Below are 104464 nucleotides of genomic sequence, written 5' to 3' on the forward strand. Positions count from 1 at the left end.
TTTTGCGCCGCCTTCGCCCATCTTTACGATCCGGCCGATCTCGCCAGCTTTCTCGGGGCGAGTCACACCGAAGCGGCGGTCGCCGCCGAGATCGCCGACCCGGCGATGCGGGTGATGCCAGCCGAACGCGACGGCGCGCTCGTGGGCATGTGCAAGCTGCGCCTGGCCTGCGGCTGGCCCGCGCACGCGCGCGGGCGTCGTGCGATCGAGCTCAAGCAGCTCTACACGCTGCCCGCGCGCACCGGCACCGGGATCGGCGCGGCGCTGATGGACTGGGCGCTCGGCGAAGCACGCGGCGGCGGCGCCGACGAGATCCAGCTATCGGTCTGGAGCGGCAACCATGGCGCCCAGCGCTTCTATGCGCGCCACGGCTTCGCCAAGGTCGCCGACATCACCTTCTGGGTCGGCAAACAATGCGACGAGGAGTTCCTCTTCGCGCGGATGCTCGATTGAGCCCGCCGTTCACCGATACCCCGCGCTAAGGCCGCGTGCCCGTCAGCGGGAACGAGCCGAAGGGGCCGTTGGCGTTTTCTCCAGTCATCTCGCCGTCCTCGACGGTGACGTCGTAGGAGATCGTGATCGGCATCGGCATGCTCGCCTTGCCCTCGAACTTCGCGCGGCCGTCCTTGACCGCTCCGGCGACCTCGACGCTGCCCTGGTCGGCGGCGACGGTGCCGGTCACCGCGTTGCCGTTGACCTTGAGGTCCATCACCGCCTTCTGCGGACCGACCGGCGACTGGATGACGATGTTCCACTTGCCCGCGAAGTCCTGCGGCCTGGCGGTCGCCTTGGGCGCGTTGCGCTTTTCCATAAGCGCTTTCTTCTCGCCCGGCGCCTGCTGCGCGCGCGTGCGCAGGTAGAAGCGCAAGTTCTCCAGCTCGGTGTCGGTGAACCGCGGGAACGGCGGCATGCCGTTCATCTTGAGCGCGCCCTCCTTGACGATCGCGCGGAAGGTCTCGGCGTCGGTGATCACCGGCGAATAGCGCAGGTCGGGCGCGGCGCCGCCGCCCACCGCGTTCCAGCCGTGGCACACGAGGCAGGCGCGCGTGGCGAAGAGCATGAAACCCTTCTGCGTGCGCGCGGGATCGGGGGCGTAGCCCGGGTCCTCGGGGGGGACCGGCTCGACATAGGCCAAGGCCGGGATCGTGTCGGTGCCGCCGAGCGCGAAGGTCAGCACGCGGCGCGGCAGGCGATAGTCGGTGCGCCAGGCGGCGTTGGCGATCGACTGCATGCCCGCGCCCTGTCCGCCCGCGCCGGTGATCACGGTGACGTATTGCCTGCCGTTCATCCGGTAGGAGATCGGCGCGCCGACGATCGGCGCCTGCGCCTTGAACGACCACAGTTCCTTGCCGGTCTCGGCATCGCGCGCGACGAACTTGCCGTCGATCTGGCCTTCGAACACCAGCCCGCCCGCGGTCGCCATGACGCCTCCCGGCCAGGAGCCGGGCAGCTCGACCTTCCACGCCTCGGTCTGGGTCTCGGGATTCCAGGCCTTGAGGAAGCTGCGGTGACCGCCGGGAAGCTCGACTTCGGGGATCAGCGTCACCCCCATGCCCGCGGTGATCTCACCGCCGCCCTCCTGCCCTTCGCCGATCAGCGCGCCGTTCTCCAGCACCGGAATGTAGACGAGCCCGGTTCGCGGCGAATAGGCCTGCGGCATCCACGAGTGCGCGCCCGTCGGTCCGGGCCAGAGCTCGAACATGCCCCGCTTGCCGTTGTAGCGGATGCCCGGGTTCTCGACCGGACGGCCGGTCTTCGGATCGATCTTCTCGGCCCAGGTGACCTTGGCGATCTTCTCGGCCGAGAGGAATTCGCCGGTCGCCCGGTCGAGCACGTAAAAGAAGCCGTTCTTGGGCGCCTGCATCAGCACCTTGCGCTCCTTGCCGTCGACCTCGACGGTGGCGAGCGTCATGTCGGTGGTGGCGGTGCAGTCCCACTGCTCGCCCGGGCAGACCTGATAGTGCCAGCGGTATTCGCCGGTATCCGCGTCGACCGCGACGATCGAGGCGAGGAACAGGTTGTCGCCACCGCCGGGGCTGCGCTTGTCGCGGTTGTAGGGAAAACCGTTGCCGACGCCGAGGTAGACGAGGTTCAGGTCCGGATCGTAGCTGAAGGCGTTCCACGCGGTGCCGCCGCCGCCGCGCCGCGAGCCGTCCTCGTTCTTCCAGCCCGACGGCCAGGTCTTGCGCATGACCGCCTCGGCCTTGCGGTTGGCCGGCGTCACTTCGTCGCCGGGCGTCGTGTAGAAGCGCCAGGCGAGCTTGCCGGTATCCGCGTCGTAGGCCGAGACGAAGCCGCGCGCCGGGCTGATGTCGGCGCCGCCGAAGCCGACGATCACCTTGCCCGCGTAGACGCGCGGCGCGCCATTCGAGTTGCGCGGGGAATCGTCTGGGTAATCGTAGGTCTTCCACACTTCGCCGCCGGTCCTGGCGTCGAGCGCGATCACGTAGCCATCGGTGGTGACGAGGAACACGCGCCCCTTGTCATAGGCGATGCCCTTGTTGCCCCACGAGAGTTGCAGCGAGGAGGTCGCGCGTTCACGCGTGCCGCCGTCGTATTCCCAGAGCTGCCGGCCGGTTTCCGCATCGAGCGCGCGAATGTGCGAGTGTCCGCTGGTAAGGAAGACCTTGCCTTCGGCCATGAGCGGGGTCGAGGCGGTGTAACCGGGCTCGAGGTCGAAGTGCCAGGCGAGCTTGAGATCGGCGACGTTGCCGGTGTCGATCTCGTCGAGCGGGCTGTAGTGCGCCTCGTGCCCGGTGCGGCCCCAGCTCGGCCATTCGTCAGGGTCGGCGACAAGCGCGGCTTCGATCGGATCGGCGGGCCGGTTGCACGAGCCCAGAAGCGCCGCCGCCAACAAAGCGACTCCGATACCGATTGCGCGCACCCATGCTTCTCCCGTGTTCGTTCGGGCGCGCGTAACAGGCACGGGAAATGGGTGGAAGGACTTGTGCGCCCGTGTGGATCATAAATCGCCCGCGCGTAAACGCAGGCCCCGGCCTCCTTGCGGAGCCGGGGCCTGCGTAAGCGGCAGTTGCTGCCAGGGGAAACGCGTCAGACCGCGCCGACGCCAACCGGGATCGGCGTGCCTTGCTTCAGGTAGATGCGGTTGTCGTCGATCTTCTCAACCTGCTCGAACGGAATGTAGTGATGCGCGCCGTCGCTGCTGTCCGACCGGGTAAGCTTGATGCGCTCATCGACGACCTCGTCGACCGTGCCGACGTGCTGACCGGTGCTGTCCGCGACTTCCATATGTTCCTTGATGCGTAGCTTCTCAAACATGAGAACTCCCTTAGTTTATCAATGAGTTACACCAATAGAACGGTTTCGCGGGTCAGATCGTTCCGGTGCTCGTCGCGTGCAGGCAACGGCTCGCGGAGTCCTCCGCTGCATCCCCTTGCGCACGATCCGCAGGCTTGGCCGGGGGGAGATCATATCGGAAAATTCCGATGGATGTTGACCCCGCCTTCCTATCGGCTATTCCCGATGGAATGACCGACGACGAGGCCCTCGGCGCGCTTGCGGCGCTTGCCCATCCGACACGGCTCAACGCCTTCCGGCTGCTGGTCGCGCATGAGCCCGAGGGGCTCGCGACCGGTGAACTCGCCGACGCGGCCGGGCTCGGACAGAGCACGTTTTCGACGCATCTCGCGGTGCTGGCGCGCGCCGGGCTGGTCACTGCGGAGAAGCGCGGGCGCAATCAGATACAGCGCGCGCGAATCGATACGCTGCGCGCGCTGATGGTGTTTCTGGCCCGCGACTGCTGCCGCGGCCGCGCCGAACTGTGCGAGCCGCTGCTGGCGGATCTCGTCCGATGCTGAGGTTCGCGGGCCGGCGACGGCGGCGCTGAATTGCAAGGAGAACCGGCCATGTCCACGCAAGTTGCCGCGCCCGCCTCACCGCTCGGCATGTTCGAGCGATACCTTTCGGTCTGGGTGGCGCTGGCGATCGTGACGGGCATTGCGATCGGGCTTGCCGCGCCCGACGGCGTGCGCACGCTCGCCGGTCTCGAATACGCTTCCGTCAATCTGGTGGTCGCGGTGCTGATCTGGGCGATGATATACCCGATGATGGTCGGGGTGGATTTCGCCAGCGTGCGCGGCATCGGCCGCAAGCCCAAGGGACTGGCGATCACGCTCACGGTCAACTGGCTGGTGAAACCGTTCACCATGGCGGCGCTGGCGGTGCTGTTCTTCGACTATTTCTATGCGGGCGTGATGCGCCCGGACGAGGCCGACCAGTACATCGCCGGATTGATCCTGCTGGGCGCGGCGCCCTGCACCGCGATGGTCTTCGTCTGGTCGCAGATGACCCGGGGCGATCCCGCCTATACGCTGGTGCAGGTAGCGGCGAACGATCTCGTCATGATCGTGGCGTTCGCGCCGATCGTGGCGCTGCTGCTCGGGGTGACCGAGATCGCGGTCCCGTGGCGGACGCTGCTGCTGTCGGTCGCGCTCTATGTCGTGATTCCGCTCGTCGCGGGTGCGTTCACCCGCCGGCGGCTGGTCTCGACGCACGGTGGCGACGCTTCGGCGATCGATGCCTTCACCGCCCGGCTCAAGCCCTGGTCGATCGTCGGCCTGCTGGCCACGGTGGTGCTGCTCTTCGCATTCCAGGCGGAAACCATCGTGGCCAATCCGGTGCTGATCGTGCTGATCGCGATTCCGATCCTGATCCAGTCTTACGGCATCTTCGCGCTGGCCTATCTCTGGGCCCGGCTCTGGCGCGTGCCGCACAACATTGCCGCGCCTTGCGCACTGATCGGAACCTCGAATTTCTTCGAACTGGCCGTCGCCGTTGCGATCGGCCTGTTCGGGCTGACCAGCGGCGCGGCATTGGCGACGGTGGTCGGCGTGCTCGTCGAGGTTCCGGTGATGCTCTCGCTGGTCGCCTACGCCAACCGCACGCGCGGACGCTTCACCCAGCCGCCCCGGGAGACGCGTTAGGGCTGCGCGCCGAGCCCGAAAGAGGCGTCGCCGCGCCCGGCGAGGAGCACCGCGTTGGCGTCGATGCCGTCGATCATCGAGACCGGCAGCGATTCGGGCGCGTCGCCGCTTGCCGTGAGCATGATCTGGTCGCCGCGGACTTCCGCGACGGTTCCCAGAACCTTCCCTTCGGAGTCAATCACCTGCATGTGCTCGCGAATGGTTCCGGCGAAGGTTCGGAAGGTTCGGGCGCCTGCAGGTATCGGCCCGGCGCTGGCATTGACGCCCGAGCCGCCTTGCGTTTGGGACTGCGTCACTGGAATACTCCGTGATTGCGGTAACCGCATGGTCGAGTGTCATGGAAAACGGTGCACGCGACAAGATGTTTCCCGGAACACGCGTGTTTTTCGCTGTGGATTCCGGGACGGGGAGAGGGAGATCGCCATAACCAGCACCAAAGCGCGCCGCGTCGTCACCGGGCTCGATGCCGCGGGAAAGAGTTGCGTGATCATCGACGGCGGCGTGCCGATCACCGGCGCGGCCGGCGGCATGGCCTGGCAGACCGCGAGCATCCCCGCCGACAACGCGGGCCGCGATGATGCCGCCGGACCCTTCGACTTCGCGCATATCCACCGCGGCGGCAGCACGTTCCTGCTCGTCGAGATTCCGCCCGATGCGGAAGCCTGCATGCACGCCACCGATACGCTCGACTATGCCGTGGTGATCGCGGGCGAGGTGGTGCTCGTCCTCGAGACGGAGGAAACGGTACTGCGCGCGGGCGACTTCCTCGTCGATCGCGGCGTGCTCCACGCTATGCGCAACGATACCGACGAGACCGCCACGATGGCGGTGGTGACGCTTCCCGCGCATCCGGTCGGCAAGGGGCGGACGGTGTGAGCCGGCGGGTCGTCACCGGTCTCGACGAGGCGCAGCGCTCTTGCGTGATCGTCGACGGGCCGGTCCATCGTTTCGGCGCGGGCGACGGCGGCTATGTCTGGCGTACCGAGGCCGTCCCCGCAGACAACGCGGGCCGCGCCGACATCGCCCCGGTCGATTTCTCCTACGACCTGTTCCACGGCGGAGGCACGAACTTCTTCTACGTCGAGATGGCGCCCGGCACGGCTTCCAGCGTCCACGCCACCGACACGATCGACTACATCACCATGATTCGCGGCGCGGTCGTGCTCGTGCTGGACACGTGCGAAGTGCTGCTGCGCGCGGGCGACCTCGTGGTCGATCGCGGCGTGATCCATTCGTGGCGCAATGACGGGCCTGACGCGTGCGCCTACGCCGTCGTTACCGTGCCCGCGTATCCGGTGGGGGAAGGAAGAACCGTATGAGCATGACCCCACGCCGCGTCGTCGCCGGGCTCGGGCCCGGGGGCCGCAGCCGCCTCGTCGCCGACAGCGCGGTCGCGCCGCTCGATCTCGGCACGATGAAGATCGCGCAGCTCTGGACCGGCGCCCTGGCGGCCCGGGCCGACAGCGCCGCCCCGCTCGCGGACGCCTCGGCGCAATTTCGCTTCGAGCAGCTCGCCGAGCCGGTCTACGCCTGGATGCTCGCCGAATACGCGCCGGGTCTCGGCAAGGACGATCCGGGGATGCACGCCACGGCCACCGCCGACCACTTCTATGTGATCGAAGGCGAGGTGGTCCTGGTGCTCGAAGAAGAAGAGGTCGTGCTGCGCGCGGGCGATGCCGGGGTCTGCCGCGCCGTCGTGCACGGCTGGCGCAACGACAGTGACAAGGTGGCGCGCGTCGTCACCTTCGTCCTACCCGCAACGGAGGCGAAATGATGGCGGACAAGATCGTACTTCACGGCATGGGGAGCCCCAACGTGATCAAGGTGGTGATGATGCTCGAGGAATGCGGGCTCGACTACGAGCTGCGCCACGTCGCGGTGTTCGCGCAGGAGCAGTTCGATCCCGCGTTCCTCGCGCTCAACCCGCTCGGCAAGGTGCCGGTGCTCGAGGACCCGCAGCTCGGCGTGCCGCTCGCCGAATCGGGCGCGATCCTGCACTGGCTCGCCGAGCGCGAGGGACGGTTCCTGCCTTCGGGCCAGCCCGAGCGCGCCGAAGTCATGCAGTGGCTCATGGTGCAGATGGCGAACTATGGCCCGATGCTCGGCCAGTTCACCCACTTCAACCTGGTGCCTGCGGGTTCCCAGCCCTATGCGCACGCGCGCTACGGCGCGATCGCGGAGCGGCTCAACCAAGTGCTCGACGCGCGGCTGGAGGGGCGCGAATGGCTTGCCGGCGACGCCTATTCGATCGCCGACATCGCGACGCAGCCCTGGGCCTGGTACGTCGAGCGCCACGGCTTCGACCCCGCCGCCTTCCCCCGCCTCGTCGCGTGGCGCGAGCGGATCGCGCAACGTCCGGCGGTGCAGCGCGCGCTGGCGCGCGCCGAGGACGCCTTCTCGCAACCCGCCGAACAGACCCGCAAGGCCGCCTCCGACGCCGATCTCGACCGCTTCTTCGGCCGCAGCGAGAAGGTGCCGCAGACCGACTATTCGATCGTGCGGAACATGTAACGAACCACACAAGGGCTTGCGTGCGGAGGATTTCCGATGCCCATCATATGGGATCACCAAGCTGTGCAAAGATTCTCGCGCACCCTCCCATCGAGGCGAAAAGTCCTTATCTTCGTTGGCCGTGCCGCGCCCCAAGGCGCCTCGCGCGATTCACTCGAAAAACCTCGCCCGGAGCCGATTCATGCCCCTCCTCGAAGCCCGCAAGACCTACAAGCCCTTCGAATATCCCTGGGCCTACGAGTTCTGGAAGCGGCAACAGCAGATCCACTGGCTGCCCGAGGAAGTGCCGCTGGGCGAAGACTGCCGCGACTGGGCGCAGAAGATTTCCGAGCACGAACGCAACCTGCTCACCCAGATCTTCCGCTTCTTCACGCAGGCCGACGTCGAGGTGCAGGACTGCTATCACGAGAAGTACGGCCGCGTCTTCAAGCCAACCGAGATCAAGATGATGCTCACCGCCTTCTCCAACATGGAGACGGTGCACATCGCGGCGTACTCGCACCTGCTCGACACGATCGGCATGCCCGAAAGCGAATACGGCATGTTTCTCGAATACGAGGAGCTGAAGGCCAAGCACGACTACCTGCAACTGTTCGGCGTCGATTCGGACGAGGACATCGCGCGCACGCTCGCCATGTTCGGCGGGTTTACGGAGGGACTGCAGCTCTTCGCCAGCTTCGCCATGTTGATGAACTTCCCGCGCTTCAACAAGATGAAGGGCATGGGCCAGATCGTCACCTGGTCGATCCGCGACGAATCGCTGCACTGCGAAGGCATCACCAAGCTGTTCCACACCTTCGTCAAGGAACGCGGCTGCCTGACCAAGGCGGTCAAGGAAGACATCATCGATTGCTGCCAGAAGACCGTGCGGCTGGAAGACGCCTTCATCGATCTCGCCTTCGAGATGGGCCCGGTCCCCGGCATGAGCGCCAAGGACATCAAGCGCTACATCCGCTACATCGCCGACTGGCGCCTCGGCCAGCTTGGCCTGCCCGCGATCTACATGATCGAGGACCACCCGCTCCCGTGGCTCACGCCGCTGCTCAACGGCGTCGAGCACGCCAACTTCTTCGAGACCCGCGCGACGGAATATTCGAAGGGCGCCACCCGCGGTGACTGGAACACCGTCTGGGCGAACTTCGATCAGCGCAAGAAGGCCAAGGCGGCGAACGAGGAAACCGAGGACGACGGCAGCGAGCCCGGCCTGTTCGGCGAGGGCGTCGCGGCGGAATAGGCGGGCAGCGCCGCCGTCGCGGGCGTGTGCATTGCGACCATGAACGCGTGGCCGCGTTCCTTGCTCGGCGAGCGCGAAAAGGCGCCGGCCTGACTCTCCCGCGAGTCTCGGGACGTATGGTCCGGCGGCCAGCCGGATTTTCGTTTCGGGCTCTACCGATCGCGCAGGCGCAGGCGGCGCAGGGCCCACCAGGCCGCGCCGCCGACGGCGCCGCCGAGCAGCAGCAGCTTGCCGATCGCGCTGGCGGTGACCGTCAATGCGCCGACGGTAACCCCCCAGAAAAGCTGCGACATGATCGCCATGAACGTGTTCATCGCCCCATGATCGGGTGCGCCGCGTGTCGGGTCAAGGCGACGGCTGGGTGCGTTCCCGGAGCAAGTCTTAATTGACGATCAATCGATCACGGTTAATATTCGGGCTATCGCGGGATGGACAGGAGCAACTGCCATCGAAGGTTTGGCACCCTTTGCGCTCGCGATTTTGACGAGCCTTGTCGCGATCACGCCCGCCGGGGCGCAGGCGCTGCGCGCCGGACCCGATCCCGCGATCGAGGCGCTGGATTTCTACGTCGGCAACTGGAACCAGACGGGCACGACCCGCCGCGACCCGCGCAGCGACTACCGGCCGCTGACCGGCAGCGAAAGCTGCTCGTGGGTCGACGGCAAGACCGCGGTCGTGTGCCGCGAGATGGTCAGCGACGGTTCGGGAACGTCCGATACGCTCTACATGCTTAGTTGGGACCGGGCCGGCCAGCGCTATCTCGTGCAGGGCACCGACTATGCCACGGGCGCGGTGATCAACGGCACCGGCACGCTTTCGGGCGGGGTCTGGTTCTGGGATCTGGTCCAGCGCACCGACGAGGATCGCACCGTGCTGAGGCTGGTGTTCGAGCCCGGCGACGGCGGAGCGCGCAGGCTCACCGTGGGTCTCGACGATGCCAGCGGGACCTGGCCGACAATCCGGCGGATCACGTACACGCGCACCGTGCAAAAATCGGTGCCGACCGTCCGGCGCAGCATGATTCCGAGCACGCCGCAGCCCTCGGCCGCCCCACGTTCGTTCCGGCCCGCGCCCGCACCCGAACCGCAAGCGCCGGCAGGCAAGATCCCGGTGCCCGGGCTCCTGCCCTCACGCGATGCGCGCTCGGGTAACGCGGAGGCGTCCGGAGCCAAGACACCGATCCCGGTCCCGAAACTCCTGCCCGCGAAAGACGCGGACGAGCCCGGCGGCGAAAGGAAAGTCCCCGTACCCAAGCTCCTTCCGGCGCAGGACGCGGACGAGCCCAAATCCGCCGCGCCGCTTCCGGTCCCCAAGCTCCTGCCCGCCGGGGAGGCAGGCCAGCCCGAGAGCGCGAAGCGGGTTCCGATCCCCCAACTGCTGCCGGCCAAGGAGCCTGAAGAGGAAAAGCCCGCGCCGCGCTACCCGGTGCCCAGACTGCTGCCCGGACCGGACGACGATTCCGAAGCGCCCTGAGGCCGACGCGACAAGACGCGCGGCGCGCGGCGGCGCAGCCCGACGACCCCCGCCGACGCACCGATCGCAAGCGAAACCGGTCAGCCTACTGGCAGGCGAGGCACTCGTCGTAGTCGGTCTCGTCCGCCAGTTCGAACTTGGGCGCCTCGGACGTGTTGTCCGCCTCCACTCCCCCGGCGAAACCGGCGCGCTGCACCGACTTCGAGCGCAGGTAGTAGAGCGACTTGATGCCCTTCTCCCAGGCCTGGAAGTGCAGCATCATCAGGTCCCACTTGTCGACGTCGGCGGGGATGAAGAGGTTGAGCGACTGCGCCTGGTCGACGAACGGCGTGCGGTCGGCGGCGAATTCGAGCAGCCAGCGCTGGTCGATCTCGAAGCTCGTCTTGTACGTCGCCTTTTCCTCGGGGCTGAGGAAATCGAGATGCTGCACCGATCCGGCATGCTCGAGGATCGAGTTCCACACGTTGGTCGAATCCTTCGACTTCGCGGCGAGCAGCTTCTGCAGGTAGGGGTTCTTCACCACGAAGCTGCCCGAAAGCGTCTTGTGCGTGTAGATGTTCGCCGGGATCGGCTCGATGCAGGCCGAGGTGCCGCCGCAGATGATCGAGATCGACGCGGTCGGCGCGATCGCCATCTTGCACGAGAAGCGCTCCATCACGCCCACGTCGGCGGCGTCCGGGCAGGGCCCGCGCTCGTTGGCGAGCAGCATCGAGGCCTCGTTGGCCTTCTGGTTGATGTGCTGGAACATCTTGATGTTCCAGGCCTTGGCCATGGCGCTCTCGAAGGCGATGCCCTTCTTCTGCAGGAACGAGTGGAAGCCCATCACGCCCATGCCGACCGAACGCTCGCGCGCGGCGGAGTACTTGGCCCGCGCCATCTCGTCGGGCGCGCGCTCGATGTAGTCGGACAGCACATTGTCGAGGAAGCGCAGCACGTCCTCGACGAAGCGCTTCTCGCCGTGCCACTCGTCCCAGGTCTCGAGATTGAGCGAGGAGAGGCAGCATACCGCGGTGCGATCGGCGCCGAGGTGGTCGCGCCCGGTCGGCAGGGTGATTTCCGAGCACAGGTTCGAGGTCGAGACCTTGAGCCCCAGCTCGCGATGATGCTTCGGCATCATCCGGTTCACCGTATCGGAGAAGACGATGTAGGGCTCGCCGGTGGCAAGGCGCGTCTCGACCAGCTTCTGGAACAGCGAGCGCGCGTCGACCTTGCCGCGCACCGAACCGTCCTTCGGGCTGCGCAGCTCGAATTCCGAGCCTTCGCGCACCGCTTCCATGAACTCGTCGGTAAGCAGCACGCCATGGTGCAGGTTGAGCGCCTTGCGGTTGAAGTCGCCCGAGGGTTTGCGGATCTCGAGGAATTCCTCGATCTCGGGGTGGTGAATATCGATGTAGCAGGCCGCCGAGCCGCGCCGCAGCGAGCCCTGGCTGATCGCGAGGGTAAGCGAATCCATCACCCGCACGAAGGGGATGATGCCGCTGGTCTTGCCGTTGAGGCCGACCGGCTCGCCGATGCCGCGCACTTGGCCCCAGTAAGTGCCGATGCCGCCGCCGCGCGAGGCGAGCCAGACGTTCTCGTTCCAGGTGTTGACGATGCCCTCAAGGCTGTCGTCGACCGAGTTGAGATAGCACGAGATCGGTAGCCCGCGTCCGGTGCCGCCGTTCGAGAGCACGGGCGTCGCGGGCATGAACCACAGCTTCGAGATATAGTCGTAGAGCCGCTGCGCGTGCCCCTCGTCGTCGGCATAGGCATCGGCGACGCGCGCGAAGAGATCCTGGTACTTTTCGCCGGGCAGGAGATAGCGGTCGTCGAGCGTCTCCTTGCCGAATTCGGTGAGGAGCGCGTCGCGCGCCGGATCGACGGCGATATTGAAGCGCCGCTCGCGGATCGCCTTCGAATCCTCGCCGGCCTTCGCCTTGCGGTCCGCCTTGGGCTCCTCGACCAGATCGGCCGTGGCCTTGTCACTTCTTTCCGTCATGGCGATCGCCGAGCCCTTGCCCGCCTCCGTCTGTTCGAGAACCCCGTCGCTGGTTGCTGCTGCCACGTCTTCGCTTCCGATGTCCGCGTCGCTGCCGTTCCTGAAATCCACTGATCGCCCCTGTTAAGTTCGGGCCGTCCGCTCGGATGGCCCCCGCGTCCCGACGTTGCGTCCGATTCGGCTGGAGCGATCGCTCCCGCCTAGCAGATTGGGTACAAAAAGTGAACGAAAACACTCACCCCCTGCGCCCGAGCCGCGCTGTTCGATAAACGCGCCGCAGACCCGATTCCGAGAGGACGGCCCCTTGCCGTCAGCCTTGTCACGAAATCTAGGTGTTGCGCCCTAATGATCAGCGAGCCACAACCCATAGTGCCGTATCTGGAATCGGGCGCAAGGGGTGGGGCCGATTTCGAAGCGCCTCTCCGAAGGCGCGCGCAGCCGCCCCCTCCCCCTCGCGACGCGCGGGAAATCCGTCACTCCGCAAGACTGCAAGTCCAAAGTCGCTCTGGCTACACGACTATTTTTCCACATCAATTCGCGCCGAACGGAATCGGACATGCGACGAACCGTGAGCCCGCGCTGGCTCGCGCCGGTTGTCGGCCGCGCGCCATCTCGCCTGGTCCCTGTCGGCGGCGCCCGGCGTGCCGTCCGCGTTCCGCCGCTTATTCGGCGCGCCTGCGTGCAACCCCTTTGTCAAAGCGCGGTTCTAGCGCAGGGATGTCCCGGCTTCAGCGCGAGTCCAAAGGAGAAACCATGCTCAATATCATCGGCGCCATCATCAGCGGCCTCATCGTCGGCGCGCTAGCGAAGTGGTTCTATCCCGGCGTGGTGCCGATGAGCCTGATCGGCACGATCCTGCTCGGCGTCGGCGGCTCGCTGGTGGCCGGGCTCATCACCAGCCGGGGCCGCCGCGATTTCCAGCCGGCCGGCTGCCTCGCCTCGATCCTGGGCGCCATGGCGCTGATTTTCATCGGACGCGCGCTCGGGCTCGGCTTCTAGGGGGGCGAAACCCGCCGGGCGCCTAGAGCGCGTCACGGCACCAGCACCGTGTCATGCGCCTCGGGCAGCAGCGCGGGATAGTCGAGCGTGTAGTGCAGCCCGCGGCTCTCGTGCCGCTGCAGCGCGGAGGTGACGATCAGGTCGGCGCTCTGCAGCAGGTTGCGTAACTCGATCAGATCGGTCGAGACCCGGAAGTGGCGGTAATACTCCTCGATCTCGTCATTAAGCATCTTGATCCGGTGCTGGGCGCGCTCGAGCCGCTTGGTCGTGCGTACGATGCCGACGTAGTTCCACATGAAGCGGCGGATCTCGGTCCAGTTCTGCTTGATGACGACTTCCTCGTCCGAATCGGTGACGCGGCTTTCGTCCCAGGGATTGACTGGCGGCGGCTCGTCGAAGGCGTCCCAATGATCAAGGATGTCGGCCGCCGCAGCCTCACCGAAGACGAAGCATTCGAGCAGCGAGTTCGAGGCAAGGCGGTTGGCGCCATGGAGCCCGCTCTCGGTGCATTCGCCCGCAGCGTAGAGCCCGGGCAGATCGGTCTTGCCGTTGAGATCGATCAGTACGCCCCCGCAGGTGTAGTGCTGGGCGGGCACGACCGGGATCGGCTCGGTCGTCATGTCGATGCCCAGGCCCAGCAGTTTCTCGTGAATGGTCGGGAAGTGCTCCTTCACGAACTCGGGCGGCTTGTGGCTGATATCGAGGTGCACGTAATCGAGACCGTAGCGCTTGATCTGGTCGTCGATCGCGCGCGCGACAATATCGCGCGGCGCCAGTTCGAGCCGATCGTCGTATTCGGGCATGAAGCGATGGCCGGTGACCGGGTGCTTGAGCCGCCCGCCCTCGCCGCGCACCGCCTCGGTGATGAGGAAGTTCTTGACCTCGAGATTGTACAGACAGGTCGGGTGGAACTGCATCATCTCCATGTTCGAGACGCGCGCGCCCGCGCGCCAGGCCATGGCGATGCCGTCGCCGGTGGCGCCCCGGGGCGCCGTGCTGAACTGATAGACGCGGCCCGCGCCGCCGGTGGCGAGCACCGTCGCGCGCGCGACATGCGCTTCGACGTGGCCGGTCGCCTCGTCGAGCGCATAGACGCCCCAGACGCGACCCGAGCCCGAATAGCGCGCCTCGTGCCGTCCGGTGATGAGATCGATGCACGAACGCCCGGGCAGAAGCGTGATGTTGGGATTGGCCTCGGCCGCCTTGAGCAGCGCCGACTGCACCGCCCAGCCGGTCGCGTCGTTTACGTGGACGATGCGGCGGTGCGAATGCCCGCCCTCACGCGTGAGGTGCAGGCTGGGACCCTCGGTGTTGAAGGGCACGCCGAGTTCCACCAGCCGCTCGATCGCGAGCGGCGCGCGCTCGATCACGAACTCGACCGTCTCGAGGCGGTTGAGCCCGGCGCCGGCGATCATCGTGTCGCGAATGTGGTTCTCGAAAGTGTCGCCGGCATCGAGCACGGCGGCGATACCGCCCTGGGCCCATGCCGTGGAACCGCCGGTCAGCGAGCCCTTGGCGAGGACGAGCACTTTCAGGCGCTCGGCAAGCGCCAAGGCAGCGGTCAGTCCGGCGCCGCCCGATCCCACCACAACGACATCGTAGCCGTCCGTATTACGGTTTTGCGAATCCATTCACGCGCATTGCCGACAGAACGAACCGACCGCAAGATCAGGCGCCGGACGGGCGTTGCCACGGCCATTGTGCATTGCAACTTAACCAATCCCGTTGTATCTCTTTAGACATAGCCATCCCATCAGGGACATCAGGATCGCCGAGCGATTTTTGGGGAAATCGGGAAGCGTTCGACCACTTCATGAAACGCGGGCTGAAGGGGCGCGGCCATGTCTGTCGGTATCATATTCTGTTGGCTGGATCGCCACGATCCGGACCGAGCGAAGGTCAAGTGGGACGGGACCGAGTATATCGGAACCTGTCAAAGATGTGGCGCCTCGATCAAGCGCGAAGCGCACAAGAAGTGGCGGCGCGTCTAGAAACCGCCGGCGGCAGGCGACTTGCCCCCCGCGCCTGCGACTAGGCCGGATTACTCGTAAGGCGCACGAACACGTCCTCAAGGTCCGCCTCGCGCGTCGTCACGTCCACGATCGCGAAACCTTGCGCCTGGACAGCGGCGAGAACCTGACCCGCGTTTGCCTTGTCGATATCGTAAGTTATCTCAACGATACGGTCGCCGACCTTCTCGCTCTTGCAAAAAGAGGGGTCGACCGGAATCTGTCCGAGATCGCGATCGAGCGTGAGCACGACCACTTTTTCGCGCGCCATGCCGATGAGATCGCGTGTCGGCTTGTTGGCGATGACTTCACCGTGGTTGATGATCGCGATCCTGTCGCACAGCTCCTCGGCCTCTTCGAGGTAGTGCGTCGTAAGCACGATCGTCGCGCCTTCACGGTTCATCTCGGTGACGAGATCCCAGAGCTGGCGGCGCAGTTCGACGTCGACGCCAGCGGTCGGCTCGTCGAGCACGATCACCGGCGGCGCGTGAACCAGCGCCTTGGCGATCAGCAGCCGGCGCTTCATCCCGCCCGAGAGCGTGCGCGCGTAGGCGTCGCGCTTGTCGGCCAGGTGCACCGCGCGCAGCAGCTCCTCGCTGCGCCGCAAGGGCTTGGCGATGCCGTAGAGCCCGGCCTGGATCTCGAGCACCTCGAAGGGGGTGAAGAACGGATCGAACACGATCTCCTGCGGTACGATGCCGATCGAGCGTTTGGCGTTACGCATGTCACGATCGATATCGAAGCCCCAGATGTCGATCGCACCGGACGTCTTGTTGACCAGTCCGGCCATGATGTTGATCAGCGTCGACTTGCCCGCCCCGTTGGGCCCGAGCAGGCCGAAGATGCCGCCTTCGGGAACATCGAACGAGACGCCCTTCAGCGCGAGCTTGGCTTCGCCGCCCGCAGGTGCATAGCGCTTGACGACATCACGGATCGAAATGGCGGGTGTGCTGGTCATGGCCGGGCATGTGGTACAGCTTGGCGCGCGCGTAAAGAGCGCAGGTGCGGCCGGGACTGCACCGTGGAGACGCGGGCGCCCGGATCGGCGGCGCGGCCCTCGCGCGTCGGCCCGACGCCGTTTCGGCTGGAAAACCGCCGCGGGCGCTGGTAATCGGCCTGCCATGAGCGACACGCCCGAAACCGTCTACACCGATTCCCGCCGCGTCTGGTGCGACGGGGCGACCGACATCCGCGCGGGATCGGCCCTCGGCCACCCGCGCGTCTACATGGAGATCGACCAGCGCGGCTGGGTCGAGTGCGGGTATTGCGACCGCCGCTTCGTGCTCAAGGGCGCGCAGGAGCGGGGCGAGAAGGAAGTCTTCCCTGGCGACCTGCCCGAGCCTGGCGACGCCTCGGCCGCCTGACCTCGCGCCTCCGCGCCCGAAGGGGCCGCAAACGCATTGCCGCAACTCGCGTCCGAGATCCGGAAGGCCCCGCCGAAAAGCCGTTGCCGCTTTCGGCCTGACGTCAAACCATCGTGCGGTCGGCGCGCACGAAGCAGTCGCGGAACGGCGAGGTATAGGGAAGCAGGAAGGGCACCGGCTTGCCCAGCGCCTTTTTCACCATGAGCTTGGCCGCACCCCGTACGGTGTCGAGCCGCTCGGTATCCTCCCAGGTGACGGTGAGGCCCTGCTCCTCGAGGATGCGGCGCAGCGAGGAACGGCCGGCGAAGACCAGATGATCGGGCAGATCGAGCTTGTCGGGATAGTCAGCGCGCCGCGACAGATCGCCGCCGTTGCCGGTGCGCAGGAACAGGCTTCCGTCCGGCTTGAGCAGCCGCGCCAGATCGCCGAGGAACGACCGGAAATCGGGCAGGTGCGAAAACACGTTCATCAGCGAGATGACGTCGAAGCTGCCCTCCAGCGAGTCCAGCGTGCACGCGCGAACCGGCAGGCCGTGGGCCTGGGCGGCTCGGGCCTTGGCCTCCATGGGCTCCACGCCGAGGACGGAACTGCCCGGCGGGAGGATGTCCATGGCGACTGCCACCAGTTCTCCGTAGCCCGCGCCGATATCGAGCCAGCTCAGCGGGCGCCCGGCGTCGATCCGCTCGGCGAACGCGGCCCGGATCTTGCCGCGATAGAGTTTCAGGGACGAGGGAATCGGACGGTATTCGACCTTCAGGACGCCGGCATCGGTGCGATGCTGGCCGAGCCGCGTGGCCTCGTCTATCGCCGCCACGGTGGGCCGGGGTGACACGTAGGCCACGCCGCAATCCTCGCATCGGCGCGCGATGAAGCCGTTCTCGCGGCCCCAGATAACATCGCTCGAAATACCGCAGAGCGGGCAAGCCACCTCTTCAAGTTCCAATATGTCGCATCCTTCTCGTCACTGAAGAGCCATTCCGAGCCTGAGGTCTGTCGCCGGACGCGGAATCGCGGCGATCTACGCGCCGCAGGATACGGCAAAGTCCCGGGAAAGGCGGGTGGGGATGAGTCCGGAGCGGAATCGTTAAGCTTTTCTTAAGTCCATTGCGGACGGATTCGGCGCGCTTGCGAGGCACTGCGGGCACCGCGAGGCATCATGGCTTTGCGCGACGGCCCGCGAACGCCTTTCGTCCAAGCGCTCGCGCTCCTATATCGGCCTGATGGCAACCGCACCCGATCCCCGCTCGCTGATCTACCGCAACGGCTTTTCGCCCGAAGAGGCGCAGGCGCTCGCCGCCGAGACGCTGCGAACCTGCGACGACGGCGAACTCTACATGCAGTTCATCGCCTCGGAGAGCTTCGGCTTCGACGACGGCCGGCTCAAGACCGCGGACTATTCGCGCGACGCCGGTTTCGGCCTGCGCGGCGTCTCGGGTGAGATGACCGGCTTCGCGCACGCCAACGAGATCAGCCCGGCCGCGATCCGCCGCGCGGGCGAGACGCTGCAATTGCTCGATCCGGCCACCGGCGCGCGCGCCGCGCCGCCCCGGCTCAACAACCGCCACCTCTATACCGACGCCTCGCCGCTCGACGCGGTCGGCTTCGGCGAGAAGGTCAAGCTGCTCGAGACGATCAACGCGGCCGCGCGCGCGCGCGATCCGCGCGTCGCGCAAGTCTCGTGCTCGATTTCCGGTTCGTGGTCGGTGGTCGAGATCGTGCGCGCCGACGGCTTCGTCGCCACCGACGTGCGCCCGCTCGTGCGGCTCAACGTCGGCATCGTCGCCGAAGCGAACGGGCGGCGCGAGAGCGGCAGCTTCGGCATGGGCGGGCGCTGGCTCTACGACGACCTGTTCAAGCCGGAGAACTGGAACCGCGCGATCGACGAGGCGCTGGCGCAAGCGCTGATAAACCTCGAAAGCATCGATGCGCCCGCCGGCGAGATGACCGTGCTGCTCGGTCCCGGCTGGCCCGGCGTGCTGCTGCACGAGGCGGTCGGCCACGGGCTCGAGGGTGACTTCAACCGCAAGGGCACCAGCGCCTTTTCCGGCCGCATCGGCGAGCGCGTCGGCGCGCCGGGCGTGACCGTGGTCGATGACGGTTCGATCGCCAACCGGCGCGGCTCGCTCTCGATCGACGACGAGGGCACGCCGACGCAGGAGACGGTGCTGATCGAGGACGGCGTACTCAAGGGCTACATGCAGGACCGCCTCAACGCGCGGCTGATGGGCGTCGCGCCCACCGGCAACGGCCGCCGCGAGGACTATGCCCACGCGCCGATGCCGCGCATGACCAACACCTTCATGCGTTCGGGCAACGACGATCCGGGCGAACTGCTCGGCCGCGTCAGGAACGGCATCTTCGCCAAGAGTTTCGGCGGCGGGCAGGTCGACATCGTCTCGGGCAAGTTCGTGTTCTCGTGCACCGAGGCCTACAAGGTCGAGAACGGCAGGATCGGCGCGCCGATCAAGGGCGCGACGCTGATCGGCGACGGCCCGACCGTGCTCAACCGCGTGATCGGCATCGGCAACGACATGACTCTCGACGAAGGCGTCGGCGTATGCGGCAAGGGCGGGCAAAGCGTGCCGGCCGGCGTCGGCCAGCCGACGCTGCTGATCGAGGGCCTCACGGTCGGGGGTACGGCCTGAGGGCTGCGGCTCCGTCATCCGGGCATGGCGAAGCGCCCGGTCAGCATGGGTTCATGCCGATCGTGGTATCCGGCAAGAATACGGCTCGGAGAGAAAACATGACAAGGATTGCCGCCCTGGTAGCAACCGCCGTCGCCGCGACCGCGATGATCACCGCACCCGTGGCACAGGCTCGTTCCAAAGTAACCGGCGAAGAAAAACTCGCCAAGATGCTGGAAGGCCGCGAGGCCGGAAAGCCGGTTTCGTGCATCCCGCATTGGGAGACGCGCGACAGCAAAGTGATCGACAAGACCGCGATCGTCTATGGCCGCGGCAACACGATCTATGTCAACCGCCCGATGAACGCCGATCGGCTGGACGATGACGACGTTCTGGTCACGACGATGCATACGAGCCAGCTCTGCAAGCTCGATACGGTGCAACTGCGTGACCGCGGTCCCGGCTTCTTCTACCGCGGTTTCGTGGGGCTCGAGGAGTTCGTGCCCTATCGCAAGATCGACGGGAAAGTCGCCGTCGCGGACTGATCGCTAGTCCCGGTTCGATGCAAGGCGCGGCCGCAATGGACCGCGCCTTGCTTGTATTTACCGCCTCAGCCGCTAATTCTGCGCGTTCGCGGCACGGGGGCCGCGTGATCGCGCGACACAGCGTTTGAAAGGCTCAAGATCCGGCATGGTGGCAAACCGCGGCTTTCAATCGACAGGTGCCAAGACCAGAATGCGCCTCATCGAGGCGGCCCACGAACTGCTTGCCGAGGAAGGATATCCCGCATTCACCGCGCGGCGCATCGCGAGCAAGGCCGAACTCAAGCCGCAACTCGTCCACTATTACTTCCGGTCGATGGAAGATCTGGTCGTCACGGTGTTCCGCAAGTCGGCTGCGATCTACTTCCGGCTCCACGACGAGGCGTTGTCCTCGTCCCGCCCGCTGCACGCGCTCTGGGCGCTCCACTGCAGCATGCCAGAGGGCGGACAGATCAACGAATTCGTCGCGCTGGCCAAACAGTACCCGGCCCTGCGCGACGAGATGCGCCAGACCGGCGAAACGTTCCGCAAGCAGCAGGTCGAAGCCATCGAGAAGATCTACGCGCGGGGACGGGTCAAGAACCCGCAGATCGGACCGGCCGCGCTGACGCTGCTGATCGCCGCGGTCGCGCGCAATTACGCGATCGAGGCGCAAGTCGGCATATCGCTGGCGCACGAGGAGCTGCGCCAGCTCATCGACACTTATCTCGACTGTCTCGAGCCCTGAGACCAGACCGATCCCGCCGATGACCACACATACGCCGCTGGGCCGCTGATCATGGCCGCGTCACGCCGCCCCTGGGCCGAGGCCCTGCTCCGCTTCTGGTTCCGCGAGCTTGCACCCGCGCAGTGGTTCTCCCGCGACGAAACGGTCGACGCCGCCTTGCGCGCGCGCTTCGGCCGCTGGCTCACCGCGCTCGGCACCGCGCCGGCGGAAAGCTTCCTCGATGGCGTGCGTACCGCGCGCGCCGCGATCCTCCTGTTCGACCAGGTGCCGCGCAATCTCTATCGCGACGATCCGAGGGCTTACGCCTTCGATCCGCTCGCGCGCGAGATCGTCAGGCTGGTGCTCGCGCGCGACTGGGATCGCGGCCTCGACCGATCGGCCCGGCACTTCATCTACATGCCGATGATGCACAGCGAGCAGATCGCCGACCAGTGCCTGTGCCTGCGGCTCTTCCGCGATCTCGACAACGCGTTCCTCTACCGCTTCGCCGCCGACCACCACGCCATGATCGCGCGCTTCGGGCGCTTTCCGCACCGCAACGAGGTTCTCGGGCGTCCATCGAGCCCGGCGGAGGAGCGCGCGGTGGCCGAGGGTGCCGCCTCGTGAAGCCCCGCGCGATCACGCGCGTCGGCCTTGTGCTCGTCTACGCGATCGCGGGGCTGCTGCATCTCGCCCTGCCCGGACCGTTCGTCTCGATCGTGCCGCCCTGGGTGCCCGCGCCCGCGCTGGTGGTCTCGCTGACCGGGCTTGCCGAGATCGCCGGCGCGGCGGGGATGCTGCAAGCTTTCTCCGACCCGCTGCGGCGGGCAGCGGGCTGGGGTCTTGCCGCTTATGCGCTGTGCGTCTGGCCGGCGAACCTGCAGCACATGCTGATCGACCTGGCGAAGCCCGACGGCGGGCTCGGGCTCGTCTACCACCTGCCCCGCCTCGCGTTCCAGCCGGTGCTGATCTGGGCGCCGCTGTGGGCGACCCGCGTCATCGACTGGCCGTTTCGCCGCTAGGACTTCGCCGTCACGGGCGGGGTCAGTTCCTCGTAGACCATCACCGTCGTCGCATCGAGGTTGAAGGCCGGATCGATCGGCATCGCTGCGGTATCGCGATGCGCGAACATGTTCTCGACCACCCAGTCGGGGTCGTCATGCTCGAGGTCGTAGATCGCGAGATACTTGTTGAGCGTCTTGCCCATCGAGACCGAGTGCAGCTTGAAACGCTGCGCGCCCGAAAAGCCCGGCAGGGCGCAGATGTCGTCGAGGTGGCGCCCGGTGTACCAGGTGTTGAAGTCCTCTTCGCGGCCTTCGAAAGGTTCCGAAAAGACCAGCATCTTGAAGCGCGGCATCGGCATGTCTCCCCCGCCCGCTCCCTGACGGGCTGGCGCCGATCATGCCAGCCGTCGCAGCCGATGCCACTAGGCCGGATTGCTTGCGGGCGCAGGCGCGCTTGACCCCGAGCGGGCGTCGCGTCCGCTCCAGAAAATCCGCCAGGCGAAACCCGCCGCGACCAGCCCGCCGACGAGATTGGCCGCCAGTTCCCCCGTGAAGACCCCGCGCTCGCCCCAGCTTCCGCGCAGGATCCACGCGACCGGGATCATCACCAGCGCGACGCGTCCCAGCGATTGCAGTAATGCCGTGCCCGCTCGGTCCACCGCGTTGAGCGCCCCGTTGACGACGATCTGAACGCCGTAACCGGCATAGCCCCAGACCGCGATCGCGAGGTATTCGGCGAGCGCCCGCTTGATCGCGTCCTCGTCGGCGAAGAAGGCGCCCAGCGCGTCGCGCAGCATGAACAGCACCAGCGCGGCGAGCAATCCGTAGCCGAGGCAGAACCCGCACGACCACAGCATCGCCTCGCGCACCCGGCCATACTGCTTCGCACCCCAGTTCTGGCCGACGATGGCGCCGATCGAGCTCGACAGGCCAAGCAGCGGCACCACAGCGAAAGTCTCGACCCGTCCGCCCGCGCCGAAGCCGGCGACCGCCGCCTGGCCCTGCGTCGCGACCAGCCCGGTCAGCACCGAGAGCCCGATCGGGTTGATCGCGTTGGAAAAGGCGGCGGGCCCGGCAACGCGGCTCAGCGCCTTGAGTTCGGGCTTCCAGCGGAAGGTGCCCAGATCACGGGGATGGAAGGGCAGATCGCTGCCCTGCAGGAGATAGACCGCGAGCGCGCCGCCGCACAGCCAGCCGCAGATCGTGGCATAGGCGGCCCCCGCGATGCCGAATCCTTCCCAGCCGAAGGCGCCGAGCACGAGGACCGGGTTGAGCGCGACGTTGACCCCCGCGTAGGTCAGCAGGATCGCCGCCGCGCGCCGCGCCGCGCCCTGTCCGCGCAATGCGCCGCTGATCCCCATCAGAAACAGCAGCAGCGGAAAGGCGAAGGCAAACGGCGTCATGTAGCGCGCGATCAGCGGCTGAAGCTCGGCATCGGCCTCCATCAGCCGGAACAGCGGCCCGCGCAGCAGGAACAGCGCCAGACCGACGACGAGACCGACCGCGCCGGCCCCCGTGACGCCGAGCGTCGTGACGTGCCGGGCCCGATCGCCCTCCTCGGCGCCCAGCGCACGGCTGACCACCGAGCTGATCCCGGCGATGACGCCGACGCCGAGGCTCGAAAGCGCCATCGTGACAGGAAAGATGAAGCTCACCGCCGCCAGTTCCGCCGCCCCGAGGCGGCCGATGAAATAGGCATCGGCGAGGCCAACCGACATGATCGCGGCGACGCCCACCATCATCGGCAGGGTCTGGGCGAAGAGGTGACGCGGAATCGAACCGCTGGCGAACCGCGCAGTCGGTTCCTGGTCATGATGGCTGTCGGACATGGGTCGGGCTTTCCCCAGACAAAACGCCTCCTCCTGCGCGATGTTCCGCGCTTGCCGGGGCTTGGCAAGCGGCGCGGCCAAGGCCAAGCCATGGCGATGACTCAGACACCCGCCGTTCCGCGTCCCTCGCGCGCCTGGCTCGACGAAGCGGTGCGCCGCATCGCCGCCGACGCCAACCGCTCGGCCGATACGCACCTGATCCACGTCCCGCTGCCCTCGCTGCCGGGGATCGACCTCTATCTCAAGGATGAAAGCTCGCACCCGACCGGCAGCCTCAAGCACCGGCTGGCGCGCTCGCTGTTCCTCTACGCACTGGTTAACGAGCGGATCGGACCCGAAAGCTGCGTGGTCGAGGCGTCCTCGGGCTCGACCGCGGCGTCGGAGGCCTATTTCGCGCGGATGCTGGGGCTGCGCTACATCGCGGTGGTGCCCGCGACGACCGCCGAGGCCAAGCTCGACCTGATCCGGTTCCAGGGCGGCGAGATCCACAAGGTCGAGGACCCGCGCACGGTCTACGATGTCGCCGCGCGCCTCGCGCACGAGTGCGGCGGGCACTACCTCGACCAGTTCACCAACGCGCATCTCGCGACCGACTGGCGCGGCAACAACAACATCGCCGAATCGATCTACCTGCAGATGGAGCGCGAGGCGCATCCGGTGCCGTCATGGATCGTGTGCGGCGCGGGCACCGGCGGCACCTCAGCCACGATCGGCCGCTTCATCCGCTACCGCGGCTTTGCCACGCGGCTGTGCGTCGCCGACCCGGTGAACTCGGTGTTCCATCGCCATTTCGCCGACCCGGCGGTGACGGGCCTGCCCGAAGGCTGCGCCGCGCTGATCGAAGGCATCGGCCGCCCGCGCGTCGAGCCGAGCTTCGTCGCGGGCGTGATCGACCGGATGATCGCGGTGGAAGACGCGGCAAGCCTTGGCGCGATGCGCGCGCTCTCGGAACACCTGGGCCGCCGAGTCGGCGGCTCGACCGGCACCAACCTCGTCGCCTGCGCGCGGATCGCGCGCGAGATGGCGGCAGCGGGCGAGAGCGGCTCGATCGTCACCCTGTTGTGCGACGGCGGCGATCGCTACGCCGCCACGTATTACGACGATGCCTGGCTCGCGGCGAAGGGGCTGGCGTGGGAGGATAGCGCCGCCGGCATCGCAAGGTTCCTCGCATAGCTCGGCCAGGCCCGGCTCGCGACAGGATCCGGAGTATCGCTCGCGGCAGAGCACTTGCAAGGCACCAATGCCGCGAAATTCGCGGGAGCGGACAGGGGCAAACACCTCCCGCCGCTCAGGCTGAGCTTATCGAAGGCTCCGCGCTGAGGCCTTCGACAGGCTCAGGCTGAGCGGGGTCCGGAGACGAATGCGACCGCAACGTCGTCGTGTCCGGTAAGACTGCTTCCGACAAAAATAGCCCAATAGCCGTCGTTCCCGCGCGCCGGATCGCCCTCGCCTCGACGGGCTAGTTCCTCACTCCCACTCGATTATTTCCTACCCTCATAACACCTTGAAATTACACGTCAAAATATTTTTCGTGGCTCGCTATACCGTCAGCCAACCCGTCAAAAACTCGCGCTGCTGAAATCATTGGCTTTTTCGGCCGTCCTCGCGAAACGCACCTTCCACCATCTATCGCCGGACACGGTCAAGAAGCGTCACCGAACGACCGTCAGACCCGCTCCGCCGTCTGTACGCTACACTACGAAGTGCGAGCGACGGCTTGTCGTTGGTTATACCGTCATCGCGGCTCAATCACCCCTAAAGATTCAGATCCCGCACAGCGACGAACGCCCGATTCGTCTCGGCCGCACGGCGCTCCTTGGCTTCCAGAACCGTGATGAGTGAAACCTTGCGCGAGAGCACCTCATAGAGGTCGAGCCCGTCAGCGCATATGAGGTTGGTCTGGCGTCCACGCGAGAACGCCTCCAGCCCCTCGGCCGTGAAGCCGGAATTGCTGACGAACAGGCCGCGCGACCAGGACGCCTTCCCACTGACCTTGCCCGAAAAGGTCATCAGGTCGGCAAAGCCGATCTGAGGCCCATGCCATTTTGCTTCAACCAGGTAGGTCTGACCGTGCAGCTTGAAGCTGCCGTCGATCTGCTCGCCGACGAGCCGAAAAGAGCCGCGCGGCGCCAGCGCGAAGCCGGCGAATAACTCGTTGAGAAAGCCCTCGAAACGCAGACCACGCGCCTGGGGATCGAGCTTGGTTATTTCGATGAGGAGCGCGGCGAGCTCCTGCGCCTTCTCCCCACCCAGCGTTGCGGACGCTTGCGACGCAGGCTCTGCCGCCTTCGGCGAGCCGAAGCTGCTTAGGAAGCTCGGATCGAGCAGTTCAGGGATCTTGAATTGCACGCCGGGAAGAAGGCTGTTGAGCCGATCAATCTCTTCACGACTGAGGGGATTGCCCTTCCCCCGTCGGTAGGTCATCGCTTGGCGAACGATCGCCACGATCAATTTCGTAAAGCACGACCTGCGCTGCTCCAGCGTCGCGGTCAGGAGTTGAACAACGGCAGGTCGCTTGCTGCCCGGGACCCATAGGTCGCCGACGCCGGCCTGTGCGGCGGCAAGTGGAAATGCGGTCCTGTTGTTTCCGCTCCCGGGAAGGAAATCGTAGAGGAGGTCTGCCAGGTCTTCGACCGCCTGAGCTTCTCGAAATGACATCATAGACTACTCGCCTTCGGCCTCCTCCATTCGCGCTTCAAGTTCATCCAGGAATGGTGAGCGCCCCCAACGCATCCGGCCGCGGGCTGCCAACACCCCATTGCGCTGAGATCGGACGAATGCCGTGCCCCCAAGTTTATCACGAAATTCACGTGACGACTCTCAATCTAGCAAGATTGTATGCTTCGTGCTACACAATCGCCAATATCCGTAGCACGAAGAAGGCAGGTGAGCTGCCGTTGCGGGCGGCGGCCGTCAGGATGGGCTCCTCCGGCTGCTACAGCGGTGGGGGGGGCAATTTGTGATCCTGACGGACAACGAGACCAAGATCGACCTTCTCAACAACGAGGCGATCGCAACAACCATCATCAAACTTCTGCGCGACCGACCCGATCAGCCAGTGACCGTTGGTGTGCATGGCGATTGGGGCGCCGGCAAATCCAGCGTGCTGGAAATGATCGAGTCCGGCTTCGATGGCGAGGCCAAGGTCCTCTGCTTGAAGTTCAACGGTTGGCGCTTCCAGGGATTTGAAGACGCCAAAATCGCCCTCATCGAGGGCATCGTCACCGGCCTCATCGAAAAGCGCCCCGCTCTCACCAAGGCCGGTGAAGCGGTCAAGGATGTCTTTCGACGGATCGACTGGCTCAAGGTCGCGAAGAAAGCCGGCGGGCTCGCCTTCACCGCCTTCACAGGAATTCCAACGCCCGATCAGATCCAGGCCATCGTGGGAACGCTGGAAGGTTTCCTCGCCGATCCGGCGAAACTCGCTACCAAGGATAATCTCGAAGCCGCCGTCGAAGGGGTGAAGGGCCTGCTGAAGCCGAAGGGTGAAGGCGACTCGACCAATGTCCCCGAGGAGATCGACGCGTTCCGGAAGGCTTTCGACGATCTCCTCGACAAAGCAGGCGTCGAGCAGCTCGTTGTCCTGATCGATGACCTGGATCGCTGCCTCCCGGATACCGCGATCGAGACGTTGGAGGCTGTGCGCCTCTTCGTCTTTCACGTCGCGCACCGCCTTCGTCGTCGCCGCCGACGAAGCGATGATCGAATATGCGGTGCGAAAGCATTTCCCAGACCTGCCGGACACCACCGGCCCGCAGACATACGCGCGGAATTACCTTGAGAAGCTCATCCAGGTGCCCTTCCGCATTCCGGCGTTGGGCGATACGGAAACGCGCATCTATGTAACGCTTCTTCTTGTCGGCGCCGAACTCGGCGAGAACGACCCGGCGTTCAATGCCTTGATCAAAGTCGCTCGTGAACGGCTGAAGCGTCCATGGACCACGGGAGCGCTCGATGCGGCCGCCGTGAGAACTGCACTCGGCGACAAGGCTTCGCGCGCCAACAATGCTTTGGCGCTAAGCGATCAGATCGGGCCGATCCTAGCGAGCGGCACGAAGGGTAACCCGCGTCAGATCAAGCGCTTCCTCAACACGCTTGTCCTTCGGCAGCGAACCGCTGAAGCACGGGGATTTGGGGACGACGTCAAACTGCCGGTGCTTGCAAAACTCATGCTTGCGGAGCGGTTCTTCCCACGCCTCTTCGATCAAATCGCTGCGGCTGCCGCAGCAGCAGCGGATGGAAAATGCCCGGACTTGTCGGCGCTCGAAGCCGCTGCGACTGCCAAAGCGGACACGAAAAGCGCCGCCAAACCGGAGAAGTCCTCTGCGAAGGGCGACGATGCCGTCAAGCCAGCGCCCAAACTGGAAGCCGTGAAATCAACTGATAGCGCGCTGTTGAGCGAGTGGTTGTCGTCCCCCGCGATCAAGGCCTGGGCGGCGGTGCCAACTGCGATCGGCGGAGAGGATCTCCGCCCCTACCTCTTCGTCGCCAAAGACCGGAAGGACTATTTCGGCGCCGCCTCCGTGCTTGGACACTTGGCGGCGGTAGTCGAACAGCTCTTCGGCGGCAAGTTTGCGGTACAGGGGCTAGAAGCCGATCTCAAGCGTCTGGCTCCGCCGGAAGCGGCGCAAATCTTCGAAGCCGTACGCGGCCGGATCGTCGGTGGCGACAGCTTCGACACCGAACCGCCGGGCGCTGCAGGATTGGCGGTTCTCGTGAAGGCTCATCCAACCCTGCAGGGCAGCCTCGTACACTTCCTCGACGCGCTCCCACGAGATCGTCTCGGGCCATGGGTCTGCAGCGGCTGGGAGGGTGTTCTCAAGGACGGCGATGCGCCACAGCGCTTCGACCGCCTCCTTCAAACTTGGGGCAAGGAAGGCGGCCCAATGCTCAAGGCGGCAGCTTCGGGCGTTCTTCGCACCCGCCAGGGAGCGCGCTGATGGGCACGTCCAGTGCATTCGGTGGCCAAAGCGGCGGGACGCCCCTTCTTCCGAGCTGGCTTGGCGATGACGGGGCACCGCCTGCGTCGCCGGACGGGGCTCCAGACGGTCCGCCGTCCGATGGCGCACCGCCAGACGGCCCGCCAGCGGACGGAACTCCACCAGCTGCGCCGCCGGCGCCACCGGTGCGACCACCCATACCGCCGGTCGCCGATCCCACACGCTTTTCGGCGGCTCGCAACAACTTCTCGCGTTTCGCTGGCTCGGGTGGCAGCGACCGTAGAAGCCTCGGCCGAGCGGTGTCGCATTATGTGGGCTCATCCTCAGGCGGCGCCCGCACGGCCGCCGCAAGGATGGGATCGGCGCGTGGCGCAGGCAGCCGTCTGCTCGGCTTCCTGTCGGACGCCGTTGCCCGCGGCGCGACCGAAGCCCTTCGGGCGCTCAACCTCGGCGCCCTCGCTGGTCGGCCGATCGAAGAGATCTTTCTCGGTTTGGCAGACTATGTATGTCCAGACGGCGGTTCGATCGATGAAGGCATCGCACGGGAAGCATTTATCGAGACCATCACTGACCTCGCTGGCGCTGGCATTACCGACCTCGATGGGCTTACCGCCGACCAGATGCAGACGGTGTTCGAGCTATATGCGACCAACGCGATCGAAGCACGGCTCTGTAATGACATCGGAGCGAAGACGATCACCCTCCCGTCGGATAGCCGCGAAGCTGCACGCGTACAGGCACAATTGAACGACTTCATCCGGCGCGGCGTGGCCGATGCGCTCACCACCGCTCGTGCCGCCGCTGCCGCCCTCACGCCCGACCGCGTGCTCCAATTTGTTGGGCGCATTTACGAGCAAGCATTCGGAATCTTGCAGATCATGGGCGACGCGGAGGCCGAAGGCGCATGAGGAGACACGTTATCATAGGCCGATATGGCCCGGGCGACCGCAGCCGTCTTCCGCTTGGCGATGGAGAAGTCGAAACCCGTCTCGACCTGGTCGTCGGCGAGCGAACACTCGATCACGGGATCGGCCGTGCGATCAGCGATCTGTCGCGTCTGGGCGTGCATCCTTCCGAAGTTGGGGTCGACATCCTGATCCTGGCCGCCCACGTCCATGCTGCCGACACCCGCATCTCGCGGGGAAGTGAATCCCAGGATGGCTGGACCCGCGAAATCAGGCTGATCGTTCCTGTCGCCGACCCGGATCGATGGACCGCTGTCGCACCGATCTTCGTTCGGATGCTGAATTTCCTGACCGGTGATCGGTGGTCGCTCGCATTCCGTTCGCGACCACGTCGCTTCGCAAGGGTCGCGTCGGCGGCGCCCGCTCGGCTTATCGGTCCGCCCTTTGATGACCTCGCTCTCTTCTCGGGTGGTCTCGACAGCCTCATCGGCGCGATCGACGCGCTTGAAAATGGTCGAACGCCGCTTCTGATCAGCCATGCCGGCGAAGGTGCGACCAGCGATGCACAATCTACCATCTTCGACGCATTGAAGACGCACTATCGCGGTCGCGCCTTCGATCGCTTGCGCCTCTGGATGGCATACCCGGACGGCTTCGTTCGCGGTTCAGGCGGCGAGAACACGACGCGCGGAAGATCGTTCCTCTTTTTCGCCCTCGGAATCTTCGCTGGAAGCGGACTCGAGGCGGCGTTCACCCTCAAAGTGCCCGAGAACGGTCTCATCGCCGTCAACGTGCCGCTCGATCCCTTGCGCCTCGGCGCGCTGAGCACTCGCACAACCCATCCTTTCTACATCGCCCGCTGGAATGACGCACTCCGCGGGCTCGGCGTGAATGGGCGGATCGAAAACCCTTACTGGGATCGAACCAAGGGCGAGATGGTGGCGGCGTGTGCCAACGGCGCGCTGTTGCGCCGCCTCGTTCCCTCATCGCTTTCCTGCGCAGCCCCGACGAAGGGACGCTGGCAGGGACTTGGCACACAGCATTGCGGTTATTGCCTCCCCTGTCTCATCCGACGGGCAGCTCTCGTTGCCGGCCTTCGCCCCGATCCTGATCCAACCGTCTATACGGTCGACGATCTCACCGCCCGGGCGCTCGACACACGCCAATCGGAAGGCGTTCAGATCCGCTCTTTCCAGCTCGCCATCGAGCGGCTCCGCGCACGGCCGGCGCTGGCGCCGATCCTCATCCACAAGCCAGGGCCGCTTTTCGATGAATCGCCGGCCCGGCAAGCAGTTCTTGCCGGCGTCTACCGGCGCGGCCTTGAGGAGGTCGGCGCGTTACTGACGGGCGTGAGGACGCGCCCGGGATGACCGAAACCGCTCAAGCTGCCGGCGTAGATTTCCACTGCCATCTTGACCTCTATCCCGATCATGAGGCTGCGATCGCAAAGGCAGAAGCCGCTCGGATCTACACATTGACCGTCACCACTACGCCCAAGGCGTGGGCGCGCAATCATGAGCTAACACGCCACACCCGCTTCGTGCGAGCAGCGCTCGGTCTGCATCCGCAGCTCATGTCGGAGCGCGCGGCAGAGCTGCCGCTATGGGAGCGTCACTTGCCCGAAACGCGCTACGTCGGCGAAGTGGGGCTCGACGCGGGACCGCGCTTCTACAAGTCGTTGGATACCCAAAAGCATGTGTTCCGCCGTGTGCTTCAGTGCTGTGCGGAAGCAGGCGGTAAAATTCTCACCGTCCACAGCGTAAGAAGCGCTACGCAGGTTCTCGATATGGTCGAAGAACATTTGCCGAGCGACCGCGGAAGCGTCGTATTGCATTGGTTCACAGGCAGCCGCAGTGAGGCCAAACGTGCAGCAGCGCTTGGATGCTATTTTTCCATCAATGCGGAAATGGTCCGGGCGGATCGCGGCCGCGCCCTCGTAGCCGAATTGCCGATCGACCGAATCCTGACCGAGACTGATGGTCCTTTCACGCAGGTCGACGGCCGCCCCAGCGAGCCCATCGATGTGAAAGCGACGGTCGCCGCGATCGCCGGGGTTTTGAGCCTATCGCCGGATTCAATCGCGAAAAAGGTACGATCGAACCTTCGATCCCTGGTGGGCTGATCACTCCCCTCGGGCTAGCAAAATTGTAATCTTCGTGCTACATATTCCTCCGATCTGTAGTGTGAAGGTGTCAAATGCCCACTCCCCATAACCCTCCTGCCGCCGTGCGGCGGGCGTTGCGCAAGCTCGGGGCGGACATCCACGATGCCCGTCGGCGCCGACGGCTGCCGATGGCGGTCGTGGCCGAACGTGCGTTTACCTCCCGATCAACCTTGCAAAGGGTCGAGGCCGGCGACACCAACGTCAGCATCGGCATTTACGCCGGTGTCCTCCAAGCCCTGGGCCTGCTCGACGGATTGAGCCAGGTCGCCGACATCGGCAACGACAGTGTCGGGCAGGCACTGGCCAGCGCCGAACTGCCCAAGCACATCCACCTCAAGCGGCCAACCGGATCGTCCCGCGATGGCTGACTTCGAGGTCCATATCGATCTGCACGGGCGAACGCGACCGATTGGACTCGCGAGGAGCAATCGTGTCCGCGGGGCGGAAACCATCCTCTTCGAATATGACGGTGCTTGGCTCGACGACCCAGAGCGGTTCTCGCTGGAGCCTGCCCTTGCCTTGACCCGGGGCGCCTTCGCCCCTCCTGCCGGCCTCACGACCTTTGGTTCGATCGGCGATTCAGCGCCGGACACCTGGGGTCGGCGCCTCATGCAGCGCGCCGAGCGTCGTCTTGCCGAACGTGAGCGGCGCGCCGTTCGCACGCTCGCGGAAAGCGACTACCTGCTCGGCGTCGCCGATGAGACGCGGCTCGGTGCGCTCCGGTTTCGCTGGGTCGGCGACGAGACCTTCCAGGCGCCGATCAGGGCCGGCGTGCCGGCCCTGATCGAGCTTGGCCGTCTGCTTCAGATCACCGAGCGGATTTTCCGGGACGAGGAAACGGACGAAGACCTTCAACTCATCTTCGCGCCCGGCTCCTCCCTCGGCGGTGCGCGACCGAAGACGTCGATCATCGATCAACACGGCCATCTCTCCATCGCCAAGTTTCCGAAGGAGACCGACGACTACAGCATGGAAACCTGGGAGGAGATCGCACTGCGGCTGGCCGCCCAAGCCGGTATCGCCACCCCGCAACACGAACTCGTCGAAGTCGCCGGCAAGTCGGTGATGCTGTCTCGACGCTTCGATCGCGATGGCGCGATCCGCGTTCCCTTCCTGTCCGCAATGGCGATGATGGGTGCTAAGGACGGCGACCGTGGCAGCTACCCCGAGATCGTCGACGCCCTGGCCCAGCATGGCGCGCAGGGAAAGACGGACGCCCACGCGCTCTACCGGCGCGTGGTCTTCAACGTGCTGATCTCCAATGTCGACGATCACCTGCGCAACCACGGCTTCCTCTGGCTCGGCAAGGCCGGATGGTCGCTTTCACCCGCCTACGACCTCAATCCGGTTCCAACCGATCTCAAGGCGCGTGTGCTGACGACGAACATCGACCTCGATGAGGGCACCTGCTCGCTCGATCTGCTCGAACAGGCTTCGGAGTATTTCGCGCTCACGCTGGCACAGGCGCGCGCGATCATCAAAGAGGTCGCGATCGTGACCGCGACATGGCGCGACACCGCCAAGGCAGTTGGCGCCCGGTCGGCCGAAATCACCCGCATGGCCAGCGCTTTCGAGCATGAGGATTTGACGCGAGCGCTGGCCCTATGACGAGAACCTTCCTTCACAGCTTCGATCCACCGTCGGCCAGCCCCGTGAACGCCGCCACTGTCGACCTGAACGTCGCGGATATCGAGGACGCCGGCATCCGCGAGGTACTTCAGACACCGGGCGCCGCCTATGGCGCATGGTCTATTCTTGATGCGCTCCTGATGCCAACCGGCGTCGGCACCCCCTTCATTTTCCGCGAACCGCTCGGTCAGGCGCGCGAAGTGAAGGTTGCCCTGTCGGGCCTCTTTGGGCGCTTCGTCGCCCGAGCCTATCTCGAGCGCTACTTCAACCTTTCGATCTTCGCGCATCTGGGCAGCCAGACGATCGATCTGGACCGCCGACGGAAGGTCAAGATCAAGCGGCTGTCGCGCGGCGACCTTCCCGATTGGATCGCCTGTGCGTCCGATCTGTCCTCGCTGACGGTCGCCGAGGCGAAGGGCTGCCACGATCCCGGTGGTCCGGCCAAGGCGCTGACGCGGGCGTGGGCGCAGGCCGGCCGCATCGACGTAACCGCCCAGGGCCGCAAGGTCACGGTCAAGCGCATCGCCATCGCTACGCGCTGGGGCATGGCCGTCGCCGGGCCGGCGGACGCCCATCTCTCTGTCAAGGACCCGCTCGACGAGGGCGAGCCCATCGAGCCGCAAGAAAAGGACGCGCTCTTCGTCGGCATGCTTCGCCTGCACATCGCCAATCTGATCCGACCGCTCGGCCATGCCGAACTGGCGGGAGCGCTTTATCGGCTGACCCAGCAACCGTTCGCGCGCAGGCTTCAAGGCGATCTGGATGTCGCTCGTGCTGCGCTCGACGCAGCTCCGGTAGGAGAACTGGACAAGACAGCCGCCGTGGGCGGGCTGGTCGGCGGGATCGTCACCCGCGCCGGTCCGGTGATCGACGCGGACGTCACGCCCGGCGATCAGGAGTCGCTTGCGCGCCTCAATCTGCGGCCGGTCTTTGTCGGCGTTGAGCGCGAGTTGATTCGAGCTGCCATCGATGCGGACCCGCAGGCGGTGCGCACGCGGATCACCCAGTCGGTGCGTCCCGATGATTTCGCGCGGCCCGATCGCGCGGGCGGCTGGATCGTGCCACTCGGCGAAGGACGACACATCATCGGTGGAGCCTGACCCAGGACAGGACAAACCAATTGCCGGAATCGGCAGATGAAACGGGGGCGGAAATATGGACGCACAGGACGGAGATCTCTCCAACGAAGCCGCGGCTCTTGCCGACATCCTCAAATGGTCGGCGGGCATCCCCGCTTGGCAACGGGACGCCCTACGGCGATTGTGTGGCCAGGCGACGCTGGAGCCGGCGGACCTGACGTCACTCGTGGCCATCTGCAAGGCCGCCGAGCAAGGCTCGCCACTCGACGCGACCCACGTTCGAGATCCCGCCGCCAGCCATGCCGTCGTCAGTCTCGGCGCGCTCCATGGCCTATCGAACGTCAACGCGCTCGCCGCGGGCGAACGCCTGTCCTTTGGAAAGTCCGGGCTGACGGTCATCTACGGCGACAACGGTGCCGGCAAGTCCGGCTATGCCCGTGTTCTGAAGCAGCTCTGCCGTGCGCGCTCCCCCAAGGGTGATGCGATCCTGCCGAACATCTACGCGGCCGCTTCCGGCACGCCGTCCGCCAATGTCGAGTTCTATATCGGCGGGCAGAAGCGCAACGCCTCCTGGACGCAAGGCTCTCCGACCGACGCGATGCTCTCCGCGGTCAGCGTATTCGATTCACGCACAGCAAATGTCCATGTCGAGAACACCAACGATCTCGCCTACACGCCCCTACCGCTCCGCATCCTCGCCGGACTCGCACAGGCTTGTCAGGACGTGAAGGCCAAGCTGGCCGCCGAGATCAAGGCCCTGCAGGAGCAGACGCCAGCCGTTCTTTCCAAACCCGAGTGCAAGCCCGAGACAGAGGTCGGCAAGCTGGTCGCTGCCCTCTCGGGTAAGACCAAGCCGGAAGCCGTCGAGAAATTGGCGGGCCTCACTGCCGAGGAGGAAACCCGGCTTCAAACCCTCGTCACAGATCTCGCCAGCGATCCGACGCGCACGCTGCGCCAGCTCCAGGGCCATGAGACCCGCCTAAAGGCCGTCATCGAGCATCTTGAGCGGCTAGCGGGCATCGTGACTGAGGAAACCCGGACCGCGCTGCACGATACCCATACGCGTCTCGGCACTGCACGGCGGGCAGCCGCTGCCGCTTCCGCGAACCTCTTCGCCCACGAACCGCTGCCCGACATCGGGTCGGACGTGTGGAAGTCGCTCTGGGAGGCAGCCCGCGACTATTCCCGCGCGTCAGCCTATCCGGAGAAGGGCTTTCCCGTTACCGACGCCGGCGCGCATTGCGTTCTCTGCCAGCAGCCCCTCAGCGAACAAGCCTCAAAACGCCTGAGCAGCTTCGAGGCCTTCGTCCAGGATGAGAGCAAGCGCCGGGAGGAAGAGGCCGAGACGGCCTATGACGAAGCGCTGGAGGATGCCGCGTCGAAGGGTATCGCGATGGCCGAAGTCCCGGCCATCATCACGCTGATCCGGGACGATCTTGGACAAGAAGCCCTCGCCACATCGGTTCGTCGCGAGATTCTCATCCTCGCCTGGCGCCTGCGCGCCGTCCTGCGCACCCATCGTCTCGAAACCCTGCCGACCCTGCCGCCGGCAATTGCGGTTTCGGTCGATCCCTTGCGAACCGCCCTTTCCGACTTGGCGACCCGTATGGAAGCCCTGAGGTCGGAGGCAAACTCACCTCAGCGAACTGCGCTTGTCGCGGAACGCGATGGGCTTGCCGATCGCAAATGGCTCGGCGTCGTACTGGCCGATGTGCTCGCCCAGATCACGCGCCTCAAGGCTGTCGAGGCTCTCGAAAAGGCGAGCAAGGACACGGCCACCAACAAGATCACCACCCAGAGCGCCCGGATCGCCCAGGCCCTCGTCACCAATCGGCTGCGCGGGCGTTTCGCCGTCGAGGTGGACAAGCTCGGCGTCGCAGGGCTTGCCATTGAGCTCCAGCAGGCAAAGACGACCGCCGGCGTCCCCTTCTTTCAGGTTCGGCTTATCAACAAGCCGAGCGAGCCTGTCGGCAAGGTGCTGAGCGAGGGGGAGCATCGCTGCGTGGCCCTCGCCGCGTTCCTGGCGGAACTCTCCACGATCGACGCACAGTCGGCAATCGTGTTCGATGATCCTGTTTCGTCGCTCGACCATCTGCATCGCGACCGCGTCGCCGCGCGCCTGGCCGAAGTCGGCCAGGCGCGCCAGGTGGTAGTCTTCACCCACGACATGGCCTTCCTGTTGCTGCTTGACGAGGCCTGCCGCGCCACTAAGGATCGCGAAGCGACGCCCGTCACCTATCGCCTCATCAGCCGCGGCGGCGACAACTCCGGCTTCTGCCATCAGGACCCGCCCGCCACCGTCATGCCGCTCGACAAAGTGCTCGACGGGATGAAGGCGCATCTCTCCAACGTGAAAATCCATCATGAGCGTGGCGATCAAGCCAAGTGGCTGCGAGAGGTGACCTCCTTCCAAGATCAGTTGCGCCAGACATGGGAACGCGCCGTCGAGGAAGCGGTCGGGCCAGTGATCCGGAGACTGTCGCGCAAGGTCGACACTACGGGCCTCATCAAGCTCACCGTTTTCACCGACGGTGACTGCACAGACATGCGTGAGGCCTTTGGCAGATGCTCGGCGTTGCTTCACAGCCAGCCCGGCGAGATCAACCCGCGTCTGCCCACGCCGGGTGTCATCGAGGCGGAGATCGCAGCGCTTGAGAAGTGGATCGCCGATATCCGAGTCCGACAGGAGAAAGCGGCATGAGGACGTCCGCAACGCTTCGGTGTTCGCAGAACCCCGGATCGCGACGTAATGCAATGTCTTTCACCACCAACTGTCTCACAGTTTTATCGCTTCCGCATGTCATAAAGGACATCTGGCATACGTAACCTAAAAGATGAAGACGCGTGATTTGAGGTGATTTAACAATGTCGAATTGCGCAAAACACGTCGAGCCGAGTATGCCACAGCAAATCAAAGATGAAATCAGCAAGACCGGCTACAAATTCTTTGCGAACTACCGGGCAAAGGAAAGCATTGTCGAGATCGCGGAGCATTTTGGCAAGACTCTGGTCCCGTGGAAAAATGGGCTCGTCCAGACGCTCGTGCCGCGCGCCGAGGCTGCACCCAACAGCTATAGCGGCATTTACGGCCTCGATCATTTCCCGTTCCATTCAGACCTCGCCCACTGGCGCACGCCGCCGCGCTACCTCCTTTTGCGTTGCATCAGGGGCTTTGCTGATGTGCCAACGCTGATGATCGACGGACACGACCTTATCGACGCCATCACCCTCGACATTCTGGCGCGCGCCATCTTCAAACCGCGACGACCGCGTGACGGGAGCGTCTCGCTGATGCGTCTTTGCGAGCCAGTCGACAATGTTATGCGGATTCGCTGGGACGAGGTGTTCCTGAAACCGGCGAGCAGGATCGGCGAGTTCGCGAACCTGCGCGTTCGCGAATGGCTCTCGAGATGCACGCCGACCGCGGTGTCGCTGGCGGAAACGCACGATACGCTCCTGATCGACAATTGGCGGATGCTGCATGCCCGCTCCCCAATCCTTCCCGGCCGCGAGAACCGGGCGATCGAGCGCGTTTATCTGGAGACGCTACATTGAAGACGACGATTTCACCCGGCGCGACGCCGGCCTCATGCGATCCGGACGCTCTATATATCAAGGCAGAGCGCTATATTCAGCATATGAGCGCATTCGACAGCGACGACTGGGAATATGCCCTGTGGTCTAGCCTTGCGCTCGAATTTCTCGCCCGCGCGGCGCTCTCGAATGTCAGCCCCGCCCTGATCGCGGACACCGACAAGAGCTGGTCGAGCTTGTATCACGCGTTGGGCTTCACACCCACGGAGGAGCGGTTCGCGCCGAAGTCGATCGCTGTGAGCGAGGTCTTCAAACGCCTCACTGCCGTTCTCCCGGATTTCGCCAAGGAGCATGAAAGCTTCGGCGTCCAGCACACCGGCCGCCGCAACGCCGAGCTTCATTCCGGCGAGCTTGCCTTCGACGGGGTCAAGGGATCGTCTTGGCAGCCGCGCTTCTATCAAACCTGCGAGATCCTGCTCGCCTCGATGGGCGCGACCCTCAAGGATTTCCTCGGCGAGGATGAGGCGAATGTCGCGACCAAACTGATCGCCGCCGCGGTCGACGAAAGCGCAAAGGCGGTAAAGGGCGAAGTTGAGGCCCACAAGAAGGTCTGGCTCGCCAAGCCCGGCGACGAGCGCGACACGCTGACCAAACAGGCTGCGGTCTGGGCCACGCGGCATGCCGGCCATCGTGTCGATTGCCCCGCCTGCACCTCCCAGGCGCTGGTCTGGGGCGAACCGGTCTCCGCGCCACAGCAACGGCTGAGCGAAGGCGAGATCACCGAAACCCAGGAGTTCCTGCCAAACCGTTTCGAGTGCGTCGCATGCGGGCTGAAGATAAACGGCTTGTCCCGTCTGGCGGTGGTCGGCTTGAGCGATCGCTACAAGAAGACGCAAGTCTACGATGCTGCCGAATATTACGCACCGGAAGATGACTATTCCGGCTATGAGGATGACAACAACGAACGCTGAACATCGCCGTTAGGCACGATCGGCGTGGGAAACTGGCTCGTGCACGGGCTCGGGAGGATAAATGGCTGGCGAGGAACATGTATCCGTCGCGGTAAGAGACGACTTCGTGGCGCGGCAGACCAAGGCGAAGCCGGTGCCTGCCCTTGCCGAGCTGCTTTGGAACAGCCTCGATGGCGACGCCACCGAGGTATCGGTGGAGTTCGCTCACAACGATCTCGCGGGCGGCATGTCGAAAATCGTCGTGTACGACAATGGGGACGGCTTCTCCCGTAGCGATGCCCGCGCGTTGTTCGGTAATCTCGGCGGCTCCTGGAAGCGGCACGTTCGACAGACGAAACGCAACCAGCGCATGATCCACGGCCAGGAGGGGCGCGGCCGCTACAAGGCGTTTGCCCTCGGTCAGTCAGTCACCTGGAAGGTCTGCTACGACGATCCGTCCGGGCGTAAGGCTTTTGAGGTCCGTCTCCTGGAGGCGGACCTTACCGACGTCACCATCACAGAGGAAGTGGCTGCGCCTGAGCGCTCCACGGGCGTTATCGTCGAAATCAACGATCTTCGGCGTGATTTTAAGACTTTCCAAAGTGAAGACGGCATTCAGGATCTGAACGAAATTTTCGCGCTCTATTTGATGAATTATCGAAGCGTGTCGATCTCGATCGCCGGTCAGAGGCTCGACCCCGAAAAGGTCATCGCCAGTCACCATAAAGCGGCCCTGCCGCAGATCGAGAAGGATGATGGTGCTTGCCACGATGTGGAGCTTGAAGTCATCGAATGGCGAACCGATGCGCGGCGCGTCCTCTATCTCTGCTCCGCGAGCGGTTTTCCATTCGATCAGGTCGAAACGCGCTTCCACGTTCCCGGCTTCTCCTTCTCTGCATACCTGAAATCCAGCTACGTCGAGGAACTGCACAACGAGGAACGTGTCGCGCTCTCGGAGATGGATCCCCTGCTGAGCGCAGCCGTCGAAAATGCGCGATCGGCAATCAAGGACTATTTCCGCGACAAATCGGCGGAAAAGGCGCGATCCCTAGTCGATGAGTGGATAGCCGAAGACGTCTACCCTTACCGCGGCACACCGCAGAACGCCGTCGAGAAGGTCGAGCGGCAGGTGTTCGATATCGTCGCGGTCCAGGTCCAGGAGCTTGCGCCCGATCTCGGCATCAGCTCGGCAAAGGCGAAGGCGCTGCACCTGCGCATGCTGCGCAACGCCATCGAGCGCGGACCGGAGGAGTTGCAGCTCATTCTGAAGGAGGTGCTCGACCTGCCGGCGCGCAAGCAAAAGGAGCTTGCGAACCTCCTGCAGGAAACGACGCTATCTGCGATCATCACCGCCGCCAAGACTGTCGCCGATCGGTTGAAGTTCATATCCGCGCTCGAGTCGATCGTCTTCGATCCGGAGACCAAGGGTCGCTTGAAAGAACGCACCCAGCTTCACAAAATCCTCGCCGAAAATACCTGGGTTTTCGGCGAGGAGTATAATCTCTGGGTGAGCGACAAGGATTTGCGTCGTGTCCTAGAAAAGCATCGCGATCATCTCGATCCGAACATCGCGATCGACGAGCCCGTCAAAGTGATCGGCAAGGCGCGCGGCATCATCGACCTGATGTTTTCGCGCTCGACGCGGCGGCATCGCGCCAACGACATCGAACACATGATTGTCGAGCTCAAGGCGCCGAAAGTGAAGATCGGATCCGATGAAATAACCCAAGCGAAGAAATACGCGATCGCCGTCACGTCGGACGAGCGGTTCTCAACCGTCAACGGCGTGCGCTGGCACTTCTGGCTGGTGTCCAACGCCTATGACGAGTTCGCCCGACAGGAAATCGAGAATGGGCCGGATCGCGAAAGCCGGCTGATCGCACGGGGACCGCGGCATATCGTCGGCATCAAGACCTGGGGCGAGCTCATCGAAGAAAATCGGGCTCGTCTTCAGTTCTTCCAGGAGCATCTGCAGCATTCCGCCGACGAGAGCACTGCAATCAAATATCTGCAGGACAAGCACAGTCAATTCCTGGAGGGCGTCATCGTCGAAGAGACCGACGAAAATGCTGATGATCCGCCGGAGGTAATGCCCACGGAGGCCCTTGTGCGTCAGCCGTGACGGACGGCGAGCGTGCGCTCTGCGACTGGCCGGCCGTTTGAAACCATATCCGATCGTTTCCCTGCATAGAGCGGAGTCGCCCCCTCGATTCCTTGAGCGTGTTTGCGTAGCAAAGCCTCGATTGCGATCCGATCGGCCGGATAGGCGAAGGCGAAGCCCTGACCGAGGCGGCAGCCCATCGCCCAAAGCTGACTGGACTGAACTTCCGTCTCGATCCCTTCGGCGACGACCCGGATATCCAGACGCCGGGCGATCTCGATCAGGCCCTCGACGATCACCATGCTCGGATCGTCCGGCCACAGCCTGGCCACGAAGGACTTGTCGATCTTGATGATGTCGACCGGCACGTTGATCAGATGGGTGAGCGAGGCATGGCCCGTGCCGAAGTCGTCGAGGGCGACGAGCACGCCCGCCGCGCGCAGCGCCGCGATCTCCCGCGCGACGACACGGTCGCGCCGTCCGAGATAGACGTCCTCGCTCACCTCCAGAACCAGATGGGAAAGCGGCACGTTCACCTCGCCGAATGCTCCCTCCAGCTTCGCGGCGATGCTCCCGGTATAGAAGTCGGCGGTTGAGACGTTGACGCCGACGTGCTGGATCGGCAGTCCGTCGTCGAGCCAGCGCCGTACGTCCCGCGCCACCGCCTGCAACATACACCGCGTTAGCGCCTCGGCGACGTGGGCATCCGACGTTGCCTCGTGAAATTCATGGGCGGGTATGACCCTGCCATCGCGCGAGCGCATCCGGCAAAGGGCTTCGAGCCCGACGATCTCGCCGGTGTCCAGTCGGATGACCGGCTGATAGTGCGGCTCGATCCGCCCCTCGGCCAGCGCGTCAGCCACCTCGCGGATCGCATCGCGGCGATGCGTGATCCGGGTCCCGATGCCCGGCCAGTAACGCACGAAGCCGCCGCGCCCGGTCTCCTTGGCATGATAGAGCGCAAAGTCGGCTGCCTCGTTGACGGCCGAGGCGGTCTGCTCGGTCTGCCCGAGCGTCGCTGCGCCGATCGTAGCGCGCGGCACGACGATATGGCCCTCGCATGAGGCCGGCACATCGAGCGCGTCGAATATCCGCTTCGCGGCGCCATCGAGATCGCGAAGCGTTGCCGGGGCCTGGATGAGCACCGCGAACTCGTCGCCACCGATCCGGAATGTCGCATCCGGCGCCATCTCCCGCGCGACCCGTCCGGCCGCGACCCGGATCAAGGCGTCGCCCGCCAGATGGCCGAAGGTGTCGTTGACGATCTTGAGATTGTCGAGGTCGATGATGAACAGCGCCCAAGAGCCCGGTTCCTCGCACGGCACACGCACCATCGCTTCGTTGAACGCGGCGCGGTTCGGCAGGCCGGTGAGCGCATCGACATTCGCCCGCCGCTCCCGATCGAGCACGCGCTCATGGCGGCGCAAGGCGATGTCGCACAGATCCAGGCAGGGCGCGATGATGGTGCTCTCATGCTCATGCAGTCCCCGGCATTCCCGTAAATAGAGAGCAAGGGCGCCGATGGGGTCACCGTCCTCGGACAGGATCGGAAAGGACCAGCAGGCCTTGAGGCCAACCGCGAGCGCATGGTCCTTGTATTTCCCCCATCTCGGGTCAGTCGCGATGTCCGTGACGCCGATCGGGGAGCGCGTATAGGCGGCGGTTCCGCAGGAGCCGACCTCGGGACCGATCATCACGCCGTCGAGTGCTGCGACATATCCATCCGGCAGGCTCGGGGTCGCCAGCGGATGCAGCAGGCCGGCCGGATCGACCGTCATCACCGTGCAGACCACCTCCGGCAGGAGCGTCTCCACCTCCAGGCAAAGCGTGCGCGCCGTCTCCTCGAGGGAGGCGCCATTGGCGATCAGACGCAATATGCGAAGCTCGACTTGCTGCAAGGCAATTGGGCCGCCCATCCCTGAAAGCGTCCGCTCGGGGGACGGCATCATGTGCGACTATAATAGTCGTCGGCAGTGAATCCGGCGTGTCCACAAATGCTAAATTTGAAACTAACGATACCTGTGGGGAAGGCCTTCCCCTGCGGCCGAGCCCTTGGTCTCGGCCGACCCCTTCATGCGGGGAGACCCCCAGGCTGTGCAGAAACTCATCCGGACCTCAATGGGCTTGGATATATCCTGCAAGCCGTGCATCAGCTTGCTTCGATCAATGTGCTCGGTCTGACAGAGTGAACGCCCGAAGGTTGTCGAAACGTTTTACATCATCAGGCTAAGCGCAGCTCCGCCCACGGCCGCCAGCAACACGACGACCCATGGCGGAGCTTTCCAGGCCATCAGCGCCACGAAACAAATCAAGGCCAGTGCGAAATCCGGCATGCCGCCGATCGCGCTGGTGAAGACAGGCGAATAAAGCGCAGCGCCGAGAATGCCGACGACGGCGGCATTGGCGCCCTGCATGGCCGACTGCGCCCATGTCGTGCGGCGCAACTGATCCCAGAAGGGCAGCGCCCCGATCAGGATCAGGAAGCCCGGCAGGAAAACTGCGACAAGAGCGATCATCGCGCCGGCCACGCCGTTCGGCGCCGGTCCCATGACCGCTCCGAGCCAGGCGGCAAAGGTGAAGAGCGGTCCGGGGACCGCCTGTGCTACGCCATAGCCCGCGAGGAAGGCATCATCGGACACCCATCCCGGCGCGACCGTTTCGGCCTGTAACAGTGGCAACACGACATGTCCGCCACCAAAGACCAGCGAGCCAGCACGATAGAAGCTGTCCGCCAGCGCCCATCCTTGCGCTTGCCCCGCTAGGACCGGCAGGCCAATCAGTAGGGCGACGAACAGCGCGAAGGCCATCAGTCCGGCTTTGCGTGAAACCGGCACAGGCAGATGCTCGCCAATCGTGACCTGTCCTTTGCCAAGAGCCAGCCCGGCAAGTGCGCCCAGCAGTATGGCCGCCATCATCCCGATCGCTCCCGGCGCCCAGGCAAGCAGAAGCACGGCCACGACCGCGATCGTAGTGCGCTCCTTATCGGGGCACAGGTTTTTTGCCATGCCCCACACGGCTTGCGCCACGATGGCGACGGCGACGATCTTGAGACCATGTAGGACGCCAAGCGCTAACGGGCTTTCCAGCCGCGTAGCCGTCATGGCAAACGCAAGAAGGATCATGGCCGATGGCAGGGTGAAGGCGAGGAAAGCTGCGAACGCGCCGAGCCATCCCGCCCGCGTCAGACCAAGAGCAAAGCCGACCTGGCTGGAAGCCGGACCGGGCAGGAACTGGCACAGTGCCACCAAATCGGCATATGCGCTTTCGCTCAGCCATTTTCGCCGCGTCACCAGCTCGTCCCGGAAATAGCCCAGATGTGCGATCGGTCCACCGAAGGAGGTGAGCCCCAGCTTCAGGAATGCGCGGAATACCTCGGAGACGCTTCCTTGCGACTCTTGCGGGCTATGATCCATTCAAGGGACCTCGTTGGTTGGGGCATTCTTGCGAGCAATGACGTGCGATCGGCGCGGGATAGATTCTCAGGTTGCAGCCGTCAGATTGACCCGCTGCATCAGGGCCTCGCCGCTCTCCTTGCGCTCGGAATAGCGGTCGGTCAGGTAGGGTGAGACGTCGCGCGTCAGAAGCGTAAACTTCATCAGTTCCTCCATTACGTCGACCACTCGATCATAATAGGAGGACGGTTTCATCCGGCCCGCATCGTCGAACTCCTGAAAGGCCTTGGCGACGGAGGACTGGTTGGGGATCGTCACCATGCGCATCCAGCGGCCGAGCACACGCATCTGGTTGACGGCGTTGAAGCTCTGCGAGCCGCCGGAGACCTGCATCACCGCGAGTGTCCGGCCCTGCGTTGGCCTTACCGCGCCGACCGAAAGGGGAATCCAGTCGATCTGCGCCTTCATCACCGCGCTCATTGCGCCGTGCCGCTCCGGGCTGGTCCAGACCTGGCCTTCCGACCAGAGCGAGAGCTCTCGCAGTTCCTGCACTTTCGGATGCCTGACCTCGGCGCCGTCCGGCAATGGCAGGCCATGCGGATCGAAGATACGTGTTTCCGCGCCAAAGTGTTTCAGCAGACGCTCGGCCTCGAATGTCAGAAAACGGCTGTAGGATCGCTCGCGGAGCGAGCCATAAAGCAGCAGGATACGCGGCGGATGGGTAGAAGGGTCGGTTACGCGCAGCCGACCAAGGCTGGGAGTATCAACGCAACCGGCATCAAGATTGGGAAGATCGTCCGGCATCAACGCTGCTCTTTCGCGAGTTCGGACACCTTGCCGCCACGCTCATACCAGCCTTTGGAGCGGTTCACGATCCAGACGACCGAGAGCATCACCGGCACTTCGATCAGCACCCCGACAACGGTGGCGAGCGCCGCACCCGAGTGAAAACCGAACAGGCTGATGGCGGCGGCAACCGCCAGTTCGAAGAAATTTGACGCGCCGATCAGCGCCGAGGGACCGGCAACGCAATGTTGTTCGCCGGCAAGCCGGTTGAGCAGATAGGCAAGGCCGGAGTTGAAATAGACCTGAATCAGGATCGGCACTGCCAGCAGGCCGATGATGGCCGGCTGCGCGATGATCTGCTCGCCCTGAAATCCGAACAGCAAAACAAGCGTCGCCAGCAAAGCGACGAGAGAAGCCGGGCCGAGCTTTGAAAGCAGCCGGTCAAGCGCTGCCTGCCCGCCACTTGTCAGCATCCGGCGACGGATGATCTGCGCGATGATGACGGGAATGACGATATAGAGGATGACCGACAGGACCAGCGTGCCCCACGGCACGGTGATGGCTGACAGGCCCAGCAGCAGGCCGACAATCGGCGCAAAGGCGACGACCATGATCGCGTCGTTGAGGGCGACCTGGCTCAATGTGAAATGCGGTTCACCCTTGGTCAGGTTCGACCAGACAAACACCATGGCCGTGCATGGCGCGGCTGCAAGGATGATGAGGCCGGCAATGTAACTGTCGATCTGGTCGGCAGGTAGATAGGGCTGGAACAGCCAGCCGATGAACAACCAGCCCAGTAGCGCCATCGAGAACGGTTTTACCGCCCAGTTGATGAACAGCGTTACGCCGATGCCGCGCCAGTGGCGGCCGACCTCACCAAGCGCAGCGAAGTCGATCTTGAGCAGCATAGGGATGACCATCAGCCAGATCAGTACCGCCACCGGCAGGTTGACCTTGGCAATTTCCATCGTGCCGATGGCATGAAATGCGCCCGGCAGAAAATGGCCGAGCGCGATGCCGACGACAATGCACAGCGCGACCCAGAGGGTCAGGTAGCGTTCAAAGGTGGACATGCAATTCCCTCACGGCCTTGCGACGCGACGGCCGTGTTCGTCCACCACGCGCTCGCCGTCTTCCTTGACGAACGCGCCGCGTTGCGGCGGCAGCAGGTCGAGTACGTCCTCGGACGGTCGGCAGAGCCGGACGCCCTTAGGGCTGACGACGATGGGTCGGTTGATAAGGATCGGATGCGCCATCATGGCATCGAGCAATTGCGCCTCGCTCAGAGCCGGGTCGCCAAGGCCACGTTCGGCATAAGGCGTGCCTTTCTCACGGAGCAGCTCTCGCGCAGATATACCCATGCGCGCGATAAGCCGAGTCAGCATGTCCCGAGATGGCGGCGTCTTCAGATATTCGATGACATGCGGCTCGACGCCCGCATTGCGGATCATCGCCAGGGTGTTGCGCGAGGTTCCGCAATCCGGGTTGTGGTAGATGATGACGTCCATAGCCTGCCTCACGCCGCGCTGTTGCGTGGAGACGACGCACCTTCGGACTGGCCGATCTCAGTCAGCTTCGTGCGGAGCGACGCCTTGTCGAGACTGGCGACTGGTAGGGACGTAAAGGCCGAGATGCGGTTCTTCATATAGCGGAAAGCGGCGACGAAGGCGGCTTCCTTCTGGATGTCCGGCCCATCGACGGCGGCAGGGTCTTCGATCCCCCAATGGGCGGTCATGGGCTGGCCGGGCCAGACCGGGCAGGCTTCACCGACGGCACTGTCGCAGACGGTAAAGACGAAATCCATGACAGGCGCGTCGGCTCCGGCAAACTCCTCCCAACCTTTCGAGCGGAAGCCCTCGGCGGGGTAGTCGAAGCTCCGCAACACCTTCAGCGCAAAGGGATTGACCGCTCCCTTCGGCTGCGACCCGGCAGAGAAGGAGCGAAAGCGACCATCGCCGTCCTTCTTCAGAATGCTCTCGGCGAGGATCGAGCGCGCGGCATTGCCGGTGCAAAGGAACAGAACATTGTAGATGCGGTCAGTCATGGGTGGCCTCCTTGGCGGCGAGGGTTTGCGGTGAGCAGCAAGGGGAAAAATCGGCGATCAGGGGCGCGCAGATTTCCGGGTGGCCACCGCAGCAATCCTTGACGAGAAAGCCCGCGAGCTCCCGCACAGCGTCGAGCCGCGCCCGATAGATGATCGAGCGGCTATGCCGCTCAGCATCAATCAGACCGGCGCGCGTCAGCGTCGCCAGATGCGTGGACATGGTGTTGTGCGGGACATCCAACCGGCGGGCGACTTCGCCCGCGGGCAATCCGTCCGGCTCGTGCTCCATCAGCAGGCGGAACACGTCGAGGCGGGTCGGTTGCGCGAGCGCGGCGAAAGCGAGGATGGCGTTTTCTGATTCCATATGTCGAGACTAATCGACATATGGACTGGAGTCTAGACCGGGACGGCACATAGTTTCCGCCTCGTCGGGAGACCGCTGAAACTCGCTTGTGATAGGAAAGCTGGCCGTCACCCAAACAGCAGCCTCAGACCCGAGGCGAGAAGGATTGCCGCCAGAATGATGCGCAGCCATAGTTCGGGGAGGTAACGGCTGCCGATGAAGGCCCCGAGCGAGCCGCCAACAGCGACGGCGATCAGCCACCCGGGTAGCGCACTAGGGATCTGATCCCACCAGGCATAGGCTCCAAGCAGTGCAGCAGCCGAATTCATCAGATTGTAGACGGCGGTTGTCGCGGCAGTCTGGCGCGCTGTCCCCCAGTTCATCGCGAGGATCACCGGTGCGAGGAATACTCCGCCTCCGGTCCCGGTCGTGCCGGATATGAAGCCGATGATCGCACCCGTGGCCAGCGCCGGGATGAAGGGCGGATCGGTCGGCAGGTCCGCAGATGATCCAGATCTACGAAGGGCCGTCCGCGCCATCTGGACGGCCGACAGGACGAGGACCGCCCCGACGACCGGATAATAGATATCCGCCGGTAGCTGAACATATCCTCCGAGCAGAGAGAACGGGAAGCCCAGGATCGCAAAAGGCCAGACACTTCGCCACGACAACCTTCCCGCCTTCAGGAACATGGCTGTCCCGATTGCTGCGACCAGCAGATTGAGGGCGAGCGCGGTCGTCTTCATGGCCAGCGGCGCAAAGCCGACCAGCGCCATGATCGCGATGTAGCCAGATGCCCCAGCCTGGCCGACCGACGCATAGATTAGTGCGATGAGGAAGAAGGCCACCGCGAGCCAGAGTCCATCCAATTCCACCTTGCCAGAACCTCATCATGGTCGGCATCCCGAGCGTGCGGCAGCGCGCGCGTTCCCCGAAGCTTCATTGTCTATCACCAGTCTGGTGCGAGCAACATGTTCTGATGGCGCCACAGTAGATATTGTTCGTATTGCCAAGCATTTACTGGGATTATCCGGCTGCCGATGCTACACTTGATTACTTGCGACGCGGGGGCAAAATGGGACGCTTTATTGAGGGATATGATCGAAGCCAGCCGCTTCTTTTACCTGCCTGCGTCGATGACTACGTTCCGCAGGAATCTCTGGTCCGCGTCGTTGATGGCTTCGTCGAAACCCTCGATCTCACGGCGCTCGGCTTCGAGCGCACTGTCTCGGCCGCAACAGGGCGACCCGGTTATCACCCCGGCGATATGCTGCGACTGTATATCTGGGGTTACCTGAACCAGTTGCGCTCCTCGCGCCAGTTGGAGCGAGCCTGCCAGCGCGACCTGGAGGCCATCTGGCTGATGCGGCGCATGACCCCGGACTATCGGACCATCGCAGCGTTCCGGCACGATAATCCCGAAGCGATCATTCGCACAGGCGCCGCGTTCATCAGCTTCTGTCGCGAGAACGGCCTTGTTACTCCCGGCAAGGTGGCACTGGACGGGACCAAGATGCGGGCGGTTGCCAGCGCGAAGAACATCGCTGGAGCAGATCGCCTGGCGCGCGACATCGCTCATACTGAAACGGAAATCGCCTACTATCTCGACCGTCTCAACATAGCGGATCAACACCCGGCGGACGTGCGCGATCAGACAGTCAATCGCGCGGCTTTTGCCGGCGCCATCGCATCGCTGGAGCGCCGAAAGCGGAGGTTGGAGAAACGGCAGGCCGAACTTGCAGAGCACGATACAAACGTCGTGGTCTTCGGGGAACCGGATTCACGACCAATGGGATATGGCCGGGCGCCGAAGTTTCCAGCCTATAATCTCCAGAGTGTCGTCGATATCGAAAGTGGCCTGATCATTCACAACGATGTCGCCAACGAAGCCAACGACAGCCAGTTGCTGCATCCAATGGCGATTGCGGCAAAGCAAGTGCTCGACGTCGACCAGCTCGAAGTGCTGGCGGACGGAGGCTATTCGAATGCGCAGGAGGTCGCGCGCTGCGAGCAAGATGGTGTTCGCGTGGCGGCACCGATCAAGCGTGGCGCCATGAGCGCAGAATTCTTCCGCCCTGTGCAGTTCATCCATGACGAACAAACCGACACGATCCGCTGCCCGGCTGGTGAAACCATGCATCCCAAGGGCAAACATACCCGAAATCGTGCGATCCGATACAGAACGCCCGCGTGCCAGACCTGCCAGATCAAACCGCAGTGTACGCCGGGATATCAACGCACGATCCACAGGCTCGTGGATCAGGGTGCGCTCGATCGGATGGAGCGTCGGGTCCACGAGAATCCCGATCTCATGGTGATCCGTCGCTGCACGGTCGAGCATCCCTTCGGCACCATCAAGCGAATGTCTGGCGGAGGCCGCTTCCTGACCCGCGGTTTGCGGCGGGTGAAAGCCGAAGCTGCCCTCTCGGTCCTGGCATTCAACATCATCCGCGCTTCGAACGCCTTCGGGACCGGAGCGCTGATGTCGCGAGGCTGAGAGCCCCGCTCGATTCAGTTCGCCTCATCGCGCCCGCACTGAATCGTCTGCGAGTTTCTGCACAGCCTGCCCCGCAACGCCCCCTTTCAGAGTGAGAGGATGGCCGGTTTTCCGTGACGGGTTGAGGGTTGGAGAAGAGGTCTCCGGCGCCCGTCATGGAGTTTCATCCCATGACCATGCAAGTTCTCGATGCCCGCCGGGACACCAGCGGCGGCTACAAGGTCGATGTCAGTCGTGGCGAGCGCGTCGGCCGCGTCTCGTCCGAATGGTTCTCGCGCCCCGACGACGAACGCTTCCTGTCGCTATCCGACCTCGCGCGCACCGTGCGGGAGCGCTCCGAGCGAAGCCGGACGCGCGTGGTGGACAGCGCGCTCATCCACGTCGAGGCGAACCGCCAGGATGCCGAGCGTCTTGCTTTGATGCTGCCGGGTGCAGAGGCCCCGGTCGCCCCGACACATTGGAGCTTCGGCCAGCTCGCCGGCCTGGTCGGCGCTCCGGCCGCCTATCTGCGCCAACTTCCGGCGCCGCTCGCCGCCATCAATCTGCAATATGGCCTGACCTCCAACCGGGTCGAGCAGATCAAGACGTTCGAGATTGAAGACGGCCGCGTCGAGCTGCGCGCCGTCACTGGCCCCGATTATGGGCGCATCTTCGATCACGAGCTGGTCGAGGCCGTGCAACGCATCGCGGGCAACGGCACGGGCGATACGCGCTGGAAAGTGCCGGGCGTGCTCGACTGGTCGACCGGGATCTACAATCCCAATGTCGACATCTCGAAAGAGACGACGACGCTCTATGCATCCGACCGCGACGTGTTCCTCTTTCTGGTCGATGATCTGAACCCGATCCAGGCCGGACGTCTGCCGGACGGCTCGCCCGATCTGTTCTTTCGCGGCTTTTACTGCTGGAACTCGGAAGTCGGGGCGAAGACGCTCGGCATGGCGAGCTTCTATCTCCGGGCGGTCTGCCAGAATCGAAACCTCTGGGGCGTGGAGGATTTTGAGGAGATCAGCATCCGTCACTCCAAATATGCTGCCTCTCGCTTCGCGCACGAGGCGGCGCCCGCGCTTCTGAACTTCGCCGAATCCTCGCCCGCGCCCTTCATCAACGGCATCAAGGCCGCCCGCGAGCGTATCGTGGCGCGGAACGACGAAGATCGTACCGACTTTCTGCGGCGCCGGGGTTTCTCAAAGGCCGAGACCGGCAAGATCATCGACACCGTCCTGTCCGAGGAAGGCCGGCCGCCCGAGAGCATCTTCGATTTCGTGCAGGGCATCACCGCAGTCGCGCGCAGCAAGACCCATCAGGACGCCCGCCTCGACATGGAGGCGAAGGCGAAGAAACTGATGGATCGGGCTGCCTGACTTCCGCAGAGCCGGGGATGCGGTTTTCCGTATCTCCGGCTTTGCGGCTTTCCGCCTTTGCGCTCAGGCGATGTCTTCGCGTCTAAAGGCTTTGCTTCATGATCCCCGCCCAGACCGCGAGGATGTCCCCTTCGATGTCATCGTCCTCGGCGACGACGACGCTGAACACCCCGAGCATGTCGGCGAACTCGATCACCTCAAGATGCCCGCGCGCCTGGAGCGCGGTGAGCAGCAAGGTCAACGCCTTGCCCTGGGCGCAGATGAGTGCGCGATCGGCAGCCGAGACGCGATAGCGCCGTCTCCGCCCGCCCAAGCTCTTGATCCAGTTCCAAGGCGCGATGCGCCAGTCCTCGGCAATGGCCGTATTCATGACGTCTCCCTCGCCCGGCCTGCGCGAGCGCCGGGCCGGCCTATGGCGCGTGCCGTGACGACCATCCTCCTCGATGCGCCCTCACCACCCCGTGCTGTGAAGCGGCGGCCCGAGCCCGCCGCGAGCTACGACTATTATAGTCGCCCACGCCCTATGCCACAGGATCTGCGGCGGCGATATCTCCTCCAGCGTCGTGATGGCCGCGCCGGCAGAAGAGAGGGAGAGAAGGGCTGGGATTTCGTGACGGGTTGGAGGTTGAGAGAGAGTCTCTCGGCCGCCCGTCGCGGAGTAAATCCCGATGGCTACTGCCTTTCAGAAGATCACCCTGTCGCCGGCGCGCGACATCCCCTTCAACAAGCTGGTGCTGAGCCAGAGAAACGTCCGGCGCGTCAAGGCCGGCGTCTCGATCGAGGACCTGGCGGCCTCGATCGCCCGACGCGGCCTTATCCAGAGCCTCAACGTCCGCCCCGTGGTGGACGCGGAAGGCAATGAGACCGGCATGTTCGAAGTGCCTGCGGGCGGCCGCCGGTTCCGGGCCCTCGAGCTGCTGACCAAGCAGAAGCGGCTCGCGAAGACCGCGCTCGTGCCCTGCGTCGTTCGCCCGGCCGACGATCCGATCCTCGACGAGGAAGTCTCTCTAGTCGAGAACACCGAGCGCGTCGACCTCCACCCCCTCGACGAATTCCGTGCCTTCCAGGAAATGCGCCTGAAGGGCACGCCCGAAGAGGATATCGCGGCCGCGCACCGCGTGACCGTGCAGGTCGTCAAGCAGCGCCTGCGCCTGGCCGCGGTCTCGCCCAACCTGCTCGACGTCTATGCCGAGGATGGCATGACGCTGGAGCAGCTCATGGCGTTCACCGTCACGAACGACCACGCCCGCCAGGAACTGGTGTGGGAGTCGATCAGCAAGAGCTGGTCGAAGGAGCCCTATCAGATCCGGCGCATGCTGAACGAGACCACGGTGCGGGCCTCGGACAAGCGCGCCGTCTTCGTCGGCGTCGATGTCTACGAGGCGCAGGGCGGCTGCGTGGTCCGTGACCTCTTCCAGGCCGACGATGGCGGCTGGCTTCAGGACCCCGCGCTACTCGACCGCCTCGTCGCCGAGAAGCTCAAGGCCGAGGCCGAAGCGATCGCATCCGAGGGCTGGAAGTGGATCGAGGTCGCCCTCAGCTTCCCCTATGGCCACGACCATGGCCTGCGCGAGCTGATCGGTGAAACCGTCGATCTGACTGACGACGAGCGCGCCACGCGCGAGGCGCTGCGCAGCGAATATGATCGGCTCGAGGCCGAATATTCGGAAGCCGACGAACTGCCGGGCGAGATCGATCAGCGCCTCGGCGAGATCGAGCAGGCGCTCGACGGCTTCGAACAGCGTCCGGTGATCTACGATCCGATCGAGATCGCCAGGGCGGGCGTCTTCGTCAGCATCGATGCAGACGGTTCGCTATCGGTGGACCGCGGCTATGTTCGCTCCGAGGACGAGGCTCCGGCTGCGCCCGAGGGCGACGAGGCCGAGGCGTCGACGGGCAGCGCCAGCGATCCGGCTGTCCCTGTGGTCCAGCGTGCCGTCATTACCATCGGCGGGCAGCCGACCGAGGCCGAGGAGGACGAGGAGGACGGCATCAAGCCGCTCCCCGAGCGCCTGGTCATCGAGCTGACTGCCTCGCGCACGGTCGCGCTGCGCAACGCGGTGGCGGACAACCCGCACATCGCCATGACCGCGTTGCTCCACAAGCTGGTGTCGGACCGCTTCATGACGCGCATGTACACGGGCGCCATGGAGGCCGGCGTGAAGAGCGTCTACCTCTCCGTTCAGGATGACGAGCTGAAGGACAGCCCGTCCGCCCGCGCGGTGCAGGAACGTCACGACGCCTGGGCGGCCGACGTCCCGAAGGACGATGACGCCCTGTGGGACTGGCTCGCCGCGCTCGACGACGCCAGCCGCATGGCGCTCATGGCGCATTGCGTCAGCTTCGGCGTCAATGCGCTCTATGAGCGGCCCAATCCGCACAGCTCCAGCGGCATCTCGCAGCACACGCTTGAGATGCGGCTCGCACAGGCCGATCGGCTGGCGCGCGCGACCGGCCTCGACATGGTGGACGTCGGCTGGAAGCCGACCGTGGGCAACTATCTCGGGCGCGTCACCAAGCCCCGCATCCTTCAGGCGGTCCGCGAGGGCGTCGGCGACCAGGCCGCGCAGCTCATCGATCATCTGAAGAAGGGCGACATGGCCAAGGAGGCGGAACGCCTGCTGGCCGACGCGGGCTGGCTGCCCGAGCCGCTTCGGCTGATCGACAGCCAGCCGGCCACCGATAGTGACGCCGGTGACGATGAGGGCGCCGAGCTGCCGGACTTCCTCAACGGCGACGACGAGGAGGACGTCCAGACCGATGCGGAGGAAGACGAGCAGCATCTCGTCGCAGCCGAGTGATTGACTGGCGGGTCGGCTTCGGCCGTCCCGCCTCTCCCTTTCACCAAAGGAGCGAGGCCATGAGCCGTCCGACAACCACGACGCCCCGGCGCGTCATCTTCCAATATCTCGTTCCCGTCCATGTCGAGGTCGAGGACGGCCTCGTCTGCCGGGTGACCGTCATCGACGAGACGCCGGTCCGCGATCCCGCCGTCGTCGAGGGCGACGCCAGCGACCTCGCCGAGGCGGTCGCGGCCGCCGACGACGGCCAGCCATGGCCGTCCTGGCGGTTCGGCTACTAGCCGCCTTCAGCACCGTCCAACCCCGAGCCCGGCCCCGTGCCGGGCTCTTTTCGTTTCAGGAGTTCAGCATGCCTCTCTTCACCATCGAGACGACCTACCGGATTCCGGTCTATCGCCAGCGCCGCTACGAAGCGCCGACACTCGCCGAAGCCTGCCGCCTCGCCATCGAGGACGATGACTGGGACGGGTCCAAGGAGGACTACGAGTGCGCCGGCGAGACGCACGTCACCGGCGCATGGCCCGGCGCGGTCGATCCCTACAGCGTGCCGCTGCTCGCGGTCCCGAGCCAGTTCGGCGAGACCCTCCAGCGCAAGGCCGACCATTTTACCGAGTTGCTCGCGCAGCTCACCCTTGTCGCGCAGCCCATGGGCCTGTCCGCACAAGATTTCGCGTGCTGGCTGCCGTCGGCACACTCCGCCGTCCGCAAAGCCAACGCCATCGTCGCGGCAGCGCGCGATCCCGACGAGGAAGGCCAGCTATGAGCGAATATATCGTCAAGGTCGGCTTCTGGCTACGCGCCTACGACACGCTGACCATCGACGCCGCTTCCGACGCCGAGGCGATCGAAGCAGCCAAGGCGGCGGCGGCCGTCGCCATGGAGTCGACGGCCTATCCCGACCACATCGACACGGACGAACGCCGTGAAGGCGTCATCGCCTTTATCGACCGCTGCAACGGCAAGGGCCGCGAAGCCGTGATCGAGGACGTCGAATTCGACGACGGCCGCATCCACGGACCACCCGCCGCCTGATCCCCCGCTCAACGTCCTTTCACCCAGAAGCCCGGCCATCGCGCCGGGCTTTCGCGTTTCATGGAGCCTGACATGGCCGACTATTTCACCCATTTCTCCTGCCTGCTCGATGTCGGCACGCCCGACAACGCCGCCCGCGCCCTCCAGCTTTACAACGACCTGTCCGAGGAAGGCGCATCGGAAGATCCACCCTCGGAGGGCTTCCTGCTCTCGATCGAGCCGGAGCATGGCGGCACACAGCTCTGGATGCGCGATGACGTGACCGGCGACCCCGAGCGCCTGATCCAGTTCGTCACGCGCTGCGCCGCCGAGTTCGGCCTCACCGGGCTCTGGGGTTTTCAGTATGCCAACACCTGTTCGCGTCCCTGCGTGAATGCGTTCGGCGGCGGCGCGCACGTCCTCAACCTCGCCACCCGCACCACGGTCGCCTGGACCTACACCAATGGCTGGCTGGCCGAAGTGCTCGACGGAGGCGATCCCGATGCCTGAAATCATCGAAACCACCGTCTATCGCCTCGACGAACTCGCTGGCACGGCGAAGGAGTATGCCCGCGCCTGGTATCGCGAGGCTGGCTTCGACCATGACTGGTTCGAGTTCGTCTTCGACGATTTCGAGCGCATCTGCTCGATCCTGGGCATCGATCTGCGGACCGTGCCCGCACGCCTCTATGGCGGCAGCTCCCGCCAGAAGCCTTGCATCTACTTTTCAGGTTTCTGGAGCCAGGGCGACGGGGCCTGCTTCGAAGGCCATTATCGGCATGCCAAGGCTGCACCCCGGAAAATCCGGGACCACGCTCCCGAGGAGGTCGAGCTTCACCGTATCGCGGACGCGCTCCAAGCGGTCCAGCGCCGCAACTTCTACCAGCTCCACGCCGGCATCACGCACCGCGATCGCTACTATCATGAATACTGCATGGCGATCTCGGTCGAGCGCGACAGCCCGACTTGGCAGGACTTGACGGCGGATGCGGAGGACGCGGTGATCGAGGCGCTGCGCGATCTCGCGCGTTGGCTCTATCGCCAGCTCGAACGTGAGCATGAGTATCTGACGTCAGACGCGGTCGTTGACGAAGCGATCCTCGCCAATGGCTACACCTTCACCGACACCGGACGCCGGTTCGGATAGCCAGCCCTACCAGACCGCCACTTCCCACTGACCGTCTACGCGAGCGAAGCCGATCGGCCGGTTCTGCGGCGCTGCGTTCGGCCGGCTCGGGTCCATGACGAGCTGCGTCATGCAGGTCACGCCCGGACCGACCCCGCCGGGCGAGCAGTCACCAAGCTTCAGCGTCGCATTGGCTAGCGACGTGCCCGTAAAGAGACGATGCCGCCGCACCGCCGCGGTCGCTTCTTCTTCCGTCGGCTGCGCCACTCCGGCCACCGCCGCCGGCGACGCCGCGACCGGGGAGAGCACCGGCCGGAGCGCGAAGCCCGCCCCGAACCCGATCACCAGGCACACCGCCCCGGTGATGCCGATTGCGCTGCCCTTCATACCGCCACCGACCTCCGCCCTGCGTGGCGGGCTCGCACGCGCGACCCGCCCCAATCTCTACTCCCCACGAAGTTTAGCGTCGCGGCCGCGTAGCCGAAAGGCTGGGCGATGAGTCGGGCACTGCGCGCGGCAGAGCGAGAGGATCGGTCGGAAGGCTCCGAGCCCGCCCCGTGGAGAGAGCGCGGCGTCGGCTCGCCCTCGTCCCCCTCTCTTTCCGGAGCCGCCCATGCTGCTTACGCTCGACCAACGCCGTCGGCTGCGCGCTGCGCTCGCCGATCGTCTCCTCGCCGTCTGCTACGGCGCGGGTGTCGACTCGACCGCCATGCTGATCGCATTGAGGCTGGCCGGACTGCGCCCGCACATTATCACCTTCGCCGATACCGCAGCGGAAAAGCCGCCGACCCTCGATCATCTCGACCGCATCGACGCGGTCCTCGCGGGCTGGTCATGGCCGCCCATCACACGCTGCCGGAAGCACACCCTTCCCGGGACGGCCTACGCCGATCTCTATGGCAACTGCCTTGCCAACGAGACCCTGCCGTCCCTGGCGTTCGGGCTGAAATCCTGCTCGATCAAGTGGAAGCAGAAGCCGCAGGACCAGGCAATCAAGGGCGCCGCGTCGGGGCCGAATGCGGCCGAGCCGCACCCGATCTGGCGGGAAGCCACCCGGCGAGGCACGCGGATCGTCAAGCTGATCGGTTATGATTGCGGCCGGGCGGATCTTCGCCGATCGCGCCGCCTGCCGGCCGCGGACGCCGATTTCGACTACGCCTATCCGCTCCAGATGCTCGGATGGGACCGCGCGGACTGCATCGGCGTCATCGCCGAGACGCTCGGCGCGCATATAGTCCCGATCAAATCGGCCTGTTTCTTCTGCCCAGCGTCGAAAATCTGGGAGCTTTACTGGTTGGCCGCCCACTATCCCGACCTGCTGGAACGCGCCCTTGTTCTGGAGCGCAATGCGCTGACCGGGCGACATAGCCGCTTCAGCGAAGTCGCGTTTGGCGCGACATGGGAAGACCTCGTCCGCTCGGCCGATCGCTTCCCTAGCAGCTCGACGACCGTGGGTCTCGGTCGGAGTTTTGCGTGGAACCAGTGGGCGCGGGTCAACGACGTCGTCGACGCTTCGTTTCGCGTCAAGCGCAGCGCCGAGGATCGCGAGCGCTTTCTCGCGCTCGCCGGTCACCTCCAAGGTGCCGGCAACGCGCTCGACGCCCGCGCCGCATGAGACCGGCCGCCGCCAAGGCCGCGCCGGCGGTCCCCCCAGCCAGAGCGAGAGGAAGGCCGGGACGGGTTTGAGCCCGTCCGGTCGAGAGAGAGCGCCGGGCCGGCTCGTCCGTCTCCCGCTCTTTCGAGGTGATCCCCATGCTTCATGCTTCCATTCCGGCGGCCGCTCCGGCCGCGCCCCTTGCGCCGACGTCCGGCCTTGCGCCCGCTACCGCCATTCTCGCGGCTGCGGAACGACTCCTCCCGCATATCGAACAGGGACGCGCGATCGACGCCGCCATCCTGCGCTCCGCCATGGAGCAGGCCTTTGGCGCGTCTGACGCCAGCGGCGCCTGGGACTGGAAATCGGCCTATGACGCCTGCGAGGCAGCGACCGTCCTGTTCCTCCGCAAATACGGCAAGGCGCTCTTCCGCAAAGCCGCATCTCCGGCTGCACGGCTCACCGCGCTGTCCAAGATCGAGAGCTTGCTCCCGACCCACACACGCCGCTCCGAGGAGGCCCAGGCCTTCCAGCAATTCTCGACACCGATCCCGCTCGGCCTTGCGGCGGTCACCGCCGCATCGATCACGCCTGCGGATCGCGTGCTGGAGCCGTCGGCCGGCACGGGCTTGCTTGCCGCACTCGCCTACGTCGCCGGCGCTGGCCTTTCTCTTAACGAGCTGGCCGAGACCCGGGCCGATTTGCTGGCAGCGCTTTTTCCGGCAGTCGCCGTGACGCGCTTCGACGCCGCCCAGATCGACGATCATCTCGATCGCGCCGCCGTCCCCAGCGTCGTCATCATGAATCCGCCGTTCTCGGTCATGGCGAACGTCTCCGGGCGCGTCGCCGACGCCGCCTATCGCCACCTTGCCTCGGCGCTGGCGCGGCTCGCGCCGGGCGGCCGTCTGGTCGCCATCACCGGCGCGAGTTTCTCGCCCGAGCTACCGACCTGGCGGGACAGCTTCGTCCGGTTGCAGGAGCGTGGCCGCGTCGTGTTCACCGCGGCGATCGCGGGCTCGGTCTATGCCAAGCACGGCACGACCATCGAGACGCGGCTGACCGTCATCGACAAGGCGCAGGCCGAGGATGCCGAGCGCTTCCCCCCATCCCCTGGTATCGCGCCGGACGTGGCGACGCTGCTCGCCTGGATCGAGCAGGACGTGCCGCCACGCATGGCCGTCGCGCTGCCAAAGATCGCGCCTGCCGTCACACCGCGCACCGTGCGCGGCTATCTCACCCGGGCCGCATCCGCCGCACCCGTCCGCCGCATCACGCAAGTCGAGGGCGTGCCGCTCGACTATGAGACCGTCGACTGGACGCCGCCCGAGGGCGGCCGCCTGTCGGACTCGATCTACGAGCCCTATGCGCTCCAGTCGATCCGCATACCGGACGCTCAGCCGCATCCGACCAAGCTCGTGCAATCGGCCTCCATGGCCTCGGTTGCGCCTCCCAAGCCGAGCTACCGGCCGTTGCTTCCCCATCCCATCGTCACCGAGGGCGTCCTTTCCGACGCCCAGCTCGAGACGCTGATCTATGCCGGCGAAGCCCATGGCGACTATCTCGCCGGCGCCTGGACGGTGGACGAGACCGGCGACCTCGTCACCGCCGCGCCCGACGACGCACCGAACGCCGTCCGCTTTCGCCGTGGCTTCATGCTTGGCGACGGCACCGGCGCCGGCAAGGGCCGCCAGTCGGCCAGCATCATCCTCGACAACTGGCTCCAGGGTCGGCGCAAGGCCGTCTGGATTTCCAAGTCGGACAAGCTGCTCGAAGACGCGCAGAGGGACTGGTCAGCCGTGGGGATGGAGCGGCTACTGGTTACGCCGCTGTCCCGGTTCCCGCAGGGCACTCCGATCCGGCTCAACGAAGGCGTCCTATTCACCACCTACGCTACGCTACGGTCCGACGACCGTGGGGAGAAGCTTTCGCGCGTCAAGCAAATCGTCGAGTGGTTGGGCTCCGATTTCGACGGAGTGATCATTTTCGACGAAAGCCACGCGATGCAGAACGCCGGCGGCGGCAAGGGAGAACGGGGCGATGTTGCCCCCTCGCAGCAGGGCCGTGCGGGGCTCAGGCTCCAGCACTTGCTGCCGAACGCTCGCGTCGTCTATGTCTCGGCGACCGGCGCGACCACCGTCCACAATCTCGCTTATGCCCAGCGGCTCGGCCTGTGGGGCGGCGACGATTTCCCCTTCGCCAATCGCGCCGAGTTCGTCGAGGCAGTGGAGAATGGCGGTGTCGCGGCCATGGAGGTGCTCGCCCGCGACCTGCGCGCGCTCGGCCTCTACACGGCCCGATCGCTCTCCTATGACGGCGTCGAATATGAATTGGTCGAGCACAAGCTCACACCCGAGCAGACCCGCATCTACGATGCCTATGCCGGCGCCTTCGCCATCATCCACAATCATCTCGATGCGGCGATGCAGGCCGCCAACATCACCGGCGACAGCGGCACGCTGAACCGTCAGGCCAAGTCGGCCGCGCGCTCGGCCTTCGAGAGCGCCAAACAGCGCTTCTTCGGCCATCTGCTGACCAGCATGAAGACCCCGACGCTGATCCGCTCGATCGAACAGGACCTCGCCGACGGACACAGCGCCGTCATCCAGATCGTCTCGACCGGCGAAGCCCTGATGGAGCGGCGACTGGCCGAAATCCCGACCGAGGAATGGAACGACGTCAGGACGGACATTACGCCTCGTGAGTACGTCCTAGGGTATCTCCAGCACTCGTTCCCTGTGCAACTCTATGAGCCGTTCTCCGACAGCGAGGGCAATCTCTCCTCGCGGCCGGTCTTCAGGGACGGCCAGCCCGTCGAAAGCCGGGAAGCCGTCGCCCGCCGCGACGAGCTGATCGAGCGACTGGCATCGCTTGAGCCTGTTCCCGGCGCCCTCGATCAGATCGTCCAGCGCTTCGGCACCGATATCGTCGCCGAGGTCACCGGCCGGTCGCGCCGCGTGGTGCGCAAGGGCAAGCGCCTTGCGGTCGAGAACCGGGCGGCGTCGGCCAATCTCGCCGAGGCAGCCGCCTTCATGGACGACCAGAAGCGCATCCTCGTCTTCTCGGATGCGGGCGGCACGGGACGCAGCTATCACGCCGATCTCGCTGCCCGTAATCAGCGCCTGCGCATCCACTATCTGCTGGAGCCGGGCTGGAAGGCCGATGCCGCGATCCAGGGTCTTGGCCGCACCAATCGCACCAATCAGGCGCAGCCGCCACTGTTCCGGCCGATCGCCACCGATGTGAAGGCGGAGAAGCGCTTCCTCTCGACGATCGCGCGCCGTCTCGACACGCTCGGCGCCATCACGCGCGGGCAGCGCCAGACCGGAGGCCAGGGCCTATTCCGGCCCGAGGACAATCTGGAAAGTCCATACGCCCGCGATGCGCTGCGCCAGCTCTACCTGCTGCTCGTCCGCAATAAGGTCGGGGGTTGCACGCTCGATCGCTTCGAGCGGGCGACCGGACTGAAGCTCATGGACGTTAATGGCATCAAGGACGAGCTTCCGCCGATCACCACTTTCCTCAACCGCCTCCTGGCGCTCACCATCGAGCTTCAGGGCATTCTCTTCACGGCGTTCGAGCAGCTCCTGACGGCAAAGGTCGAAGGCGCGATCCGCAGCGGCGTCTATGACGTGGGCCTGGAGACGCTTCAGGCCGAGAGCTTCGCCGTCACCGACAGCCAGGTCATCCATACCCATCCGGGCACCGGCGCCGAGACCCGGCTGCTCACCATCACCCGGCGCGAACGCAATCGGCCGACCGCTCTCGCCGACGCGCTCGACCATCTCTCCGATCCACGCGCACGGCTGCTGGTCAACGGTCGCTCCGGCCGCGCCGCCGTGCAGGTTCCCGCCCCGTCGATCATGCTCGACGATGGCGAGATCGAGCGCCGCATCTGCCTCATCCGCCCGATGGAACAGCACTTTGCCCCGCTGCGCATGATGGGCGAGACCCACTGGGAAGAGACTGATCGGACCGCCTTCGCCGCCGCATGGTCGGCGGAGCTAAACGACGTGCCGGAATTCTCGGACAGCACCATCCATGTCGTCGCCGGCCTGCTGTTGCCGATCTGGAAGCGCCTGCCGAACGAGTCGACGCGCGTCTATCGGCTCCAGACGGATGCCGGTGAGCGCATCATCGGCCGCCGCGTCTCGCCCGCCTGGGCGACGAACGCCACGACGAAGGGGGCCGCGTCGCTGGCACCGGAGCAGGCGTTCGCAGCACTCATGGACGGCAAGACGACGATCGATCTGATCGAAGGGCTTCAGCTTCGCCGGTCTCGCGTCATGAGCGCCCATCGCCTCGAGCTGACCGGCTTCACCGAAGCGATGCGGGACCGGCTGCGTGCCTATGGCCTGTTCAGCGAGATCATCTCGTGGAAGCTGCGCTTCTTCGTTCCGGTTGATGCCAGCGGCCCTACGGTGCTGGCCAAGCTGCTCGACACCTATCCGGTGGCCCGCATCTCCGATCGGGAGGCTGCATGATGCCTCGTCAGGACGCTTCCGATCTCGCGCACCGTCTCGGCCGTCAGGCCGAGGCGGTGTGCCGCCACTATCTGTCGAGCGGGCGGCGCGAGGGCCGCTACTGGCTGGTCGGCGATGTGCGCAACACGCCGGGCCGCTCCATGTATGTGCGGCTCAAGGATTCGCCCAAAGGCCCTGCGGGGAAGTGGACCGACGCCGCCACCGGCGAGCATGGCGATCTCCTCGACGTCATCCGCGAAAGCTTTGGCCTGGTCGACTTCAAGGACGTCGCCGACGAAGCACGGACCTTCCTCAGCATGCCACCGCCCCAGCCAGGAGCCCGCGAGCACCAGCGGCAGAGCCCGGCGCCGCACGGCTCGCCCGAGGCCGCCCGTCGCCTGATCGCCATGTCGCAGATGATCACCGGCACGCTCGTGCAATCGTATCTGCGCGAACGCGGCATTACGGATTTACGCGGAACCGGAAGCCTGCATTTCCACCCGCGTTGCTACTACCGGCCCGACGAGCATTCCCCGACCGAGACGTGGCCCGCAATGATCGCGGCCGTGACCGACCTGCGCGATCGGATCACCGGGGCGCATCGCACCTGGCTCGATCCACGGCGCAAGGACAAGGCGCCTCTCGACACGCCGAGACGGGCGATGGGCGATCTTCTCGGCAATGCAGTCCGCTTCGGCCATGGCAGCGAAGTAATGGCGGCCGGCGAAGGCATCGAAACGGTACTGTCGATCCGACAGGTCTTGCCCGACATGCCAATGATGGCGGCGCTCTCGGCAGCCCATCTCGCCGCCATCCTGTTCCCGGACACATTGCGGCGGCTCTACATCCTTCGCGACAACGATCCGGCGGGCGACGGTGCGCGCGACAGTCTCGTCGAAAGGGCGAACGCGGCCGGGATCGAAGCGATCGTGATCTCGCCCCAGCTCGGCGACTTCAACGAGGATCTCCGCGCGTTTGGCCGCGACACCCTCCGCAGCCAGACACGGGTCCAGATCGGGCCGCAGGACGTCGCACGTTTTATGGCGTTAGCGGCATAGCCGGCAGGAAGGATTGCGGCGCGTCATCGACGTGCCGCGTCCGGATGCATCGTTCCGTCAGAGAGGACCGCGCCTCGGCCTTCTAGAGGGCGATCGGCCCACAAGCCGGCCAGCCAGGCAATGGCGGCGGCCGACTATTTTCCGGCGCGGCCTAAAGGCCGCTTTCCATCGCGAGGCAAAATAGCCGGCCTTAGCCATCGAGCCCTGCGCTTGCGCTCCGGGTGCCCGGCCGTCCGGCCCGTGGGCTTCGTCGCCATGAAGGCCGCGACGGTCGCGGTCCTATCGACGGAGCATCCCATGGACACGCACGACGACTTCGAACCTCATCACGAATCCTCACCCACCGACCATGTCCTCAACGAACTTCAGCTCCACGGCTACCGGCCTTTCGCCGACGAACCGGATCAGCGGCTTCTGCCCGATGGCAACGCAGTGGCGGGCGCCGTTGCCGACATCTTCGACGCCCTGATCGGGACACTGGAAGATACACGCCTCGAACCCGACCTCGACGATCTACTCTGGTCGACGGTCAATCTCTTCCAACGGGCGACCGAACGGATCGGACGCGAGCTGGACGACAATGAGCAGGCCCAGAAGCGCGGGCAGCGCGAACAGGACGGCAGCGAGGTCAAGTCGGTCGAGCTCGAACGCCTGATCGCCGAGGGCAAGACCCTGATCGAACGCCAGAACGCCTTCGAGTTGATGCGCGACCAGGCCGCCGAACACTATGAACGCCAGATCGGCAAAGTCTGGCTCCCGCGCAGCGGGTCGAAGGTCAACCATCGCAATCTCACCTCGGCGATGATCGACAGCCGCGATTTCCTGATGGCGAAGAAGCGCGCCGAGCAGGAGGTGCTTCTGCCCCCCGGACCAAAAATCGTCGTCACCGGCGGGCTGGACTTCAACGATCACCGCCTGATCTGGGCCAAGCTCGATCAGGTGCATCACAAGCACCCCGACATGGTGCTGGTCCACGGCAAGTCGCCCAAGGGCGCACCGAAGATCGCCTCCCTGTGGGCGACGAACCGCAACGTGCCTCAGATCGGCTTCGCCCCCGACTGGGCCAAGCATGGCCGCGCCGCACCCTTCAAACGCAATGACGAGATGCTGGAGATCATGCCCAAGGGCGTGCTGCACTTCCCGGGCAACGGCATCGACGACAACCTCGCCGACAAGGCCAAGAAGCTCGGCATTCCGGTTTGGAAGCACGGCGGCGCGTGAGCGCCGCCGTCACCTCTCCGCAGATACTCTTATTCACGCAAAAGCGTATCGGCGTATTTCCGCAGAATCGCATTTCAGTCCGGTTCGCCCGTTACGGCGATCCGGGCCGAACGTGCATAGTGGGCAAGCTCTGTGTCGTTCTCGATCAGCGCATCGAGCAACGCTTTCATGTCCGCCTGGTCGGAGGAAGACTGAAACGGACCCGGCTGACGTTCGATGGCCAGCACGGCGATTGCGAGCGCCTTTTTCACGAGATGCAGGTCCCTTCCGGTGAATTCCGCCATCTCCGGTCCTTCGCGACTCCAAACCTCTGGCCGCCAACATAGCCGAAGTCTTGGCCTAGCAGGACATGGTGAGATCGCGACGGAGCAAGCGTCGTGGAAGGACGCAGGTCTCCTCACGCGAGAACCACCTCCGCCTATCAGCGCTGATCCTTGGTCCAGCCGCGGACTTGTCGCCATCAACCCATAAAGGGTCGGCTATGCGAGCATGCCGCCGCTGCGGCTGCGCCTGCGCGGTGATTGCAGTCCACGGCCGAACACTTCGGGCGCCTGTCGGCAGGGGATGGTCCCCCGCTCCAGCAGGAGCCCAACAATGTCCCTCAACGACGCTCACGCTTTCGCCTTCAGCCTCGCCACCACCCTGATGGCCGCCATCGTCATCTTCCAGGCCGGCGACGGCACCCTCTCGGTGACGCCTGCCAGCGAATATGACGGCGACGCCTCGGAGATCATCCATGAGATAGATCCCTTCGCCCCGTAAGGAGCGCGATCCCACGCCGGGCGGAGATCGCCAGCGATTTCCGCTCCCGGCGCACGCGCATTTCGGCTATGGTCGCGGTGCGTCGTGGTGGTGGTGGAAGGCGCGGTCGTCAGACCTGAACGATTGGAGACCACCGCCATGATCATCCTCGCCATTCTCGCATCCCTCGTCGCCATCGGCCTGCTCTGCTGGCTGTTGTTCACCCTGGCGGTCTTCGCGCTGCCCGCCTTCGTCGGCGTGACCGCCGGCGCATGGGCCCACGACAGCGGCGCCGGCATAGCCGGCGCTATCGTCGTCGGCGCGATCGCGGCCGCGATGACGCTCGTGATCGGGCACCTTCTGATCGCCTTCGTCCGTCCGATGTGGCTGAAGCTCGTCGTGGCGATCGCCTTCGTCGCCCCGGCGGCGATCGCGGGTTTCCACGCCACTCATGGCATCGTGAAGCATCTGATGCCGTCCGAGGCGTGGCAGATCGCCTTCTCGATCATCGGCGCCGTCGCGGTCGGGATCACCGCTTTCGTTCGGGTCGCTGGAATGGCGACGACCCCAGGCCCATCCGGCCGGGATCTTGTTCAAGCCTGACATTCGTCGTCGTCGTGGTTGCGGAGGACAGAGCAACGTGGCGAGCACCGCGTCCCGTCGCCTCCGAGATTGCGGATGAGCAGCGTGCTACGGACCGACAACCGTCCCTGAAAGCGACCCGCGTCAGAGCACTTGGGACAGCGCCGCCAGCGCGTCCGTTCTTGACCCGAAGGCAGAGGCCATTGCGGTAGCGATGAACGGAGATGCAGGAGCGATGCCCTGTCGACGGGAGACGAAGCCGCTGAACCCTGCCGTGGCGCCGGCTTTTCGGTGCGGGAGGGCACCATTTTCTCCGTTGTCTGACCGTGCCTCGACCGCTCCAAACGGTCTCTCCAATGGCCTGATCTGGCTGAAGACCGGCTTCGCCTCGATCGCCTATGCCGCAACAGCCGCGTCAAACTTTCTTCCCCTGCCGGCTGCGCCGTCATTCCGCGCGCAACAAGAAAGCCCTCCTTGGCTGTCCAGCCCCATCCTCACCCCAGCGCGCAAGCGCGCCGAGGACCCCGAGCAAGGGGTGCGCCGTCGATCGCCTCCGGCCTGCCGATCGCCATCGAGACCGCATGGTGCGGGCTCGGGAACGGAAAACGGAGATTTACAATGGCGACCATCGGCACCTTCAAGAAGACCGGCTCGAACGAGTTCACCGGCGACATCGTCACCCTCAGCGTCCAGGCCAAGAACGTGCGCATCGTTCCCGACCAGCGCGCCACCGGCGAGAACGCCCCCAGCCACCGGGTCCTGGTCGGCCGCGCCGAGATCGGCGCCGCCTGGTCCAAGCGCTCCAACGAGGGTCGCGACTATCTGGGCCTCAAGCTCGACGATCCGAGCTTCAACGCCCCGATCTACGCCAACCTCTTCGACGACGAGGGCGAAGACACCTTCTCGCTGATCTGGTCCCGCCCCAACGGCAGGCGCGCCGACTGAGGCTCCCCCGCAAGGCCCCGACCCAAAGGTCGGGGCCTTCATTCAGAACGACCGAATCAGTTTCACTGGATCGCTCCCTAGCGACGGAACCAGCAGCGCCTTTTGGCTCGCAAAATAAGCCAATAACGACTATTATAGTCGTAGTTCTGGCGTGCGCGTAGGTCCGAGTGGGAGGTGATCATGCATGATCACCGCCCGACAATCTCGGGCCGCGCGCGCGTTGCTGGGTTGGACACAGGAGACGCTCGCTGACCGGGCCCGGGTATCTTTGACCGCGCTGAAGCGCCTCGAATCCACAAGTGGCCTCGAGGTCTACGAGAGCACGCGCGATGAGATACGGCGCGCCTTCGAACGTGGCGGGATCGTTTTCCTTAACTCCGACCAGGGTGTGGGAGTCATGCTTGTTGATGGAAAAAAGGAAGGCTGACCGATCAACAGGCGACCGTCTCGCCGGTGCGCGACGTTCCCATGGCGCCAGGAGGTCATATCCTCACATCAGCGTTAACAATCCCCTTCAAAATGGATACATCTGTCCGAGGGGGACGTGGTGACCAAGCAAGACTTTCTCGATCAGCCACCCGGCGGAGCAGCGCTCACGGCCTGTGACCGAGCGCACCTGAAACTGTACCTGCGCCTTCTTGATGCCGACGCGGAAGGCGCGGACTGGAAAGAGGTCGTCAGGGTGTTGTTCGGTATTTGTGCCAAAACAGAACCCGAACGCGCCGCGCATATCCACGCCGCTCACCTTTCCCGCGCCAAGTGGATGACGCAGAGCGGCTTCGGTGAGCTCCTGGGTCCTCGTCTCCATTGAGGTGATGCAGGATCTGCATCACGTCGGTTGGTCTTCGTTCTTCCCGCCGGTGACACAACTTGGAATCGTCTCAACCGCAAAACTCGCGTTGCGTAACATTTGCGCGGAGGCGGCGGAGGATGTCCGAAGAAGAAAGTTGGCGGTCAGATGCCGCCTATGACTATGTCGACAAGCTGTCCCCTGGTGACCTCGCCTGGGAATTTCTGCGACGTAACCCCGAATACAGAAAATCATATCATGAGTTGATCGCCACTGGTCGGCTTACCGACGATGTCGCGCGCGCTTTCGCCGAGCAATGGGGGTTGCGATTTCCCTATCGATCCACAAGCAAGCGCGCTGACGCAGCCGATTTTCTGGACCCCGCAAGTCGATCCCGGCGCAATCATATTCGCCGTTGGGCCGCCCCCTGAGGGCAGCTCCATCACCGGCGAAATGCTGCGTCTTCGCGCAATAATCCAGCACGGCCGGGATCTTCTCCGGCTCGAATTGCGCGGCGAGCGCTATGACATACTGCTTGTAGAGCCGGACGCACAGGGTCCGCTTGGCATTCACATCATCTTCGACGACTTGATGCCAGACCGGAAAACAACGCTTGAGCGTTTTTGGAACGCGATGGCCGGCAAACGCGTGCCGCACGACCCTCGTCTGACACCTCAGCGTCACCAGCGCGCCCGCCAGATGCTTCGTGCCATCGACGCGCGGTTCGTCGGATCGACCTATCGCGACATCGCCGAAGTACTCTTTCCAAACCACGAACATGATCCAGCAAAATGGGTCGATAGCCCATTCCGTGTGATGATGAGCCGTCTTGTCAGAGACGGCATGGCCTTCGTGCGCGGCGGATATCGCACGCTTCTGCGTCGCCCGCGCCGCCACCGCTGACCGCCCCCCGGGGTCGCGGATAACAACTTAACTTCGTTCCTGCCCCGAACGCCGCCTTCCCGCCACCGTGCTCACAATCCGCCGCTCACCCGATGCGGCCACCGCGAGACCACGGAGGTTCGATCATGGCCGAAAGCGCCGCCAATCTACCGCTACGATACCTGAGAACGCAGGAAGCGGCACGCGTCCTCGGACTCTCCGAGCGCACCCTCGAAAAGCATCGAACCTATGGCACCGGCCCCAACTATCGAAAGCTCGGCGGCCGCGTCGTCTATTCGATAGACGATCTCCAGACATGGGCCGATCGCGGCCTTGTCAGCTCGACCTCCGACCCCCGTGCCGGCACCGTGCTCCCTGCCAAGCGCCAGCCCGCCGCCCCTGCCGCCGGCGGCCGCTTCCCGCGCTGAGCCGACCTGCCATGTCGTACCCCCACCGGCATCGCGATGAACGTGCGCAGCTCGACCTGTTCCGAGCGCTGCCCGGCGATCTTGCGCCCCGCGATGCGCAGGATCTCATGGCCTATCCGTTCTTCTCGCTGGCCAAGTCGAAGCGCCTAGCGCCCATAGACTTCAAAGCGGGTTCGGTGAAGATCCGCGTCGAGGCAGTCGCCGAGCACGGAATGGCGACGATCTGGGACGCCGACGTTCTGATCTGGGCCGCCTCGCAGATCGTCGAAGCACGCGATCTCGGCCTGCGGCCGTCGCGCCTGATGGCGACCACCCCCTATGAAATCCTCAACTTCATCGGCCGCGGCGTGTCACTCCGCGACTACGACCGCCTGAAGGCTGCGCTCGACCGGCTTCAGTCGACCACGGTGGCGACCTCGATCCGCCAACCGACCGAGCGGCGGATGCACCGCTTCTCCTGGATCAACGAGTGGAAGGAGCGCGCGGATGATCGCGGGCGCCCCCTCGGACTCGAACTGATCGTCCCCGACTGGTTCTACGGCGCGGTCCTCGACGACGCGCTCGTGCTGACCATCGACCGCAATTATTTCGGTCTGACGGGAGGCCTGGAGCGCTGGCTGTACCGCCTCGTGCGCAAGCACGGCGGCAAGCAGGAGTTTGGCTGGAGTTTCGACTTCCCGCATCTCCACGCCAAGTCGGGCAGCCTCTCGCCGCTCAAGCACTTCGCCTACGACCTCCGCGACATCGTCAAACGCCAGCCGCTGCCCGGCTACCGCCTGGCTATCGAGCAATGCGTCGGCGGTCCCGAAATCCTGTCGTTCGTGCCGACCGATCCGGATGCCCTCGGCATCCCGCGCCGTCGTCGCCGGACCAAACCTCACCCTGGGGATAAGCTGTGAATCGTCTCGTGCTATCAGGGACCGGCACTATCGTGCCATCGGGGACCGGACTCTCGTGCTATCGGGGACCGGAATCGCCGAATCCTCGCGCTGAATCAGCAGCTTGCGAGCCCCGTAACTTATCTAACCTAGATTCCTACGGAATCTTTCTAACGCGACCGCCGTTTTCGGCCGCTGTGGACGAGTCCCCTTTTCCCGGGAGACTGTCATGATCGTCGCGCTCCTCAATCAGAAAGGCGGCGTCGGCAAGACGACATTGGCGTTGCATCTCGCTGGTGAATGGGCACGCGGTGGACGGCGCGTCACGCTGATCGACGCCGACCCCCAGGGTTCGGCGCTCGACTGGTCGCAGCAGCGCAGCCGAGAGGGGTTGGAGCGGCTGTTCGGTGTCGTCGGCCTGGCCCGCGACACGCTGCACCGCGAAGCGCCGGAGTTGGCCCGCGACGTCGACCATGTCGTCATCGACGGCCCGCCGCGCGTCGCCGGGCTGATGCGCTCGGCGCTGCTCGCGGCCGATCTCGTGCTCATTCCGGTGCAGCCGTCGCCGCTCGATGGCTGGGCCTCGGCGGAGATGCTCTCGTTGCTCGGCGAGGCACGCATCTATCGCCCGCAGCTCGCCGCCCGCTTCGTACTGAACCGCTGCGCGGCTCGCACCGTGTTGGCGCGCGAGACCGCCGAAACGCTCGCGGATCACGACCCGCCCTTGCTCTCGACCACGATCGGCCAGCGCATCGTCTTCGCCGATGTCGTGCAGACCGGCCGGCTCGCCGCCGAGCAAGACGAGGATTGCCCTGGGGCGCGCGAGATCGCCGCGCTCGCAGCGGAAGTCGCGAGGATCTGCGCATGAGCGCGCGGTCCCCGAAACGCAGCTTCGCGGCGCGTCCGGCCGATCCGGAGAGCTGGATCAAGGCGCCCGAACGCCACCCCCCGCGCGCGCAAGCCGGCGAGGACTTCTCGGCGCGACTGACGATCGACGTGACCGCGGATATGCGCGGCCGCATCAAGATCGCCGCCTTCCAGCGCGGCCAGACCGTCGCCGACATGCTGCGCGCGCTGTTCGAGCGCGAATTTCCACCCCCATCAGGAGAAGGATCATGACCGGCCCTGGCGCCGCGCCAATGCGCGTCGGCCGCGCCGCCATCGAGCTGCCGGTCGACAGCCTCACCCAGGTCGAACTTACTTGGGTCGAGAAGCGAACGGAGCACTGGATACGGTTCGGTCGCGAGCTACGCGACCAGATCCTCGACCGGCGCCGACGCATCCTCTTCTTCCTTCCCGGAAGCATCTTCGCGCTGGTCCGATGGGCCGCGAATGAGCACGGGACCGTGCTCTCGCGCCTCGACATCCTGCGCGCCGTTGAGCCTGCTGCGCCGTGCCAGACGGTGCCGACCGTCACGCCCGGCGCGGACATCCTCTTGCGCGTCGATGGCTGGCCGAAGGTGGAGCGCATGCTCCAGCTTATCGACGCGATCGAGGCACGCGGCATCGACCCGATCGAGGTCTCGCCGGACCATTGGCGCCATGTCCACAACCGAATGACTGTTGGCGAAACACCGCGCGCGTATGGTCCGCGCCAGCATCGCGCTTTTCTCCTGCGTCGGGAGATCGGCGCATGACCCGGCTCTCCTATGCCATCGTCACGACGGCGGCAGTGTCGCTTCTCGGCTTCGCCTCGATCGCTTCGTTCGCGCCGCGCCTCATCTGGAACGCGTCCGCCAGCACCCCCGTCGGCTTCTACACGATCGGCGATGTGGGCGCCCTCAACGTGACCGATCTGGTGGCGGTCGACGCGCCCGAACCGCTCGCCACTTTCCTGTCGGATGGCGGCTACCTGCCGCGCGGCGTGCCGCTTCTGAAGCGCGTCGCCGCGCTGCCGGGACAGCGGGTCTGCCGAAACGGGCTCGCCATCACCGTCGACGGCGTGCCGCTAGGCGATGCCCTCGACCGCGATAGCCGTGGTCGCCCGCTTCCCGTTTGGCAGGGCTGCCGATCGGTCGCGGATGGCGAGCTGTTCCTGATGAACTGGCAAGTCCGCGACAGCCTCGACGGTCGCTACTTCGGGCCGCTTCCGGCCTGGGCCGTGATCGGGCGGGCCACCCCTCTCTACACCGACGAGGACGGCGATGGCCGCTTCGTCTGGCGCGCGCCGACGCGGTGACGGCGTGCCCATGCCCCTCTTCACCGCAATCTGAAGGAGACGACCAATGCCCGTGATCGGTCAATTCATGCGCGAGAATGATGGCTTTATCGGCCACCTGACGACGCTGTCCCTGCACCAGGACATCATCATCGTTCCGGCCGAACCGTCCGATGCAGAGAACGCGCCTGACTTCCGCGTGCATGTCCTCGATACGATGAGCAACGAGACCGGCGCGGAGATCGGCGCCGGCTGGAAGCGCACCGGCGAGAAGGCCGGCGATTACGTCTCGCTACAGCTCGACGATCCCACCTTCGCACATCCGATCCGCGCCAATCTGTTCCAGTCCGCAGACGATAAGTCCGCCTGGGGCCTGCACTGGAATCGTCCGCCGAAGCGCGGCGAGCGGGACTGAACGATGCCCGCCGCGCGCATGCAGCTTGTCGTCGGAGGGGGGATCACCCTCCGACGTGCAGCCCTCCTTCTCCTTTCCGGCCTGATCCTCGCCGCACCGGTCGCGAGCACTGCCCACGCCCAGCAGACGCCGGTCGAGCGGCCGTCGCGCAGTGATCCCTATGGCGCTTACATCGCCGAGGCGGCGCAGCGGTTCGGCGTTCCAGAGGCATGGATTCGCGCCGTCATGCGCGTCGAAAGTGCCGGCGACGTGCGCGCCATCTCGCCGGCCGGCGCGATGGGCCTGATGCAGGTCATGCCCGCTACCTGGGCGGAACTCCGCGTCCGACATCGGCTCGGCAGAAATCCCTACGATCCGCGCGACAACATCCTAGCGGGTGCGGCGTATCTGCGCGAGATGCACGACCGCTACGGATCGCCCGGCTTCCTGGCGGCCTACAACGCGGGTCCGGGCCGCTACGAAGAGTATCTCGCAGGACGCCCGTTGCCGGCTGAAACGCGCGCCTATGTCGCGACGCTCGCCCCCATTGTCGGCGGGGGCGAACTCGCCGGCCCCGTCGTGGTAGCGGCCGCCGATCCGCTCGCCTGGACGCGAGCGCCGCTCTTCGTCGTGCAGTCAACCGTCGCCGGACCTGCCATGCCTGTGCAGTCCGAAAGCGCGCCCGGTGACAGCACGGCGGCCGCCCCGGAGCGCGATCAAGGCCCGGTGGCTTCGCGCACCGAGGGCCTTTTCGTCGCGCGCAATGTCCCCGGTGGCCCGCGATGACCGCGTTCGCACCCATTCGCAGTGTGGCGTGTTCTGGCGGACGGAAGGCGGTCCGGGGAGGAGGAGCTGTCAGCACAACCGCACGATGGCGAGATAAAAGCCGGCGAGGTGCGGCTTGGTGCGGTCGTGTGTTTTCAGAGGCTTATGGCGCATTTGCGCGAGGTGCGCCTGATCGGCGCAGCCTGCGCATTCGCCATTTCGCCAAGGCTTTCCGCGCGTTTGCGCGATGTGCGGGGCCTCGACCATGAGCGGCGAGGACGATTTCCGCATCCGGCCTGGCCGCATCCGTTCGACCCGTGCGCAGCAGGCGCGGCCCTTCATCGCCCAGGCGCTCGCCGCCGCACAGCGGGCCGGTGGACGCGTCTCGCGCTCCGGCCAGATCAGCAAGGGCAATCGCTCGCGGTTTGGACGCGGACAGCGCGCGACCGTGCAGGCCAATCGGCTGCTCACGAGCCGATCGCGCAACACAGTCATCAAGACACGCGTCGTCCGTCATAGCGCGCGGGCCGCGCCGCTCTCTGCACACCTCAGCTATCTCCGCCGCGAGGGCGTCACCCGGGATGGGGAGAAGGCGCGCCTGTTCGGCCCCGCATCCGAGGACGCCGATCCGAAGGCCTTCGCCGAGCGCACCCAGGACGATCGGCATCACTTCCGGTTCATCGTCTCACCCGAGGACGCGACCGAGATGAGCGACCTCAAGTCCTTCGCGCGCGAGCTGATGGGTCAGATGGAGAAGGACCTCGGCACCAAGCTCGACTGGGTCGGCGTCGATCACTGGAACACCGACAATCCCCACGTCCACATCATCCTGCGTGGGCGCACTGATGACGGCCAGGACCTCGTCATCTCCCGCGACTACATCAAGGAGGGCATGCGCGCCCGCGCGCAGGATCTCGTCACCCAGGAGTTGGGGCCGCGCACCGAGCAGGAGATCCGGCGCAACCTGGGGCGCCAGGTCGAGGCGGAACGCTGGACCGATCTCGATCGACAGATCGCCCGCGACAGCTATCGCACGGGCGTCGCCGACCTCGCCCCACATCCCGATCGGCAGCCAGACGAATTCCACGCGCTGAAGGTCGGTCGGCTGCGCAAGCTGGAGACACTCGGCCTCGCCGATCAGGTCGGTCCCGGCCAGTGGGTCGTATCGGAGAATGCCGAGAAGACGCTGCGCGCGCTCGGCGAGCGCGGCGACATCATCAAGCGCATCCACCGCGGCCTGACCGAACGCGGCATCGAGCGCGGCGCCGCGAGCTATGTGCTCGCCGGCGAGAGCATTGACGATCCGGTCATCGGCCGGCTGGTCGACCGCGGCCTCGATGACGAGCTGAAGGGCACGGCCTATGCCGTGGTCGACGGCACCGACGGGCGCACCCACCACATCAAGCTCGCCGATCTCGACGCCGCCGGGGACAGCGCACCGGGTTCGATCGTCGAGCTGCGCAAGTTCGACGACGCGCATGGCCGCCGGCGTGTCGCGCTCGCCGTTCGCTCGGATCTCGATATCGAGCGACAGGTCCATGCGACGGGCGCCACCTGGCTCGACCGGCAGGCCATCGCCCGCGAGCCGGTAGCGCTCGGCGGCGGCGGCTTCGGCGCGGAGGTGCGTCAGGCGATGGACCGGCGCGCCGACCATCTCATCGCCCAGGGGCTCGCCGAGCGGCAGACGCGCGGCGTCAGCTTCTCGCCAGGGCTGATCGAAACCTTGCGCCAGCGCGAGGTCGAAGCGCTCGGGGAGAAGCTCGCGGCCGAGACCGGCCGGCCATTCTCGAAGGCCGGAATGGGCGAGTATGTGGCGGGCACTTATCGCCAGCGCTTCGCGCTCGCCTCCGGCCGCTTCGCCATGATCGACGACGGCCTCGGCTTCCAGCTCGTGCCCTGGTCGCCCTCCCTCGAACGTCACCTTGGTCAGCACGTCTCCGGCGTCTCGCGCGGCGGCGGCGTCGACTGGAGCTTCGGCCGCAATCGCGGCCTCGGCATGTAGCCCAACCAAGAAAGGAGTGCCCCGCCATGTCAGCGACAAAAATCCTCTGGGGTCAGATCCTCACCGTCTTCCTGATCGTGTTGATGACGACCTGGGGCGCGACACAATGGACGGCCTACCGTCTCGGCTTCCAACCCCAGCTCGGACTACCCTGGTTCGAACTGGCGGGCTGGCCGATCTACTATCCGCCCGCTTTCTTCTGGTGGTGGTATTTCTACGACGCCTATGCGCCGCCGATCTTCGTCGAGGGCGCCTATATCGCCGCGTCGGGCGGCTTCATCTCCATCGCCGTCGCCATCGGCATGTCCGTGTGGCGAGCGCGCGAAGCGAAGAACGTGGAGACCTACGGCTCGGCCCGCTGGGCGCGGCTGGAAGAGGTGAAGGCCGCGGGCCTGCTCGGTCCGGATGGCGTCGTGCTCGGCAAACACGAGCGCGACCATCTTCGACATGACGGCCCCGAGCATGTGCTGTGCTTCGCGCCGACGCGTTCCGGCAAGGGCGTGGGCCTGGTCGTGCCCTCGCTCCTGACCTGGCCGGGCTCAGCGATCGTCCATGACATCAAGGGCGAGAACTGGACGCTCACCGCCGGCTATCGCGCTCGGCATGGCCGCGTGCTGCTCTTCGATCCCACAAACGCGAAGTCGGCCGCCTACAATCCGTTGCTCGAGGTGCGACGCGGCGAGTGGGAAGTCCGCGACGTGCAGAACATCGCCGACATCCTTGTCGACCCGGAAGGCTCGCTCGAGAAGCGGAACCACTGGGAAAAGACGTCGCACGCGCTGCTGGTCGGCGCGATCCTGCACGTCCTCTATGCCGAGGCGGACAAGACATTGGCAGGCGTCGCCGCCTTCCTATCCGATCCGAAGCGCCCGATCGAGTCGACCCTCGCGGCGATGATGAAGACCGCCCATCTCGGCGAGGCCGGCCCGCATCCCGTCATCGCCAGCGCTGCGCGCGAGTTGCTCAACAAATCCGACAACGAACGCTCCGGCGTGCTGTCGACCGCGATGTCGTTCCTCGGTCTGTATCGCGATCCCGTCGTGGCCGAAGTCACCCGCCGCTGCGACTGGCGCATCGCCGACATGGTCGGGGGCAAGCATCCGACCACGCTCTACCTCGTGGTGCCGCCCTCCGACATCAACCGGACCAAACCCTTGATCCGACTGATCCTCAACCAAGTCGGGCGCCGGTTGACCGAGGACTTGCAGGCGAAGGGCAACCGACACCGCCTGCTGCTCATGCTCGACGAGTTTCCGGCCCTCGGGCGCCTGGACTTCTTCGAGAGCGCGCTCGCCTTCATGGCGGGATACGGGCTGAAGGCCTTCCTCATCGCCCAGTCGCTGAACCAGATTGAGAAAGCCTATGGCCCGAACAATTCCATCCTCGACAACTGCCATGTGCGCGTGAGCTTCGCGACCAATGACGAGCGCACAGCCAAACGCGTTTCGGACGCGCTCGGCACCGCCACCGAGATGAAGGCGATGAAGAACTATGCCGGTCATCGGCTTTCGCCCTGGCTCGGCCACATGATGGTGTCGCGCTCGGAGACCGCCCGGCAATTGCTCACGCCGGGCGAGATCATGCAGCTTCCGCCGTCCGACGAGATCGTCATGGTCGCCGGCATCCCCCCGATCCGCGCGAAGAAGGCCCGCTACTACGAGGATCGGAGATTTCAGGAACGCATCCTGACGCCGCCCGGCCTGACCAAACCGGCGAGCGCAAGGGCAGACGATTGGAGCACGCTGGCCTTGCCCGAACGGCCGGTGCTGACCACGCCCGTCGCCGTGGACGACGTGGCCGATGACGATCCGACGGATTCCGAGCGCCGGCATCAGCCCGAACTGAGCCGAACCAAGACCGTCGAGCGCAAGCCGATCATCGAAAACGAATTCGAGATTGATCCCCGCGATGATGTCGACGAGGATGCCGCCCGCCTCAGCCGCATGACGCAGACGATGCGCCAGGTCGCGCGCCAAGCCTCGCTCGATCCGGGCGACGGCATCGAGTTGTAGGAGGCGCCGATGAGCAAGCTTCCGAAGAAGCAGCGCCTATCCGTCTATCTCGACCCGGACGTCATGAAGGCGCTCGCGGCCCATGCCGCACGGCGAGACCTCTCCCTGTCGCTGGTCGCCGAGGCCGGTATCGCCTCTTTCCTCTCGCCAGACGCGGCAGAACGGCAGGAAGCGGCGACCACGAAGCGGCTCGATCAGCTCGACCGCCGCATGGCGCGCATGGAGCGCGATGTCGGCATATCGGTCGAAACGCTCGCCGTGTTCATCCGCTTCTGGCTGACGTCCAATCCGCCGTTGCCCGAGCCGGCACAGGTTGCGGCGCGCGCCAAGGCGGCGGAGCGCTACGAAGCTTTCGTCACCGCCCTGGGCCGACGACTCGCGCAGGGACCAAAGCTCAGACAAGAAATTGCCGAAGACATTCCCGCGCGCGACGCGGAATAATCACTGATCTCCGCATCGCAAGTATTCTGTCCTTCCGCCGTTTCCCTGTCTTTGTACGCCACAGTACGACGGCCACATGATGGTTGTTGTCAGGCCATGATTTCTGCCTCTTCTACTCATCCCCGATGCAGGGCCGCCTGTCGCGGTCCCGCAAAAGAACGGGGACGACGTGGCGACCACTCACCAGAAATCGGAGGCGATCCTTCGCGGTGCGCGCATGCTGCGCACGGCCCTCGGGTCCGCGATCGCCACCTTTCTGGAAGATCCCGCGATCGTCGAGGTGATGCTCAATCCCGATGGGCGGCTCTGGGTCGACCGGCTTTCGGAGGGTCTTTCCGACACCGGTGAACGGCTGTCGCCTGCCGATGGCGAGCGGATCATCCGTCTGGTCGCGCATCACGTCGGCGCCGAGGTTCATCCAGGCGCTCCGCGCGTCTCGGCTGAGCTGCCCGAAACGGGGGAGCGGTTCGAGGGGCTGTTACCCCCCGTCGTGTCCGCCCCAGCCTTCGCGATCCGCAAGCCCGCCGTGGCGGTGTTCACGCTCGACGATTACGTCGCCGCCGGCATCATGCAGGCAGGCCAGGCCGAGGCGCTGCGCATCGCGGTCAGCGAACGTCGCAACATCCTCGTCGCCGGCGGCACCTCCACCGGCAAGACCACGCTCACGAACGCGCTTCTGGCCGAGATCGCGAAGACCTCGGACCGGGTCATCGTCATCGAGGACACGCGCGAGCTGCAATGCACGGCGCCGAACCTTGTCGCCATGCGGACCAAGGACGGCGTCATCACGCTCTCAGAGCTGGTCCGATCTTCCCTGCGTTTTCGACCGGACCGCATCCCGATCGGCGAGGTTCGCGGCGCCGAGGCGCTCGACCTGTTGAAGGCATGGGGCACCGGGCATCCCGGCGGCATCGGGACCATCCATGCGGGGACTGCGCTCGGCGCTCTTCGCCGTCTCGAGCAGCTCATTCAGGAAGCCGTTGTGACCGTCCCGCGCGCGCTGATCGCCGAGACGATCGATCTGGTCGCTGTGCTCTCCGGCCGCGGCTCTTCGCGCCGCCTCGCCGAACTCGCCGGTGTCGAAGGCCTCGGCCCCGATGGCGACTACCGCGTCACCCCCGCAAGCCAGCCCCCCACAGGAGACTCGTCATGATCAAGCATGCCTTGCGCATACGCCGCCATATCGCAACGGCGGTGTCCGTCACCTTTCTCACGTTCGCGCTGGCGCCAGCCGCTCACGCGTCCGGTTCGTCGATGCCGTGGGAAGCCCCGCTGCAATCCATCCTCGAATCCATCGAGGGGCCGGTCGCCAAGATCATCGCCGTGATGATCATCATCATCACCGGCCTGACGCTCGCCTTTGGCGACACCTCGGGCGGTGCACGCCGCCTGATCCAGATCGTGTTCGGCCTGTCGATCGCGTTCGCCGCATCGAGCTTCTTCCTGTCGTTCTTCTCCTTCGGTGGCGGAGCGCTCGTCTGATGGCCGAAGGCGCGGATCATGGCGGCGAGGTGCCGGGCTTCTCGGTCCCGGTCCACCGGGCGCTGACCGAGCACATCTTGCTCGGCGGCGCGCCGCGCTCTCTCGCCATTCTCAACGGCACGCTGGCGGCCGCCCTCGGCCTCGGCCTTCGCCTCTGGCTAGTCGGCCTGGGACTTTGGGCCGTGGGCCATTTCGCCGCCGTCTGGGCGGCGAAGCGCGATCCGCAGTTCGTCGACGTCGTGCGCAAGCATCTGCGCATTCCTGGCCACCTGTCGGTCTGAGGAGCGCCGCGATGATGAACCTCGCCGAATATCGCAACCGCAACACCCGGCTTGCCGACTTCCTGCCCTGGGCCGCGCTCGCCGGCGAAGGCGTCGTCCTCAACAAGGATGGCAGCCTCCAGCGCACCGCGCGCTTCCGCGGTCCCGATCTTGACAGCGCCGTGCCGGCCGAGCTGGTGGCTGTCGCCGGCCGATTGAACAATGCCTTCCGGCGGCTCGGCTCCGGCTGGGCCATCTTTGTCGAGGCGCAGCGCCACGGCGCCGCGACCTATCCCGCCAGCACGTTCGCCGACAGCGCTTCCGCGCTGGTCGACGCCGAGCGCAAGGCGGACTTCGAGGAGGCCGGCGCCCATTTCGAGTCCGGCTACTTCCTCACCTTCCTGTACCTGCCGCCGGCCGAGGACGCCGCCCGCGCCGAAACATGGCTCTACGAGGGCCGCGATCACGCGGGCGTCGACGCCCACGAGATTCTGCGTGGCTTCATCGATCGCACCGACCGCATCTTGAACCTCATCGACGCATTCATGCCGGAATGCGCCTGGCTCGATGACGCCGAGACGCTCACATACCTGCATTCGACCATCTCGACGAAGCGGCATCGGGTCCGCGTTCCCGAGACGCCGATGTATCTCGACGCGCTGCTCGCCGATCAGCCGCTCACCGGCGGGCTCGAACCGCGCCTGGGCGAGACGAACCTTCGCATCCTCACCATCGTCGGTTTCCCGTCCGCGACGACACCCGGCATCCTCGACGAGCTGAACCGGCTCGCCTTTCCCTATCGCTGGTCGACGCGGGCGATCCTGCTCGACAAGACCGACGCGACCAAGCTGGTGACGAAGATCCGGCGGCAATGGTTCGCGAAGCGCAAGTCCATCGCCGCCATCCTCAAGGAAATCATGACGAACGAGGCCTCGGCCCTCGTCGATACCGATGCGGCGAACAAGGCGGCCGACGCCGACATGGCGCTTCAGGAGCTTGGCGCCGATTACGCCGGCCAAGCCTATGTGACCGCCACGATCACGGTCTGGGATGATGACCCTCGCATTGCCGCCGAGAAGCTGCGGCTGGTGGAGAAGGTCATCCAGGGCCGCGACTTCACTGCGATGGCCGAGACCATCAATGCCGTGGACGCCTGGCTGGGCTCGCTGCCCGGCCACGTCTACGCCAATGTCCGCCAGCCGCCCATCAGCACATTGAATCTCGCCCACATGATCCCGCTGTCGGCGGTGTGGGCGGGACCGGAACGGGACGAGCACTTCGATGCACCCCCACTGCTTTACGGCAGAACGGAGGGCTCGACCCCGTTCCGGCTTTCCATCCATGTCGGCGACGTCGGCCATACGCTGATCGTCGGGCCGACCGGCGCCGGCAAATCGGTGTTGCTCGCGCTCATGGCGCTCCAGTTCCGGCGCTATCCGCGATCCCAGGTCTTCGCCTTCGACTTCGGCGGATCGATCCGCGCGGCGGCCCTCGCCATGCGGGGCGACTGGCATGATCTCGGCGGCGGATTGACGGACGGAGCCGACGACAGCGTGTCGCTCCAACCGCTGGCCCGCATCGACGATGTCGCCGAGCGCGCTTGGGCTTCCGACTGGCTGATCGCGATTCTCTCCCGCGAGAGCGTGCCGGTCTCCCCCGAGGTCAAGGAGCACCTCTGGTCGGCCCTGTCATCGTTGGCGTCAGCACCGGTCGCGGAGCGCACGTTGACCGGCTTGTCCGTCCTCCTCCAGTCAAATGATCTGAAGCAGGCGCTGAGACCCTATTGCGTCGGCGGACCATATGGCCGGTTACTGGACGCCGAGTCCGAACATCTCGGCGAGGCGGATGTCCAGGCCTTCGAGACCGAGGGATTGATCGGAACCGGCGCGGCCGCCGCCGTGCTCGCCTATCTCTTCCACCGCATCGAAGACCGCCTCGACGGCCGACCGACGCTGCTGATCGTCGATGAGGGTTGGCTCGCGCTCGATGACGAGAGTTTCGCCGGACAGCTCCGCGAGTGGCTGAAGACGCTGCGCAAGAAGAACGCCAGCGTCATCTTCGCCACGCAGTCGCTCTCCGACATCGATGGCTCGGCGATTGCGCCCGCCATCATCGAGAGCTGCCAGACCCGCATTCTCCTGCCGAATGAACGGGCGATCGAGCCGCAGATCACCGCCATCTATCGCCGCTTCGGTCTCAACGATCGCCAGATCGAGATCCTCGCGCGGGCGATGCCCAAGCGCGACTATTACTGCCAGAGCCGCAGGGGAAACCGGCTGTTCGAGCTGGGTCTGTCGGACGTGGCCCTGGCGCTGTGCGCCGCCTCATCCAAACAGCACCAGGCGATGATCGCCGATGTTCACGCCCGCAGCGGCACGGACAGGTTTCTCGCGGATTGGCTCGTGGCGAACCGGCTCGACTGGGCCGCGGACCTCATCGCCGATCTCACCAATGTCACTCAACAAAGCGATCCGGAGGCACGCCCATGACCCGTTCCGTTCACACCCTTACACGCACCCTGCGCATGACGGCCGCACTCCTAGCGGCCCCGCTCGCACTGTCACCCATCTTCGCGCCGCCCGCCGCCGCGCAATGGATCGTCTATGATCCGACAAACTACGCTCAGAACGTGCTGACGGCGGCGCGCACGCTCCAGCAGGTCAATCAGCAGATCACTCAGCTTCAGAACGAAGCGACCATGCTGATCAACCAGGCGCGCAACCTCGCGAGCCTGCCTTACTCGTCGCTCCAACAGCTCCAGCAGTCTGTCCAGCGCACGCAGCAGCTCCTGCAACAGGCGCAGGGCATCGCCCTCAACGTCCAGCAGATCGACCGTGCGTTTCAGACCACCTACGGCAACGCTTCGATGTCGGCTTCCGATCAGGCGCTCGTCGCGCAGGCACGCGAGCGCTGGCAGAACACCGTCGGCGGCTTGCAGGATGCCATGCGCGTCCAGGCCGGCGTGGTCGGCAACATCGACACCAATCGCACCGAGATGTCGGCGCTGATTGGCCAGAGCCAGGGCGCGACCGGCGCGCTCCAGGCGACGCAGGCCGGCAATCAGCTCCTCGCCCTGCAAGCGCAGCAGCTCGCCGATCTCACCGCCGTCGTCGCCGCCAACGGGCGCGCCCAGAGCCTCTCCGAGGCCGAGCGCGCCGCGGCCGCCGAACAGGGCCGCGAGCAGCGTCGGCGATTCCTGACGCCCGGCAGCGGCTATCAGCCGGGCAACGCCCGCATGTTCCCGAGCGGCAACTGAGGGCCTGGCGATGGACGGCAAGGTATTCGCCCGGGTCGGCGCCGTGGCGTTCGTCGCTGTCGCGATCACGGCGACAGCGATCGAGATGACCCGGAAAGAGGAAGCGCCTGAGCGGTGGCCGTCCGGCCGTGTGATCGAAGCTCCGGCCGATCCCCTGCGCGACGCGCTCATCCGCTGCCAGGCGCTCGGCGAAGAGGGGCCGCGCGATCCGGACTGCCGCCGCGCCTGGGCGGAGAATCGCCACCGCTTCCTCGCGCCAGGCGCCCGTCCCGCCGAGCGGTTACCGGACATGCCGCCCGCACCGCGGGATGGCTTCACGCCACCGTCACAACGGACCAACCCACAGGCCCCGACACCCGCCGCGCCGAACACGCCTCAGCTCGACGAGGCACGGTAGCATCATGGGCGGCACCGGCGTCATCGATCATTTCCTCGAGGTCTTCACCCGCTACATCGACAACGGGTTCGGGCTGCTCAGCGGCGAAGTCGCCTTCATTGCGACCACGCTGATCGTCATCGACGTGACGCTCGCAGCGCTATTCTGGAGCTGGGGCGCCGACGACGACATCATGGCGCGGCTGGTGAAGAAGACGCTGTTCGTTGGGGTCTTCGCCTACATCATCGGCAACTGGAACAACCTCGCCAGGATCGTATTCGAGAGCTTCGCCGGTCTCGGCCTGAAGGCGAGCGGCACCGGCTTCTCGACCGCCGACCTGATGCGTCCCGGAAGGGTCGCACAGACCGGCCTCGATGCCGGCCGGCCATTGCTCGATTCCATCTCCAGCCTGATGGGCTACTGGTCGTTCTTCGAGAACTTCATCCAGATCGCCTGCATGTTCCTCGCCTGGGCGCTGGTCCTGCTTGCGTTCTTCATCCTCGCCATCCAGCTTTTCGTCACGCTCATCGAGTTCAAACTCACGACGCTCGCGGGCTTCGTGCTGATCCCCTTCGGCCTCTTCGGAAAGTCTGCCTTCATGGCGGAGCGCGTGCTTGGCAATGTCATCTCGTCGGGCATCAAGGTCCTGGTGCTTGCCGTCATCATCGGTATCGGCTCGACACTCTTCTCCGAGTTCACATCGGGCTTTGGTGGCCAAAACCCCTCGATCGACGAGGCGATGGCGATCGTCCTCGCCGCGCTGTCGCTCCTCGGCCTCGGCATCTTCGGTCCGGGAATTGCCACCGGCCTGGTTTCCGGGGGCCCGCAGCTCAGCGCGGGAGCAGCGGTTGGGACGGGTCTCGCCGCCGGCGGCATGGTCGCGCTCGGCGCTGGCGCCGTCGGCGCGGCCGCCTCCGGTGGCGCGGCCCTGGCTGGAGGTGCAGCGGCTGCCGCTCGCGGCGGCGCTGCGATCGCGGGTGGCGCATCGACTGCCTACAGCCTCGGCGCGGCCGGACAGTCCGGCGCGGCAGGCGTCGCATCCGGCCTCAGTGGCGTTGCTCGTGCAGGCGGCAGCGCTGCCGTCTCACCTCTCCGCCGCGCCGCCTCGCGTGCGGCCGACAGCATGAAGTCCAGCTTCAATGCGGGCGGCAAGGCGGCATTCGAAGCCACGGGCGGAAGTTCCACCATGGGCTCGATCGGCCGTGACGCCGCCGGTGACGGCGCGGCGCCCGCGAGCGCCGACAGCCCTCCGGCCTGGGCACAGCGGATGCGCCGCTCCCAACGCATGACCCACGCCGTCCAGGCGACGGCACATGCCGTCCGCTCCGGTGACGCCCATGGCGGCGGCTCTTCCGTCAACCTGTCCGAAGGCGATCGCTGATGTTCAAACGACCTTCCACCCACTACGGCAAAACCCCCGAGCCCGAGACGCCGTATCAACGCGCGGCCCAGGTCTGGGACGAGCGTATCGGCGCCTCGCGAATTCAGGCCAAGAACTGGCGGCTTATGGCTTTCGGCTCGCTCGTCCTCTCGGCCGGCTTCGCCACCGCGCTTGTCGTTCAGTCGGCACGCGGAACCATCGTGCCCTGGGTGGTGCAGGTCGATCGACTCGGCCAGGCGCAGGCCGTCGCGCCGGCCGAAGCCGATTATCGTCCGACCGACCCACAGATCGCCTTCCACCTGGCGCGCTTCATCGAGCAGGTCCGCAGCATTCCCGCCGACGCGATCATCGTTCGCCAGAACTGGCTGCGCGCCTACGACTTCACGACCGATCGCGGCGCCATGGCGCTTAATGACTATGCCCGCTCCAATGATCCGTTCACGCGAGTGGGCCGCCAGCAGGTCGCCGTTGACGTCTCAAGCGTCATCCGCGCATCGCCCGACAGCTTCCGCGTAGCCTGGGTCGAGCGCCGCTACGAGAACGGCCAGCTCGCCGAGACCACGCGCTGGACTGCGATCCTGACGATCGTGGTGCAGGTTCCCCGAAACGCCGACCGGCTGAGGGCGAACCCGCTCGGCATCTACGTCAACGCCATCAACTGGTCACGGGAGCTTGGGCAATGAAGCCGTCTTTCCGTAAAGCCGGAAGCCCGGCTTCACACACAGTCGTATTCCCGGCTCTCAAGAGAGCCGCGATTCCGGTGGTCCTGCTGGCGATGACAGCGCTCGCCGGTTGCGCCACCACCAACCCGCCACCCGAGATCTCCTACGACAACGCGGCTCCCGCCGTGCAGACCGTCGATCCGCCAGCGCCCGTCACCGTGGTGGAGCTGCCGCGGCCGCTACCACTGCCCGGCCAGTTGCAACGCGTGGAGCCTTCGCGGCGCACACCCGAGCCAGCAGACCCGACCGCCCGGATAAACCAGGCCAATGCCGCCGCGCGTATCCAGCCTGTGCGCGACGGCTTCATCAACTCGATGCAGGTCTATCCCTTCACGCAGGGCGCGCTCTATCAGGTCTATACGGCCGTCGGTCAGATCACTGACATCGCGTTGCAGCCCGGCGAGCAGCTCGTCGGCTCCGGCCCTGTCGCCGCCGGCGATACGGTGCGCTGGATCATCGGCGACACCGAGAGCGGATCGGGGGCGACGCGGCAGATTCATATCCTGGTGAAGCCGACCCGCCCCGACCTGATGACGAACCTCGTCATCAACACCAACCTGCGCACCTACCACATGGAGCTTCGCTCGACCGAACGGACCTATATGGCCTCCGTCTCCTGGCAGTATCCGCAGGACCAGCTCATCGCGCTGCGCCGGCAGAACGCCGAGGCACAAGCCGCTCAGCCAGTGGCGAGCGGCGTCGACCTCGCCAACGTCAACTTCCGCTATGCGATCGAAGGCGACCGAGCGCCATGGCGGCCGCTTCGCGCCTTCGACGACGGCCGCCAGGTCTTCATCGAATTCCCGCGCGGCATCGGCCAGGGCGAGATGCCGCCGCTCTTCGTCGTCGGCCCCGAGGGCAACTCTTCCGAGTTGGTGAACTACCGGGTTCGCGGCCACCACATGATCGTCGACCGCCTCTTCGCGGCCGCCGAGCTGCGCTTCGGCGCCGGCGACCGCCAGCGGCGCGTGCGCATCACCCGTACCGACGGGAGGTCGACCTCGTGAGCGAGAACCCGCCCCGGAATGAAGAGGTGCCGGACGACGACGCGCAGCCGCTGACCGGCGAGCCGGCCAGCGCGCCGCCGATGCGGTTGCGCGCCGATCCGCCGCGTGTCACTCGGCTGTCCCGCAAAGTTCTCGCGGGCGTGGGTCTCGTCGCCAGCGTCGGGCTCGGCGGTGCGCTGATCTACGCGCTCCAGACCCGCGACGGAGGCCGGCCGAACGAAGAATTGTATTCGACGGAAAATCGCTCGACCGCCGATGGGCTCGCCGGTCTCCCGCGCGATTACAGCGGGGTGCCGCGATTGGGTCCGCCGCTACCGGGCGATCTGGGAAGGCCAATCGTTGGCGCTCAGGAGCGCGGCCAGCCTGTACCGACGCCGAATGTCGCCACGCCGAATCCCGGCATCAGTCCGGAAGAGCAGAGGCGCCTTCAGGAAATCGAGACCGCGCGAACCAGTCGGCTGTTCTCCGGCACCGAGACCCGCGCCGGTGCGACCGCGACGGCTCCGGCCATCGTGCCGCCTCCATCGCCGGACCTAGCGAGCCTCGGCCTTGCGCCACCTCCATCGACACCTTCCGCGCAGGACCGCCAGAACGCCTTTCTCAACGCGGCGGCCGATCGCAGGACCGTTGCGCCCGATAGGGTCGCCGCGCCAGCCTCGCCGAACATCCTTCAGGCGGGAGCCGTGATTTCGGCCGCGCTGATCACCGGCATCCGCTCCGACCTTCCGGGTCAGATCACCGCGCAAGTCACAGAGAACATCTACGACAGCCCGACCGGGCGCATCCTGCTCGTGCCGCAGGGAACGCGGGTGATCGGCCAGTACGACAATAATGTTCAGTTCGGACAGAGCCGGGTGCTGCTCGTCTGGAACCGCCTCATCTTCCCGAACGGCCGCTCGATCGTGCTCGAGCGACAGCCTGGTGCAGACGCAGAAGGCTACGCCGGCCTGCAGGATGGCGTCGATTATCACTGGTGGGATCTCGCCAAGGCGGCCGGGCTGTCAACGCTGCTCAGCGTCGGCGCCGAACTTGCCACGAATGACGACGACCGGCTGGTCCAGGCGATCCGCAACGGGGGGCAAGATACGATAAACGATGCCGGCCAGCAGATTGTTAGGCGACAGCTCAACGTAGCCCCCACGCTCACTATCCTACCTGGGTTTCCAGTTCGCGTTGTCGTCACGCACGATCTGATACTCGAACCTTACGGAGGGTAATGATGTCGAAGCTTAAGCTGGGGCCCATCGTGGACCAAAAGCCAATCAAAGTTCAAATAGAGCTACCTGCAGCCCTTCATCAGGATCTTGCTGACTACGCGGATCTATTGGGACGCGAACAAGGGCAACCCGCTGTCGAACCGGCTAGATTAATCGTCCCAATGTTACAGCGGTTCATCGCGACCGATCGTGGCTTCGCAAAGGCCAAGCGGGCGAGCCCACACAGAACTGCGGACTAAAGCGTACTGCAGCGCCGAGCCCCGGTGACCGTGTCGAAGCACTTCAGCAGCAGCGGCAGAGCAGGGTTAGCGTTGTCGCTCGCCGAAATCATCGTTGCAGTCGGCGGGCGTGCCGCTGCGAACGGAATCAAAGAGATATTCCGCCCGGAAACCGCGCATGTTACGGTGATGCCGAAGCCTTGCTCGATCATCGTTAGAAGGGTCTCACGGCTCACTTGCTGAATCGAGAGCTGAACCATTCCTTCCACGGCGCCTACCATCCGGCGAAGCATGATTGTGAGCTCGCGCCCTGCGCCATCCGAGCGAACGAGAAATACCTCGTCACGGATGTCTTCCCAGGAGAGATATGGTCGCGACGCCAGGGTATGACGCGGCGACATCGCGACGAACAGATCTGGCTTGCATAGCCTTCGCATTCGGAAGTCAGGTTCGACGCTCTCGCTCAAGCAAATCGCCGCGTCCAGCAAGCCACGCTTGACGCCAGCGCTGTTTTCTTCCGACGTGCCTTCCTCAAGCTTGACTTCGATCGTCGGGTTAAGATTGCGGAAGCTGCCGAGGAGGTCGATAATTGGAGCGGCGGGAAAAGTTTCAAGTATTCCAAATCTGATCAATCCGGTTGTACGGCGCTTGACGGATCGTATCTCAGCAGCGGCGTCACGCAGATACCGCGCTCCCACAGCTGCCTGCTGGAGGAAGCGTTCCCCTTCTGGTGTCAGACCAGCTCCCGATGGGGACCGCTCGAAAAGAGATACGCCGAGCTGACGTTCAAGCATTTGAACTCGGCGGCTGATGGTCGATTGCGCGATCGACAGCCGCTCCGCTGCACGTCGGAAGCTACCTGCCTCGGCGACAAGGACAGCGTATTTCAGGTATCGCAGGTCTAACGTCAGGTCGGGCATGACGTCGACGCAATGCTGCGAAGCATTGTCCCCATCATGCGAAAGCCGACGCGGCACGCGCCTGCTGGACAGCATCTTGCACTGTCATGTCAGCGATCGGCGGACTGCGTAATCTCCTGCTGCAACTGATCGACCTTCGCTCCGGCCCATTGCCGGGCGTCGTCGCCGAATATAAGCCGCGGTGGCGTCGTATCTTGCGAAGCGAGCGCCACGATCCGCGCGGCGAGCAGTTTCGGGTCGCCCGGCTGATTGCCGTTGGCACCGTCAACGAACTCGCGATACTGCTCAATCGCCTCGGCATAATCCGGAATGTCGATGCTGCCGAAGCTCGCCGACTTGCCATCCATGAAGTCCGTGCGCAGCATCCCCGGCTCGACAAGGAGAGAGCGGACGCCGAACGGCGCGAGCTCCTGCGCAAAACCCTCCATCCACCCTTCGACCGCAAACTTGGACGCCGAGTAGACCGCGCCCCCGCCGTTGGAGACCAGCCCGCTGACCGACGAGATGGTGACGATCAGACCCGAGCGACGCGCCCGCATATGGGGAGCGACCGCCCGCGCGACGTTCATCGTACCGAACAGATTGACCTCGAACTGGCGCCTCACCGCGGTATCGGTAAAGGTCTCAAAGAAACCTAGTTCGGCATAGCCGGCATTGTTGACCAGCACGTCGATCGCACCGAACCGCTCGATGCTTTCCTTGGCGACTGCGTTCGCGGCTTCAGCATCAGTGATATCGAGGCTCAGGGTATGCAGCCGCTCATGCTCGCCTCCCAAGGCTTCACGTATCGCGTCCGCCGACCGCGCGGTCGCCACCACTTTCTCACCCGCATCGAGCGCGGCGCGCGTGATCTCCAATCCCAGTCCGCGGCTTGCGCCCGTCACCAACCAAACCTTCGACATAGCCTGCTCCTAATCCTTCCACTGTTGCCTTCTATGTAGGTATGCTAATGGATCGAGATAATGAGCTAATAGATAATAGGCCTTAGCAGCAGGGATTATCAATGCGTCCAGATCAGCTCGGCGATCTCGCTGTCTTCGCGGCAATCGCCTCCGAACGCAGCTTTACGCGTGCCGCGAGGCGGCTCGGCGTGACCCAGTCGGCATTGAGCCAGACCATGAAGCGGCTGGAGGGCCAACTCGGTTTCCGATTGCTTTCCCGCACCACGCGCAGCGTCGCACCGACTGCTGCCGGCGAGCGTCTGCTCGCCACCCTGTCGCCGGCGCTGGCCGGACTGGACAACGAGATCGAGGCACTGTCCCAGGCAAGCGGGGCAGCGATCGGCACCGTCCGCATCACGACGGGCAAGCACGCCGCGGACACGTTGCTGTGGCCGATGCTTCCGTCCTTCATGCACAACCACCCCGGCATCGAAGTGGAGGTGTGCGTGGAAAACGGGATGACCGATGTCGTGGCGGGCCGCTACGATGCGGGCATCCGGCTTGGCGAGCACCTAGAGAAGGACATGATCGCGCTGGCGGTCGGGCCTCCGCTTCGTGTCGCGGTCGTGGCCGCTCCCAGCTATCTGAGCGACCATCCGGCGCCGACGGAGCCTGCGGACCTGACGAGGCATCGCTGTATCGCCTATGGCGATGCGCATGGCGACCTTTCTTCCTGGTCGTTCGACCGCGACGGCCATGCGGTGACGGTCGCACCGGGACGCGGGCCGGTTTTCAACGATGGCGACCTGCTGGTGGCTGCCGCCCTCGAGGGCTTCGGCATCCTCTACATCTTGGAGGACCTGGTCGCGGCGCCGATTGCCGATGGCCGTCTGTCCCGGCTGCTAGAGCCGTGGTGCGAGCCCTTCGCAGGCTACCATCTCTATTACCCCGATCGTCAGGTGACGACGGCCTTCGAGCTGTTCAAGGAGGCGCTTTGGGCAAGCAGGTCCGTCTGAGGCGCCGTCCAGTCTGTAACCCAATAAACCCATTTGTCCTTCAAGGCTGCGCGTTCAGCCTGATCTTGCGCTGTGCGCGGTGCCGAAGACATAAGCGCCGTGATCGAGGAGCGTTCAGGAGATTTCCGCGTCCATCCCCGAACGTATCCATCGCGATGCTTTCGCCTCTGAAAGCCCGTCCCGAAAAGGTTGAGAGGCTGGGGCGCTCGTGATTCCAAGGGGTTGTTCAGGCCATCTTGGAGCGAGCGATGTGGACCCCAGCCACTCGCCGACAGCATAGTCGCGCGGGGCTTCGATACGAAACGGATTTGACGGATGCGGAGTGGCGGCTGATCGAGCCGCTGCTGCCGGCGCCGAAACGGAAGGGGCGGCCGCTTTCCTGGCCTCTGCGCGAGATCGTCAACGCGATTTTCTACGTGATGCGTGGGGGCGTGGCATGGCGGCTCCTGCCGAGCGACCTTCCGCCGAAAAGCACAGCCTATCGCTGGTTTGCGGCATGGCGGGACAAAGGCGTGTTCGAGGCGCTGAACCATGCGCTGCTGATGATCGACCGGGAACGCAGCGGTCGATCGGCCTCGCCGAGCGCCTGCATCATCGACAGCCAGAGTGTGAAAACCAACGAGGCAGGCGGTCCCCGTGGTTACGACGCCGGCAAGAAGATCATGGGCCGCAAGCGCCACGCCCTCGTCGATACCGAAGGGCGCGGCCTCGTCCTGTTCGCCCATCCTGCCAGTGTGCAGGACCGCGATGGAGCAGGCCCGCTGCTCGCAGCCTCGCGTCGCCCGTTTCCGTTCATCGAGAAGGTCTTCGCCGACGCCGGCTATCAGGGACCGCGCGTCGCGACCGCTACGCGCATCGCCGTCGAGATCGTCCGCCGCAAGCCCGACCAGATCGGCTTCGCCGTCCAACCCCGGAGATGGGTCGTCGAGCGCTTCTTCGCCTGGATCAATCGAAATCGACGCCTCTGGAAGGATGCCGAAGCGACAATCGCATCGGCAACAGCTTTCCTATACGCCGCTGCCGCAATGGTCCTCATCCGCCGCATCGCACGCGCCTCATAAATTTCGGGACGGACTCTGAGCCGCATGGCCCGTCGGAAGATCAGAACAGCATCATGTTGGAGGACATGCCGAGCAGCATGCGGCCGTGCAGTTCGGCAGCGACGTCGAGGTCGAAGCCCGCATGACTGCCCATCACCTGGATATCTCGAAATATCCTCTGGAAGGGATGATCGGTGCGGTAGATACTCGATCCCGCGCCGTCCGCCATTAGCCTGGCGGCGTCACGGCACAGTTGAGCCGCATAGGCAAACTCCATCTTGATTCGGGCCCGCACCTGCAACTGCTCGGACGGAGGCAGCGAGGCCGCGGCAACTGCACGCCGGGCAGCGGCACGGATGAGTTGCTCAGCCGTATCGAGAACCACGTCAGCACGGCCAAGACGGACGTGAGCCGCAGCGCTTTCGCCCAACGGGGACTGAGTGCCCTTCACCGTGCGGCCGGGGAGCGCTTCCCTGTGTAGGTCGAGCAAGCCCATTGCTGCCCCAAGCAGCGGCACCACAGCGATAAACGCGCCAAATGAAATAAACGGGAAGCCGAATACCGGCTCGCTATGTCGTCTGGAGAACTCGTTATGACCGGAGAACAGGGTGAGGTCGGTCAGCATGTGATGATCGGGGATGAAGGCATCCTCAATGACGACGTCGTGGCTGCCCGACGAGGCAAGACCCGCCATGTGCCAGTTGTCGCGCGCCGTCACATCGGTAGTGGAAATAATCGCAAGGCCAAGAGCGGGCTGCTCGTCCGGCACTGGCTCGCCCAGCATGACCACGGCCATCACATGATCGGCGTCCATTATGCCGCTGGCCCAACCCCATGTGCCAGTGATGCGATATCCTCCGTCAACCTTGGTTGCCTGCCCCGGCGGGAAGGCCACAGCGGCAGCCGCAATATAGCCTCGTTTCCCCCAGATTTCCTGCTGCGCAGGCTCGGGAAAATGGGCCACGGCATGGTTGTGGCCGGCGATGAAGCAGGCGGACCAGGCCATGCCGGGATCCGCCTTGGCGAGCGGCAACGCTGCATCTATGAAGACGTCCGGATCTGCTCCCATGCCGCCGAACGCCTGCGGCACGAAGACGTAGAAGAAGCCGGATCGCCGGATCGCCGCCCATGCCTCCGTATCGGGCCGGCGCTCCCGTTCGGCCTTTGCCGCGCGCTCTCGCAGAAGCGGCGCTATTGTTTGGGTTCTTTCACGGAGCGTCGCCGGATTTAGCGCCGCAACTTCAGCTGGATCGAGAAAGTCGTTGTCGGCCGCTATGCGGATTTTGATCGCGTCAGTGCCCATCGAGTACCTCTGTCAGATAATGCACCAGCGATGGCGCTATGCGCTATACGCTCACGCGTATCATCTCGTTACAGGGTGACGTCCTTCCCCCCGATGCAGCGGCCCTCGTCGACCGGGACCTCAGTCGCGACCGCCCGTGGCGAGGCTGGCAATGGCGGCCGCCGTCCGCTCCGGCTGTTCTTCGGACATCCAGTGGCCGGAACGCTCGAGCATGGCAGTCCTCACATTGGTTGCGCCAACATTGGCGAGCGCCTCTGCCATTTTCGGCAGTATTTCTGCGAATGTGTTCTCGCCGCCGACAATGAGCAACGGAACGTCGAGCTTCTCGGTGCGCGAGGCGAAGAATGCCTCGTCCTTCGGAAAGGCGCGATAGATTTCGCACATGGCGCGAAGGTTCTCGTCCGATTGATAGGCCGCAGCGTAGGCGGCGACGTCCTCGTCGGTGATAGCCTCCGGATGCTCGGCCAGACCGTCGAAAAAGAAGGTTCGGAAATAGCGGGCCTGATGACCCTGTACGAGCGTCTCGGCCAAGCCCTTAGGGGTGTGAAAGTCGAAGTGCCACGTCATCGGCGACGCCTTGATATCGTCCCATGGGTCGAGGCCGGGAATCGGTATGTCCATTATCGCCGCGCCATTGACTTCGCTCGGATAGAGCCGCGCGTAGGCGTAAGCGACCATGCCTCCGATATCGTGGCCCGCCACCACCACCCGCTCGAAGCGAAGCTCAGGCTTGAGCGCCTGCACCAGGGCATGCACGTCCTGGGCGAGTGACGCCTTGTCGAACGCGCCGACGTCGAGCGCGCCGCGTGGCGAGGAAGTGCCACCAATGCCACGTAAGTCGGGAGCTATGACAGCGAAGCGTTGACCCAGAATAGGCATGACGTTGCGCCATTCATGCGAACTCTGTGGCCAGCCATGAATGAGGACGACAAGGGTCGAGCCCGATCCGCATCGCAAGAAGTGAACGGTCTGATCTCCGATACGGAGGTCGGCTTCGACGATCTTTGAAGGCGAAGCCGGATCCGTGGCGATGTTCATGGCTCATCCTTTCGTCTGAAAGCGGCCCGGCCGTCACTATCGGACGCTGGCCCGTTAGATCGGCTGCAACAGTTGCGCCTTGGCGCTTGCAACGTCGACTGGCAGCGAGCTGTGCTCGTGGACGCAGAGCCATCGGCCGTCGATCCGCTGCCAGATGTCGGTTACCGCGGCATGCACATGCGTGCGCGTGCCGTCCTCCGTGGTGATGTCGATCTCAGTATAGGAGAGCGAGTATCCGATGTCGGGTGAGAGCATCCGCACCGTCACTTTAGGATAGGTGCAGGTGATTTCGCCGACTGCCGCTTCGGCCATGTCGGCGACGTTGCGCCGTATGTCCTCCACCGCGGTCACGCCGGGTGCCAGGAAATCGAAGATTGTCGTGTCGCCGCCCGGCGCGAACATTGCGGCCACCCCATCCGGGTCGCCCCTTTCCACCGCACGGCCAGCATCGCGCAACGTCCTGGTGATCGTCTCGACATCCCGCATGTCGCCCGTCGAATTCTCTCCGATGGTGATCATGGCCTGTTCCTGCCCGATAGAATCGTCGGAATCATTGCCCGTCCGTTGGGATCGGTCCGAGCAGTATCCCGCCGTCGATGACATAGTCGGAGCCGGTGACGAACGCCGCGTCGTCCGATGCCAAGAACATAAGGAGTTTCGTGATCTCCTCCGGCTTTCCCATCCGCTGGATGGCGAACGGTTCCGCCGTGAAATGATCGCTGGTCGGGGGCTCACCGGGCCGGGGCGGCTCGGTAATGAACGGCGTGTCGATCACGCCCGGACTGATCGAATTCACCCTGATGCGATCGCGGGCGAGCTCGGTGGCGGCGGTCCGCGTCAGTCCGCGCACGCCCCACTTGCTGGAGACATATGATGCAAGCATCGGCGTGCCGACGTGGCTCGAACTGGACGCGATATTGACGATCGCGCCGCCACCCCCTCGGCGCATCGACGGCACGACCGCCCTAATACCGAGATAGGGGCCAGTCAGGTTGGTGGCGATGACCTGATCCCAGTCTTCCGGATCACTGTCCGCGATCGACACTGCAGGCGCAGGAATGCCAGCGTTATTGATAAGCACGGAGATGAATCCAAAGCGACGCTCCGTTTCCTCAACAGCCGCTTTCCAATCGGCTGGGATGGACACGTCGAGCTTGATGAAGACCGAGTTGCCGCCGAGTTCATCGGCGAGCGCACGCCCGCGTTCCTCACGCACGTCGGCGATGATAACATTGGCGCCTTCCGCCCCGAACGCTCGGGCGTGAGATGCGCCTTGTCCACGGGCTCCGCCGGTGATCAGCACCGTCTTTCCATCGAAGCGATTCATGACTTATACTCCTTGCCGGACTGGAGCATATATTAGTGTTGCTAAGGAGTGAGGACTACCGGCTAACTATTAATGGGCTCTATTATGCTGACTTATAAGTCGTGTACTTTCTCCCGACTGCTCGACCGGTTGCTTGGGAGAATTGCTTTTTCGGCTTTGGAACCGCCCTTGTCGCTCATCCAGCATGATATTCGTCACGATTCCTTGCGCCGCCGATCACTGCCGCCAGAAACCATCAACTCGGGACCCGGCGACCTTAACGGGCGTAACTGACTCGTGTGAGTGTCAATCGGTGCCGGATATTCGCCCCCAATAAGCCCCGACAATAGGGCAATGATCATTGGCACCGAGCTGAGACAGAGTCGGCCGGCGCGGATGATCAGCCTGGCTTCGCCGAGCTGATTTCGATCGCGGTGATCAGGCCGTCGGCAATCCATTGGCCCAGCCATTTCCCGGCAAGCGTGGCGCCTTGCTCTTCGCCGAAGGCCTCGGCCGTACCGTCGCACAGGATGCCGAACGACACGCCCGCGCGCACGTTTAACAGGGCCTGCCGTTCGAGGGCGTCGATCGGCCGGATACGCGCACGGTGATCCTGTCGCCAGACCAGCGCCGCGCTTGCGATGTCGAGTCGCTCCGCTGGCTGTGGGGGTTCGGCGGCCGTGAGCGCCGACCAGATCGCGAAAGCGTTGGTCGTGAACTCGACGATGTCGATCGTCGGCGCGATGCGCAGGATGGCGCGATCCCAATCCACGTCGTGCAGGAGATCGACCGTGAGTGCGGGATAATCGGCCGCGACGAACATGTCCTCAAGCGTCAGTTCGATGCGCGCGATCTCCTCGATCTCCGGATCGTCGGCGTAGAGCATCGCGAGTGTCATCGGGAAGTCCCGCGAATAGGCATCGAGCGTCCAACTGCTCGGCGGGACGCGATCTATGTGGTGCGCGGCGGCATGAACAAACGCGTCGTCGCCAATCCAGGCGCGCGTCTGCCCGAAGCTGCCTTCGAGGCAGGCAACGAGCTGCGCGCGGTAGTTGTTCTGATAGACGCCGAGACCGGGCATAGCCGACGCGCCCATCCGTGCGGCGGCAGCCTCATCCTCGCTCACGAGCCAGGCGCGCATGTCGCGCTGGAGCGAAAGCAAACTCATGCTGCCTCCACGGCCCGTTCGACCGCGATATCGCGCGCCGTGCCGAGTTCGGCCAACAGTTCATGAAGCGGGGGGATGTCGTCGTCGCGCTCGATCATTGTCGCCACCGGTCCGAGCCGGGGCAGGACATGGGCATAAAGGTCCCACACGGAAGCCGGCACCGGCTGATCGTGCGTGTCGACAAGCAGCTTCTCGCCCTGACTGTGGCCTGCCAGATGGATCTGACGCACGCGCGCATGGGGAACGCCATCGAGATAGGCCAACGGATCGAAGCCGTGATTGCTGGCGCTGACGAATACGTTGTTGACGTCGAGCAGCAGCCCGCAGCCCGTCCGCGCGCACATGGCGTCGAGAAACGCCCACTCGGTCATGTCGGCCGGGGCGAAGTCGATATAGGTTGACGGATTCTCGATCAGCATGGCGCGGCCCAGCGCCTCCTGAGCACGGTCGATGTTGGCGCAGACCAGGTCGAGCGCTTCCTTGGTGTAGGGCAGCGGCAGCAGGTCGTGCGAGTTGAAGCCTTCTATCCGGCTCCAACTCAGATGGTCGGAGACGAACAGAGGCTCGATCTCGTCGACCAATGCCCGCAATCGTGTGAGATAGGCCCCGTCGAGACCGTCAGCCGAGCCGATCGACATCGAAACGCCATGCAGCGCCACCGGGTAGTGTGCGCGGATGTCGCGGAGAATCTGCCGGGGGCGACCACCGTCGACCATGAAGTTTTCGGAAATCACCTCAAGAAAGTCGACTGCGATCCGATGTTCCAGAAAGTCGGCATAATGCGGCTTGCGCAGCCCAAGGCCGAACCCGGCGAAGGACGGTATCATCTGGGCGCTCCTTGATGAGTTGATCGGCCCGGCGCGACGACCACGCCGGGCCGGTGATTGTTACTTCGGCTCGGTGAGGCTGCCGCCGGCAGCCGTGCAGGCCTTGGCGGTCATGGCCTTGAAGCCGTGGCCCTTGCATTCGTTCTGGCCCTTGCACTCGTTCTTCGCCGTTTTGCAGTCCGACGTGCCCTTGCAGGTATTGATGCCGTAACAGTGGACGACCTTGGCGCTCGCGCCTTCCTGCGCGAAGGCAGGGGCGGCAGCGGCGCTGATGGCGATAGCGGCAGCAGCGGTAGCAATGCCGACGCGGGTGTCGAGGGTAAGCATGATGAAGTCTCCTGAAAATGGCGCCGCCGTGGCGGCATTTGCCATTTCGCAAGAGGAAGGGGGGCGGTTACAGCCCACCGAAAAATCCATCGCATGGCTGGCGGTGGCAGGCGGGCATATCCCCAGCTCAGGATGAGCTTATCACCCCGTGCAGTTTTCCGGGAGCGCCTCAAAAATTAGTCTAGCGGTGCGGCCATTCTTTGAGATCGGTGGGCTTCCATTATTGGTGGAGCTTCATATTCAGCCCCGTCCAGCCTGGCGAAGGCACGGCTTCGACGATCCCGCGAAACGCGTCGCGGCGAAAGAGCAAATCCGATTTGCCAGCCAAATCCGATGCCTTGACGATCTGTCCATCAGTGAGGTGAATCGGAAGACCGGCCGTCACATAGCACCCCGCTTCCACGATGCAATTGTCTCCCAAGGAAATGCCGACGCCAGCGTTGGCACCTACTAAACAGTTCCGGCCGATATTTACGGTCTGCTTACCCCCACCGGACGTCGTTCCCATGAGCGATGCACCGCCGCCGATATGCGACCCCTCCCCTACGGTGACACCCAGGCTAAGCCGACCTTCAACCGCAGTTGCTCCAAGCGTCGAAGATCCCGTGTTGCAAAAGCCGCCACCTAGAACGTTCGTCCCATACGCCAAGTATGCGCCTAAGCGGACGTTCTCACTGTTCATGATTTTGACGCCCGAGGGCACCACGTAATCTGTCATACGTGGAAACGGCCACACACCTCCTATCGTAACCTCCTTCCCATCTGCCCATGCACCATGTCTCAGTTCCTCTACGCGTTCCGGCAAGCAAGGCCCCAAAGAAGTCCAAGCCACGTTAACGAAAAGGTCGAGCACGCCTGCGAGGTTAACTTGTGCCGGCGCTACTTTACGAGAGCTAAGGAGATAGAGTCGGAGATACACATCGCAGAGACTTGTCGATTGCTCTTGAAGATTTCGTATCGTCGTGTGGATCGGGACGATTTGAACATCTCTTCTGGCGTCATATCGGCTAATGCCGGAGACGGATCTTTTAAGAAATCCCGAAAGCTCATTTTCGTCAACGCGCTTAGTCAAAGTCTGATCGACTTCGTCAAACATCGTCTTGAAGTACCGCGCCTCTATAAACCGACCGCTGGCGTCGACCGTCGCCAGACCCATCGCGGTCACCCCTCTAAGCATGGTCTGTTCTCCGTAAATTGGTCTGCCGTGACGGCGATCATCATTCGTGTCGATGTGGCCGTCGGCACAGCGGAGCCATGCTCACATCTGGTGGGCCATTGCTCACCAACGTAACAGGCGCGGTCCCAGCAGGGCCCCGAGCAATGTGGCGAGCAGGATGCCAAGCGAATACCAGGTAAGCACGAAGATCGCCGACACCTCGGGACAATGGAGGCAATAGATAGTCGCGGCGAACGCGCCGGCGGTCAGCCCGGCAGCCGCGCCCGCGGCGCGCAGCCGCGTCGGTGCGAGCCTGCGAAACGACCAGAGCAGGCCTGCGAAGATCGGCACGGCGAGCGACAGAACGCGCCACGGGCAACTCTGCCAGCTATGCCCCAACCACATCGCCAGCCAGTCGGCAGGTGGTGTCCGAGCCAGTTCCAGCAGGCCGACGCAAGCCAGCAGGACAACCGGCACAGCCGTCAGCCAAAGCCCGCGCACGCGACCGCTATCGGGCCGGGCAAGCTGCGCGGTCATCGCAAGGGCCGCAACGGACAGGGACAGGGTGTATCCCCACTTCATCCAGAAGGACCAGCCGTTCATGGCGGTCCCAAGGTCGGGGCGAAGCCCCATCCAGAGGATCACCAGTACGGCCGAAACGATCGCACCGAGACCCACGCCAATTGCAATCCTGAGCTTCATCGCGCCACGGCGCACGGGGCGAGCGTCCCGCGCGAGTTGCAGGATCAGGTCGTCGGTATTCATCGCGACCCTCCCTGAACACGCGCCATCAGGGCTTTTAGGCCCCGATGGACGGATACCTTTACGTCGGACTCACCGATACCATCGGCTTGCGCCGCTTCGACGACACTGAGTCCCTCGATCCGGGTGGCCCGGATCATGCGCGCCTGCTTGGGCGGCAGTTCGGCGAGCAACTGATTGACGTCCATCCGCGCGATGGCGCTGGCCTCGAAATCATCCGCGACCAAAGTCTCCTCCAGGCCATCAATGGGGCGCAGCCGGCCGGCTCGCCGGAAATGATCGATCATCTTGTAACGGGCGATAGCAAACATCCAGGCGGTGAAGGGACGGTCACGATCGTAGGTGGCGCGGCGCGTGTGAACGGCAATCAGGGTTTCCTGCACGAGATCCTCAACATCGTCATCGGCGCCATGAACACGGCGTCGATAGAATCCCCGCAGCAGCGGGACGAGCAGGCGCAGCAATGACGCATGGGCCGCGGCATCGCCGCCGAGCCCATCGATCATCAATCCGCGTAAGACGTGCTCGTCCGTCTGCATTCATGCTCCTCACATGGTGCTTCGTCGCAATCGGTCAAAAGGTTACGCCTCGTGCAAGTCATTTTTCTCGCCCCCATGTAACTCCGGTCGATCCAGCTCCGAATTGGCTGATGTGACACGGGTCACCCCGCCTCCTCCCTGTCACCGCGCGACCCGGACAATTCGACCGGGTCGCGCGAAGAGGCGACAGATAGAAGGATTCAGATAATGCGCACCAACCATGCTGCTTTAGCCGCGGGCATCGCCATTGCCGCCGCCGCACTCGCCGCGCCTGCTTCCGCCCAGGATAAGCCTGCGATGGAGAAATGCTATGGCGTGTCGCTTGCCGGAAAGAACGACTGCGCGGCTGGCCCAGGTACGAGCTGCGCCGGCACTTCGAAGGTCGACTATCAGGGCAATGCCTGGAAGCTCGTGAAGGCCGGCACCTGCACTTCAATCAAGACCCCCAAGGGCAATGGTTCGCTGACGCCCAAGAAGGCGTGACGGAATTCGGCCGGAACGGAGTGCTGTTCCGGCCCCCCATTTGCGGGAGACTATCGATGCACCTGCCGCCAGACCCTTATGACCGCCTCGTCGGGCACGTCTCAAAGCTGTTGCCGGACGCGCTGCTGCTGCTCGTCGCTCGCCTCGGCATCGCCGCCATCTTCTTTCTATCGGGACGAACCAAGGTGGAAGGTTTCCTCACCATCACCGACGGCACATATCAATTGTTCGAGTATGAATATGCGCTGCCGCTGATCTCGCCTGAAATCGCAGCCACGGCGGCAACCTGGTCCGAACACATCTTTCCACTGCTCTTGGCGCTCGGCCTCGGCACGCGCATGTCGGCGCTCGCCCTGTTTGGCATGACGCTTGTCATACAGGTCTTTGTCTACCCCGACGCGTGGCCGACGCACCTAAGCTGGGTCGCGATCCTGCTGCCGCTCGTTGCGCGTGGTGGGGGAGCCTGGTCGGTAGATGCGCTGCTGCACGGACGAAACCGATCCCCGCGCCCCGTCGCGGCGGCGTGACGGAGACGGCAGGACGGTGATGTCAGGCACCCGCACCTTCCTCGCCCTGCTGACCGATCTCATCATTAGCATCCGCCCGACCACGGCCGCTAACGGCGCATCGCCGTGGGGTTGACCGCATCTGCGATCTTCGCCCGACTCGGCGCGTTCTGTTACGCGATCTGGGGCGTCTTTCATTGCAAGGTCGCGTGGGACATCTTCGCGCTCGGTCACGATCAGGCAGGACTCGCGCAAGGCCGCCTGTACCAACTCGCGGCCTACATGCTCACCATCGCGCTGTTTGTCTTGGTCGTCGCGATAAGGCGCAACTGGCGCAACGATCGCATCGGCTATCTTCTGAACCTTGGCGTTGCCGGCTGGGCGGACGGCATCTGGCTGCTGGTAGTCGTCGCGCCGGGCTATGTTTCTCCGCTGCGCGGGCTTTTGCCGCCAGCGATATTTTTGCTGGGCGCCGTGCTGACGACGCTCGCGCGACCGAGAAGCGCGTCATGACCGATAACTACACCACGACCGCGTAAGGCGAAGATCCGATCTGGGTTCGCCAGTCAGCGCCACAGCGGCTTGCAGAGTGCGTTAGCAAAGGTGACCGGCATCCAAGCGACGGCGGATGTAACAAGTCCGGCCTTGCACGCGAAATAGTTTCCTGACCGGGTTATCTCCCGCCAATTGGAGGAATCAATGTTGGATGCACGTACGGCAAGCGAGGTTCTCGAAGGAATCGACTTAAGCGGCAAGCATGCGCTGGTGACTGGCGTGTCTTCCGGCATCGGCGTGGAAACAGCGCGGGTCTTGGTTGCACATGGGGTGGACGTGACGGGTACGGCCCGAGACTTGCCGAAAGCCCGACTGGCGACCGAGAAGTTGCGCGCGGGAAAAAGGGCAGGTGGCGGCCTCGACTTGGCAGAGCTTGATCTCGCCTCGCTTCGTAGCGTCAGAGAATGTGCGGACCGGCTTCTGCACGCGGGAAAGCGGTTCGACGTGGTGATCGCCAATGCGGGTGTCATGGCGGTTCCCGAGGCCAGAACGGTCGACGGGTTCGAGATTCAGTTCGCGACCAATTATCTGGGCCACTTCGTCCTCATCAACCGCATCGCTCCCATCATCAATCCGGGTGGCCGTGTCGTCATGATCGCGTCAGCCGGCCATCGCGGCGCGGATGTCGATATGGGCGACCTCAACTTCGATCATACGCCTTATGACCCGCTTGATGCCTATCGCCGGTCGAAGACCGCGATGATCCTCTTCGCGGTCGAGTTTGACCGACGGCACAACGCTGCGGGCATCCGCGCGACGGCACTGCACCCTGGCGCGGTCCTGACCGAAACCACGCGCGCCATGATTGACCAGCAGCCCGAAGCGGCCGCTGCTTTCGACTGGAAGCCGGTGGAACAGGGCGCCGCGACATTGGCGTGGGCGGGGTTCGTCGCCCCTGCCAACGAAGTGGGCGGCCACTACTGCGAGGACTGTCATGTCGTCGCAATCAATGACGATCCCGCCGCTGACTTCGGTGTGCGCTCCTATGCCTTGGACCCTGATCGCGCCAGGGGGCTGTGGGTCAAGAGCGAAGAATTGGTCAAGGAGCGGTTTGGGTGAGGTGATGAAACGATTGTTCCGCCTTGGCCTGAAAGGGCCTCATGGGACCGACAAATCTGCGGGATTGCAGCCGCCAAATGTGAATAGCTGCACGGACGCTCGGAGATAAAAATTATGGCATCTGTCGAAACTACTTTATCCGGCAATCCGATCCATGCGCTGACGAGTTCAAACTGGTTCGGTTATCTTGCACGCATCGTGCTGACATTCGGCTTCTGGGGGAGCGGGCTCTCCAAGCTCATCGACTTCCCGAGCGGCGTCGCCGAGATGGCGCAGGCCGGGCTCGAACCGGCTACGGCTTTCAACATAGCGACGATCATTACGCAGCTTGTCGGGTCGGCGCTCATCATCCTCAACCGTTGGACTTGGCTCGGTGCCGGCGCGCTGGGCGTCTTTACAGCACTGACAATTCCACTCGTGCATCATTTCTGGACGATGGAAGAGCCATTTCGGACAATGGAATTCTATGTCGTGATGGAACACATCACCGTAATCGGCGGGCTGATGGTTGCGGCCTGGAAATCTCGCTGAGATCACATCCTGCGCTTCCTCGATCACCGGCCGTGCTGCCAGTAGTTCCGCCCGGTCCATGTCCTCCAGTTGCCGGACTGCCTGATCATCACCATCACTGCATTTTTCGAGATCGAGTTCCTCGATCCGCGTGTGCAGGCTTTCGCTTTCACATTCGGCTGAACGGCGAGATGTGTCACGAGCGGCCGTAACATCATTTCGGGATGCATTATCAGTTCTGATCGCACATGGATTAGGTGACCGAGGGACGGTCATCGCAGCCTCATCGATGTAACCAAGCCCTGCCTTTTGGCGAAAGGTGGGAGAGGACCGCGTTTCAATCCCTGTCGGTCAACGCGTGTCTAAACGTTGCTTTCGGTTCGCGCGCGCAACGGCGTGGATATGGCCGCCAATAGGAATTATCATGATGTATCGCCCGCCCATCCAGCTCAAACATCAATTACTGAGACTCGCCGCGGCAGCCACCTTGTCGTTTGGCCTCGCGCCGGCAGCATGGGCCGCTCCACAGGTAGCGTCTCATTCGACCACGACCTACCACAGGGTACAGATCGACGGCGTCGGGGTCTTCTATCGCGAAGCAGGACCCAAAGATGCCCCGACCATCGTTTTGCTGCATGGGTTTCCAACTTCGTCTCGCCAATATGAAGCGTTGATCCCGCTGCTGGCCACCCGTTACCACGTCATCGCGCCAGACTATCCGGGCTTTGGACAAAGCGATGCGCCAGACCTGTCCGTATTTCCGTATACGTTCGAACATCTCGCGAAGGTGATGGACCGTCTGCTCGTCCACCTCAAGATCACGCGTTACAGCCTATATATTCACGATTACGGAGCGCCGGTTGGTTTCCGCTTGATGCTGGCACATCCGGAGCGCTTGCACGCATTAATCACCCAGAACGGCAATGCATATCAGGAAGGTCTGGGCAAAAAGTGGCCCGGCATCGCAGAATTCTGGGCCGATCCGAAAGCTCATCCGGAAATACCTGAGACCTTTTTGTCGTTCGAGACGACGATGCAGCGTCATACGGCCGGCAGCAAGCATCCCGAGCGCTACAATCCTGGCGCGTGGCTGGACGAGTTTGCGCACCTGTCGAAACCCGGACAATCGGCGATCCAGTCGGCGTTGCTGTACGATTACCGGACCAATGTCGCGGCCTATCCAAAGTGGCAGGCGTGGCTTCGCAAGCATCAGCCGCCGACCCTAGTCGTGTGGGGAGCCAATGACCCTTCTTTCATCACGGCAGGAGGCGCGGCATTCAAGCGAGACTTACCGAAGGCCGAAATTCACCTGCTCGACGCGGGCCATTTTGCGCTCGACGAGAAGACCGACGAGATTGCCAAGCTAATTCTTGATTTCATGGCGGGACACCCGGAATGATCCAAGGGCGCTCCGCAATGGATCGGTGAGGTAGTGGCCAATATATTTGCGAATGTGATTGGGTAATGATTCACGCTCTTCGAACAGGGAGAGCGGTATGCGTCGACGCGAACTGACGGAGGAGGAGTGGGCGGTGATCGCGCCCCACTGCCGAACAAGCCGCGCGGCGTGGCACGCGTAGATAACTGGCGAGCGATCAACGGCATCCTGTGGCACTTTCGGACGGGGCGCCCCGTGCCGGGATGTGCCAGGGCGCTCCGCCCGCGCAAGCCCTCGAACTCGCCAAGTTCTGCCCTGTTTTGAAGGATGGTGCGGGTGGTCGGAATCGAACCGACACTCCTTGCGGAACCGGATTTTGAAGTGATTCGCGGGTTCCATTGGGCTGAAATTCCACGGGCGGCGGTGCTTCAGACAAGAACGCAGGAGTTAGCCGACGCTCCTAGGTTTCGTGGACAAAGGGTATCCATTGCAGGGCTGAGACGAGATTGACGAAGCCGAGGTAGGACTCTTTGGTTTT

At 64.8% G+C, this 104464-nt stretch carries 112 protein-coding genes and 1 pseudogene (1 of these 113 running past the window's edge); 79 read left to right on the plus strand and 34 right to left on the minus strand.

Annotated features, from left to right (window positions below; all coding sequences use genetic code 11):
* Window positions 1–453: the 3' portion of a GNAT family N-acetyltransferase gene (locus B2G71_RS15805; RefSeq protein ID WP_098107490.1), read on the plus strand. It extends 63 nt beyond the left edge of the window; the window shows 453 of its 516 coding nt (coding positions 64–516); the start codon falls outside the window, past its left edge; it ends in the stop codon at window positions 451–453.
* A 25-nt stretch (window positions 454–478) separates the two neighbouring features.
* On the opposite strand, the gene B2G71_RS15810 is transcribed toward B2G71_RS15805, so the two are convergent.
* Together B2G71_RS15810 and B2G71_RS15815 are read right to left on the minus strand one after the other, a co-directional pair.
* Window positions 479–2854 carry a PQQ-dependent dehydrogenase, methanol/ethanol family gene (locus tag B2G71_RS15810; protein WP_240530184.1) on the minus strand — a complete coding sequence of 792 codons (2376 nt, stop codon included), beginning with the start codon at window positions 2852–2854 and terminating at the stop codon, window positions 479–481.
* Window positions 2855–3051: 197 nt separating this feature from the next.
* Window positions 3052–3279: a DUF2171 domain-containing protein gene (locus B2G71_RS15815; protein WP_098107494.1), complete on the minus strand. Its 228-nt coding sequence runs from the start codon at window positions 3277–3279 to the stop codon at window positions 3052–3054.
* A 209-nt stretch (window positions 3280–3488) separates the two neighbouring features.
* On the opposite strand from B2G71_RS15815, the gene B2G71_RS15820 reads away from it, so the two are divergent.
* Both B2G71_RS15820 and arsB (B2G71_RS15825) read left to right on the plus strand, forming a co-directional pair.
* The gene (locus B2G71_RS15820; RefSeq protein ID WP_098107495.1) at window positions 3489–3818 is read left to right on the plus strand and encodes a metalloregulator ArsR/SmtB family transcription factor; all 330 of its coding nucleotides are present in this window, start codon (window positions 3489–3491) and stop codon (window positions 3816–3818) included.
* A 48-nt stretch (window positions 3819–3866) separates the two neighbouring features.
* Complete coding sequence (gene arsB / locus B2G71_RS15825; protein ID WP_098107497.1) at window positions 3867–4943, plus strand: ACR3 family arsenite efflux transporter; 1077 nt, start codon at window positions 3867–3869, stop codon at window positions 4941–4943.
* On the opposite strand, the gene B2G71_RS15830 is transcribed toward arsB (B2G71_RS15825), so the two are convergent.
* Complete coding sequence (locus B2G71_RS15830) at window positions 4940–5239, minus strand: DUF2171 domain-containing protein (RefSeq protein WP_240530185.1); 300 nt, start codon at window positions 5237–5239, stop codon at window positions 4940–4942. The genes arsB (B2G71_RS15825) and B2G71_RS15830 overlap by 4 nt on opposite strands.
* 187 nt (window positions 5240–5426) lie before the next feature.
* Between B2G71_RS15830 and B2G71_RS15835 the strand changes: the two genes are divergently transcribed.
* The 5 genes from B2G71_RS15835 to B2G71_RS15855 all read left to right on the plus strand — a co-directional run bounded on the left by B2G71_RS15835 (window position 5427) and on the right by B2G71_RS15855 (window position 8688).
* Window positions 5427–5819 (plus strand): cupin domain-containing protein, encoded by a 393-nt coding sequence (locus tag B2G71_RS15835; RefSeq protein WP_098107501.1) that lies wholly within the window; start codon window positions 5427–5429, stop codon window positions 5817–5819.
* Entirely contained in the window at window positions 5816–6262 is a 447-nt protein-coding gene (locus B2G71_RS15840; RefSeq protein WP_098107503.1) for a cupin domain-containing protein, read from the plus strand. Before B2G71_RS15835 ends, B2G71_RS15840 begins: the two co-directional genes overlap by 4 nt.
* A complete protein-coding gene (locus B2G71_RS15845; protein WP_098107504.1) occupies window positions 6259–6717 on the plus strand; it encodes a cupin domain-containing protein in 459 nt (152 codons plus the stop codon). The genes B2G71_RS15840 and B2G71_RS15845 overlap by 4 nt, the downstream gene beginning before the upstream one ends.
* Entirely contained in the window at window positions 6717–7454 is a 738-nt protein-coding gene (locus tag B2G71_RS15850; protein ID WP_098107506.1) for a glutathione S-transferase family protein, read from the plus strand. Before B2G71_RS15845 ends, B2G71_RS15850 begins: the two co-directional genes overlap by 1 nt.
* A gap of 181 nt (window positions 7455–7635) precedes the next feature.
* Entirely contained in the window at window positions 7636–8688 is a 1053-nt protein-coding gene (locus tag B2G71_RS15855; RefSeq protein WP_098107508.1) for a ribonucleotide-diphosphate reductase subunit beta, read from the plus strand.
* A gap of 152 nt (window positions 8689–8840) precedes the next feature.
* Here B2G71_RS15855 and B2G71_RS24150 read toward each other — a convergent pair whose 3' ends face one another.
* Window positions 8841–9002 (minus strand): hypothetical protein, encoded by a 162-nt coding sequence (locus tag B2G71_RS24150; protein WP_168176380.1) that lies wholly within the window; start codon window positions 9000–9002, stop codon window positions 8841–8843.
* Between the two features lie 166 nt (window positions 9003–9168).
* Between B2G71_RS24150 and B2G71_RS15860 the strand changes: the two genes are divergently transcribed.
* Window positions 9169–10161, plus strand: a complete 993-nt coding sequence (locus B2G71_RS15860) for a hypothetical protein (protein ID WP_141521588.1) — start codon at window positions 9169–9171, stop codon at window positions 10159–10161.
* A gap of 85 nt (window positions 10162–10246) precedes the next feature.
* Here B2G71_RS15860 and B2G71_RS15865 read toward each other — a convergent pair whose 3' ends face one another.
* A complete protein-coding gene (locus B2G71_RS15865) occupies window positions 10247–12250 on the minus strand; it encodes a ribonucleoside-diphosphate reductase subunit alpha (protein ID WP_098107511.1) in 2004 nt (667 codons plus the stop codon).
* A gap of 642 nt (window positions 12251–12892) precedes the next feature.
* Here B2G71_RS15865 and B2G71_RS15870 point away from each other — a divergent pair.
* A complete protein-coding gene (locus B2G71_RS15870) occupies window positions 12893–13138 on the plus strand; it encodes a GlsB/YeaQ/YmgE family stress response membrane protein (protein ID WP_098107667.1) in 246 nt (81 codons plus the stop codon).
* A 32-nt stretch (window positions 13139–13170) separates the two neighbouring features.
* Here the strand turns inward: B2G71_RS15870 and nadB are convergent, their stop codons facing one another.
* The gene (nadB, locus tag B2G71_RS15875) at window positions 13171–14769 is read right to left on the minus strand and encodes an L-aspartate oxidase (protein WP_098107512.1); all 1599 of its coding nucleotides are present in this window, start codon (window positions 14767–14769) and stop codon (window positions 13171–13173) included.
* Between the two features lie 400 nt (window positions 14770–15169).
* Complete coding sequence (locus B2G71_RS15880) at window positions 15170–16105, minus strand: ABC transporter ATP-binding protein (protein WP_098107514.1); 936 nt, start codon at window positions 16103–16105, stop codon at window positions 15170–15172.
* Between the two features lie 163 nt (window positions 16106–16268).
* On the opposite strand from B2G71_RS15880, the gene B2G71_RS15885 reads away from it, so the two are divergent.
* On the plus strand, window positions 16269–16511 hold the full coding sequence (locus B2G71_RS15885; RefSeq protein WP_098107516.1) for a zinc-finger domain-containing protein: 243 nt from the start codon (window positions 16269–16271) through the stop codon (window positions 16509–16511).
* A gap of 103 nt (window positions 16512–16614) precedes the next feature.
* Here the strand turns inward: B2G71_RS15885 and B2G71_RS15890 are convergent, their stop codons facing one another.
* On the minus strand, window positions 16615–17454 hold the full coding sequence (locus tag B2G71_RS15890) for a class I SAM-dependent methyltransferase (protein WP_168176381.1): 840 nt from the start codon (window positions 17452–17454) through the stop codon (window positions 16615–16617).
* A gap of 277 nt (window positions 17455–17731) precedes the next feature.
* On the opposite strand from B2G71_RS15890, the gene tldD reads away from it, so the two are divergent.
* The 5 genes from tldD to B2G71_RS15915 all read left to right on the plus strand — a co-directional run bounded on the left by tldD (window position 17732) and on the right by B2G71_RS15915 (window position 21405).
* Window positions 17732–19156, plus strand: a complete 1425-nt coding sequence (gene tldD, locus B2G71_RS15895) for a metalloprotease TldD (RefSeq protein ID WP_098107520.1) — start codon at window positions 17732–17734, stop codon at window positions 19154–19156.
* A 98-nt stretch (window positions 19157–19254) separates the two neighbouring features.
* Window positions 19255–19680, plus strand: a complete 426-nt coding sequence (locus tag B2G71_RS15900) for a hypothetical protein (RefSeq protein ID WP_098107522.1) — start codon at window positions 19255–19257, stop codon at window positions 19678–19680.
* Window positions 19681–19825: 145 nt separating this feature from the next.
* Complete coding sequence (locus tag B2G71_RS15905) at window positions 19826–20404, plus strand: TetR/AcrR family transcriptional regulator (RefSeq protein ID WP_098107524.1); 579 nt, start codon at window positions 19826–19828, stop codon at window positions 20402–20404.
* 51 nt (window positions 20405–20455) lie between these two features.
* Entirely contained in the window at window positions 20456–21010 is a 555-nt protein-coding gene (locus B2G71_RS15910) for a DUF924 family protein (RefSeq protein ID WP_098107526.1), read from the plus strand.
* The gene (locus B2G71_RS15915) at window positions 21007–21405 is read left to right on the plus strand and encodes a hypothetical protein (RefSeq protein ID WP_098107527.1); all 399 of its coding nucleotides are present in this window, start codon (window positions 21007–21009) and stop codon (window positions 21403–21405) included. The genes B2G71_RS15910 and B2G71_RS15915 overlap by 4 nt, the downstream gene beginning before the upstream one ends.
* Here B2G71_RS15915 and B2G71_RS15920 read toward each other — a convergent pair.
* Together B2G71_RS15920 and B2G71_RS15925 are read right to left on the minus strand one after the other, a co-directional pair.
* Window positions 21402–21740 carry a DUF4286 family protein gene (locus B2G71_RS15920; RefSeq protein ID WP_141521589.1) on the minus strand — a complete coding sequence of 113 codons (339 nt, stop codon included), beginning with the start codon at window positions 21738–21740 and terminating at the stop codon, window positions 21402–21404. The two genes, B2G71_RS15915 and B2G71_RS15920, sit on opposite strands and share 4 nt — an antisense overlap.
* Window positions 21741–21809: 69 nt before the next feature.
* A complete protein-coding gene (locus tag B2G71_RS15925) occupies window positions 21810–23216 on the minus strand; it encodes an MATE family efflux transporter (RefSeq protein WP_098107531.1) in 1407 nt (468 codons plus the stop codon).
* A gap of 90 nt (window positions 23217–23306) precedes the next feature.
* Here B2G71_RS15925 and B2G71_RS15930 point away from each other — a divergent pair, with 90 nt between their 5' ends.
* Window positions 23307–24389 (plus strand): PLP-dependent cysteine synthase family protein, encoded by a 1083-nt coding sequence (locus B2G71_RS15930; protein WP_240530186.1) that lies wholly within the window; start codon window positions 23307–23309, stop codon window positions 24387–24389.
* Window positions 24390–24971: 582 nt separating this feature from the next.
* Here the strand turns inward: B2G71_RS15930 and B2G71_RS15935 are convergent.
* Window positions 24972–25877, minus strand: a complete 906-nt coding sequence (locus tag B2G71_RS15935) for a restriction endonuclease (RefSeq protein WP_240530187.1) — start codon at window positions 25875–25877, stop codon at window positions 24972–24974.
* Window positions 25878–26175: 298 nt separating this feature from the next.
* On the opposite strand from B2G71_RS15935, the gene B2G71_RS24760 reads away from it, so the two are divergent.
* From B2G71_RS24760 to B2G71_RS15990, 12 genes are all read left to right on the plus strand, one after another.
* Window positions 26176–26997: a P-loop NTPase fold protein gene (locus tag B2G71_RS24760; protein WP_276306921.1), complete on the plus strand. Its 822-nt coding sequence runs from the start codon at window positions 26176–26178 to the stop codon at window positions 26995–26997.
* Window positions 26915–28156 carry a P-loop NTPase fold protein gene (locus tag B2G71_RS15940; RefSeq protein ID WP_276306923.1) on the plus strand — a complete coding sequence of 414 codons (1242 nt, stop codon included), beginning with the start codon at window positions 26915–26917 and terminating at the stop codon, window positions 28154–28156. Before B2G71_RS24760 ends, B2G71_RS15940 begins: the two co-directional genes overlap by 83 nt.
* Window positions 28156–29064: a Qat anti-phage system associated protein QatB gene (qatB, locus tag B2G71_RS24830; RefSeq protein WP_168176382.1), complete on the plus strand. Its 909-nt coding sequence runs from the start codon at window positions 28156–28158 to the stop codon at window positions 29062–29064. The genes B2G71_RS15940 and qatB overlap by 1 nt, the downstream gene beginning before the upstream one ends.
* A complete protein-coding gene (gene qatC / locus B2G71_RS15950; RefSeq protein WP_098107535.1) occupies window positions 29061–30431 on the plus strand; it encodes a Qat anti-phage system QueC-like protein QatC in 1371 nt (456 codons plus the stop codon). The genes qatB and qatC overlap by 4 nt, the downstream gene beginning before the upstream one ends.
* Window positions 30428–31183 (plus strand): Qat anti-phage system TatD family nuclease QatD, encoded by a 756-nt coding sequence (qatD, locus tag B2G71_RS15955; RefSeq protein WP_098107537.1) that lies wholly within the window; start codon window positions 30428–30430, stop codon window positions 31181–31183. Before qatC ends, qatD begins: the two co-directional genes overlap by 4 nt.
* Before the next feature lie 74 nt (window positions 31184–31257).
* Window positions 31258–31593, plus strand: coding sequence for a helix-turn-helix transcriptional regulator (locus B2G71_RS15960; protein WP_098107539.1), 336 nt, complete (start codon window positions 31258–31260; stop codon window positions 31591–31593).
* A complete protein-coding gene (locus B2G71_RS15965; RefSeq protein WP_098107541.1) occupies window positions 31586–32833 on the plus strand; it encodes a HipA domain-containing protein in 1248 nt (415 codons plus the stop codon). The genes B2G71_RS15960 and B2G71_RS15965 overlap by 8 nt, the downstream gene beginning before the upstream one ends.
* Window positions 32830–33954, plus strand: coding sequence for a hypothetical protein (locus B2G71_RS15970; protein WP_206049428.1), 1125 nt, complete (start codon window positions 32830–32832; stop codon window positions 33952–33954). Before B2G71_RS15965 ends, B2G71_RS15970 begins: the two co-directional genes overlap by 4 nt.
* Window positions 33955–34009: 55 nt before the next feature.
* A complete protein-coding gene (locus tag B2G71_RS15975) occupies window positions 34010–36634 on the plus strand; it encodes an AAA family ATPase (protein WP_098107543.1) in 2625 nt (874 codons plus the stop codon).
* Between the two features lie 197 nt (window positions 36635–36831).
* Window positions 36832–37488 carry a hypothetical protein gene (locus tag B2G71_RS15980; protein ID WP_098107545.1) on the plus strand — a complete coding sequence of 219 codons (657 nt, stop codon included), beginning with the start codon at window positions 36832–36834 and terminating at the stop codon, window positions 37486–37488.
* Complete coding sequence (locus B2G71_RS15985) at window positions 37485–38438, plus strand: hypothetical protein (protein ID WP_098107547.1); 954 nt, start codon at window positions 37485–37487, stop codon at window positions 38436–38438. The genes B2G71_RS15980 and B2G71_RS15985 overlap by 4 nt, the downstream gene beginning before the upstream one ends.
* 61 nt (window positions 38439–38499) lie before the next feature.
* Entirely contained in the window at window positions 38500–40539 is a 2040-nt protein-coding gene (locus tag B2G71_RS15990; RefSeq protein ID WP_098107549.1) for an ATP-binding protein, read from the plus strand.
* Here the strand turns inward: B2G71_RS15990 and B2G71_RS15995 are convergent.
* From B2G71_RS15995 to B2G71_RS16030, 8 genes are all read right to left on the minus strand, one after another.
* Window positions 40530–42467 (minus strand): GGDEF domain-containing protein, encoded by a 1938-nt coding sequence (locus tag B2G71_RS15995; protein WP_240530188.1) that lies wholly within the window; start codon window positions 42465–42467, stop codon window positions 40530–40532. The genes B2G71_RS15990 and B2G71_RS15995 overlap by 10 nt on opposite strands.
* Window positions 42468–42731: 264 nt before the next feature.
* The gene (gene chrA / locus B2G71_RS16000; RefSeq protein WP_098107550.1) at window positions 42732–43931 is read right to left on the minus strand and encodes a chromate efflux transporter; all 1200 of its coding nucleotides are present in this window, start codon (window positions 43929–43931) and stop codon (window positions 42732–42734) included.
* A 66-nt stretch (window positions 43932–43997) separates the two neighbouring features.
* Complete coding sequence (arsH, locus tag B2G71_RS16005; protein WP_098107553.1) at window positions 43998–44714, minus strand: arsenical resistance protein ArsH; 717 nt, start codon at window positions 44712–44714, stop codon at window positions 43998–44000.
* On the minus strand, window positions 44714–45769 hold the full coding sequence (arsB, locus tag B2G71_RS16010) for an ACR3 family arsenite efflux transporter (RefSeq protein WP_098107554.1): 1056 nt from the start codon (window positions 45767–45769) through the stop codon (window positions 44714–44716). The genes arsH and arsB (B2G71_RS16010) overlap by 1 nt, the downstream gene beginning before the upstream one ends.
* A 9-nt stretch (window positions 45770–45778) precedes the next feature.
* Window positions 45779–46204, minus strand: coding sequence for an arsenate reductase (glutaredoxin) (arsC, locus tag B2G71_RS16015; RefSeq protein ID WP_098107556.1), 426 nt, complete (start codon window positions 46202–46204; stop codon window positions 45779–45781).
* A gap of 8 nt (window positions 46205–46212) precedes the next feature.
* The gene (locus tag B2G71_RS16020) at window positions 46213–46740 is read right to left on the minus strand and encodes an arsenate reductase ArsC (RefSeq protein ID WP_098107558.1); all 528 of its coding nucleotides are present in this window, start codon (window positions 46738–46740) and stop codon (window positions 46213–46215) included.
* Window positions 46733–47104 carry a metalloregulator ArsR/SmtB family transcription factor gene (locus B2G71_RS16025; protein WP_058389676.1) on the minus strand — a complete coding sequence of 124 codons (372 nt, stop codon included), beginning with the start codon at window positions 47102–47104 and terminating at the stop codon, window positions 46733–46735. Before B2G71_RS16025 ends, B2G71_RS16020 begins: the two co-directional genes overlap by 8 nt.
* 107 nt (window positions 47105–47211) lie before the next feature.
* Window positions 47212–47958 carry a sulfite exporter TauE/SafE family protein gene (locus B2G71_RS16030; protein WP_098107560.1) on the minus strand — a complete coding sequence of 249 codons (747 nt, stop codon included), beginning with the start codon at window positions 47956–47958 and terminating at the stop codon, window positions 47212–47214.
* Between the two features lie 200 nt (window positions 47959–48158).
* Here B2G71_RS16030 and B2G71_RS16035 point away from each other — a divergent pair, with 200 nt between their 5' ends.
* Window positions 48159–49580 carry an IS1182 family transposase gene (locus B2G71_RS16035; RefSeq protein WP_098107562.1) on the plus strand — a complete coding sequence of 474 codons (1422 nt, stop codon included), beginning with the start codon at window positions 48159–48161 and terminating at the stop codon, window positions 49578–49580.
* Between the two features lie 170 nt (window positions 49581–49750).
* Entirely contained in the window at window positions 49751–50944 is a 1194-nt protein-coding gene (locus B2G71_RS16040; RefSeq protein ID WP_098107673.1) for a DUF932 domain-containing protein, read from the plus strand.
* Between the two features lie 82 nt (window positions 50945–51026).
* Here the strand turns inward: B2G71_RS16040 and B2G71_RS16045 are convergent, their stop codons facing one another.
* Complete coding sequence (locus B2G71_RS16045) at window positions 51027–51314, minus strand: hypothetical protein (protein WP_098107564.1); 288 nt, start codon at window positions 51312–51314, stop codon at window positions 51027–51029.
* Between the two features lie 298 nt (window positions 51315–51612).
* Here B2G71_RS16045 and B2G71_RS16050 point away from each other — a divergent pair, with 298 nt between their 5' ends.
* The 6 genes from B2G71_RS16050 to B2G71_RS16075 all read left to right on the plus strand — a co-directional run bounded on the left by B2G71_RS16050 (window position 51613) and on the right by B2G71_RS16075 (window position 55903).
* Window positions 51613–53745: a ParB/RepB/Spo0J family partition protein gene (locus tag B2G71_RS16050; protein ID WP_098107565.1), complete on the plus strand. Its 2133-nt coding sequence runs from the start codon at window positions 51613–51615 to the stop codon at window positions 53743–53745.
* 59 nt (window positions 53746–53804) lie between these two features.
* Complete coding sequence (locus B2G71_RS16055; protein ID WP_098107566.1) at window positions 53805–54026, plus strand: hypothetical protein; 222 nt, start codon at window positions 53805–53807, stop codon at window positions 54024–54026.
* Window positions 54027–54094: 68 nt separating this feature from the next.
* Entirely contained in the window at window positions 54095–54508 is a 414-nt protein-coding gene (locus B2G71_RS16060) for a hypothetical protein (RefSeq protein WP_098107568.1), read from the plus strand.
* Entirely contained in the window at window positions 54505–54777 is a 273-nt protein-coding gene (locus B2G71_RS16065; protein ID WP_098107569.1) for a hypothetical protein, read from the plus strand. Before B2G71_RS16060 ends, B2G71_RS16065 begins: the two co-directional genes overlap by 4 nt.
* A gap of 72 nt (window positions 54778–54849) precedes the next feature.
* The gene (locus B2G71_RS16070; RefSeq protein WP_098107571.1) at window positions 54850–55266 is read left to right on the plus strand and encodes a hypothetical protein; all 417 of its coding nucleotides are present in this window, start codon (window positions 54850–54852) and stop codon (window positions 55264–55266) included.
* Window positions 55259–55903, plus strand: a complete 645-nt coding sequence (locus B2G71_RS16075; protein ID WP_098107675.1) for an antitoxin of toxin-antitoxin stability system — start codon at window positions 55259–55261, stop codon at window positions 55901–55903. Before B2G71_RS16070 ends, B2G71_RS16075 begins: the two co-directional genes overlap by 8 nt.
* Before the next feature lie 6 nt (window positions 55904–55909).
* On the opposite strand, the gene B2G71_RS16080 is transcribed toward B2G71_RS16075, so the two are convergent.
* Window positions 55910–56269, minus strand: coding sequence for a hypothetical protein (locus B2G71_RS16080; RefSeq protein WP_098107572.1), 360 nt, complete (start codon window positions 56267–56269; stop codon window positions 55910–55912).
* Window positions 56270–56495: 226 nt separating this feature from the next.
* On the opposite strand from B2G71_RS16080, the gene B2G71_RS16085 reads away from it, so the two are divergent.
* The 4 genes from B2G71_RS16085 to B2G71_RS16100 all read left to right on the plus strand — a co-directional run bounded on the left by B2G71_RS16085 (window position 56496) and on the right by B2G71_RS16100 (window position 64215).
* Window positions 56496–57497, plus strand: coding sequence for a hypothetical protein (locus tag B2G71_RS16085; protein ID WP_098107574.1), 1002 nt, complete (start codon window positions 56496–56498; stop codon window positions 57495–57497).
* A 137-nt stretch (window positions 57498–57634) separates the two neighbouring features.
* Window positions 57635–61957 carry a strawberry notch family protein gene (locus B2G71_RS16090; protein WP_098107575.1) on the plus strand — a complete coding sequence of 1441 codons (4323 nt, stop codon included), beginning with the start codon at window positions 57635–57637 and terminating at the stop codon, window positions 61955–61957.
* The gene (locus B2G71_RS16095; RefSeq protein WP_098107676.1) at window positions 61957–62994 is read left to right on the plus strand and encodes a toprim domain-containing protein; all 1038 of its coding nucleotides are present in this window, start codon (window positions 61957–61959) and stop codon (window positions 62992–62994) included. Before B2G71_RS16090 ends, B2G71_RS16095 begins: the two co-directional genes overlap by 1 nt.
* A 297-nt stretch (window positions 62995–63291) precedes the next feature.
* Window positions 63292–64215, plus strand: a complete 924-nt coding sequence (locus tag B2G71_RS16100; protein WP_098107677.1) for a DUF2493 domain-containing protein — start codon at window positions 63292–63294, stop codon at window positions 64213–64215.
* 74 nt (window positions 64216–64289) lie between these two features.
* Here B2G71_RS16100 and B2G71_RS16105 read toward each other — a convergent pair whose 3' ends face one another.
* Window positions 64290–64499 carry a hypothetical protein gene (locus B2G71_RS16105; RefSeq protein ID WP_098107577.1) on the minus strand — a complete coding sequence of 70 codons (210 nt, stop codon included), beginning with the start codon at window positions 64497–64499 and terminating at the stop codon, window positions 64290–64292.
* A 310-nt stretch (window positions 64500–64809) separates the two neighbouring features.
* Between B2G71_RS16105 and B2G71_RS24160 the strand changes: the two genes are divergently transcribed.
* The 28 genes from B2G71_RS24160 to B2G71_RS16250 all read left to right on the plus strand — a co-directional run bounded on the left by B2G71_RS24160 (window position 64810) and on the right by B2G71_RS16250 (window position 87173).
* Window positions 64810–64977 carry a hypothetical protein gene (locus B2G71_RS24160; protein ID WP_168176383.1) on the plus strand — a complete coding sequence of 56 codons (168 nt, stop codon included), beginning with the start codon at window positions 64810–64812 and terminating at the stop codon, window positions 64975–64977.
* 138 nt (window positions 64978–65115) lie between these two features.
* Window positions 65116–65559 (plus strand): hypothetical protein, encoded by a 444-nt coding sequence (locus tag B2G71_RS16115; protein WP_098107580.1) that lies wholly within the window; start codon window positions 65116–65118, stop codon window positions 65557–65559.
* 597 nt (window positions 65560–66156) lie between these two features.
* Window positions 66157–66483, plus strand: coding sequence for a DUF736 domain-containing protein (locus B2G71_RS16125; RefSeq protein WP_098107581.1), 327 nt, complete (start codon window positions 66157–66159; stop codon window positions 66481–66483).
* Window positions 66484–66667: 184 nt separating this feature from the next.
* Window positions 66668–66910, plus strand: a complete 243-nt coding sequence (locus B2G71_RS16130) for a helix-turn-helix transcriptional regulator (protein ID WP_098107583.1) — start codon at window positions 66668–66670, stop codon at window positions 66908–66910.
* Between the two features lie 120 nt (window positions 66911–67030).
* Window positions 67031–67294, plus strand: coding sequence for a DUF2285 domain-containing protein (locus B2G71_RS16135; protein WP_098107679.1), 264 nt, complete (start codon window positions 67031–67033; stop codon window positions 67292–67294).
* A gap of 270 nt (window positions 67295–67564) precedes the next feature.
* Window positions 67565–68176 carry a DUF2285 domain-containing protein gene (locus B2G71_RS16140; protein WP_098107585.1) on the plus strand — a complete coding sequence of 204 codons (612 nt, stop codon included), beginning with the start codon at window positions 67565–67567 and terminating at the stop codon, window positions 68174–68176.
* 125 nt (window positions 68177–68301) lie between these two features.
* The gene (locus B2G71_RS16145; protein ID WP_098107586.1) at window positions 68302–68583 is read left to right on the plus strand and encodes a helix-turn-helix domain-containing protein; all 282 of its coding nucleotides are present in this window, start codon (window positions 68302–68304) and stop codon (window positions 68581–68583) included.
* A gap of 11 nt (window positions 68584–68594) precedes the next feature.
* Entirely contained in the window at window positions 68595–69482 is an 888-nt protein-coding gene (locus B2G71_RS16150; protein WP_098107588.1) for a replication initiator protein A, read from the plus strand.
* Window positions 69483–69690: 208 nt separating this feature from the next.
* A complete protein-coding gene (parA, locus tag B2G71_RS16155; protein WP_098107590.1) occupies window positions 69691–70329 on the plus strand; it encodes a ParA family partition ATPase in 639 nt (212 codons plus the stop codon).
* Window positions 70326–70580: a hypothetical protein gene (locus tag B2G71_RS16160; protein ID WP_098107592.1), complete on the plus strand. Its 255-nt coding sequence runs from the start codon at window positions 70326–70328 to the stop codon at window positions 70578–70580. Before parA ends, B2G71_RS16160 begins: the two co-directional genes overlap by 4 nt.
* 20 nt (window positions 70581–70600) lie before the next feature.
* Window positions 70601–71098, plus strand: coding sequence for a DUF2840 domain-containing protein (locus B2G71_RS16165; RefSeq protein ID WP_240530189.1), 498 nt, complete (start codon window positions 70601–70603; stop codon window positions 71096–71098).
* Window positions 71095–71640 carry a S26 family signal peptidase gene (locus B2G71_RS16170; RefSeq protein ID WP_098107595.1) on the plus strand — a complete coding sequence of 182 codons (546 nt, stop codon included), beginning with the start codon at window positions 71095–71097 and terminating at the stop codon, window positions 71638–71640. Before B2G71_RS16165 ends, B2G71_RS16170 begins: the two co-directional genes overlap by 4 nt.
* Window positions 71641–71686: 46 nt before the next feature.
* On the plus strand, window positions 71687–72034 hold the full coding sequence (locus B2G71_RS16175) for a DUF736 domain-containing protein (protein WP_098107597.1): 348 nt from the start codon (window positions 71687–71689) through the stop codon (window positions 72032–72034).
* A 3-nt stretch (window positions 72035–72037) separates the two neighbouring features.
* Entirely contained in the window at window positions 72038–72799 is a 762-nt protein-coding gene (locus tag B2G71_RS16180) for a lytic transglycosylase domain-containing protein (RefSeq protein ID WP_098107598.1), read from the plus strand.
* A gap of 244 nt (window positions 72800–73043) precedes the next feature.
* On the plus strand, window positions 73044–74780 hold the full coding sequence (locus B2G71_RS16185) for a VirD2 family relaxase/mobilization nuclease (protein WP_098107600.1): 1737 nt from the start codon (window positions 73044–73046) through the stop codon (window positions 74778–74780).
* 26 nt (window positions 74781–74806) lie between these two features.
* Complete coding sequence (locus tag B2G71_RS16190) at window positions 74807–76792, plus strand: conjugal transfer protein TraG (RefSeq protein WP_098107602.1); 1986 nt, start codon at window positions 74807–74809, stop codon at window positions 76790–76792.
* A gap of 9 nt (window positions 76793–76801) precedes the next feature.
* Window positions 76802–77233 carry a CopG family transcriptional regulator gene (locus tag B2G71_RS16195; protein ID WP_098107604.1) on the plus strand — a complete coding sequence of 144 codons (432 nt, stop codon included), beginning with the start codon at window positions 76802–76804 and terminating at the stop codon, window positions 77231–77233.
* A gap of 169 nt (window positions 77234–77402) precedes the next feature.
* Window positions 77403–78386, plus strand: a complete 984-nt coding sequence (gene trbB / locus B2G71_RS16200; RefSeq protein ID WP_098107606.1) for a P-type conjugative transfer ATPase TrbB — start codon at window positions 77403–77405, stop codon at window positions 78384–78386.
* A complete protein-coding gene (locus B2G71_RS16205; protein WP_098107608.1) occupies window positions 78383–78715 on the plus strand; it encodes a TrbC/VirB2 family protein in 333 nt (110 codons plus the stop codon). The genes trbB and B2G71_RS16205 overlap by 4 nt, the downstream gene beginning before the upstream one ends.
* Entirely contained in the window at window positions 78715–78996 is a 282-nt protein-coding gene (locus B2G71_RS16210; RefSeq protein WP_098107610.1) for a VirB3 family type IV secretion system protein, read from the plus strand. Before B2G71_RS16205 ends, B2G71_RS16210 begins: the two co-directional genes overlap by 1 nt.
* 11 nt (window positions 78997–79007) lie before the next feature.
* Complete coding sequence (trbE, locus tag B2G71_RS16215; RefSeq protein WP_098107612.1) at window positions 79008–81464, plus strand: conjugal transfer protein TrbE; 2457 nt, start codon at window positions 79008–79010, stop codon at window positions 81462–81464.
* Window positions 81461–82231: a P-type conjugative transfer protein TrbJ gene (gene trbJ / locus B2G71_RS16220; RefSeq protein ID WP_098107614.1), complete on the plus strand. Its 771-nt coding sequence runs from the start codon at window positions 81461–81463 to the stop codon at window positions 82229–82231. Before trbE ends, trbJ begins: the two co-directional genes overlap by 4 nt.
* 10 nt (window positions 82232–82241) lie before the next feature.
* A complete protein-coding gene (gene trbK-alt, locus B2G71_RS16225) occupies window positions 82242–82628 on the plus strand; it encodes a putative entry exclusion protein TrbK-alt (RefSeq protein WP_098107615.1) in 387 nt (128 codons plus the stop codon).
* Between the two features lie 4 nt (window positions 82629–82632).
* On the plus strand, window positions 82633–83988 hold the full coding sequence (gene trbL / locus B2G71_RS16230; protein WP_098107617.1) for a P-type conjugative transfer protein TrbL: 1356 nt from the start codon (window positions 82633–82635) through the stop codon (window positions 83986–83988).
* On the plus strand, window positions 83988–84671 hold the full coding sequence (gene trbF / locus B2G71_RS16235) for a conjugal transfer protein TrbF (RefSeq protein ID WP_098107619.1): 684 nt from the start codon (window positions 83988–83990) through the stop codon (window positions 84669–84671). Before trbL ends, trbF begins: the two co-directional genes overlap by 1 nt.
* Window positions 84668–85717 (plus strand): P-type conjugative transfer protein TrbG, encoded by a 1050-nt coding sequence (gene trbG / locus B2G71_RS16240; protein ID WP_098107621.1) that lies wholly within the window; start codon window positions 84668–84670, stop codon window positions 85715–85717. The genes trbF and trbG overlap by 4 nt, the downstream gene beginning before the upstream one ends.
* Window positions 85714–86934 (plus strand): TrbI/VirB10 family protein, encoded by a 1221-nt coding sequence (locus tag B2G71_RS16245; RefSeq protein WP_098107622.1) that lies wholly within the window; start codon window positions 85714–85716, stop codon window positions 86932–86934. Before trbG ends, B2G71_RS16245 begins: the two co-directional genes overlap by 4 nt.
* A 2-nt stretch (window positions 86935–86936) precedes the next feature.
* On the plus strand, window positions 86937–87173 hold the full coding sequence (locus tag B2G71_RS16250) for a DUF2274 domain-containing protein (RefSeq protein ID WP_206049429.1): 237 nt from the start codon (window positions 86937–86939) through the stop codon (window positions 87171–87173).
* Here the strand turns inward: B2G71_RS16250 and B2G71_RS16255 are convergent.
* Entirely contained in the window at window positions 87170–88072 is a 903-nt protein-coding gene (locus tag B2G71_RS16255; RefSeq protein ID WP_098107626.1) for a LysR family transcriptional regulator, read from the minus strand. The two genes, B2G71_RS16250 and B2G71_RS16255, sit on opposite strands and share 4 nt — an antisense overlap.
* Before the next feature lie 89 nt (window positions 88073–88161).
* On the minus strand, window positions 88162–88974 hold the full coding sequence (locus tag B2G71_RS16260; RefSeq protein ID WP_098107628.1) for an SDR family NAD(P)-dependent oxidoreductase: 813 nt from the start codon (window positions 88972–88974) through the stop codon (window positions 88162–88164).
* A gap of 101 nt (window positions 88975–89075) precedes the next feature.
* On the opposite strand from B2G71_RS16260, the gene B2G71_RS16265 reads away from it, so the two are divergent.
* Both B2G71_RS16265 and B2G71_RS16270 read left to right on the plus strand, forming a co-directional pair.
* Window positions 89076–89969, plus strand: a complete 894-nt coding sequence (locus tag B2G71_RS16265) for a LysR family transcriptional regulator (protein ID WP_098107629.1) — start codon at window positions 89076–89078, stop codon at window positions 89967–89969.
* 248 nt (window positions 89970–90217) lie between these two features.
* Window positions 90218–91030, plus strand: a complete 813-nt coding sequence (locus tag B2G71_RS16270; RefSeq protein WP_098107631.1) for an IS5 family transposase — start codon at window positions 90218–90220, stop codon at window positions 91028–91030.
* A gap of 40 nt (window positions 91031–91070) precedes the next feature.
* Here B2G71_RS16270 and B2G71_RS16275 read toward each other — a convergent pair whose 3' ends face one another.
* The 7 genes from B2G71_RS16275 to B2G71_RS16305 all read right to left on the minus strand — a co-directional run bounded on the left by B2G71_RS16275 (window position 91071) and on the right by B2G71_RS16305 (window position 96978).
* Window positions 91071–92312: an acyl-CoA dehydrogenase family protein gene (locus tag B2G71_RS16275; protein ID WP_098107633.1), complete on the minus strand. Its 1242-nt coding sequence runs from the start codon at window positions 92310–92312 to the stop codon at window positions 91071–91073.
* 120 nt (window positions 92313–92432) lie between these two features.
* Window positions 92433–93350: an alpha/beta hydrolase gene (locus tag B2G71_RS16280; RefSeq protein WP_098107634.1), complete on the minus strand. Its 918-nt coding sequence runs from the start codon at window positions 93348–93350 to the stop codon at window positions 92433–92435.
* Between the two features lie 54 nt (window positions 93351–93404).
* Complete coding sequence (locus B2G71_RS16285) at window positions 93405–93869, minus strand: SgcJ/EcaC family oxidoreductase (protein WP_168176384.1); 465 nt, start codon at window positions 93867–93869, stop codon at window positions 93405–93407.
* A 31-nt stretch (window positions 93870–93900) separates the two neighbouring features.
* Window positions 93901–94677 carry a glucose 1-dehydrogenase gene (locus B2G71_RS16290; protein ID WP_098107637.1) on the minus strand — a complete coding sequence of 259 codons (777 nt, stop codon included), beginning with the start codon at window positions 94675–94677 and terminating at the stop codon, window positions 93901–93903.
* A gap of 379 nt (window positions 94678–95056) precedes the next feature.
* A complete protein-coding gene (locus B2G71_RS16295; RefSeq protein WP_098107639.1) occupies window positions 95057–95824 on the minus strand; it encodes a DNA-binding domain-containing protein in 768 nt (255 codons plus the stop codon).
* Window positions 95821–96651, minus strand: a complete 831-nt coding sequence (locus B2G71_RS16300; RefSeq protein WP_098107640.1) for a DUF692 domain-containing protein — start codon at window positions 96649–96651, stop codon at window positions 95821–95823. The genes B2G71_RS16295 and B2G71_RS16300 overlap by 4 nt, the downstream gene beginning before the upstream one ends.
* Before the next feature lie 60 nt (window positions 96652–96711).
* Window positions 96712–96978 carry a hypothetical protein gene (locus B2G71_RS16305; RefSeq protein ID WP_098107681.1) on the minus strand — a complete coding sequence of 89 codons (267 nt, stop codon included), beginning with the start codon at window positions 96976–96978 and terminating at the stop codon, window positions 96712–96714.
* Here B2G71_RS16305 and B2G71_RS24165 point away from each other — a divergent pair.
* Entirely contained in the window at window positions 96977–97114 is a 138-nt protein-coding gene (locus B2G71_RS24165) for a hypothetical protein (RefSeq protein WP_168176385.1), read from the plus strand. The two genes, B2G71_RS16305 and B2G71_RS24165, sit on opposite strands and share 2 nt — an antisense overlap.
* Window positions 97115–97198: 84 nt before the next feature.
* Here B2G71_RS24165 and B2G71_RS16310 read toward each other — a convergent pair whose 3' ends face one another.
* The 3 genes from B2G71_RS16310 to B2G71_RS16320 all read right to left on the minus strand — a co-directional run bounded on the left by B2G71_RS16310 (window position 97199) and on the right by B2G71_RS16320 (window position 99435).
* On the minus strand, window positions 97199–98134 hold the full coding sequence (locus tag B2G71_RS16310; RefSeq protein ID WP_206049430.1) for a DapH/DapD/GlmU-related protein: 936 nt from the start codon (window positions 98132–98134) through the stop codon (window positions 97199–97201).
* A gap of 123 nt (window positions 98135–98257) precedes the next feature.
* Window positions 98258–98899, minus strand: a complete 642-nt coding sequence (locus tag B2G71_RS16315; protein ID WP_098107643.1) for a DUF1109 domain-containing protein — start codon at window positions 98897–98899, stop codon at window positions 98258–98260.
* On the minus strand, window positions 98896–99435 hold the full coding sequence (locus tag B2G71_RS16320) for a sigma-70 family RNA polymerase sigma factor (protein ID WP_098107645.1): 540 nt from the start codon (window positions 99433–99435) through the stop codon (window positions 98896–98898). Before B2G71_RS16320 ends, B2G71_RS16315 begins: the two co-directional genes overlap by 4 nt.
* A 207-nt stretch (window positions 99436–99642) precedes the next feature.
* Between B2G71_RS16320 and B2G71_RS16325 the strand changes: the two genes are divergently transcribed.
* The 7 genes and pseudogenes from B2G71_RS16325 to B2G71_RS16355 form a co-directional block, all read left to right on the plus strand.
* Window positions 99643–99918, plus strand: a complete 276-nt coding sequence (locus B2G71_RS16325; RefSeq protein ID WP_098107646.1) for a DUF2282 domain-containing protein — start codon at window positions 99643–99645, stop codon at window positions 99916–99918.
* Between the two features lie 56 nt (window positions 99919–99974).
* On the plus strand, window positions 99975–100445 hold the full coding sequence (locus tag B2G71_RS16330; protein ID WP_098107648.1) for a DoxX family protein: 471 nt from the start codon (window positions 99975–99977) through the stop codon (window positions 100443–100445).
* A gap of 105 nt (window positions 100446–100550) precedes the next feature.
* Window positions 100551–100937 carry a hypothetical protein gene (locus B2G71_RS16335; protein WP_240530190.1) on the plus strand — a complete coding sequence of 129 codons (387 nt, stop codon included), beginning with the start codon at window positions 100551–100553 and terminating at the stop codon, window positions 100935–100937.
* Between the two features lie 189 nt (window positions 100938–101126).
* Window positions 101127–102038 (plus strand): SDR family NAD(P)-dependent oxidoreductase, encoded by a 912-nt coding sequence (locus B2G71_RS16340; protein ID WP_240530191.1) that lies wholly within the window; start codon window positions 101127–101129, stop codon window positions 102036–102038.
* A 114-nt stretch (window positions 102039–102152) separates the two neighbouring features.
* On the plus strand, window positions 102153–102569 hold the full coding sequence (locus B2G71_RS16345) for a DoxX family protein (protein ID WP_098107653.1): 417 nt from the start codon (window positions 102153–102155) through the stop codon (window positions 102567–102569).
* A gap of 403 nt (window positions 102570–102972) precedes the next feature.
* Window positions 102973–103947 (plus strand): alpha/beta hydrolase, encoded by a 975-nt coding sequence (locus B2G71_RS16350; protein ID WP_240530192.1) that lies wholly within the window; start codon window positions 102973–102975, stop codon window positions 103945–103947.
* 97 nt (window positions 103948–104044) lie between these two features.
* Window positions 104045–104181, plus strand: a pseudogene (locus tag B2G71_RS16355) (transposase); the annotation flags it as partial.
* Window positions 104182–104464: the final 283 nt, after the last annotated feature.

The sequence above is a fragment of the Novosphingobium sp. PC22D genome, assembly GCF_002556635.1.
Classification (GTDB): Bacteria; Pseudomonadota; Alphaproteobacteria; order Sphingomonadales; family Sphingomonadaceae; genus Novosphingobium.

Excerpts from the sequence above, each read along its gene's own strand:
- B2G71_RS15815 (WP_098107494.1), bottom strand. The coding sequence starts at position 3,279 with ATGTTTGAGAAGCTACGCATCAAGGAACATATGGAAGTCGCGGACAGC.
- B2G71_RS15820 (WP_098107495.1), top strand. The coding sequence starts at position 3,489 with ATGACCGACGACGAGGCCCTCGGCGCGCTTGCGGCGCTTGCCCATCCG.
- arsB (WP_098107497.1), top strand. The coding sequence starts at position 3,867 with ATGTCCACGCAAGTTGCCGCGCCCGCCTCACCGCTCGGCATGTTCGAG.
- B2G71_RS15845 (WP_098107504.1), top strand. The coding sequence starts at position 6,259 with ATGAGCATGACCCCACGCCGCGTCGTCGCCGGGCTCGGGCCCGGGGGC.
- B2G71_RS15850 (WP_098107506.1), top strand. The coding sequence starts at position 6,717 with ATGGCGGACAAGATCGTACTTCACGGCATGGGGAGCCCCAACGTGATC.
- B2G71_RS15855 (WP_098107508.1), top strand. The coding sequence starts at position 7,636 with ATGCCCCTCCTCGAAGCCCGCAAGACCTACAAGCCCTTCGAATATCCC.
- B2G71_RS24150 (WP_168176380.1), bottom strand. The coding sequence starts at position 9,002 with ATGAACACGTTCATGGCGATCATGTCGCAGCTTTTCTGGGGGGTTACC.
- B2G71_RS15870 (WP_098107667.1), top strand. The coding sequence starts at position 12,893 with ATGCTCAATATCATCGGCGCCATCATCAGCGGCCTCATCGTCGGCGCG.
- nadB (WP_098107512.1), bottom strand. The coding sequence starts at position 14,769 with ATGGATTCGCAAAACCGTAATACGGACGGCTACGATGTCGTTGTGGTG.
- B2G71_RS15880 (WP_098107514.1), bottom strand. The coding sequence starts at position 16,105 with ATGACCAGCACACCCGCCATTTCGATCCGTGATGTCGTCAAGCGCTAT.
- B2G71_RS15885 (WP_098107516.1), top strand. The coding sequence starts at position 16,269 with ATGAGCGACACGCCCGAAACCGTCTACACCGATTCCCGCCGCGTCTGG.
- tldD (WP_098107520.1), top strand. The coding sequence starts at position 17,732 with ATGGCAACCGCACCCGATCCCCGCTCGCTGATCTACCGCAACGGCTTT.
- B2G71_RS15900 (WP_098107522.1), top strand. The coding sequence starts at position 19,255 with ATGACAAGGATTGCCGCCCTGGTAGCAACCGCCGTCGCCGCGACCGCG.
- B2G71_RS15905 (WP_098107524.1), top strand. The coding sequence starts at position 19,826 with ATGGTGGCAAACCGCGGCTTTCAATCGACAGGTGCCAAGACCAGAATG.
- B2G71_RS15910 (WP_098107526.1), top strand. The coding sequence starts at position 20,456 with ATGGCCGCGTCACGCCGCCCCTGGGCCGAGGCCCTGCTCCGCTTCTGG.
- B2G71_RS15920 (WP_141521589.1), bottom strand. The coding sequence starts at position 21,740 with ATGCCGCGCTTCAAGATGCTGGTCTTTTCGGAACCTTTCGAAGGCCGC.
- B2G71_RS15925 (WP_098107531.1), bottom strand. The coding sequence starts at position 23,216 with ATGTCCGACAGCCATCATGACCAGGAACCGACTGCGCGGTTCGCCAGC.
- B2G71_RS15930 (WP_240530186.1), top strand. The coding sequence starts at position 23,307 with ATGGCGATGACTCAGACACCCGCCGTTCCGCGTCCCTCGCGCGCCTGG.
- B2G71_RS15935 (WP_240530187.1), bottom strand. The coding sequence starts at position 25,877 with ATGATGTCATTTCGAGAAGCTCAGGCGGTCGAAGACCTGGCAGACCTC.
- B2G71_RS15940 (WP_276306923.1), top strand. The coding sequence starts at position 26,915 with ATGATCGAATATGCGGTGCGAAAGCATTTCCCAGACCTGCCGGACACC.
- qatB (WP_168176382.1), top strand. The coding sequence starts at position 28,156 with ATGGGCACGTCCAGTGCATTCGGTGGCCAAAGCGGCGGGACGCCCCTT.
- qatC (WP_098107535.1), top strand. The coding sequence starts at position 29,061 with ATGAGGAGACACGTTATCATAGGCCGATATGGCCCGGGCGACCGCAGC.
- qatD (WP_098107537.1), top strand. The coding sequence starts at position 30,428 with ATGACCGAAACCGCTCAAGCTGCCGGCGTAGATTTCCACTGCCATCTT.
- B2G71_RS15960 (WP_098107539.1), top strand. The coding sequence starts at position 31,258 with ATGCCCACTCCCCATAACCCTCCTGCCGCCGTGCGGCGGGCGTTGCGC.
- B2G71_RS15965 (WP_098107541.1), top strand. The coding sequence starts at position 31,586 with ATGGCTGACTTCGAGGTCCATATCGATCTGCACGGGCGAACGCGACCG.
- B2G71_RS15970 (WP_206049428.1), top strand. The coding sequence starts at position 32,830 with ATGACGAGAACCTTCCTTCACAGCTTCGATCCACCGTCGGCCAGCCCC.
- B2G71_RS15975 (WP_098107543.1), top strand. The coding sequence starts at position 34,010 with ATGGACGCACAGGACGGAGATCTCTCCAACGAAGCCGCGGCTCTTGCC.
- B2G71_RS15980 (WP_098107545.1), top strand. The coding sequence starts at position 36,832 with ATGCCACAGCAAATCAAAGATGAAATCAGCAAGACCGGCTACAAATTC.
- B2G71_RS15990 (WP_098107549.1), top strand. The coding sequence starts at position 38,500 with ATGGCTGGCGAGGAACATGTATCCGTCGCGGTAAGAGACGACTTCGTG.
- B2G71_RS15995 (WP_240530188.1), bottom strand. The coding sequence starts at position 42,467 with ATGATGCCGTCCCCCGAGCGGACGCTTTCAGGGATGGGCGGCCCAATT.
- chrA (WP_098107550.1), bottom strand. The coding sequence starts at position 43,931 with ATGGATCATAGCCCGCAAGAGTCGCAAGGAAGCGTCTCCGAGGTATTC.
- arsH (WP_098107553.1), bottom strand. The coding sequence starts at position 44,714 with ATGCCGGACGATCTTCCCAATCTTGATGCCGGTTGCGTTGATACTCCC.
- arsB (WP_098107554.1), bottom strand. The coding sequence starts at position 45,769 with ATGTCCACCTTTGAACGCTACCTGACCCTCTGGGTCGCGCTGTGCATT.
- arsC (WP_098107556.1), bottom strand. The coding sequence starts at position 46,204 with ATGGACGTCATCATCTACCACAACCCGGATTGCGGAACCTCGCGCAAC.
- B2G71_RS16020 (WP_098107558.1), bottom strand. The coding sequence starts at position 46,740 with ATGACTGACCGCATCTACAATGTTCTGTTCCTTTGCACCGGCAATGCC.
- B2G71_RS16025 (WP_058389676.1), bottom strand. The coding sequence starts at position 47,104 with ATGGAATCAGAAAACGCCATCCTCGCTTTCGCCGCGCTCGCGCAACCG.
- B2G71_RS16035 (WP_098107562.1), top strand. The coding sequence starts at position 48,159 with ATGGGACGCTTTATTGAGGGATATGATCGAAGCCAGCCGCTTCTTTTA.
- B2G71_RS16040 (WP_098107673.1), top strand. The coding sequence starts at position 49,751 with ATGACCATGCAAGTTCTCGATGCCCGCCGGGACACCAGCGGCGGCTAC.
- B2G71_RS16045 (WP_098107564.1), bottom strand. The coding sequence starts at position 51,314 with ATGAATACGGCCATTGCCGAGGACTGGCGCATCGCGCCTTGGAACTGG.
- B2G71_RS16050 (WP_098107565.1), top strand. The coding sequence starts at position 51,613 with ATGGCTACTGCCTTTCAGAAGATCACCCTGTCGCCGGCGCGCGACATC.
- B2G71_RS16055 (WP_098107566.1), top strand. The coding sequence starts at position 53,805 with ATGAGCCGTCCGACAACCACGACGCCCCGGCGCGTCATCTTCCAATAT.
- B2G71_RS16060 (WP_098107568.1), top strand. The coding sequence starts at position 54,095 with ATGCCTCTCTTCACCATCGAGACGACCTACCGGATTCCGGTCTATCGC.
- B2G71_RS16065 (WP_098107569.1), top strand. The coding sequence starts at position 54,505 with ATGAGCGAATATATCGTCAAGGTCGGCTTCTGGCTACGCGCCTACGAC.
- B2G71_RS16070 (WP_098107571.1), top strand. The coding sequence starts at position 54,850 with ATGGCCGACTATTTCACCCATTTCTCCTGCCTGCTCGATGTCGGCACG.
- B2G71_RS16075 (WP_098107675.1), top strand. The coding sequence starts at position 55,259 with ATGCCTGAAATCATCGAAACCACCGTCTATCGCCTCGACGAACTCGCT.
- B2G71_RS16080 (WP_098107572.1), bottom strand. The coding sequence starts at position 56,269 with ATGAAGGGCAGCGCAATCGGCATCACCGGGGCGGTGTGCCTGGTGATC.
- B2G71_RS16085 (WP_098107574.1), top strand. The coding sequence starts at position 56,496 with ATGCTGCTTACGCTCGACCAACGCCGTCGGCTGCGCGCTGCGCTCGCC.
- B2G71_RS16090 (WP_098107575.1), top strand. The coding sequence starts at position 57,635 with ATGCTTCATGCTTCCATTCCGGCGGCCGCTCCGGCCGCGCCCCTTGCG.
- B2G71_RS16095 (WP_098107676.1), top strand. The coding sequence starts at position 61,957 with ATGCCTCGTCAGGACGCTTCCGATCTCGCGCACCGTCTCGGCCGTCAG.
- B2G71_RS16100 (WP_098107677.1), top strand. The coding sequence starts at position 63,292 with ATGGACACGCACGACGACTTCGAACCTCATCACGAATCCTCACCCACC.
- B2G71_RS16105 (WP_098107577.1), bottom strand. The coding sequence starts at position 64,499 with ATGGCGGAATTCACCGGAAGGGACCTGCATCTCGTGAAAAAGGCGCTC.
- B2G71_RS24160 (WP_168176383.1), top strand. The coding sequence starts at position 64,810 with ATGTCCCTCAACGACGCTCACGCTTTCGCCTTCAGCCTCGCCACCACC.
- B2G71_RS16115 (WP_098107580.1), top strand. The coding sequence starts at position 65,116 with ATGATCATCCTCGCCATTCTCGCATCCCTCGTCGCCATCGGCCTGCTC.
- B2G71_RS16125 (WP_098107581.1), top strand. The coding sequence starts at position 66,157 with ATGGCGACCATCGGCACCTTCAAGAAGACCGGCTCGAACGAGTTCACC.
- B2G71_RS16130 (WP_098107583.1), top strand. The coding sequence starts at position 66,668 with ATGATCACCGCCCGACAATCTCGGGCCGCGCGCGCGTTGCTGGGTTGG.
- B2G71_RS16140 (WP_098107585.1), top strand. The coding sequence starts at position 67,565 with ATGTCGCGCGCGCTTTCGCCGAGCAATGGGGGTTGCGATTTCCCTATC.
- B2G71_RS16145 (WP_098107586.1), top strand. The coding sequence starts at position 68,302 with ATGGCCGAAAGCGCCGCCAATCTACCGCTACGATACCTGAGAACGCAG.
- B2G71_RS16150 (WP_098107588.1), top strand. The coding sequence starts at position 68,595 with ATGTCGTACCCCCACCGGCATCGCGATGAACGTGCGCAGCTCGACCTG.
- parA (WP_098107590.1), top strand. The coding sequence starts at position 69,691 with ATGATCGTCGCGCTCCTCAATCAGAAAGGCGGCGTCGGCAAGACGACA.
- B2G71_RS16160 (WP_098107592.1), top strand. The coding sequence starts at position 70,326 with ATGAGCGCGCGGTCCCCGAAACGCAGCTTCGCGGCGCGTCCGGCCGAT.
- B2G71_RS16165 (WP_240530189.1), top strand. The coding sequence starts at position 70,601 with ATGCGCGTCGGCCGCGCCGCCATCGAGCTGCCGGTCGACAGCCTCACC.
- B2G71_RS16170 (WP_098107595.1), top strand. The coding sequence starts at position 71,095 with ATGACCCGGCTCTCCTATGCCATCGTCACGACGGCGGCAGTGTCGCTT.
- B2G71_RS16175 (WP_098107597.1), top strand. The coding sequence starts at position 71,687 with ATGCCCGTGATCGGTCAATTCATGCGCGAGAATGATGGCTTTATCGGC.
- B2G71_RS16180 (WP_098107598.1), top strand. The coding sequence starts at position 72,038 with ATGCCCGCCGCGCGCATGCAGCTTGTCGTCGGAGGGGGGATCACCCTC.
- B2G71_RS16185 (WP_098107600.1), top strand. The coding sequence starts at position 73,044 with ATGAGCGGCGAGGACGATTTCCGCATCCGGCCTGGCCGCATCCGTTCG.
- B2G71_RS16190 (WP_098107602.1), top strand. The coding sequence starts at position 74,807 with ATGTCAGCGACAAAAATCCTCTGGGGTCAGATCCTCACCGTCTTCCTG.
- B2G71_RS16195 (WP_098107604.1), top strand. The coding sequence starts at position 76,802 with ATGAGCAAGCTTCCGAAGAAGCAGCGCCTATCCGTCTATCTCGACCCG.
- B2G71_RS16205 (WP_098107608.1), top strand. The coding sequence starts at position 78,383 with ATGATCAAGCATGCCTTGCGCATACGCCGCCATATCGCAACGGCGGTG.
- B2G71_RS16210 (WP_098107610.1), top strand. The coding sequence starts at position 78,715 with ATGGCCGAAGGCGCGGATCATGGCGGCGAGGTGCCGGGCTTCTCGGTC.
- trbE (WP_098107612.1), top strand. The coding sequence starts at position 79,008 with ATGATGAACCTCGCCGAATATCGCAACCGCAACACCCGGCTTGCCGAC.
- trbJ (WP_098107614.1), top strand. The coding sequence starts at position 81,461 with ATGACCCGTTCCGTTCACACCCTTACACGCACCCTGCGCATGACGGCC.
- trbK-alt (WP_098107615.1), top strand. The coding sequence starts at position 82,242 with ATGGACGGCAAGGTATTCGCCCGGGTCGGCGCCGTGGCGTTCGTCGCT.
- trbL (WP_098107617.1), top strand. The coding sequence starts at position 82,633 with ATGGGCGGCACCGGCGTCATCGATCATTTCCTCGAGGTCTTCACCCGC.
- trbF (WP_098107619.1), top strand. The coding sequence starts at position 83,988 with ATGTTCAAACGACCTTCCACCCACTACGGCAAAACCCCCGAGCCCGAG.
- trbG (WP_098107621.1), top strand. The coding sequence starts at position 84,668 with ATGAAGCCGTCTTTCCGTAAAGCCGGAAGCCCGGCTTCACACACAGTC.
- B2G71_RS16250 (WP_206049429.1), top strand. The coding sequence starts at position 86,937 with ATGTCGAAGCTTAAGCTGGGGCCCATCGTGGACCAAAAGCCAATCAAA.
- B2G71_RS16255 (WP_098107626.1), bottom strand. The coding sequence starts at position 88,072 with ATGCCCGACCTGACGTTAGACCTGCGATACCTGAAATACGCTGTCCTT.
- B2G71_RS16260 (WP_098107628.1), bottom strand. The coding sequence starts at position 88,974 with ATGTCGAAGGTTTGGTTGGTGACGGGCGCAAGCCGCGGACTGGGATTG.
- B2G71_RS16265 (WP_098107629.1), top strand. The coding sequence starts at position 89,076 with ATGCGTCCAGATCAGCTCGGCGATCTCGCTGTCTTCGCGGCAATCGCC.
- B2G71_RS16270 (WP_098107631.1), top strand. The coding sequence starts at position 90,218 with ATGTGGACCCCAGCCACTCGCCGACAGCATAGTCGCGCGGGGCTTCGA.
- B2G71_RS16275 (WP_098107633.1), bottom strand. The coding sequence starts at position 92,312 with ATGGGCACTGACGCGATCAAAATCCGCATAGCGGCCGACAACGACTTT.
- B2G71_RS16280 (WP_098107634.1), bottom strand. The coding sequence starts at position 93,350 with ATGAACATCGCCACGGATCCGGCTTCGCCTTCAAAGATCGTCGAAGCC.
- B2G71_RS16285 (WP_168176384.1), bottom strand. The coding sequence starts at position 93,869 with ATGATCACCATCGGAGAGAATTCGACGGGCGACATGCGGGATGTCGAG.
- B2G71_RS16290 (WP_098107637.1), bottom strand. The coding sequence starts at position 94,677 with ATGAATCGCTTCGATGGAAAGACGGTGCTGATCACCGGCGGAGCCCGT.
- B2G71_RS16295 (WP_098107639.1), bottom strand. The coding sequence starts at position 95,824 with ATGAGTTTGCTTTCGCTCCAGCGCGACATGCGCGCCTGGCTCGTGAGC.
- B2G71_RS16300 (WP_098107640.1), bottom strand. The coding sequence starts at position 96,651 with ATGATACCGTCCTTCGCCGGGTTCGGCCTTGGGCTGCGCAAGCCGCAT.
- B2G71_RS24165 (WP_168176385.1), top strand. The coding sequence starts at position 96,977 with ATGATGAAGTCTCCTGAAAATGGCGCCGCCGTGGCGGCATTTGCCATT.
- B2G71_RS16305 (WP_098107681.1), bottom strand. The coding sequence starts at position 96,978 with ATGCTTACCCTCGACACCCGCGTCGGCATTGCTACCGCTGCTGCCGCT.
- B2G71_RS16310 (WP_206049430.1), bottom strand. The coding sequence starts at position 98,134 with ATGGGTCTGGCGACGGTCGACGCCAGCGGTCGGTTTATAGAGGCGCGG.
- B2G71_RS16315 (WP_098107643.1), bottom strand. The coding sequence starts at position 98,899 with ATGAATACCGACGACCTGATCCTGCAACTCGCGCGGGACGCTCGCCCC.
- B2G71_RS16320 (WP_098107645.1), bottom strand. The coding sequence starts at position 99,435 with ATGCAGACGGACGAGCACGTCTTACGCGGATTGATGATCGATGGGCTC.
- B2G71_RS16325 (WP_098107646.1), top strand. The coding sequence starts at position 99,643 with ATGCGCACCAACCATGCTGCTTTAGCCGCGGGCATCGCCATTGCCGCC.
- B2G71_RS16330 (WP_098107648.1), top strand. The coding sequence starts at position 99,975 with ATGCACCTGCCGCCAGACCCTTATGACCGCCTCGTCGGGCACGTCTCA.
- B2G71_RS16345 (WP_098107653.1), top strand. The coding sequence starts at position 102,153 with ATGGCATCTGTCGAAACTACTTTATCCGGCAATCCGATCCATGCGCTG.
- B2G71_RS16350 (WP_240530192.1), top strand. The coding sequence starts at position 102,973 with ATGATGTATCGCCCGCCCATCCAGCTCAAACATCAATTACTGAGACTC.